Source organism: Geodermatophilus sp. SYSU D00684 (genome assembly GCF_054050455.1).
Genome location: NZ_JBJGZI010000020.1, coordinates 1 through 102316, shown reverse-complemented (window position 1 = coordinate 102316; position 102316 = coordinate 1). Strand labels below are relative to the sequence as shown.

Genomic DNA, 102316 nt, shown 5'->3' with positions numbered 1-102316 from the left:
CTCCAGGGCTGTGGGTTGGGCGGGGCGGGTTGGTGTGGGGGGGTCTAGGGGGGGGGCTCCCGCGCGGGCGGGCCCGCCCCCCCCCCCGACACGATGCTCAGCATGCGCACGGCCATCGCCGTCAACGCGCTCGGCCTGCCCGCCGCGGCCGTGCCCGTCGGCGTCGCCGACGGGCTGCCCCAGGTCGTGCAGGTCATCGGCCCGCGCTACCGCGAGGACCTGTGCCTGGACGCCGCGGCGGACCTGGAGGACCGGCTCGGGATCCTCACGCCCGTCGACCCGCGACAGCCCTGACAGCGCTCCGAGTGCCGACCGGCGCGGCAGTCAGGCACTTCGGCCCATGACGACGACGGCGGCACGGCCCGACCCTGGGCTGATGACGATGTCTGCCGGGCCGCGTGCGGGCGTCCGTCCGGGGGGGCACTGCCGGTTCGACCTGTCCGTCGCGATCGGTCGCCGACCGGCGGACGTCTACGCGTTCCTCGCCGACGTCCAGGACGCCGAACCCGTCCCGCGCCGGGCCGCCGTCCGGATGGTCAAGGACCCACCCGGTCCGACCCGGGTGGGCACGGTGTGGCACGAGGCGGTCCGGTTCGCCCCGGGCCTGTGGCTGCACGTCGACAGCGTCGTGACCGAGGTGCAGCCGCCGCACCGCCTCGGCATGGACGCCCGCAGCCTGTGGTTCACCGCTCACCTGACCTACGAGATCGCACCGACCGAGGACGGGAGCGTGCTGCGCCAGCGGGAGGAACTGGTGCCGCGTCGGCTGCTGCGGCCGTTCCGGAGGGCCATCGAGCAGCGGTTGCGGCCACGGCTGCGGCAGCGGCTCGACGACATCAAGAACGTCCTCGAGGAGCAGCAGGAGCCGACGGCGCGGTGAACACGCGTCCGCTGCCCCGTCACCCGCGAGGGCCGAGCCCCGGATCGGCGGTCGGGCATTCCAGCCGGTGCCGCAGGTCGGCGCCGAAGCGGGTGGCCGGCGCCCCGTCGACGACGTTGTGGTCGATCGTCACGGTGAGGTCGAGCACGTCGCGGACCACCACGGCCTCGCCCACCGCCCGCGGGCGGCGGCTGATCCCGCCGACGACCACGACGAGCGAGGCGAGGGTCGGCGGGGCGATGGCGAAGCCGCCTCCGCCGGCGTACATCCCGACCGCGGTGACCTGCACCGTCCCGGTCAGCTCCCGGGCGCGCACCGACCGTCCCATCACCACGTACATCGCCGGGAACAGACCCGGGACACGGCCGGCGAGCGCGGCGAACCGCTGCAGTGCCCGGCCGGTCGGCGTCGTCATGAGGTCCGCCTTGACGCCCCGCAGCTCCGCGCTGATGCCGGCGACGTGGCGGACGTCGGCGTCCCGGACGACGTGCACGAGCCCGAACGGCCCCTGGGGGTCGGCACCTCGACCAGGGTCTGCACGTCCACGTGGCGGTGTCGGACCAGCCGCCCGCGCCAGTCGCGGTAGGCGTGTACCTCCGGGCGGGCAGCGACCGCCCGGGCCACGGTGGCGACGACGAGCGCGGTCATCGACAGCGGCGGATCGGCGGTGGCGAGCAGCCGCCGCGCCTCGGTCACGTCCACCTCGAGCAGACCGTGCATCGGCATGATGCGCCGGCCCGCCCGCACGGCTGCGGTCACGGCCCGCCGGCTCGACGGGAAGCGCAACACCTCCCGGTCTCGCGGACGCGCGGGACCGGCCCCGTCCCGGTGACGGCGCTGTCGGAGCCGGTCACCGCGCCACGGCTCCTGTCGTGGCCGGCCGGCGCGTCTCCGCCCGCTCCTTGATGCCCAGCAGCATGCCGCGCTCCATCACGCTGCTCAGCGACCAGAACGCCGCGGCCGCCCGTGCGAGCAGGCCCGACGACGGAGGCGTGCAGTGGCGGCTGATCAGGCGGGTCCGCTCGGCGCCCGCCGCCTCCAGCACCAGCGACCAGGTGCCCGCGCGCGGGTTCTCCGGAGGTCGCTGCTCCAGGACGAGGACGTGTTCCGGGTCGACGGCGGCGACGCGCCAGGCCTGGCCGGGGATCCGCCCGAGGTACCGCTCGGGGGTGAGCCAGATGCGGTCGCCGACGGCCAGGTGCTGCAGGTCGGGGGCGACGCGGTCGAGGTCGTGGATGTCGGCGCCGAGCAGGTTCTCCAGCCAGGTGTAGGTGTAGAAGCCGGCCCGGCCACGGCCGATCTGCACGATCCAGGGCCACACCTGCGCCACGGGGGCGTCGATGGTCACCGCGGTGGTCACGGTGGCCCGGCCGCCGGGGACCAGCTCGTCGCCGGGCAACCGCCGGCGCACCTCGTCGGGAGTGGCCCCCCAGTGGGCGAGCCTGCGCGCGACGGCGACCGCGCACGAGCCTGCGGCGCCGACCAGAGCGGTTCCGATCACGGTCGCGGACATCGCTGCCCCTCCTACCGGCGGCAGGCTCTCCGCCGGGAGCCTGCCCCGCGGGGCTCGCGGAGGTCAGGGTCGTCGGACCCGTCGATCCGAGCCGGTCGTCGGCTCGTGCCGCAGTGGGACCGTCGATGCGCTGCGCGGGCCGAGGATCCGACCGCCATCCCCGTCACCGCGCACCTGTGGTGACGTCGCCGGGTGGTGGCGTCAGGACCCGCCGCCTCCTCAGCCGTGCCCCGACGAGCCGGCGGCGATGATGGCCGTTTCCGTGTCGATCGCCGACCGGACGGCCTTGCCCACCCAGTCGCCCTCGGCGATCCGCTCGGCGTTCTCGTTCAGTTCCCGCTTGGAGAGCCCGACGGACTCCGGAGCCACGGCCTCGTGCACGGCCTTCAGCGCGAGCAGGAGGGAGGCGAGCGCTCGGGTCCTGGCGTCCGTGGTCCCGCCGTCGCGCAGGGCCGCGGCGAGGCCGGTTCGGACCGCCGTCTCGTGGCCGGTGTGCTCCGCGGGCCACCGGTGGGTCGGGAAGATGCCGAGGATCCGGCCCTCCTCCGCTCGCAGCAGGCCGGCTGCGGTGAGCCGCTCGTACAGCCGCACCCGTGCCTGCTTGCCGAGTGCGGCCAGCACGTTCTGGGGCTTCTCGCCCTCCCTGTGGCCGACCGTGGCCAGGGCGTCGTCGAGCACGCGGTCCCCGGTGGGGTGGACGTCCCGGACGATCAGGCGGCCTTCTCGCACCCGCTCGTCGGGGCCGGCGATGTCGACGCGCTGCGCGAGTGCCAGCTCGGCCAGCAACGCCCCGCCGAGCGCCGTGTTCGTGTTCGTGCTGTCCGCAGCCGGCTTCCCGGTGTCGTCGGCGGTGAGGAGGAGCAGGAGGTCCTCGGCGATGAGCATGTGTCGACCGTCGGTGACTCGCGACGAGGGCGACACGGTCGTCCGGCCACTTCCCGACGAGGCCATCGGCCCGGACGCATCCCGTGCGAGCTGCTGAGCGGACACGTCCCCTGTCAGCCCGGCCGCGGACGTGGTAGACGAGACCCGGTCGGTCACCGTCCCGCTGCTGACGCCGTACCCCGCTGCGCGCGTCCCGCAGCCCGGCGGCCAGTGGCCCAGCAGGGTTCGAACGCCTCACCGTGGGCGCTGCCCGGATGGTGTGGCCGCCGTCGGCCGCGCCGCAGAGGCGACCTCGGTGGCGATGCCGGCGGCCCACGCCTCGATCGCCGGCCAGTCCCGGTGATCGAGGCGTGGCCTGCCGCCCACCAGCCGCCACGACAGCCGGCCCCAGACCGGCGCGCCGGACAGCACCACGATCCCGCCGAACACCCGGTGGTCCCGCGGCGCGAAGCCCGCGGGGAGGGTCCGCTCGATCCGCGCGCGCTCGCGGGCGACCAGCCTCCGGGTGAGCGGATCCCGTGGCTCCGAGCCCCCCACGCTGAACACCCACACCGGTGCGGCTGCGCCGCTGGCCCTGCCCAGGAACGACGTCGCCGCCGGCAGCCAGGCCATGTCGTGCACCGCACTGCCGACGACCAGGGCATCGAAGCCGTGGGGATCGACATCCGGCCCGGCCGGCCGGCAGACCACCTGCGCGTCGGCGAGCCCGCGGCCGCGCAGGTCGCTCCTGATGCGGTCCGCGATGCGCTCGGCGATCCCGCGGGTCGAACCGGTCGCGGAGGCGTAGCAGACGAGGACACGCGTGGCGGCGGCCATGACGCCGATGCTGGTCTCCGGTGACCGGTGGGCGCAGGGCCCGACGGTCACCGGAGGCCCAGTCCCCAGCAGCCGGTCAGGACCGCGAGGATCACGAGGGTCGCCGCCGCCCACCGCCGGTGAGCTCCTGCGGGACGACCTGCGCCGCGCGGCCGGACGCTGCGCCGCGTGCTGCGCGCAGCGGCCCACCCTCGGGACCGTGCTGCTCGCACCGGCCGGCCGGATGGCCGACCGGCCCGCGGGACCGGCACGGGGACGCCACGTCCGAGGGGCGCCCGGTGGGCGTCCCGGAGTGGGCCCGGGACGCCCGCGGGGCGGATCAGACGGTCTCGGGCACCCGGAGATGGGCGACGACGAGGTCCATCTCGGCGACGTCGAGGATGTCGATGCCCATCGTGTCGACGGCGCCCTCGCGGATCGTCCGGGCCGCGTCCCGTGTCCCCTCGAGGTGTGCGCGGTCCGCGAACACGACCGTGCCGACGGCGCGGCCGCTGTCCCGGTCGACGAGCAGGCTGAGGCTGCAGAAGCCGGGCAGCTCCTGGATCCGCGGCATCAGGGTGGTGCGGTACATCTCGAGGATCTGGTCGACCCGGGCCGGCTCGCCGCGACTCCAGGTGACCCGTGCGCAGGCGCCGTCCCCGGCGTTGTGCTCGCGGTGCAGGACGGCGATCTCCCACTCCTGTATCTCGAGGTCCTCGCCCGTCCCGAAGCGCTCCCTCATGTGCTCGCGCATCGGGTGCACGCGCTCGGCGGTGGCCCGCATCGCCTCCTGGTCCTCCCACGCCGACGTCGCGATGCACCGGCCGGACTCCCGGTCGCACAGCATCGACAGGCCGACGCAGCCGTCCATGTCCTGCAGGGCCGGCCACACCTCGTCGCGTACGTACGCGATCGCCTCGTCGAGCGAGCCGGGGTTGGCGCGGATGGTGGTGGATCGGGCGTACATGCCGCCCCCCTCTCGGACCGGCGGCGGTGCCCCTGCGGCATCGCCGCGCGGTCGAGCGTCCTCCCGCGCCCGACGGCGGACAAGGGCCCCGGCGGCGGTCCCCGGCGGCGCGCCGGGCCCCGGCCCTCCGGCCGGAGGACCGGGGCGGGTGCCTCAGGTGTTGTCCGACCGGCCGGTCAGTGCGTCGCGGAGCCGGTCCACCATCCCGACGCCGGGTCCCACCGTCTTGTGGAACAGCGCGCTGTGCGGCGCCGAGGGGTGCGGGCGGGTGGGCGCGGCCTTCTTCGCCGCCTCCACCTTCCGGCCGATCTCCACGAGCTGGTCCGGGCTCAGCCGGGCGCGCAGCGCGGGGAACTGCTCGGTCTCCTCGTCGGTGACGTGGTGGCGCAGCAGCTGCTCGAGGCGGCCGAGGGTCTCCAGGAACCGGGGGTCGGCGGAGTCGACGTCCTCGAGTTCCTTCATCACCTCCACCAGCTGCTGGTGCTCCTGGATGTCGTCCTGCACCGCGGCCTCCCCGTCGGGGAGGTGCTCGCGCACGGCCGGGTAGACGAACATCTCCTCGGCGACCGAGTGCCGCATCAGCTCGGCGATCACGGTGTCGGCCATGTCCCGCCGCTCGGCCGGGTCGGCGGCGGGGATGCGGCCGACCAGGTCGAGGACCTCGTGGTGGTCGCTGGTCAGGATCTCGACGACGTCCTGGTTGCTCGTACTCGCGGTCATCGGGCTGCCTCCGGGCCGGAGCGCTGCCGGGCGGCTGCTCACCCGGTACCGCGGTCCTACCCGGGTGGCACTGCCCACACCCCCGGCAGCGGTCCGGGAGAGGCGTGTACGGTGGGTCCTACCGACGCGGGGTGGAGCAGCTCGGTAGCTCGCTGGGCTCATAACCCAGAGGTCGCAGGTTCGAATCCTGCCCCCGCTACCACGGCACGAGGGCCCTGGAGCGTCTGCTCCGGGGCCCTCGTCGCGTCCCGGGGTCGTCGGCGGGAACAGGGCGGACGCCGGCCGGGTTGCGGAACGGCATGGAGCCGACCGTGCAGGACGCCCCCGAGTCCGAGCGCTACGAGATCCGCGACGGCGACCGCCTGCTGGGGCTGGCCGCCTACTCCCGCCGGGGTGCGCAGGTGGTCTTCACCCACACCGAGATCGACCCCGACGCCGAGGGGTCCGGGCTGGGCGGCCGGCTCGTCCGGGCGGCCCTGGACGACGTCCGGTCGCGCGGGGAGACGGTGGTGCCGCGCTGCTCGTTCGTCCGCGGCTGGATCGAGCGCCACCCCGAGTACGGCGACCTGGTGGACCGCGGCGACGCCTGACTCGCGGGCGGCCGGACGGCCGCGGATCCGGACGCGTGGGTGTGTTGCCTGTCACAGGGCGTCCTCTCTAGGTTGACGGTCACTGCTGACCGTTCGACGAGGAGGTCGTCCGTGAGCGTCGAGGCCCCGATCCCGCAGGCAGCGTCCGGTGCGGAGGTCGCCGACCTCACCGACGTCGACCTCGCCGACGTCGACCTGTCCGACCGGGACTGGTGGACCCGCCCGCCGGCCGAGCGGCACGCGGCCCTGGACCGGCTCCGCCGGGAGCGTCCCTTCGCCTTCTTCGCCGAGCCCGACCTCCCCGGCATCCCCGCCGGCCCGGGCTACCACGCGGTCACCCGCTACGCCGACCTCGAGGCGATCAGCTCGCAGCCGGCGGTGTTCTGCTCCGGCCAGGGCGCGGTGTCGATGCAGGACGTCCCGGCCGAGCTCCACGAGTTCTACGGCTCGCTGATCAGCATGGACGACCCGCGGCACGCCAAGATCCGCCGGATCGTCTCGAAGACGTTCACCCCGCGGATGCTCGAGCGGACCCTGGACTCGGTGCGCGCCGTCGTCGACGACGTGCTGGCGCGGGCCCGGGCGACGGCCGAGGCCAACGACGGCGTCATCGACGTCGTCGCCGACATCGCCGCCCCCATCCCGCTGCGGGTCATCTGCGACATGATGGGCGTCCCCGAGGCCGACCGGCCGGCCGTGCTGGCCAACTCGAACGTCGTCCTGTCCGGCGGCGACCCCGAGCTGATCGAGAACGACGACCCGCTCACCGCCTTCCTCACCGCCGGCATGGAGATGGCCGCGCTGATGGAGCGGCTGGCCGCCGAGCGGGTCGCCGAGCCCCGCGACGACCTCACCACCGCGCTGGTCACCACCGAGGTCGACGGCGAGCGGCTGTCCCACCAGGAGATCGCCTCGTTCTTCATCCTGCTGCTGGTGGCCGGCAACGAGACCACCCGCAACGCCATCTCCCAGGGCCTGCTGACGCTGTCGGAGTGGCCGCAGGAGCGGGCGCGGTGGGCCGCTGACCCGTCGCTGGACCGCGCCGCCGTCGAGGAGGTCGTGCGCTGGGTCAGCCCGGTCACCTGGATGCGCCGCACCGCCACGCAGGACGGCGAGGTCGGCGGCCACCGCTTCACCGCCGGGGAGAAGTTCCTGCTGTTCTACGCGGCGGCCAACCGCGATCCCGAGGTCTTCGCCGACCCGCAGCGCTTCGACGTCGGCCGCGACCCCAACCCGCACGTCGGGTTCGGCTCGAAGGGCCCGCACTTCTGCCTCGGCGCGCACCTGGCCCGCCGCGAGCTCCAGGTGACCTTCCGCGCGATCTTCGACCAGCTGCCCGACCTCGAGGTCACCGGCCCGCCCGACCGGCTGGCGTCCTCGTTCGTCAACGGCCTCAAGCGGCTGCCGGCCCGGCTCGGCGGGACCCGCTGATGCGGGTCACCGCGGACCGCGAGCTGTGCGTGGGCTCGGGGCAGTGCGAGCTGCTCGCCCCGGACGCCTTCGAGGTCGACGACGACGGCGCGGTGCGGGTGCTGCAGGAGATCCCGGACGACGCGGACGCCGCGCGGGACGCCGTGCAGCAGTGCCCGACCGGGGCGCTGTCGATCGCCGGCTGAGCGCCCTCAGGCGGAGAGCGCGGCCCCGGCGCCCGGCGCCGTGAGGTCGGCGGCCAGCCGGTCGAGCGGGACGTCGAGCGCGCGGGCCAGCGCGGCGACGGTGAAGAACGCCGGGGTGGGCACCCGCCCGGACTCGATCTTCCGCAGCGCCTCCAGGCTCACCCCGGAGGCGGCGGAGACCTCGGCGGGGGAGCGGTCCCCGCGCGCGGCCCGCAGCAGGGCGCCCAGCCGGCGGCCGCGCTCGCGCTCCTCGGGGCTCAGCGGCGGTCGCACCATGGCGTGATAGTAATACCGGGATACCAATCCCGGGAGGACCCAGATGATCGAGCTGCGCACGCCGGGCGAGCTGGAGGCCATGCGGGCCGCCGGGGCCGTGGTGGCCGACGTGCTCGCCGCCGTCCGCGCCGCGGCCGCCCCTGGCGTCCGGCTGACCCAGCTGGACGGGGTGGCCCGCGACGTCCTGGCCGACGCCGGCGCCACCTCGCCGTTCCTCGGCTACGCCCCGCACGCGACCACCCCGCCGTTCCCGGGCGTGGTCTGCCTGTCGGTCAACGACGTCGCCCTGCACGGCATCCCGACCACCCGGGAGCTCGAGGACGGCGACCTGCTGAGCGTCGACGCCGGCGCCACCCTGGACGGCTGGGTCGGCGACTCGGCGACCACCTTCCCGGTCGGCACCGCGCGGCCCGAGGACCTCGCGCTGGTGGCGACCGCCGAGCGCGCGCTGGCGGCGGGGATCGCGGCGGCGGTGGTCGGCAACCGGGTGGGCGACGTCTCGGCGGCGATCGGGGCGGTCGGCCGGGCCGGCGGCTGCGGCATCAACACCGACCAGGGCGGGCACGGCGTCGGCCGCACCATGCACGAGGCGCCGCACGTGCCCAACGAGGGCCGGGCTGGCCGCGGCGTGCCGCTGCGCGCCGGGCTGGTGATCGCGATCGAGCCGTGGTTCCTCGCCGGCGGCAGCGACGACTACCGGGTGGACGCCGACGGCTGGACGCTGCGCAGCGCCGACGGCAGCCGCGCCGCGCACGTCGAGCACACGGTCGCGGTCACCGGGGACGGCCCGAGGATCCTCACCGCGCCCCGGTGAGGATGCGGGGCTGACGGGTCACCCCAGCGCCTGCTCCAGGTCGGCGAGCAGGTCGTCGACGTCCTCGATGCCCACCGACAGGCGCACCAGGTCGCCCGGCACCTCCAACGGCGAGCCGGCCGCGCTGGCGTGGGTCATCCGGTGCGGGTGCTCGATCAGCGACTCGACCCCGCCCAGCGACTCGGCCAGCGTGAACAGCCGCGCCCGCTCGCAGACCCGCAGCGCCGCCTCCTCGCCCCCGGCCAGCCGGAACGACAGCATCCCGCCGGAGCCGGACATCTGCTTCACCGCGATGTCGTGGCCGGGGTGGTCGGGCAGGCCGGGGTAGAGCACGCGGGACACCGCCGGGTGCCCGCTGAGGTACTCCGCGATCCGGGCGGCGTTGGCCTGGTGCCGCTCCATCCGTACGCCGAGGGTCTTGATCCCGCGCAGCACGAGCCAGTCCGACAGCGGGCCGGACACCCCGCCCATCGCGTTCTGGTGGTAGGCGAGCTGCCCGGCGAGGTCGGCGTCGCGGACGACGAGCGCGCCGCCGACGACGTCGGAGTGGCCGCCGAGGTACTTCGTCGTCGAGTGCACGACGACGTCGGCGCCCAGGGTGAGCGGCCGCTGCAGGTAGGGGCTGGCGAAGGTGTTGTCGACGACGAGCAGCGCGCCGGCCTCGTGCGCGACCTCGGCGGTGAGCGCGATGTCGGCGATGTTGAGCAGCGGGTTGGTCGGCGTCTCGCACCAGATCACGCGGGTGGCGCCGGGCCGGATCGCCGCGCGCAGCGCGTCGGGGTCGTTGAGGTCGACGGGGGTGTGCTCGACGCCCCAGCGCGACACCACCCGCGAGATGAGCCGGAACGTGCCGCCGTAGGCGTCGCCGCCGAGGACGACGTGGCTGCCCGGTGCGCACACGGTGCGCAGCAGGGTGTCCTCGGCGGCCAGGCCGGAGGCGAACGCCAGGCCCGCGGTGCCCTCCTCGAGGGAGGCCAGCAGCTGCTGCAGGGCGTCACGGGTCGGGTTGGCGCTGCGGGCGTACTCGTAGCCGTTCCGCAGCCCGCCGACGCCGTCCTGCTTGAAGGTGGTGGCCAGGTGCAGCGGGACGACGACGGCGCCGGTGGCCGGGTCGGGGTCCTGCCCGGCGTGGATGGCGCGCGTGTCGAAGCCGTCGAACGCGCTCACCGGGTCACCCCCGCCAGGTGGCCGAGCACGTCCTGGCGGGTGACCACGCCCGCGGGCTTGCCGTCGACGTGCACGACCAGCGCGTCGGCCTCGCCGAACTCGGCCACCGCGGCGCTGACCGGCTCGCCCGAGCCGATGATCGGCAGCGGCGCGGACATGTGCTTCTCCACCCGGTCCGACAGCGAGGCGCGGCCGGCGAACAGCGCGTCGAGCAGCACCTTCTCGTCCACCGAGCCGACGACCTCGCCGGCGGTCACCGGCGGCTCGGCCCGCACGACCGGCATCTGGCTGACGCCGTACTCGCGCAGGATGTCGATGGCGTCGCGGACGGTCTCGTTGGGGTGGGTGTGCACCAGCACCGGTGTCGCGCCGTCCTTGGCGGCGAGCAGCTCGCCCACCGTCTCGCCGGTGGCGACGTCGAGGAAGCCGTAGTCGGCCATCCACCGGTCGTTGAAGATCTTGTTCAGGTAGCCGCGGCCGCCGTCGGGCAGCAGCACCACCACGACGTCGTCGGGCCCCAGCTCCTCCGCCGCCCGCAGCGCGCCGGCGACGGCCATCCCGCAGGAGCCGCCGACGAGCAGCCCCTCCTCGCGGGCGAGCCGCCGGGTCATGCGGAAGGAGTCGGCGTCGGAGACCGGGACGATCTCGTCGGCGATCGAGCGGTCGTAGGCCTCGGGCCAGAAGTCCTCGCCGACGCCCTCGACCAGGTAGGGCCGGCCGGTGCCGCCGGAGTAGACCGATCCCTCGGGGTCGACGCCGACGACCCGGACCCGGCCGTCGCTGACCTCCTTGAGGTAGCGGCCGATGCCGCTGATCGTGCCGCCGGTGCCGACGCCGGTGACGAAGCAGGTCACCCTGCCCTCGGTCTGCTCCCAGATCTCCGGGCCGGTCGTCTCGTAGTGCGACCGCGGGTTGGCCGGGTTGGCGTACTGGTCGGGCTTCCAGCCGCCGGGGGTCTCGCGTGCCAGCCGGTCGGAGACGGAGTAGTACGACCGCGGGTCCGACGGGTCGACGGCGGTGGGGCAGACGACGACCTCGGCGCCGTAGGCCCGCAGCACGTTGATCTTGTCCTGGCTGACCTTGTCCGGGCACACGAAGACGCACCGGTAGCCGCGCTGCTGGGCGACCAGCGCCAGGCCGATGCCGGTGTTGCCGCTGGTCGGCTCGACGATCGTCCCGCCCGGCTCCAGCTCCCCGCTGGCCTCGGCGGCGTCGACCATCCGCACGGCGATCCGGTCCTTCACCGACCCGCCGGGGTTGAGGTACTCGACCTTGGCCAGCACCAGCGGCGCGTCCGGGCCGAGGTCGGCGGTGACCCTCGACAGCCGGACCAGCGGGGTGCCGCCGATCAGGTCGACGACGGACTCGGCGTACTGCACGCGGACCTCCTCGCCGGCGCTCCGGGCGGGCGCCGTGTGTCCCATCCCACCACTCCGCCGGCTTCCCGGCCGCGCCGCCGTCCCGTCCGCCCCCGGGGCCGCCGCCCGGCGGCGACGGGTTCCTGACCGGGTCCGTCCGCTGCGGGCGCGTGTCGCGGCCCGCCGGCCCGGGCAGGGCTGCGGCATGACCGCGCCCCTCCCGTCGGCGCCGCTGGCCGGCGGCGGCAGCATGCCGCTGCTCGGCTTCGGCACCTGGCAGATGACCGGCAGCACCTGCTACGACGCCGTCCGCACCGCCCTGGACGCCGGCTACCGGCACCTGGACACCGCGACGATGTACCGCAACGAGGCCGAGGTCGGCCGGGCGCTGCGCGACTCCGGCGTCGACCGGGACGAGGTCTTCGTGACCACCAAGCTGCCGCCGCGCGAGGCGGGCCGGGCCGACCGCACGCTGGCCGCGTCGCTGGACGCCCTCGGCCTCGACGCGGTCGACCTGTGGCTGGTGCACTGGCCGCCCGGCGGCTCCGACGAGGGCCTGTGGGAGCGGTTCGTCGCCGCCCGCGAGGACGGGCGGGCGCGGGCGGTCGGGGTCAGCAACTACTCCCTCGACGCGGTGGACCGGCTCACCCGGGCGACCGGCGTGACGCCGCAGGTGAACCAGGTCAGCTGGGCGCCGGCGCTGTACGACCCGGCGGTGGAGGGCGGGCACCGGGAGCGCGGCGTCGTCCTCGAGGGCTACAGCCCGTTCAAGAACACCGACCTCGGCGACCCCGTGCTGCGGGAGGTCGCCGACGCGCACGGCGTCACCCCGGCCCAGGTGGTGCTGCGCTGGCACGTCGAGCACGGCGTGGTGGTGATCCCGAAGTCGGCCACCCCGGAGCGGATCCGCGCCAACCTGGAGGTCGGCGGCTTCGCGCTGTCGGCCGAGGAGGTCGCCCGCGTCGACGGCCTGGCGCGCGGCTGAGCCCTACCCGGCGTCCGGGGCCGGGGCGACCGGGCGCCGGGGCTCGCCGGCCAGCGCCGGCCGGACGTCGATCATCGGGGCGACCAGCCCCGTCGTCGGCCGGGTCACCGGGGTGAGGGAGGGGGCCGACGTGCGCCTTCGGGAGCGCAGGGCGGTGAGCAGGTCCAGCGCCGCCAGCACCGAGGCGCCGACGACGACGGTGCGCAGCCGGCGCTCCCGCTCCCCGCGCCGGTTCTGCAGGGCGACGCCCATGACGGCCAGGTCGACGGCGTCGCCGGCGACGCGGGTCCACGCCCAGCCGGGGCGGCCGGCGAGCAGGCCGGCCGCGTGCGCGAGCTCCCGGGCGCCGACGGCGGTGACCACCGGCAGCGCCACGGGGGAGTCGTCGACGCCGGCGAAGCGGGCGACGGCCGCGGGCGAGGCCAGCATCGAGGTGCCGAGGCCGAGGCTGGCCAGGCCGAGCAGTCGGGCCGTGCGGCGGGCGGGGCGCGCGCTCATGGGGTCCTCCCGGGGTCGGTCGCCCGGGCGGCTACCCGGGCGCCCGGGCCGGAAACGGCCGGTGGCGGGGCCGCTCGCGGCGGGACGAGGATGCGGGCATGACCTCTCCTGCGTCTCCCCGGACCCTCGGCCGGGACGGCCTGGTCGTCTCCGCCCTCGGCCTGGGCTGCATGGGCATGAGCCAGATGTACGGCGCCGCCGACCGTGACGAGTCGATCGCCACCGTCCACCGCGCGCTCGACCTCGGCGTCACCTTCCTCGACACCTCCGACGTCTACGGCGACGGGCACAACGAGGAGCTGGTCGGCGAGGCGATCCGGGGCCGGCGCGACGAGGTGCAGCTGGCGACGAAGTTCTCGCTGCGGCGCAACGACCGCGGGGGCATGGACATCGACGGCCGGCCGGAGAACGTGCGCGCCTGCGCCGAGGCCAGCCTGCGCCGGCTCGGCGTCGACGCGATCGACCTGTACTACCAGCACCGGGTGGACCCGCGGGTGCCGATCGAGGACACCGTCGGGGCGATGGCCGAGCTCGTGCAGCAGGGCAAGGTCCGGTACCTCGGGCTGTCGGAGGCGTCGGCCGCGTCGGTCCGCCGGGCGGTGGCCGTGCACCCGATCGCGGCGCTGCAGAGCGAGTGGTCCCTGTGGACCCGCGACCTGGAGACGGAGGTGCTCGGGGTCGCCCGCGAGGCGGGCGTCGGCATCGTGCCGTTCAGCCCGCTCGGCCGCGGCTTCCTCACCGGCGCGATCACCAGCCCCGACGACTTCGCCGACGACGACTGGCGGCGCACCCACCCGCGGTTCACCGGGGAGGCGTTCGCGGCGAACCTGCGCCTGGTCGACGCCGTCCGCGCGCTGGCCGCGGAGAAGGGCTGCACGCCCGGGCAGCTGGCGCTGGCCTGGGTCCTCGCCCAGGGCCCCGACGTCGTCCCGATCCCCGGCACCAAGCGGCGGTCCTACCTCGAGGAGAACGCCGGCGCGCTCGCCGTCGAGCTGTCGGCCGACGACCTCGCGCGGCTCGGCGAGATCGCCCCGCCCGGGGTCGCCGTCGGCGGCCGGTACGCCGACGCCGGGTACGCCTACGGCGACAGCCCGGAGCGCGCCGCGTGAGCGACCCGACCTGCGGCGTCGCGCACGGGGCGCCGGCCGCCCCGCCGACCGACCGGGTGCTGGTCGCGGTGTTCGCCTCGCCGGTCGCGGAGGTGCTGCTGCGCTGGGGCGCCGAGCTCGGCTTCCGCACCGCGCTGGTCGACCCGGCCGGCGGGGACGCCGCCCGCACGCTGGCCGACCTCGAGGACGCCCTCGACCTCGACCGCGCCGACGTCGTCGTCACCGACCACCACCGTCCCGAGCTCGGCGAGGTGCTGCGCGACGCGCTGGCCCGCCGGGTCCGCTGGGTCGGCGTCATGGGCAACCCGCGGCACGAGGGCCCGCACGTGGCGGCGCTGGCCGCGCTCGGCGTCCCGCCGGAGGAGGTGGCCCGGGTGCACCGGCCGATCGGGCTGGACATCGGGTCCCGCGCGCCGGCGGAGATCGCGCTGAGCACGCTGGCCGGGCTGCTGGCCGACCGCACCGGCCGCTCCGGCGGGTTCGCGCACGGCCCGCGGTGAGCGCCGTCCTGCTCGGTGCCGACCTCGGCACCAGCGGGCTCAAGCTCGTCGCGCTCGGCGAGGACGGCGGCACCGTCGCCGGGACCGAGGCCGGCTACCCCGTGGACAGCCCGCGGCAGGGCTGGGCCGAGTGCGCCGTCGGCACCTGGCGGGCGGCGTTCGACGACGCCCTGGCCCGGCTGCTGCCCGCGCTGGCCGGCCGGCCGGTGGCCGGGCTCGGACTGTCCGGCCAGATGCACGGCACGGTGCTCGTCGACGACGCCGGCGCCGCGCTCGCGCCCGCGGTGTTGTGGCCGGACCAGCGGGCCGCCGCGGAGGTCGGCCGGTGGCGGGCGCTGCCGGCTCCCGACCGCGCCGCGCTGGCCAACCCGCTGGTGCCGGGCATGACCGGCCCGGTGCTGGCCTGGCTGGCGGCGCACCGGCCAGACCTGGTCGACCGCGCCGCCGCCGTGCTGCTGCCCAAGGACGCCCTCCGCGCCACGCTGCTGCCCGGCACCGACCCGCGGGTCACCGACCGCAGCGACGCCTCGGCCACGCTGCTGTGGGACGTCGTCGCCGACGGCTGGTCCGCCGCCGCGCGGGCCGCGGCCGGGGTGCCGCCCGGCCTGCTCCCGGCGGTGCGGCCCTCGGCGGAGGTGGCCGGGACGGCGGTGCTCGGCGGGGCGGAGGTCCCGGTCGTCGTCGGTGGCGGGGACACCCCGCTGGCGCTGCTCGCGGCCGGCACCACCGCCGGGCTGCAGGTCAACCTCGGCACCGGCGCGCAGGTGCTGCGGCCCGGCTGGACGCCCGCCCCGGCCGACGACCCGCCGGTGCACGGCTACGCCGACGCCGAGGACGGCTGGTACGCGATGGCCGCGCTGCAGAACGGCGGCTCGGCGTGGACCTGGGTGGCCGGCGTGCTCGGCGTCCCGCCCGCCGCGCTGTTCGACCTGGCCGCCACCTCGCCCCCCGGCGCCGGAGGAGCGGTGTTCCGGCCGTTCCTCACCGGCGAGCGCGGCGGGGTGGCCGGACCCGGGGACCGCGCCGGCTGGAGCGGCCTGGGCGCCGGCACCACCCGCGCCGACCTCGCCCGGGCCGCCGTCGAGGGGGTGCTGTCCGCGGTCGCCGCGGCGGCCGGGCTGCTCGGGGAGGTGCCCGAGGGGCCCGTCGTCCTGACCGGGGGCGGGGGACGCGCGCCGCTGGTGCGGGAGACCCTCGCCGCCCTGCTCGGCCGGCCGGTGACGTGGCTGCCGCTGCGCAGCGCGTCCGCGGTCGGGGCGGCGGTGCTGGCCGGGCGCGGCGCCGGCGTGCCGGTCGAGCCGCGGCGGGCCTGACCGGCCGCATGGAACGGTGCCGGTCCGGGCACCGTTGACCTCGACGACGGGCCCAGGACGGGCCCCGGCGAGAGGAGGCACGCGAGATGGCGTCGGTGTTCGACAAGGTGGCCCAGTTAGCCCGCAGCCCGAAGGGTCAGCAGACCCTCAAGCAGGTGTCGGCCAAGGCCCAGCAGCTGGCGAAGGACCCCAGGACCAAGGCACGGATCGACGACGCCCGCCGCCGGTTCACCGGTGGCCGCGGCACCGGCGGCGGCCCGCGCCCCACGGCCTGAGCCACGACGCGACGGCGGCCCCTCCCCGATCCCGGGGAGGGGCCGCCGTCGTCGTCACCGGGCCGCGGGGTCGGGCAGGCGCAGGTGCGCCAGCGCGGCGTCGTGCAGCGCGCCGTTGGTGGCCAGGGCGCTGCCGCCGGCCGGGCCGTCGGCGCCGGTGAGGTCGGTGAACCGCCCGCCGGCCTCGCGCACGATGACGTCGAGCGCGGCGAGGTCCCACAGCGACACCTCGGGCTCGCAGGCGACGTCGACCGCGCCCTCGGCCAGCAGCACGTAGCTCCAGAAGTCGCCGTAGGCGCGGGTGCGCCACACCGACCGCGTGAGGTCGAGGAAGCCGTCGAGCAGGCCGCGCTCCTCCCAGCCGGAGAGGCTGGAGTAGGACAGGCTCGCGTCGCCGAGGTCGGTGATGCCGGAGACGGAGCACCGGGTGGCCGACTCCAGCCGCCGCCCGGTCCAGGCGCCGACGTCCTTGGCCGCCCACCAGCGGCGGTTCAGCGCCGGCGCCGAGACCAGGCCGACGACCGCCTCGTCGCCGTCGAACAGCGCGATGAGGGTCGCCCACACCGGCACGCCGCGGACGAAGTTCTTCGTCCCGTCGATCGGGTCGAGCACCCAGCGCCGCGGGCCGTGCCCGGTGACGCCGAACTCCTCGCCGAGCACGGCGTCGCGGGTGCGGGCCCGGGCGAGGGTGATGCGCAGCTGCTCCTCGACGGCGCGGTCGGCGTCGGTGACCGGCGTCAGGTCCGGCTTGGTCTCGACGGTGAGGTCGAGCGCCCGGAACCGCTCCATGCTGATGGAGTCCGCCTGGTCGGCCAGCACGTGCGCCAGGTGCATGTCCCCCGTGAAGTCCCGGCCCGGTGTCATGGGCACCGAACCTAGCGGGCGGTCGGTCGAAGACGGCGGCACTGACGCCGCTGGGCCCCTCGTACTCGCGGTCCGCGATCTTCCGCAGCGCGTCGAGGACCTCCTCGTCCGCCCCCTCGGCGTGCTCGAGGATCTGCTCCTCGCTCGCCGGGAGTCCATGCCCTTCAGGGCCTTCTGGAGCTCGATGGGGCTCACCATGCCGGTGCGGCCACCCCCGCCCACGTGCTCCGATGCACGGATACCGTCGAGGGGATGGACGCGGCGACGATCGTGGGGCTCCTGGCCGACCCCACCCGGCTGAAGGTGGTGGCGGCCCTGGCGCTGGGCGCCGGGACGATCGAGGACGTCGCCGCGGCCTCGGGCCTGTCCCTCAAGGACGTCGCGCTCGCCGCCCGCCGGCTCGCCCGCGCCGGGCTGGTCCGCCGCGACGGGCACGTCCTCGAGCTGCTGACCGACCGCTTCGGCGCCGCCGCCCGCGCGGCGGCGGAGGCGGCACCGGCGCCGGAGCCGCTGTCGGACGACCCGGCCGAGTCCGCGGTGCTCGCCGCGTTCATCCGCGACGGCCGGCTGACCACCATCCCGGCGCAGCAGAGCAAGCGGCGCCTGGTGCTCGAGCACGTGGTGCGGGTGTTCGACGTCGGCGTCCGCTATCCCGAGCGCGAGGTCAACGCGCTGCTGGCCGTCTGGCACCCCGACACCGCGGCGCTGCGCCGCTACCTGGTCGACGAGGGACTGCTCTCCCGCGAGTCCGGCCTCTACTGGCGGACCGGCGGCTGGGTCGACGTCTAGCCGACCTGCTCCTGCCGACGCTCGTGCTCTGCCCCCACGGGCGGGGCAGAGCACGAGTACTCGGGGGACAGGTCGGCGGCCGCGGGGCCACACTGCCGGGCGTGCCCGACGCCGACGCCTTCCGCGCGCTCGCCCGGTCCTCCCCGGACCGGTGGGCGACGCTGCGGTTCACCGAGCGCCGGCGCCGCGGGTGGACGTGGTCCGAGCCGGTCCGCGCCTGGCTGCGCCGGCCGGACCGGCTCCGGGTCGAGGACGCCGCCGGCCGGCTGCTCGGCGTCGTCCGGGAGGCCGGCGCGGGCGACGACCCGATGTGGCAGGACTACCGCTGGGTGGCCGAGCTGCGGCCGCGGGAGCTCGCCGACGGCGTCGACCCGGACACCGGGGCGCCCGCCGGGCCGGCGCTGACCGTCGACGGCCTGCGCGAGGTCGAGCACGCCGGCCGCCCGGCCTGGGAGGCGCTGGTCGTGCCCACCGACCGGTACGAGCCGCGCTGCGGGTGCTGCCCGCTGCTGCGCAGCCGCCGGGTCGACGAGCTCGAGTGGGGGAGCGTCCCCGACGGCGTCGAGTACCCGACCGCCCACCTCGTCCGGCTCGACGTGCGGACCGGCGTCTGCGTGTGGGCGGAGCCGCTGGACGGCACCTACGCGGGCGAGACGCACGACCTGCGCATCGAGGCGGTCGACGAGCCGGTGCCCGACCGGCTGTTCGTGGGTCCCGGACGGGGCTAGCCGAGCCGCACGGTCCCGTCGGCGTCGACCGACCAGCCGGGGTTGTGCCCGATCTCCCAGACGACGCCGTTCGGGTCGCGCACCAGCGCGTGGAAGACGCCGCCGAAGGCGCCCTCCTCGGGCGGGGTGAGCACGGTGCCGCCCGCCGCGGCCATCCGCTCGCACAGCGCGGCGACGGCGTCGCGGTCGCCGACGTTGTGCGCCAGCGTCAGCCCGGACACCTCCGGCCGGGCGGGCCCGGTGCCGAGGTCCTGGGCGAACTTCGCCGTCTCGAAGAAGGCCAGCACCGTGCCCGGCGCGACCTGGAAGAAGACGATCTCGCCGGGCACGTCGAGCAGCGGCGTCCAGCCCAGGCCCTCGACGTAGAACCGCCGCGCGGCGTCGAGGTCGGCGGTGGCCAGGGTCAGGAAGTGGACCTGCTGGTCCATGGGTGACCTCCCGTCAGTAGCCGGGGCCGACCTGGCCCACGGCGTCGAGCAGCCGCCGCACGCTGGCCAGCCGCTCGGCGCGGCCGGGCGGGCCGGCGGCGGCCCAGGCGTCCAGGGCGCAGTCGGGGTCGTCGGCGGAGTGCCCGCACCCGGGCGGGCAGTCGACGGCGGCCTCGGCGAGGTCGTCGAAGGCCGCGACGACGTCGTCGGCGGTGACGTGCGCCAGCCCCAGCGAGCGGATGCCGGGGGTGTCGACGATCGTGCCGCCGCCGGGCAGGTCGAACAGCACCGCCGACGACGACGTGTGCCGCCCCTTGCCGACCTTCGTCACCTCGCCGATGGCCCGGCCGGCCTCGGGCACCAGCCGGTTCACCAGCGTGGACTTGCCCACGCCCGACTGGCCCACGAACACGCTGGTGCGCCCCTCCAGCCGGTCGAGCAGCGGGTCCAGCGGCGTCTCCCGCGACACCGGCACCGCGCCGACGTCCAGCCCGGCGTAGCGGTCCAGCAGCGCCTGCGGGCTGGCCAGGTCGGTCTTGGTCAGGCAGAACAGCGGCTCCAGCCCGCCGGCGTAGGCGGCCACCAGGCAGCGGTCGAGGAACCCCAGCGCCGGGTCGGGGTCCGTGACCGAGGTGACGACGACGAGCTGCTCGGCGTTGGCCACCACGACCCGCTCGGTGGGGTCGGTGTCGTCGGCGGTGCGCCGCAGCGACGTCGTCCGGTCCTCGATGACGACGATCCGGGCGAGGGTGTCGGGCCGGCCGCTGGTGTCGCCGACCAGCCGCACCCGGTCCCCGACGACGACGCCGTGCCGCCCCAGCTCCCGGGCGCGCATCGCGGTCACCTCGAGAGGGGCGCCGTCGGGACCGGGGACCCGGACGGTCATCCGGCCGCGGTCGACCGCGATGACCAGGCCGGGGACGGCGTCGGAGTGCGCCGGGCGGGTGCGGGTGCGCGGGCGGGAGCCGCGCCGGCTGGGCCGGACCCGGACGTCGTCCTCGTCCGAGCGGCTGTCGTGACGGCGGCTCAGGAGGCCACCCCCGCGGTCGCGGAGAGCATGCCCGCCCAGCGCTCGCGGAAGTCCGGCAGCGTCTTGGTGACCGCCTCGGGCCCGGAGACCCGCACGCCGTCGACGGCCAGGCCGAGGACGGCCGCGGCGTGCACCATCCGGTGGTCGGCGTAGGAGTCCAGCAGCGCCGGCCGGAGCGGGCCCGGCTCGACCTCCAGGCCGTCGGGCAGCTGGCGCACGCGGGCGCCGACGGCGGTGAGCACGTCGTCGAGGGCCTGGATGCGGTCGGTCTCGTGGCCGCGCAGGTGGGCGATGCCGGTCAGGCGCGAGGGCCCGTCGGCCAGCGCGCACAGCGCGGCGAGCACCGGGGTCAGCTCGCCGACGTCGGCCAGGTCGGCGACCAGGGGGGCGATGCGGCCGGTACCGGTGACCCGCAGGCCGTCCAGCGTCCGCTCGACCTCGGCGCCCATCGCGCCCAGCAGCGCGTCCAGCTGCGCGCCGGGCTGGGTGGTCACCGCCGGCCAGTCGGGCACGGTGACCCGCCCGCCGGTGACCAGCGCCGCCGCGAGGAACGGCGCGGCGTTGGACAGGTCGGGCTCGACGACGCGGTCGAGCGCGGCCAGCCGCCCGGGGGCGACCCGCCAGCCGCGGTCGGTCGCCGCGACGTCGACGCCGTGCTCGCGCAGCGCGGCGACGGTCATCTCCACGTGCGGCATCGACGGCACCCCACCGGCCAGGGCGAGGTCGAGGCCCTCGTCGAAGCGGGCGGCGGCCAGCAGCAGCCCGGAGACGATCTGCGAGGACTCGCTCGCGTCGACGGTCACCGCCCCGCCGCGGACCGCGCCGGTGCCGTGCACGGTGAACGGCGCCCGGCCGCGGCCGCCGTCGTCCACCTCGACGCCGAGGTCGCGGAGTGCGGCGACCAGCCCGGCGTTCGGGCGCTCGCGCAGCCGCGGGTCGCCGTCGAGCCGGACCGGGCCGTCGGCGAGCGCGGCCACCGGCGGCAGGAAGCGGAGCACGGTGCCGGCCAGGCCGGCGTCGACCTCCGCCGGGCCGCGCAGCCCCGCGGGGGTCACTAGCCAGTCGGCGCCGTCCTCGGCGATCCCGACGCCGAGGGCGCGCAGCCCGGCGGCCATGAGGTCGGTGTCGCGGGCCCGCAGCGGGCGCACGACGCGGCTCGGGCCGTCGGCGAGCGCGGCCAGGACCAGCGCCCGCGCGGTGATCGACTTGGACCCGGGCAGCGGGACGACGGCGTCCACGGGGGTCGGGCGGTGCGGCGTCGTCCAGACCTGGCTCACGGGAGACCATCCTGCCCGGTCCGGACGACGCCGCCCACGCTCAGCCGCCGACCGGGGGAGCGGCCTGCTTCTTCGCCGGGACCGTGCGGACCAGCCGCCGGTTGGCGAACTCGAACACCGCCAGCTCGGACAGCTCGCGGCCGTAGCCCGACCGCTTGATCCCGCCGAAGGGCAGCTCGGGGGAGGAGCCGGTGGGCTGGTTGATCCACACCATCCCGGCCTCGAGCCGGTCGGCCACCGCCCGGGCGCGGTCGAGGTCGCTGCTCATGACCGTGGCGCCGAGGCCGAAGGCGCTGTCGTTGGCCAGCGCGACCGCCTCGTCGGCGTCCTTGACCTTGTAGACGACGGCTGCGGGGCCGAACAGCTCCTCGCTGTAGGCGCGCATCTCCGGGGTGACGTCGGTGAGGATCGTCGCCTCGACGAACGCGCCGGGGTGCTCGGGCCGCTTGCCGCCGGCGACCACGGTGGCGCCCTTGTCGACGGCGTCCTGGATCTGCGCGTGCAGGTCCTGCGCGGCCCGCTCGCTGGACAGCGGGGCCAGCGACGTCGACGGGTCGGCCGGGTCGCCGGGGGAGAAGGTGGAGAACGCCTGCTTGAGGCCCTCGACGAAGGGCTCGTAGAGCTCCTCGGTGACGATCAGCCGCTTGGACGCGGTGCACGCCTGGCCGGTGTTCTGCATCCGGCCCATGGTGGCGGCCTTCACCGTGGCGCCGAGGTCCTCGGCGTCGAGCACGATGAACGGGTCGCTGCCGCCGAGCTCGAGCACCGACTTCTTCAGGTGCTTGCCGGCCAGGGCGCCCACGGCGCTGCCGGCCCGCTCGCTGCCGGTCAGGGTCACGCCCTGGATGCGCGGGTCGGCGATGACCTGCTCGACGTCGGCGATCCGCAGGAAGGTGTTGGTGAAGACGCCCTCCGGCGCGCCGGCGTCGGTGAACAGCTGCTCGATCGCCTCGGCGCACTGCGGGGTGATCTCGGCGTGCTTGAGGATGACGGTGTTGCCCAGCACCAGGTTCGGGCCGGCCACGCGGACCACCTGGTAGAAGGGGTAGTTCCACGGCTCGATGGCGAGCAGGACGCCGATCGGCTGCGTCTCGACGACGGCCTCGCCCTTGCCCATGAGGGGCGTGATCGGCTTGGGCTCGAGGAACGACGGGCCGTTGTCGGCGTAGTACTTGAGGATCATCGAGCAGAGGTAGAGCTCGCCCGTGGCCTCCTCGTGCCGCTTGCCCATCTCGGTGGTGATGAGCCTGGCGAGGTCCTCGCGGCGCTCGTCGATGAGCTCCGCGGCGCGGCGGACGACGCCGGCGCGCTCCTCGACCGGGCGCTGCCGCCACTCCTGGTAGGCGGCGTGCGCGGTCCCGATGATGCCGTCGATGGCCTCGGTGGGCGTGAAGTCGAACTCCTTCTCGGTCTCCCCGGTGAAGGGGTTGACCGTCGCGTAGCGCCGCTCGGCGGACTCGCTCGCGGTCTTCGGCTGCTCCTGCGGTGGGTTCTGTGTCGCGGTCACGCGCGTGATCCTCGTCTCTGCTCGCCGGGGTCTCCACCCCGGGCCCATCCGGGGCCCACCCGGGGCCCCGGAGGGCGCTCCCGCTGTCCCCGGTGCCGCCTAGAGTCGGTCCCGCGGGCCCGTCCCGGGCCGGCCCGACAGCCGGGAGGACCAGCCATGTGCGGTCGCTACGCCGCCACCCGCCGTCCCGAGGACCTCGTCGTCGAGTTCGAGGCCGTCCCCGCCGAGGGACAGGAGCCGCTGCGGGCCGACTTCAACGTCGCGCCGACCAAGGACGTCTACGTGGTCCGCACCAAGCGCGAGCGCGACCCGGAGGGCAGCCCCACCGGCGAGGCGCACCGGGAGCTGCGCGCGGTCCGCTGGGGCCTGGTGCCCTCCTGGGCCAAGGACGTGTCGGTCGGCAACCGGCTGCTCAACGCCCGCGTCGAGTCGCTCACCGAGAAGCCGGCGTTCCGCTCGGCCGCCCGCTCCCGCCGGTGCCTGGTCCCGGCCGACGGCTGGTACGAGTGGCAGAAGAAGCTCGACTCGCCCGGCAAGCAGCCCTACTTCATCACCCCGGCCGACGGGTCGGTGCTGGCCATGGCCGGGCTCTACGAGGTGTGGGGCAAGGGCGAGGACCGGCTCTACACCTGCACGGTGGTCACCGCGCCCGCCGTCGGCGCGCTCACCGAGATCCACGACCGGATGCCGCTGGTGCTGCCGCGCGAGCGGTGGGCCGACTGGCTCGACCCCGCTCGCGACGACGTCGAGGCGCTCGCGGAGCCGACCCCGCCGTCGGTGGTCGAGGGGCTGGAGCTGCGCCCGGTGAGCCCCGCGGTGAACAACGTCCGCAACAACGGCGCCGAGCTGGTCGCCCGCGTCGAGGGCGCCGGCGCCCCGGCCGACCAGCCCGCGCTCTTCTGAGGAGCCGTCCCCTGAGCGAGCGCGCGTCCGCCGTCGTCCCCTCCGACCCGCCCGCCGAGCCGCCCGCCGGTCCCGTGCTGCCCCGCTGGGTGGCCGCCGGGGTCACCTTCCTCGCCTCCGGTGCGGTGCTGGTGCTGGAGATCGTCGGGCTGCGGCTGATCGCCCCCTACGTCGGCATCACGCTGCAGACCAACACCGCGGTCATCGGCTTCGCGCTGGCGGCGATCGCGGTCGGCGCCTGGGCCGGGGGCGCCACCGCCGACCGCCGCGACCCGCGCGGGCTGATCGCGCCGCTGCTGGTCGCCGGCGGGGCGCTGGTGATCGCCGTGCTGCCGCTGGTGCGCTTCACCGGGTCGTTCCTCACCGGTCCCGACGCCGGTGCCGTGCTGCTGCTGGCCGCGGTCGCCATCGTGGTGCCGGCGACGCTGCTGTCGGCGGTGCCGCCGATGGTGGTGAAGCTGCAGCTGGCCAGCCTGGCCGAGACCGGTTCGGTGGTCGGGAAGCTGTCGGGCATCGGCACGCTCGGCGGGATCGCGGCCACCTTCGCCACCGGCTTCGTGCTCATCGCGGTCTTCCCCAGCAGCGGCATCCTCGTCGGCACCGGGCTCGTGACCGTCGTCGCCGGCGTCGCCGTGTTCCTGCTGCTGCGCCGCCGGTCGCCGGGCGGGGCGGGCCGGGTGCCGACGGCGCTGCTGCTGCTCGCCGTCACCGGGTCGCTCCTGGCGGCGGTCGCGCCGACGCCGTGCGAGGAGGAGACCTCCTACCACTGCGCCCGCGTGGTGGCCGACCCCGAGCGGGAGACCGGCCGGGTGCTGGTGCTGGACACGCTGCGGCACAGCTACGTCGACCTCGCCGACCCGACGTACCTGGAGTTCGAGTACGTCCGGGCGATCGCCGCGGTCACCGACGTCCTGGCCCCCGCCGGGCAGTCGCTGTCGGCGCTGCACCTGGGCGGCGGCGGGGCGACCGTGCCGCGGTACCTCGCCGAGGTCCGTCCGGGCACGGAGAGCCTGGTGCTCGAGGTCGACCCCGGCGTCGTCGCCATCGACCGCGAGCAGCTGGGCCTGCAGACCTCGGAGCGGCTGCAGGTGCGGGTCGGCGACGCCCGCGTGGGGCTGGCGGCCGAGCCCGCCGGCACCCGCGACGTCGTCGTCGGGGACGCCTTCGGCGGCCTGTCGGTGCCCTGGCAGCTGACCACCGTGGAGGCGCTGGAGCTGGTCGACCGGGCGCTCACCGACGACGGCGTGTACGTCGCCAACCTCATCGACCACCCGCCGCTGGGCTTCGTCCGCGCGGAGCTGGCCACGATGCGCGCGGTGTGGCCGCACGTGCTGCTGCTCGCGCGCGCCCCGGTGCTGGCCGGTGAGGACGGCGGCAACGTCGTCGCGGTCGCCTCGCACCGGCCGCTGGACGAGGCCGCGCTCGCCGAGGCGCTGCTGGCGCAGGACTCGACCTGGCAGGTCGCCCCGTCCGCGGAGGTGGCCGCCCTCGCCGGCGACGCGCAGGTGCTCACCGACGACGCCGCGCCGGTCGACCAGTTGCTCACCCCCTACGGCGCCCCCGGCACCTGACCGGGAGTCCCCCGCGATCATGGCGCCGTGACCACTCCGCGGGGCCGGATCGTGGTCACCGCGCCATGATCGCGGGGAACTCAGCGGCCGATCGGGGCGGTGCGGGCGCGGGTCAGGCGGACCAGCTCGCCCGGCGGCAGCTCCACCTGCAGCCCGCGCCGGCCGGCGCTGACCATCACCGTGGCGAACCCCAGCGCCGAGTCGTCGACCACGGTCGGCAGCGCCTTGCGCTGGCCGAGCGGGCTGATCCCGCCGAGGACGTAGCCGGTGGTGCGCTCGGCGTCGGCCGGGTCGGCCATCGCGGCCTTCCGCCCGCCGGCCGCGGCGGCCAGCGCCTTGAGGTCGAGCGTGCCGCTCACCGGGACGACGGCGACGGTCAGCGCGCCGTCGACGCGGGTGACCAGCGTCTTGAACACCTGGCGCGGGTCGGCGCCGAGCGCGGCCACCGCCGCCTCGCCGTGCCCCTGGTCGCTCGTGTGCTCGGGGTCGTAGGGGTGCAGGGTGTGCGCCACCCCCGCCTTCTCCAGGGCCCGCACCGCGGGGGTCGCCGCCACGGCCGGGCACTGTAGCCAGCGCCCGCGCGGACCGCCGCCGACTTCCCGCGGCCGGGGAATGAGCCCACCGCCGGGCACCGTTGCAGGGACCGTGAGCAGCACCGTCTCCAACGCCCGCACGCGGGCCCCGCGCCGGCGGCCCCCGGGCCGGCCCGACGCCGCGCGACTAGGATCGACCGACGTGGCAGCCCGCCTCCGGGCGCCGCAGAGAGGACGGTCGGTGCCTGAGGAGACCCCGGGCGGGAACCCCGCCGTCGAGCCGGTCGAGACCCCGCGCGAGCAGGTGGTCGGGGCTCCGGTGGAGGTGCCCGAGGCCCGCGAGGGGGGCAGCCGCACCGAGGTCGCCGAGACCCGCGCGGAGCGCGACGCCCGCTTCGAGCGGGACGCGCTGCCCTACCTCGACCAGCTCTACCCGGCGGCCCTGCGGATGACCCGCAACCCCGCCGACGCCGAGGACCTGGTCCAGGAGACGTTCGTCAAGGCCTACTCCGCGTTCCACCAGTTCGCCGAGGGCACGAACCTCAAGGCCTGGCTGTACCGGATCCTGACCAACACCTACATCAACAGCTACCGCAAGAAGCAGCGGCAGCCGCAGCAGTACCCCACCGACCAGGTGCAGGACTGGCAGCTCTACGCGGCCGAGGAGCACAGCTCCAGCGGGCTGCGGTCGGCGGAGATCGAGGCGCTGGACCACCTGCCGGACTCCGACATCAAGGAGGCCCTGCAGCAGCTGCCCGAGGACTTCCGGCTGGCGGTGTACCTCGCCGACGTCGAGGGCTTCGCCTACAAGGAGATCGCCGAGATCATGGGCACGCCCATCGGCACGGTGATGTCCCGGCTGCACCGTGGCCGGCGGGGCCTGCAGAAGCTGCTGGCCGACTACGCCCGTGAGCGCGGGTTCGTCCGCGCCGGAGCCGGTGAGGAGGGGCGGTCGTGAGCACCGAGCAGGAGCGTCCGGTCGAGATCTCCTCGTGCGACGACGTCCTGTCGCACGTCTTCGAGTTCCTCGACCGCGAGACCGACGACGCCCGCCGCGCCGTCATCGCCGAGCACCTCGAGGACTGCTCCCCGTGTCTGCGGCAGTTCGGCATCGAGCAGGAGTTCAAGGCGCTGGTCCGCCGCCGCTGCGGCGGTGACCCGACGCCGTCGGGCCTGCGCGATCGGATCAAGATGCAGCTGACCACCGTCTCCTTCGAGGAGGACGGCACGCAGATCAGCGTGGAGAAGGTCAGCACCGAGGTGGTCCGGACCGACTGGTCCGAGGACGCCTGACACACCCCGGCACACGACGACGCCCCGCCCCCGGTCCTCCGGGTGCGGGGCGTCGTCGTGTCGGGCCCGCGAGGGCCGTCGTCAGGCGTTGGGGCGCTTGCCGTGGTTGGCCTTGTTCCCCTTGCGGGAGCGCCGCTTGCGTCCACGCTTGGACATCGCCGCCCTCCTCTCGTCGTCGTGGTCCGGAGTGTGGTCCGGAGTGTCCGAGGTCGTACCCAGGGTCCCACAGCGGGTGAGGAGGCCCCCGCCCGGTGGCGTGGGTGTCGGCGGCGCGGGGCACGATGGCAGGGAGACCGGGCGGACGGCCCGGCGCGGGGACGGGAGGCCGGGGAGCGTGGCCCAGCACGGGATCGACAGCGTGCTCGTGGCGGGACGGGGGCCCGCGGCGTGCGCGGTCATCGCGGCCTGCTCCCGGCTGGACGTGAAGTCGGTGGCCGTCTACTCCGAGGCCGAGCGTTCGGCCCGGCACGTGCGCCTGGCCGACGACGCGGTGCTGCTCGGCCCGGCGCCCGCCGCGGAGTCCTACCTCGCCGTCGACCGGATCGTGGAGGCCGCCCGCCGCAGTGGCGCCCGCGCCGTGCTGCCCGTGCCGCCGGCGCTGGCCGGCAACGCCGCGCTGGCGGGGGAGGTCGCCGCGGCGGGGCTCACCTGGGTCGGCCCGCCCGCCGAGGTGCTCGAGCGGCTCGGCGGCGACGGCGTGGAGCCGGCCAGCGAGCACGGCCTGCTCGCCGTCGTCACCGAGGACGGCCTGCGCTTCCCGACGGCGGTCGCCCGCGACCGGGCGGCGGGCATCGCGCGGGTGTCCTGGACGCCCGACCCCGCCGGCGACGTGCCGCCCGGCGCGAAGCGGCTGGCCGAGGTCGGCTGGCGCGGGCTGGTCACCGTCGGCGTCGCCGAGGACGGCGAGCTGGGGGAGGTCGCGGCCGGCTTCTCCCTCGACATGGCCGTGCTCGAGCGGGCGCACCAGGTGGACGCGGTCGACCTCGCGCTGGCCGCGGCGGTGGGCCGCCGCGCGCCGCGCCGCCGCGCCGCCGACGAGCACCCGCCGCGGGCCGCGGTCGCCGTCCAGCTGCGCTCGACGCTGCCGCCGGGGCGGGCCGGCCGGGTGACCGGCGCCCTGCCCGCGGCGGGCCGGCTGCGCGGCACCACCGGGCGGACCGAGGTGGTCGCGGTCAGCGGCTACGACCCGGGCGACCGGCTCGACGGCTGGTACGACGCCCTGCTGGCCACCGTGAGCGCCGGGGCGCCCGACACCGCCACCGCCGCGCGGGCGGCCGCCGCCGCGCTGTCCGGGCTGCCCGAGACGGGCGTGCCGCACGACGGCGAGGAGGTCTGCGCGGTGCTGCACCGGCTGGCCGAGGGGGAGCTCGCGCCGGGTTCCTGAGCGACCGCCGGGCCGCGGGGGCCCGTGCTTGGATGGGGGCTCCGCTCAGCGAGGAGGTGCCGCGTGGCAGTCGAGGAGATCCACGCCGAGATGGTCTCCAGCGTCTGGAAGGTGCTGGTGAGCCCGGGCAGCGAGGTCTCCGCGGGGGACACCCTGGTGATCCTCGAGTCGATGAAGATGGAGATCCCCGTGCTCACCGAGCGCGCCGGCGTCGTGCAGGAGCTGCACGTCGTCGAGGGCGAGGTGCTGCAGGAGGGCGACCTCATCGCCACCGTCGCCGACGCCTGACCGCGGTCCCGGCGGCTCAGGTCGCGCGGCGGGTCAGGTCGCCCAGGCGGTCCCCGAGCAGCCGGTAGACCCCCGGGTGCACGCTCATGCCGACGTGGCTGGAGTCGACCTCGACGTTCTCGGCGTCCGGGTCCAGGCACGCGTGCCAGTCGACGACCCAGTCGCTGCGCGAGTAGACCGAGAGGTACGGCACCCCGGCGGGGAAGGGGCGGGCCAGGTCCTCGGCCAGCTCCCCGGCGCACCCGCCGTCGAGGCAGTCGTCGCGGAACAGCCCCGGCATCCCGGCGCTGCCCAGCGCGGCGACCAGCCGCACCTGCGCGGCCACCAGCGGGTTGATCGCCATGTGGTCGACGTTCGGGCTGCCGAGCGTGGCGATCCCGGCGACCCGGTCGGGCCGGCGCATCGCCACGAGCTTGGCGAACAGCCCGCCCCGGCTCTGGCCGACGACCGCCGCGGGCCGGCCCGTCCGGTCGGTGAACTCGACGAGGCGGCGCTCCAGGCGCTCCACCGCCAGGCGGGTGCAGTCGACGTTGACCCGGATCTGCGAGGTGCACGTCCGGTAGCCCCGCGCGCGCAGCCAGCGCTCCAGCACCGACAGCGACGGGTCCCCGGCGAGGAAGCCGGGCACGAGCAGGACCGGCAGGCCGCCGCCGGGCGGGACGCCGTGCCCCCGCCAGACGGGGGAGCGGGCCAGCGCGGCCGCTTCGCGCCACGGCCGTTGCGCCGCGAGCAGCGCCGCCACCGGGGACGCCCCGATCCACGGGGGAGCCTCCCGGTCCGGTGTCCGGGAAGGATGCGCCGTCGTCTGCATGTGGGGTCTCCGCTCCCTCGACCGTCCGGTGCAGGGAAGTGTGGCCCCTGACACACTCGTGCACACGGCCGGGGCGCACACCCCGCCGTCTCCCGAGGAGGCCAGCGGACGTGAAGCAGCTGTCGGGTCTGGACGCGACGTTCCTGCACCTGGAGACGTCGGCGCAGTTCGGGCACGTCTCGAGCCTGTCCATCTACTCCCGCCCGGACGACCCCGCCTACCGGCCCTACGACGCGTGGCGCGCGCAGCTGGAGCAGCGGCTGCACCTGCTCGAGCCGCTGCGCCGGCGCCTGGTCGAGGTGCCCCTGGGCCTGGACCACCCCTACTGGGTCGCCGACCCCGCCTTCGACCTGGACTTCCACGTCCGGCACACGGCCGTCCCGCCGCCCGGCAGCGACGACCAGCTCGCCGCGCTGGCCGCGCGCCTGGTCTCCCGGCCCCTGGACCGGCGCAAGCCGCTGTGGCTGTCCTACGTCATCGAGGGGCTGGCCGACCACCGCTTCGCCGTCCTCACGATCGTCCACCACGCCACCATCGACGGGGCGTCGGGCGTGGAGCTGATGACGCTGATGCTCGACGACACCCCCGAGGGCAACCGGACGCCGCCCGAGGCCGAGACCGGGACGTGGACGCCCGAGCGGCCACCCGGCGACCTCGAGATGCTCGCGCGCGGCGCGCTCGGCCTGGCCCGCAAGCCCGCGCGCGGGGTGCTGCTCGCCGCGTGGAGCGCCCGGGAGATCGGCCGGGCCACGCGCAACCCGGTGCTGGTGCGGGCGGCCAACGACGTCCGGCGCAGCCTGCGCGGGCCGCTGGGCACCGTGCTCAACCTCGGCCGGCACCGCCCGGAGGAGCCCGACCAGCCGCCGCCGGTGCCGAGCGTCCGGCCGCCGCGCACGCCGTTCAACGGACCCATCACCCCGCACCGGAAGCTCGCCATCCGCTCGACGTCGCTCGACGTCGTCAAGCAGGTCAAGACCGCGCTGGGCGCCACCGTGAACGACGTCGTCATGGCCGCGTGCGCCGGCGGCCTGCGCACCTGGCTGGACCGGCGCGGGGCGCTGCCGTCGGACCCGCTCGTGGCGCTGGTGCCCGTCTCGGTGCGGACCGGGGAGGAGACCGACCGCTGGACCAACCGGGTGTCGATGCTCTCGGCCGTCCTGCCGACCGACGAGCCCGACCCCGTCCGGCGGGTCCGCCGCGTGCACGAGGCGATGAGCAGCAGCAAGGAGATCTTCTCCGCGCTGCCCGCCGAGCGGCTCACCGACTTCGCCGAGTTCCCGCCGCCGGCGGTCTTCGCGCGGGCGATGCGGCTCAGCGCCCGGCTGCGGCTGGGCTCCCGCCTGAGCCCGGGCAACCTCGTCATCTCCAACGTGCCCGGTCCGCGCACGCCGCTCTACGCCGCGGGCGCGCGGCTGGAGCACTACTTCCCGGTCTCGACGATCGTCGAGGGGCAGGGCCTGAACATCACGGTGCAGAGCTACCTCGACCGCCTGGACTGGGGCCTGGTGTCGTGCGCCGAGCTGCTCCCGGACGTCGACGTGCTGCTCCGCGACATCCTCGACGACCTGGACGCCCTCGCCGCCGCGGCCGGCGTGCAGGTGCCCGCGCCGGAGGCGGCCGCGCCCCCACCCCGCCGTCCCGCCCGGTCCCGCGGCAGCGGTCCGGCCCGCGCGCGGCGCTGAGGGGACCCGGTCAGAGGTCGTGGGCGTAGACCAGCAGGTCGATGCCGGGGCGCGGCGCCCAGTCGCGCTCGGGTAGCCGGGTGAAGCCGAGCCGGGCGTAGAGCCGGTGCGCGGCGGCCATCACCGGGTCGGTCGAGAGCAGCATGCGCCGCTTGCCGGCCGCGCGGGCCCGGCGCAGGCACTCGGTCACCAGCAGCTCGCCGACGCCGCGGCCGCGCGCCTCCGGGTCGACGACGAGCATCCGGAACGCCGCCTCCTCGGGCGACTCGGTGATCTCGCCGAAGTCGCCGTCGAGCACCAGCGCCACGGCGCCGACGACCCGGTTCCCGTCCCGGGCGACCAGCAGCTGCGACCGGGAGGCGCGGCCCTCGACGTCGGCCAGCTGCGGCAGGTACGCCTCGGAGGCCAGCCGCTCGTCCCGGTAGACGCCGACGGTCAGATCCGCGATGGCCGGCCAGTCGGCGGGGACGGCGTCGTCGACGGTCGCGGGCGGGGGGACGAGGGACGGTGCGGCCACGGGTGCCCAGCCTAGGCGGGGGCCCGCCCTACCCTCGGGGACGATGAGCACCCTCTCCGAGCGCCTGCACCGCGGCGCGGCGACCGCCCCGTCGCAGGTCGACCACGCGCGCCGCCTGGTGGCCGACTGGCAGCTGCTGGCCGACCTGGCCTTCGCCGACCTCACCCTGTGGGTGCCGCTGCGCACCGGCGCGTGGTGGTGCGTGGCGCAGGTGCGCCCGCTCACCGCGCCGACCAGCCAGCCCGAGGACCTGGTCGGCAGCGAGGTCGACGGCCCCGACGCCGACCCGTTCCGGCTGGCGCACCGGGAGGGCCGGCCGGTGACCGAGGGGGAGCCGGACTGGTCGGGCACCAGCCCGCGGCGGCGCGAGGTCATCCCGGTGCGGCACGACGGCGTCGTCGTCGCGGTGCTGGCCAAGGACACCAACCTGGCGGTGACCCGGTCGCCGTCGACGCTGGAGCTGACCTACCTCGACATCGCCGCCGACCTCTGCCTGATGGTCTCGGCCGGCACCTTCCCGCCGGAGAAGCTGCTCGACGCCGAGATGAGCCCGCGGGTGGGGGACGGGCTGGTGCGCCTGGACGCCGCCGGCCGCGCGGTCTACGCCAGCCCCAACGCCCTGTCGGCCTACCGGCGCCTCGGGGTGACCGGCGACCTGTTCGGCACGGACCTGGCCCGGGTGACGCGGGCGGCGTCGTCGGACCGGGTGGCGGGGGAGGCGGTCGCGGCCACCATCGCCGCCGCGGTGGCCGGGCGGTTCCCCGACCCGACCGACGTCGTGGGGCGGTCGGCGACGCTGCTGGTGCGCGCGCTGCCGCTGCAGGCCCCGGGCGCCGAGGAGGGCGCGCTGGTGCTGGTCCGGGACGTCACCGACCTGCGCGACCGCGACCGGGCGCTGCTCACCAAGGACGCGACGATCCGCGAGATCCACCACCGCGTGAAGAACAACCTGCAGACGGTCGCCGCGCTGCTGCGGCTGCAGGCCCGGCGGATGACCGAGCCGGCCGCGCGGGCGGCGCTGGAGGAGTCGGTGCGGCGGGTGGCCTCGATCGCCGTCGTCCACGAGACGCTGGCCGGCAGCCGGGAGGACGTGGTCGACGTCGACGACGTGCTCGACCAGGTGCTGCCGATGCTCGGCGACCTCACCTCGATCGGCCCGGCGGCGCGCACCCGCCGGGTGGGCGCCTTCGGCGAGCTGCCCGCGGCCACCGCGACGCCGCTGGTCATGGCGGTCACCGAGCTGCTGCACAACGCCGCCGAGCACGCCTTCCCCGTCGACGGCCAGCCCGGCTCGATCGAGCTGGCGGCCGAGCGCGACGGCGACGACCTGGTGGTGCGCGTCCGCGACGACGGGCAGGGGGTGCCGGAGGGGTTCGACCCGGCGCGGAGCGACGGCCTGGGCCTGCAGATCGTGCGGACGCTGGTGACCAGCGAGCTCGGCGGGTCGCTGCTCATCCGGACGCCGGAGGAGCCGCCGGGTCCCGGCCGGCCGGGCACCGAGGTCGTCCTCGAGCTCCCCGGGGCTGGGCGACCGCGCCGCTAGGCGCTGCCCGGGACGAGTGGGGGCCGGAGGCCTCCGCGAGGAGCGGGCGGGTGGGCTCCGCGTGGCTGGGGGACGGCACCTGGCCGCGGTGTCGTCCGGTAGGACGACGGTGTCGCTGAGAAGGCGCGAGGCCGGTCCCCGCTCGGGGGACCGGCCTCGCGCCGTTGCTCAGCCGGCGGGTGCCGGCAGCTGCTGCGTCAGGCGCGGACGCGGGTGCGGGACTGACGGCGCTTGAGAGCACGCCGCTCGTCCTCGGACAGCCCGCCCCACACGCCGGAGTCCTGACCCGAGCGCAGAGCCCAGTCGAGGCAGGACTCGACGACCGAGCAGCGGTTGCAGACCGCCTTCGCCTGCTCGATCTGCACGAGGGCCGGGCCGGTCGTCCCGATGGGGAAGAACAGCTCCGGGTCCTCGTCCCGGCAGAGCGCGCGGTGGCGCCAGTCCATGTCTGTGCACTCCTCGGTGTCGACTACATTGCTTGCAGATCGCTGACATCGGGCCGCATGCGCGGGCGCGACACCGGTTGCCCAGCGCCTCGTTCCAGCGACCGCCCACCGCTTGTTACCGGCAGGTTGCGTTCCTCTCGCGATGTTTTCACCTGAGGAACTCGTGTCAAGCGCACCGGGGCCCTGGGTCGACCCCTCGTGAGCAACCTCACCACGGGCGTGCTAGGGGCGCCACTCGGCGGTGCGGTGGTGCTTGACACGGGCCCTCCGGGCGTGTCCTCGGGACGCCGTGGAGGGCTCCGCGCGCCAGGCGGTGCGCTAGGCGATGACGGCGAGCGCCGACGGCACCGACCGCACGCGCAGCCCGGTCGCCGTCCCGAGGTGGTCCCCGTCGAGCTGCCAGCCCTGCGGGCGGGACGCCCGCAGCTCGAAGCCGGCCAGGTCGTGCAGGCGGTGCACGCCGCGGCCGCGCGCGTCGGGGCGGCGGGCCAGCACCTGCCGGGTGGTGTGCAGCATCCGCAGCACACCCATCCGGCCGAGGGCGAACACGTCGAGGCCGGCCTCGAAGGAGGCCTCGGGGCTCGGGTTCACCGGCCGGGAGCCCAGGTAGGTCCACGGGCTGACGTTGGAGACCAGGCAGAGGAACAGCCCGTCGAGGTCGGGGGAGCCCGGGACGCACAGCGTCACGGCGGGACGGCGGCGCTCGCGGCCGAGGACGAACGCCCGGGTGGCCTCCCGGACGTACAGCGCCCCGGTGGAGCGGCGGCCGCGCGCCCGCTGGGCCTCCACCCGGGCGATGACGTCGGCGTCGAAGCCCAGGCCGGCGGCGAAGACGAACCAGCGCGGGTCGGTCCAGCCGGGGTCGGCCGCGGCGTCGACCTCGGCGACGGCGGTGGCGACGCCCGGGTCCACCCCGCGCGCGGGCGCGGTGCTGGTGCCGGTGGCGCTGGCGGTGCCGAGCGAGACGCGGCGGGTGCGCCCGGCACGCAGCGAGTCGAGGATCTCGCCGGTGGCCTCGACCGGGTCGCGGGAGCGGCCCAGCGCGCGGGAGAACACGTTGGTCGAGCCGCCGGGGACGACGGCCAGCGTCGGCACGTGCTCACCGGGCCCGTCGGTCAGCAGGCCGTTGACGACCTCGTTGACGGTGCCGTCCCCGCCGAGCGCGACGACGACGTCGAACCCGTCGGCCAGCGCCTGCCGACCCAGCTCGCGGGCGTGCCCCCGGTGGGTGGTCTCGGCGAGGTCGACCTTGAGCTCGCTGGCCAGTGCGCCGACCAGCACGTCCCGGACCCGGCCGGTGGTCGTCGTCGCCGCGGGGTTGGCCACCACGAGCGCACGCATGGGGTCAGGCTAGCCAGCACCGGGGCCCCCGACGGGCACGGACGGGACCTCGCGTGACCGGTGACGCGTAGCCTCGCTCCTGTGACGGACGAGGACGCGACCCGCCGCCCCAGCCGGGCCGAGCGGCTCCTCGGCGGCGCCGCGCAGCCCTCCGCCCGACCGCCGCGGCCGGCCCGGCCCGAGGCCCCGCCGGCGGTGGTCCGGGCGGCGCTGGTGGCCGCGATCGAGGCGGCCCTGCTGCTCGGCGGGGCGCTGGTCATCCTGTGGCTGACGCTCACCAGCGACCCCGACAGCGTGGCCCGCGCGCTGGCCGAGGTGGTCTACGTCGGCATCTTCGGCGTCGTCCTGGCCGCGGCCGCCGTGGGCCTGCGGCGGCTGTCGGGGTGGGCGCGGGGGCCGGTCGTCGTGCTGCAGATCCTGCTCGGGCTGTTCGGCTACAGCACCGCGTTCCCCGGCGGTCAGCCGCTGCTGGGCATCCCGCTGATCGTGCTTGCGGTCGCCGAGCTGTACCTGCTGTTCACGCCCGAGGCGCGGCTGGCCTTCCTGGACCGCTGAACGACCGGGCGCTGGACCACCCGCGCTAGACGACCAGGTCGACGACGTCGGCGATCGAGTCGAGGACCCGGCTGGGCCGGAACGGGAAGCGGCCGACGTCCGCGGCGGTGGTCGAGCCGGTGAGCACGAGGATCGTCTCCAGCCCCGCCTCGATGCCGGCGACGACGTCGGTGTCCATCCGGTCGCCGATCATCACCGTGCTCTCCGAGTGCGCGTCGATCCGGTTCATCGCGCTGCGGAACATCATCGGGTTGGGCTTGCCGACGAAGTAGGGCTTGGCGCCGGTCGCCTCGGTGATCATCGCCGCGACCGATCCGGTGGCCGGCAGCGGCCCCTCCGGCGAGGGCCCGGTGACGTCGGGGTTGGTGGCGATGAACCGCGCGCCGGTGCCGATCAGCCGGATCGCCCGGGTGATCGCCTCGAACGAGTAGGTGCGGGTCTCGCCGAGGACGACGAAGTCCGGGTCGGTGTCGGTGAGGGTGTAGCCGGCCTCGTACAGCGCGGTGGTCAGCCCCGCCTCGCCGATGACGTAGGCCGAGCCGCCGGGCAGCTGGGTGGACAGGAAGTCCGCCGTCGCCAGGGCCGAGGTCCAGATCGAGGTCTCGGGCACCTGCAGGCCCGAGCGCGACAGTCGGGCGGACAGGTCGCGCGGGGTGAAGATCGAGTTGTTGGTCAGGACGAGGAAACGGCGGTCCTGGTCCACCAGCCGGGCGAGGAACTCGGCGGCGCCCGGGAGGGCCTGGCCCTCGTGCACGAGGACGCCGTCCATGTCGGTCAGCCAGCACTCCGCGGGGCCGCGCTCGATGGTCACCGCGTCAGACTGCCGCATCGCGCCGGTCGGCCGCGAAACCGGCCAGTGCCTCATCGGTGAGCCGGAACACCGTCCACTCGTCCATCGGGACCGCGCCGGCGGCCCGGTAGAACGCGATCGAGGGCTCGTTCCAGTCGAGCACCGACCACTCCAGCCGGTCGTAGCCGCGCTCGACGCAGGTGGCGGCCAGGGTGCGCAGCAGCTCCCGGCCCAGGCCGCCGCCGCGGTGCCGCGGCTGCACGTAGAGGTCCTCGAGGTAGATCCCGTGCGTGCCGCGCCAGGTGGAGAAGTTGAGGAACCACAGCGCGGTCCCGACGACGGCGCCCTTGCGCTCGGCCACGTGCCCGAACAGCGCGGGCGAGTCGCCGAACAGGGCGGTGTGCAGCTGCTCCTCGGTCAGCCGCACCTCGTGCGCCGCCTTCTCGTACTCGGCGAGCTCGCGCACCAGGCCGACCACGGCCGGGACGTCGTCGGGACGGATCGGGCGGACGGTCACGTGAGCACCTCACGGAGGCGGGCCGGCACCAGCCGGGCGAGGGGGGACAGCAGGGGGACCAGGACCGGCGCCAGCAGGTAGCCGTAGGCGAGCACGCAGCCGGTGACGACGGGGACGGTGGCGAACCCGACCACCAGCGCGACCGCGGCGGCGACCAGGCCGTAGGGCCGGCCGCTCTTCGGGCTGACCAGCGACCGGAACGAGCGGAACCGGATGGTGCTGACCATGAGCAGCGCGGGGACGGCCACGATGAGCAGCACCCACAGCCGGTCGCGGCCCTGCATCTGGTCGCCGAAGGCGAAGACCGAGGCGAGCACGACGCCGGCCGCGCCGGGGCTGGGCATGCCGGTGAAGTACCGCTTGTCCGCGGTCGGGTCGATGGTGGTGTTGAAGCGGGCCAGGCGGATCGCGGCGCACGCCACCCACAGGAAGCACACGACCCAGCCCAGCGGGTCCCACTCGTCGCGGCCCTCGGAGAACAGCGTGAACGCCAGCAGCGCGGGGGCCAGGCCGAAGGACACCAGGTCGGCCAGCGAGTCGAACTGCAGGCCGAAGGCGCTCACCGCGCCGACCAGCCGGGCGACCGCGCCGTCGGTGATGTCGAACAGCACCGACAGGCCGATGAGCACCGCGGCGAGCGTGTACTGGCCGCGGATGGACACGAGGATGGCGGCGAAGCCGCACATCATGTTGCCCAGGGTGAACAGGCTGGGCAGGGTCGCCAGCGCGCGCCGGCGGCTGCCGCGCACCGACCCGCGGACGAACTCGACCGTGGCCGTGCGCCGGGTGGGGGCCGGCCGCCCCTCTCCCGAGGCGGTACTGGGCACCGTCGGGCCCCTCAGCCCGCGGCGGGCCAGCGGGCGATGACGGTCTCCCCGCCGCGCACCCGCTGCCCCTTCCGCACGGTGAGCGTGCACCCGGCCGGGACGAAGACGTCCATCCGCGAGCCGAACTTCATCAGGCCGAACCGCTCGCCGGTGGCCAGCCGCTGGCCGACGCCGGTGCGCGTGACGATGCGGCGCGCCAGCACGCCGACCAGCTGCCGGAAGACGACGGTGCGCTCGCCGTCCGGGTGGTCCTCGCGCAGCCACAGCTCGCTGCGCTCGTTGCGGTGCGCCGACTCGGCGCGGTAGGCGGCCAGGAAGCTGCCCTTGCGGTAGGAGCTCTCCACCACCTCGCCGCGGTAGGGCGAGCGGTTGACGTGCACGTCGACCACCGAGAGGAACACGCTGACCTGCTGCCAGCCGCCCTCGGGCGCGGGCTCGGGCGCCACGCCCTCCTGCGGCTCGCCGGCGACCATCACCATGCCGTCGGCGGGGGAGAGGACGACGTCGGCCGGCGGTTCCTCGCGGTCGCAGGCGCGCTCGGGGTCCCGGAAGAACAGCACCATGTAGGCCGACAGGGCGAGGAACGGCCACGCGGCGAGCCGCGCCCAGCGGCGCCCGCGGGCCGCGCCGGCAGCGGCCAGCAGCGCGGCCGGGGCCAGGGGTCCGGTGATGAAGGGCCACCCGGCCCGGTCGATGCGCATCGAGGTCCGACGGTACCGGGGGCGGTCGCGCGGCCCGCCCACCCGCCGGGGAGGCCGGTGGGCGGGTCGCGGCGTCAGCTCGCGGGGGTCGCCACGTTGACCAGCCAGCGGATCCCGAACCGGTCGGTGACCTGGCCGAAGGTGTCGCCCCACATCTGCTTCTCGAGCGGGACGTCGACCCGGCCGCCGTCGGCGAGCTGCTCGAACCAGCGGGTCAGCGTCTCCGCGTCGTCCCCGGACAGCGAGACCGACACCTTGTCCGGCCCGCCGGCGTCGGGGTCGTGGCCGTCGGAGGCCATGAGCTCCAGGCCGTGCTCGGTGCGCAGGAAGGCGTGCATGACGCCGTCGGCGGGGAACCGGTCGCCGCCCCCGCCGACGTCGCCGAAGGTCATGACGTCGAGGTGCCCGCCGAAGACGGACCGGTAGAGCTCCATCGCCTCGCGGGCGTCGCCGGAGAAGTGCAGGTAGGGGTTGAGCCGGACGGCCATCGGGTCTCCTCGGGTCTGGGGTGGCGGGGTGCAGACCGGCGGGTGGGGCGGGACTCATCGGTCCCGGGGACGCCGACGGCCGGTGGGCGAGGTGCCCACCGGCCGTCGGGACGTCGTGCTGCGAGGTCAGGCCGCGGCCTTGGTCTCCCAGAAGATCTTGTCGATCTCGGCGATGTAGTCGAGCAGCTTCTGGCCCTCGGCCGGGTCCATGCTGCCCTTGCCGCCGGCGGCGCCGGCCTGCTTGGTGGCCTTGTTGAACAGCTCGTGCAGCTGCGGGTACTTCTCGAAGTGCGGCGGCTTGAAGTAGTCGGTCCACAGCACCCACAGGTGGTGCTTCACCAGGTCCGAGCGCTGCTCCTTGATGAGCACGCAGCGCTGCTTGAAGACCTCGTCGTCGCTCGCCTGGTACTTCTCCTGGATGGCCTTGACCGACTCGGCCTCGATGCGGGCCTGGGCCGGGTCGTACACGCCGCACGGGAGGTCGCAGTGCGCGGTGGCCTCGACGGCGGAGAACACGCGGCTGAACAGCATGCTTGCTCCTTCGTGTGTCGATCGATCGGGTCGTCTGCGACCCTACTCGCGGTGATCAGCCCCCGTCCCGCCGAGCGGCCGTTCCCACCGCTGCCCGCGGTGTGGGTGCTCGCGCGGGTCACCGGCCCCTCCATGACGCCGACCGTCCGGCACGGTGACCGGCTGCTGGTGCGCCGGCTGCGCCGCGGCCGGGCCCGGGTGGGCGACGTCGTGCTGGCCCGCTTCCCGGCCCGCCCGGACCTGCTGGTGGTCAAGCGGGTGCACCGGCTGCTCGACGGCGGCGCCGTCGACGTCCGCGGGGACAACCCGCTGGTGACCGACGACAGCCGGGCCTACGGGCCCGCGGTCGCCGTCGGCCGGGTCGTCCTCCGGATGCACCCGCGCCCCGGCCGGCTGGCCGCGGCCCCCGCGCTCTAGGGCCGCCGTCTACGCACCGGCGCGCTGCTGGGCGTACCAGGCGCGGCACTCCTCCATCGTCGGCAGGATGCCCTGCTCGCGGGCCTGCGCCAGGGTGGGCGCGGCCCGGTCCTTGTCCGAGAGCCGGACCTCGACGTCGTCCGGCCACGGCAGGCCGAGCTCGGGGTCCATCGGCGAGACGCCGAACTCGCGGCCGGGGGAGTAGCCCGAGGAGACCAGGTAGGTGACCGACGAGCCGTCCTCCAGGGAGAGGAAGGCGTGGCCGAGGCCCTCGGCGAGGAAGACCGCACGCGGCTTCTCCGCTTCCAGCAGGACGGCGTCGGAGACGCCGAAGGTGGGCGAGCCCACCCGGATGTCGACGACGACGTCGAGCACCCGCCCGGCCGGGCAGTACACGTACTTGGCCTGCCCCGGCGGCACCAGCGCGAAGTGCACGCCGCGCAGCACGCCGCGCGCCGAGACGCTGTGGTTGGCCTGGGCCAGCGGCAGCGCCCACCCGGTGGCCCCGGCGAGCACGTCGGCGCGGTACCACTCGGTGAACCGGCCCCGGTCGTCCCCGTGCGCCACCAGGTCGAGGACGTAGCTGTCCGGGACGGCGAGTTCTCGGATCTCCACGGCCGCACGGTAGCGAGCCCGGTGCCGCGCGTGCGGGGTCGGCGGCCCGGCGACGGAGGTCACACCACTACCCTGTCGAGGCCATGAGCGCAGCGACGGGCTCCGCCGGGGACAGTGCCGACCGCTTCAGCGGGGACGCGGCGTTCGCCGTCCACGAGGGCGGCAAGCTCGCGGTACGGCCCACCCGGCCGATCGAGACCCGCGAGGACCTCGCGCTCACCTACACCCCGGGTGTGGCCCGCGTGTCCAGCGCGATCGCCGCCGAGCCCGCGCTCGCCCGCCGGTTCACCTGGGCCCCGCGGGTGGTCGCCGTCGTCTCCGACGGCACCGCCGTCCTGGGCCTGGGCGACATCGGCCCGGCCGCGGCGCTCCCGGTGATGGAGGGCAAGGCCTGCCTGTTCAGCGAGTTCGCCGGGCTGTCGGCGGTGCCGATCGTGCTGTCGACCACCGACGTCGACGAGATCGTCGCGGCCGTCGTCGCGATCGCACCGTCGTTCGGCGGGATCAACCTCGAGGACATCAGCGCCCCGCGCTGCTTCGAGATCGAGGACCGGCTGCGCGAGCGGCTCGACGTCCCGGTCATGCACGACGACCAGCACGGGACGGCGATCGTCGTCCTCGCCGCGCTGCGCAACGCGGCGCGGGTCACCGGCCGCACGCTGGGCGACCTGCGGGTGGTGGTGGCCGGCGCCGGGGCGGCGGGCATCGCGTGCACCAGGATCCTGCTCGAGGGGGGGGTGGGCGACATCGCCGTCGCCGACTCGCGCGGGGTGCTGCACGCCGGCCGCGAGGACCTCACGCCGGTCAAGCGCTGGGTCGCCGAGAACACCAACCGGGCCGGGTACGCGGGCACGATGACCGGCGCGCTCGAGGGCGCCGACGTCTACCTCGGCCTGTCCGGCGGCTCGGTGCCGGAGGCGGCGATCGCGTCGATGGCGGCGGACTGCATCGTGTTCTCGCTGGCCAACCCGACGCCCGAGGTCGACCCGGACATGGCCGCGCGGTACGCCGCCGTCGTCGCCACCGGGCGCAGCGACCTGCCCAACCAGATCAACAACGTGCTGGCGTTCCCCGGCGTGTTCCGCGGCGCCATCGACGCCGGCGCCACGGCGATCACCGAGGAGATGAAGCTGGCCGCCGCCGAGGCGATCGCCGGCGTCGTCGGCGACGACCTGGCGCCGGGCCACGTCGTCCCCAGCCCGCTGGACCGGCGGGTGGCCACCGCGGTCGCCGAGGCCGTGTCCGCCTGCGCCCGCGAGCAGGGCGTCACCCGCTGAGCGCCGCCCGGCGCGGCCGGTAGACCAGGTCGAGGACGCCGGCGAGCAGCCGCTCGGCCACCGGGCGGGGGAGCGCCGCCACCAGGGCGTGCACCGGCGCCATCCGCTCGGGCAGCCGCCCGCCGCCGACGCCGGCGACCTCCAGCAGCGCGTCGACCTCGGCCACGGTGAGCGCGGCCGGGTCGATCGTCGCGGCGGCCGCGACCAGGTCCGGGTCGGCCACCGGCGGGGGCAGCGCCGCGGCCGCGCGGGCGGCGTCGGCGAGGTCGGTGAGCAGGCCGTCCACCCGGCCGGCGGTCGCGCCGGTGACGGTGAGGTGCAGCGTGGCCGGCAGGTCCGCGCCGCCGGGCTGGGCGAACGGCGGCTGGGGCTGCAGCAGCCAGCCCCGGGCGGTGGCCTCGTCGGCGAGGTTGAGCACGTCGACGCCGTCCGGGCCGTCCTGCGCCAGCGCGACCAGCGTGGCCACCGGCGTCCCGACCACCCGCAGGCCGGGGATCGCCGCCGCGCCCTGGGCGAGCGCGACCGTGGCCGCCCGCGTGGCCCGCGCCAGCTCGGCGTACCCGTCCCGGCCCAGCCACCGGTGCACCGCCCAGGCGGCGGCCATCGGCCCGGCCGGGCGGGTGCCGGCGAGCGTCGGGTTGACCACCGGGTAGCCGGGCCAGCCGGCGGTGCTGAACCAGTGCCCCTGCCGCAGCTCGGGCTCCGCGGTGAGCAGCACGGAGACGCCCTTGGGCGCGTAGCCGTACTTGTGCAGGTCCACCGACAGCGAGGTCGCGCCGGGCACCGACAGGTCGAAGGGCTCGGGGACGTCGTCGAGGAAGGGCAGCACCCAGCCGCCGATGCAGGCGTCCACGTGGCAGGGCACGCCCGCGGCGGCGGCCAGCGCGGCCACCTCACCGACCGGGTCGAGCACGCCGTGCGGATAGGACGGCGCGCTGACGACGACCAGCGCGGTCCGGGCGTCCAGAGCGGCTGCCACCGCGGAGGGCAGCGCGCGGCAGGTGACCGGGTCGACGGCGGCGTCGGCGACCTCGAGGTCGAACAGGTGCGCGGCCTTGCGGAACGCGGCGTGCGCGGTGACCGGGAGCAGCAGCCGGGGTCGCCCGGTGCCGCCGCGTGCGCGCCACCGCTCGCGGGCGGCCAGCACCGCCAGCAGGCAGCTCTCGGTGCCACCGCTGGTGACCGTGCCGACCGTCGCCGGGCCGCCGCCGAGCAGGTCGGCCGCCGCGCCCACCAGGTCGTCCTCGATGCGGGCGACGCTGGGGAAGGCGGTCGGGTCCAGCGCGTTGGTCCACTGGAAGGCGGCCTGCGCGGCGGCGGCGAGGTCCTCGACGCCGGCCAGCCCGGAGTCGTAGACGTAGGCCATCGTCGAGCCCCCGTGGGTGGGCACGTCGCCGGCCTGCAGCGCGGTGAGCTCGGCCAGCACCTCCTGCGGCGTCACGCGGGGACCTCCTGGGGCCGGGCGGGGGCGGGGTCGAGCCGGTAGCGGGCCAGCACCGGCAGGCCGGCGAGCACGAACAGCGCCGGGACGACGGTGAAACCCAGCCGGACGGCGAGCACCGCGCCGCCGGACTGGACGGCGTCGCCGCCGGTGGAGGAGACGTAGCCGGCCGCGGCCAGCAGCAGCCCGAGCAGGCCCGGCCCGACGGCGAGGCCGAGCGTCTCGGCCGCCGTCCACACGCCGGTGAACACGCCGGCCCGCCGCCGCCCGGACGCGGCCTCGTCGGCGGCGACGACGTCGGGCAGCATCGCCAGCGGGAACATCTGCATGCCGGCGTAGCCGACGCCGACCAGTACCACGAGCGCGACCGCGACGCCGATGCCGCCCGGGCCGACCAGCGCGAGCGCCCCGGCCCCGGCCGCGAACAGCGTCGAGGACACCAGCAGCCCGGTCCGCTTGCCCAGCCGCCGGCTGACCCGCAGCCACAGCGGCATGACGAGGATCGCCGGGCCGACCAGCGCGGCGAACAGCAGAGAGCCGGCCGCGGCGTCGCCGAGCACGTGCTCGGAGTAGTAGGGGACGCCGGCGAGCATCACGCCGATCCCCAGCGCCTGGACGACGAAGCCGGTGAGCAGCACCCGGAACGGCCGGGACCGCCAGGCGACGACGAGCGTGGCGCCCAGCCGCCCCTCGCTCCCGACGCGGGTGAGGGTGGGCGCCCGCCGCGTGCCGGCGACCGCGCCGAGCATCCCGGCGGCCAGCAGCACCGCGACGAACACCGCCATCGCGAGGTGCCCGGCGCGCCCGCCGCCGGCCAGGTCGACCACCGCGGGCGCGCCCGCGCCGGCGAGCAGGATGCCCAGCGCCAGCGCGGCCACCCGCCAGGACATGAGCGTCGACCGCTCGCCGGGGTCGTCGGTGATCTCGGCCGGCTGGGCCACGTAGGGCACCTGGAAGCAGCCGTAGGCGGTCGCCGCGAGCAGGAAGGTCACCGCCACCCACGCCGCGGCCGCCGCCGGAGGGGCGCCGGGGCCGGCGAACACCAGGACGAACAACGGCGGCAGGGCGAGCCCGCCGGCCAGCATCCACGGCCGGCGCGGCCCCCAGCGGCCCGTCGTCCGGTCCGAGCGGCTGCCGATCCACGGGTTGAGCAGTACGTCCCAGGCCTTGGGCGCGAACACCACCAGCCCGGCCAGCCCGGCGGCGACGCCGAGCTCGTCGGTCAGGTAGTGGAGCAGCAGCAGGCCGGGCACCGTGCCGAAGGCCGCCGTCCCGATCGAGCCGAGGGCGTACCCGAGGTGGGTCCCCCGGGACAGGCGCGGTGCGACGGCGGTCACAGCGGGGCACCGTAGCCGCCGTCGGCGCGGCGCGGTCTCGGAACCCTCCGCGCTGTCCACCGATGAGGGGTGTCCACCGATGAGGGAGGAGCCGCCGCGGGTCCTCCCCGTGTGGCCCCGCGACGGCGCCGGGCCCCGCGCGCTCCGGAGGCGACCATGGACCCCGACCCGGGCACCGCTCCCGCTCCCGAGGCCCGCGCGGCGGCGCTGCGCACCCTCGACCGGCTGGTCGGCACCTGGACCGCCTCGGGCCCCGGCGGCCCGCGCGGAGAGGTCCGCTACGAGTGGATGGACGGCGGCAACTGGCTGGTCCAGCACGTGGACCTGCGCGGCGACGACCCCACCCGCGGGGTGGAGTACATCGGCTGGGACGAGGGCGCCGGCGAGCTGCGGTCGCACTTCTCCGGCGCCGGGGGGAACTGCTCGGGTACACCTACCGGCTCGAGGGCGACGTCCTCCGGATCTGGTTCGGCGGCACCGGCTCCCCGGCCCGCTACGAGGGGCGGTTCAGCCCCGACGGCACGGTCAACGAGGGCGCGTGGCGGTGGCCCGGCGGCGGCTACGGGTCCACGATGACGCGGGGCGGCTGACCTCAGCCCAGCACGGTCTCCGCGCAGTCCCCGAGGTCCTCCGGGGATGTCGCCGCGGGGCAGTCCAGCCGCAGCCAGTCGCCGGTGCCGAACCGGTCGCGGCTGCCGTCGACGAACACCTCGAGGCCGGGGACGCCGGGCCGGGCGCGGTACCAGCCGGTCACCGGGTCCCCCTCGGTGGTGGGACGGGTGACCTCCAGCTCCGCCCCGCCGGTGGTGCCGCCGGCGGCCAGGCACGCCAGGACGTCCGCGGCGACCCGCTCGCCCTGGCCGAGGTCCTGCCCCGGGCAGGCCGGCAGCACGTCACGGCCGGTGAACGCCTGCGGGATCCTGGCCTCCGGGGTACCGGCGGGCGGCGTGCACCCGGCGCACGCCAGGGCCACGAGCAGCGCGCCGACGCGGGTCACGCGCCGAGCATGGCGCGCGGGGGTCTCGGCGCGGTCTCAGCCGCCGAGGCTGACCAGGTCGGCCAGGTAGGGGTCCAGTGCCTCGCGGGCGCCGGTGTTGGCGTAGACGAACCACACCGCGACGCCGAGGAACAGCGGCGCCAGCACCGCCTTCTCCAGCGTCGTCCCGGTGCGCATCGGGGTGAGCGCGAGCCGGCGGCGCTTGGCCAGCCACAGCACCGGCAGCGGCACGCCCTGCCTGGTGATCAGGTCGCCCGCGATGTGCGTGAGGACGCCCAGCCCGACCGCGTACGGCAGCCACGTGGGCTGCGGTGTGTGGGCCAGCAGCAGCCAGGCGCCGCCGAAGGAGAGCAGCAGGTTGCCGACGACGGTGTTCTCCGCCCGGCCGGGGATGACGAAGTGCAGCGCCCGCAGCGCCAGCCCGATCCCCAGCGCCATGACCAGGAGGCTGGACCAGAACAGGGTGGCCGCGGCCAGCGCCAGCGCGCCGAAGGCCAGCGGCGCGAGCACGGCGTCGTGGGTGCCCCAGCGGTGCCCGCCGGCCAGCCGGCCGATCGCGCCGGAGGGCACGTCGGTCACCGGCCCCCACATGTCCGAGACCGTGGAGCCGGTGTGGTCGAGGTCGGGCAGCATGGCGAACCCGCCGGCGGCGGCGACCCACGCGACCTGGGCGACGGTGCCCTCGACGGGCGCCCAGGGCAGGGTCGCCGCGCCGGTCGCGAGTCCGGAGAGGGCGTGCGAGTGACCGAGCACGGACACAGCGTGCCGTCGTCCGCGGCCCGGCCGGTGCAGGCGCGCTCCGGAGACGACGAGATCGGCGATCTCGCGTGTTCCAGGTGGCCGGAACGGGCGAGATCGCCGATCTCGTCGGTCAGTCGGTCAGTCGAGGTCCTCGACGTCGTCGGTGCCGCCGCGCGCCAGCCACGTGGCCAGCCGCTCGATCGGCACCTCGAAGTCGGGGTGCTGGTCGACGAAGGCCTGCAGCTGGTCGGCCAGCCAGGCGAGGGTCACCTGCTCCTCGCCCCGCCGGTCGGCCAGCTCCTCCAGGCCGCGATCGGTGAAGTACACGGTCAGCCGGCGAACGCCTGCGCGACGAGCTCCTTCTGCTCCACCTCGTGCACCTTGGCCGAACCGACGGCCGGGCTGGCCGAGGCCTTCCGGCTGACCCGCCGCAGCGTCCGACCGCCGAGGTGCTCTGGCAGGTTGAGCGCCATGAACGACCAGGCACCCATGTTCGCCGGCTCCTCCTGCACCCAGACCAGGTCCTGCGCGTTCGGGTAGCGGCCGACCGCCTCGGCGATCTGCTCGGCCGGCAGCGGGTAGAGCTGCTCGACCCGCAGGATCGCGGTGTCCGCGCGGCCCTCGTTCTCCCGCTGCGCGAGCAGGTCGTAGGCGACCTTGCCGCTGCACAGCAGCACCCGGCGCACCGCGGCGTCGTCGAGCGGCTCGCCGCCGACGCCCGGGTCGCCGAGCACCGGGCGGAAGCCCTCGTCGGTGAAGTCCGCGACCGGGCTGACCGCCGCCTTGGCCCGCAGCAGCGACTTCGGCGTGAACACGACCAGCGGCCGGTGCACGTCGGAGAGCGCCTGCCGGCGCAGCAGGTGGAAGTAGTTGCCCGGCGTCGAGCAGTTGGCGACGGTCATGTTGTTCTCGGCGCACAGCTGCAGGAACCGCTCGATGCGGCCGCTGGAGTGGTCCGGGCCCTGACCCTCGAGGCCGTGCGGCAGCAGCATGGTCACGCCGGAGCGCTGCCCCCACTTGGCCTCGCCGGAGGAGATGAACTCGTCGATGACCATCTGCGCGCCGTCGACGAAGTCGCCGAACTGCGCCTCCCAGAGGACCAGCGCCCTGGGGTTGGCCACCGAGTAGCCGTACTCGAAGCCCAGCGCCGCGTACTCGGACAGCAGCGAGTCGTAGACGAAGAACTTCGCCTGGTCCTCGGCCAGGTGCGCCAGCGGCGTGTACTCGGCGGCGGTCTCCCGGTCGATGAGCACCGAGTGGCGCTGCACGAACGTGCCGCGGCGGGAGTCCTGACCGGCCAGCCGCACCGGCACGCCCTGCATGAGCAGCGACCCGAAGGCCAGCAGCTCGCCCATCGCCCAGTCGATGCCGCCCTCGCTCACCATCGCCGCGCGCCGCTCGAGCAGCCGCTTGAGCTTCGGGTGCGGGGTGAAGTTCGGCGGCAGCGAGACGTGCGCGTCGCCGATCGCCTTCATCACCTCGGGGGTGATGGCGGTGGCGACGGCCGAGACCTGCTGGGCCGGCTGGTCCATGACCGGCTGCGGCTTCGGGGTCTCGGTGGCGTCGTGGGTCTCGGCGAAGGCCCGCTCCAGCTGGTCGCGGTAGTCCTTCAGGGCCTCCTCGGCCTCGGCCAGCGTGATGTCGCCGCGGCCGACCAGTGCCTCGGTGTACAGCTTCCGGACCGAGCGCTTGCGGTCGATGATGTCGTACATCAGCGGCTGGGTCATCGACGGGTCGTCGCCCTCGTTGTGCCCGCGGCGGCGGTAGCAGACCAGGTCGATGACGACGTCCTTCCTGAACGCCTGCCGGTACTCGACGGCCAGCCGGGCCACGCGCACGCACGCCTCGGGGTCGTCGCCGTTGACGTGGAAGACCGGCGCGTTGACCATCCGCGCGACGTCGGTCGAGTAGAGGCTCGAGCGGGCCGCGGCCGGGCTGGTGGTGAAGCCGACCTGGTTGTTGATGACCACGTGCACGGTGCCGCCGGTGCGGTAGCCGCGCAGCTGGGACAGGTTCAGCGTCTCCTGGACGACGCCCTGGCCGGCGAACGCGGAGTCGCCGTGCAGCAGGACCGGCAGGACGGTGAAGCCCTGCTCGCCCTTGTCGATCATGTCCTGCTTGGCGCGGGTGATGCCCTCGAGGACCGGGTTGACCGTCTCCAGGTGCGAGGGGTTGCTGGCCAGCGAGACGGCGATCTCGGCACCCGGCTTGAACGGGTTCTCGAAGGTGCCCTCGGCGCCGAGGTGGTACTTGACGTCGCCCGAGCCCTGGACCGTGCCGGGGTCGATGTTGCCCTCGAACTCGCCGAAGATCTTCGAGTAGCTCTTGCCCAGGACGTTGGCCAGGACGTTGAGCCGGCCGCGGTGGGCCATGCCGATCGCGACCTCGTCGAGGCCGTGGTCGGTGCCGGCGATGAGGACCTCGTCGAGGATCGGGATGACCGACTCGCCGCCCTCGAGGCTGAACCGCTTCTGGCCGACGTACTTGGTCTGCAGGAAGGTCTCGAACGCCTCAGCGGCGTTGAGCCGGCCGAGGATGTGCTTCTGCTTCTCCCGGTCGGGCTGCTCGGCCTTGAGCTCGATGCGCTTCTGCAGCCACTCGCGCTCCTCGGGGTCGGTGATGTGCATGTACTCCACGCCGACGGTGCGGCAGTAGGAGTTGCGCAGCACGCCGAGGATGTCGCGCAGCGGCATGACCTTCTCGCCGACGAACCCGCCGACGGGGAAGGGCCGGTCGAGGTCCCACAGCGTGAGGCCGTGCTGGAGGATGTCCAGGTCGGGGTGGCTGCGGACCTTGAACTCGAGCGGGTCGGTGTCGGCCATGAGGTGGCCGTTGCGCCGGTAGGACTCGATGACCTCGATGACCCGGGCTTCCTTGTCGATCTGCCCCTCGCGGCTCACCCGCACGTCCGGCATCCAGCGCACCGGCTCGTAGGGGAGGCGCAGGGACCGGAAGACCTCGTCGTAGAAGCCGTCCTCGCCGAGCAGCAGCTGGTGCAGCCGGCGCAGGAAGTCGCCGGACTCGGCGCCCTGGATGATCCGGTGGTCGTAGGTCGAGGTCAACGTGATGATCTTCGAGACGCCGAGCTCGGTCAGCGCCTCGGGGCTCATCCCCTGGAACTCGGCCGGGTACTCCATCGCGCCGACGCCGATGATCGCGCCCTGGCCGGCGGTCAGCCGCGGCACCGAGTGGACCGTGCCGATCGTGCCCGGGTTGGTCAGGCTGATCGTGGTGCCGGAGAAGTCCTCGAGGGTCAGCTTGCCGGCGCGGGCGCGGCGGATGACGTCCTCGTAGGCGCCCCAGAACTGGGCGAAGTCCATCTCCTCGGCGGCCTTGATCGAGGCGACGACGAGCGAGCGGGAGCCGTCGGCCTTGGGCAGGTCGATGGCCAGGCCGAAGTTGACGTGCTCGGGCTGCACCAGGGTCGGCTTGCCGTCGACCTCGGCGAAGGCCGCGTTCATGTTCGGGAAGTCGTCCAGCGCCCGGACCAGCGCGTAGCCGATCAGGTGGGTGAACGAGACCTTCCCGCCGCGCGAGCGCTTCAGGTGGTTGTTGATGACGATGCGGTTGTCGGCCAGCAGCTTGGCCGGCACCGCGCGCACGCTCGTCGCCGTCGGCACGGTGAGCGAGGCGTTCATGTTCTTGACGACGCTGGCGGCGGCGCCGCGCAGCGGCGTGCGCTTCGGGCCGTCGCCGGCGGGGCCCGCGGCAGGCTTCGCGGCGGCCGGGGCCGGCTTCGCCGGGGCGGGCGCGGCCTTGGCCGTCTGGTCGGCTCGGTCGGCGGCCTGGTCGACCACGGTGGCCTCCGTGCGCTCGGGGACCGGGGTGGAGCGCGCCGGTGCCGGGGACGGCGCCGCGGGCGCGGCGGCTGCGGGGGCCGAGGCGGCGGCGTCGGCCGCGGCCGGGCGCGCGGGGGAGGCCGCCGCGGCGGCGGGCTCGGGCTGCGCGGCGGCGCCGTTGCCGGCGGCCGGCGCCTGCTCACGGTCGTCGCTCGCGGCGACCGGGCTGCCCGGCCGGTAGTCGGCGAAGAACTCGTGCCAGGCCTGGTCCACGCTGGACGGGTCGGCGAGGTACTGCTGGTACATCTCCTCGACCAGCCACTCGTTGGTGCCGAAGCCCGCCACCGCGGAGGAGGACGAGGTGGTGGACGGCCGGGATGAGTTGTCGCGTGACACGGGGCGAGTGCCTTCTTCGTCGTCGGTGGACGTCGCTGGACCGGGGTTGGAGTCTACGCCCGTCCGGTTCTCCGGAACCGCGCGGAGCAGGCCGTCTGCGTCCCGGACGCCGCTGGTCGGCGGCCGGTCAGTCGGTGGCGCCGGAGGCGACGAGCAGGTCGACGAGCGCGTCGCGGGCGCCCGCCTGACCAGCGTCGCGCCGGTGCCGGGCCGCCGCGACCCGACCGATGTCGAGGGCGCTGGCCCCGTCGCTGGTGGTCGCGTTGACGTCGGCCCCGGCGGCCAGCAGCAGCCGCACGACCTCGGGCGCGTCGTCGCCCGGGCCGGCCGCGACCGCCTCGTGCAGCGCCGTCCGGCCGGTGTCGGGGTCCCGGCGGGCGACGGTGGCGCCGGCGTCGAGCAGGACGCGGACCAGGTCCGGGCGGCCCGCGGCGGCCGCCGCGGCCAGCGCGCCGCCGTCGGGGTCGGCGCCGCGGTCGAGCAGCAGACGCAGCGTGCCCGCCGCCCCGCCGGCGGCGGCGAGCGTCAGCAGGTCCCAGCCGCCGGCGGGATCGGTCAGCGGCGCCCCGGCGTCGAGCTCGGCGGCGAGCCGGCCGGTGTCGTCGAGGTAGGCGGCGGCCGCGGCGTCGACGGCCGCGCCGAGCCCGGTGAGGACCGGCACCAGCTGCGGGGCGTGCTCGACGGCGACGTGGAGCGGCGTGCGGCCGGACTCGGTGCGCGCGGCGAGGTCGGCGCCGGCCCCGACCAGCACCTCGACCACGTCCTCGCGGCCCTGCGCGACGGCCAGGTGCAGCGGCGTCCAGCCGGCGTCGCCGTCGTGCTCGACCGCGCCGGTCAGCAGCCGCGGCGCCTCGGTGACGGCGCTGCGGACGGCCTCGGCGTCGCCGTCGGCCACCAGCCGGCCCAGGCGCTGCACGGTCATGCGGGTGGTCATGCGAGGAGGACCTCTCGGTGCGGGGTCGGGGAGGCCGGCGCCGGCTAGCCGACGTCGCGGCGGACGGCGAGGAAGGTGCCGAGCAGGGCCGCCAGCAGACCGTAGCCGAGCAGCAGCAGGCCGCCCTGCCACCGCTCCAGCAGCTCGGGGGCCTGGAAGGTCGCCGTCAGCGCCTCCAGCGCACCGCCGGGCAGCCACTTGTAGGCGGGCGCCGTCGCCGGGACCGACCGGATGATCGGCTCGACGACGAACAGGTACACCAGCGCCCCGACGATCGCGCCCACCTGGTTGCGCAGCAGCGCGCCGACGCCCACGCCGATGACGGCGTAGACGACCAGCGCCAGCCCGCTGGAGGCCAGGACCCGCAGGTTGTCGCCCGACAGCGACGGGGCGGTCCCGCGCGCGCCGGCGTAGAGCGCGACGACGACGTAGTTCACCGCCAGGACCAGCAGCGCGAAGGGCACCGCCGCCAGCGCGTACGAGACCAGCTTGGCGACGACGACGCGCCCCCGGGCCGGGGTGGTCAGGAACGTCGGCGTCGCGGTCCGGTGCCGGTACTCCTGGGTCATCCCGATGATCCCGAGGATGAGGAAGAGCACGGTCACGTTCGCGGCCGTGGCCAGCGCGAGCTGCTCGTACTGCTCCGAGCCGACCGGGGGCAGCCCGGCCTCGGCGTCGCCGGCGAACGCGGTGAACAGGACGGCGAAGCCGGCGACCATCACGCACGACCCGAGCAGCAGGCCGATCCACACGCGCGTGGTGAACAGCTTGGTCCACTCGGCGCGCACCAGCGCGGTCATCGGGCGGCTCCCTCGGCGGTCACGGCGGTCGGGTCGGCGGCGTACTGCTCCTGGCCGGCGGTGAGCCGGAAGTAGAGGTCCTCGAGGCCGGTGGTCTCGGCGCGCAGCTCGTGCAGCTCCACCCCGGCGGCGAAGGCGCGGGCGCCGACGTCGGCGGTCGTCGTCCCGGTCACGGTGACCAGGCCGTCGTCGGAGCGGGTGGCGGCGATGCCCGCCCCGGTGAGGACGGCGGCCAGCCGGTCGGCCTCGGGGCTGCGGGCGAGCACGCTGCCGCCGGACGCCCCGGCGCGCAGCTCGGCGATCGAGCCCTGCCGCACCAGCCGGCCGGCGCCGACGATGACCACCCGGTCGGCGGTCTGCTCCACCTCGGCGAGCAGGTGGCTGGAGACGAGGATCGTGCGGCCCTCGTCGTGCGCCAGGTGCCGCAGGAACCCGCGCAGCCAGAGGATGCCCTCGGGGTCCAGCCCGTTGGCCGGCTCGTCGAGCACGAGCACCGACGGGTCGCCGAGCAGCGCCGTGGCCAGCGCGAGCCGCTGCCGCATGCCGAGGGAGTAGCCGCCGGCGCGGCGGCGCCCGGCGGCGGTCAGCCCGACCCGCTCGAGCACCTCGTCGGCGCGGGAGACCGGCAGCCCGGCGGCGCGGCAGTACACGCGCAGGTGGTCGCGGCCGGAGCGGGCGGGGTGGAACGCGGTCTCGAGGACGGCGCCGACGGTGCGCACCGGCTCGCGCAGGGCCGCGTAGGGGACGCCGTCGAAGGTCGCGGTGCCGGCGTCGGGCGTGACGAGCCCGAGCACCATCCGCAGCGTCGTCGTCTTGCCCGCGCCGTTGGGGCCGAGGAAGCCGGTCACCGAGCCCGGCTCCACGGTGAAGCCGAGGTCGGAGACGGCCCGCACGGAGCCGAAGGCCTTGCTCAGGCCGGACACCTCGACCCGCACCGGTCCCGGGCGTCCGGGGGTCGCGCTGGTCATGGTCCTCCTCGCCGTCGGGTCCCCGTGCGCTCGCCATCCTGGCCCACGCCGGGAACGCTGCCGAGGTCCCGGGGGGACGGCGCGCCGCCGGTCGCGCCCCGGCAACCCGCCGTCCACCAGCCGTTTCCCGGCAGCCCGATCGGGTGCCCGGCCCGTGACCGGCGGCACAGCGGCGCGGCGCGATCACTACAGTGCGCGCCGTGAGCGCGTATCGGACGGTCGTGGTCGGGACGGACGGCTCGGAGTCCTCGCTGCGCGCGGTGGCGCGGGCCGGTGCCCTCGCCGGCGCCTGCGGGGCGACCCTCGTCGTGGCCTGCGCCCACCTGCCCACCGAGGAGGACGACCGGGAGCTGTCCCGGGCCCGGGACGTGCTGGGGGACGAGGCCTACCAGGTGGTGGGCGCCAACCCCGCCGAGGAGACCGTGCGGCAGGCCGGCGAGGTGGCCCTGAAGGCCGGCGCCGGCGACGTGCGCACCGTCGCCGTCCTCGGGTCGCCGGTGGAGGCGCTGCTCGACGTCGTCCGGCGCGAGGACGCCGACCTGCTGGTGGTCGGCAACCGCGGGCTCAACGGCATCCGGGGCCGGCTGCTGGGTTCGGTGCCGGCCGACGCCACGCGCCGCGCGGCCTGCGACGTGCTCGTCGTCCACACGACGGGCTGACCCGGGGGCGGACGTGGACCCCGGATCCGGCCCGGACCGCGACGCCGTCCGGGCGGCGCTGGAGCGGCTGCTGCTCGGCGGCCCGCGCCGGCTGACCCGGCTGGAGGTGGCCGCGGCCGCGGGCATGCCGCCCGAGCGGACCCAGCGGCTGTGGCGGGCGCTGGGCTTCCCCGACGTCGCCGACGACGACCCCGCCTTCACCCTCGCCGACGTCGGGGCGCTGGGGACCCTGTCGGCGCTCATCGACTCTGGCTTCGTCGACCCCGACACCGAGGCCTCGATCGCCCGGGCCACCGGACAGGCGCTGTCGCGGCTGGCCGACTGGCAGACCGACCTGCTCGCCGACGTCCTCACCCGGCAGGCCCGCGAGCTCGGCCCGGAGGCCGTCGACCCGGTCGCCGCGGCCGACGTGCTGCTGCCGCTGCTGGCCCGCACCCAGGACTACGTCTGGCGCCGGCACCTGGCGGCCAACATCGACCGGGTGCTGGCGACCGGCGAGCCCGGCGACCGCCGCGAGCTCGCCGTCGGGTTCGCCGACCTGGTCGGCTACACCACCCGCTCCCGCGGCATGGCCGCCCGCGAGCTCGGCGCGATGGTCGAGGCGTTCGAGGCGACCGCGACCGAGGTCATCGCCCGCTCGCACGGCCGGGTGGTCAAGACCGTCGGCGACGGCGTCCTCTACACCGCCGCCTCCGCCGTCGACGCGGTGGAGATCGGGCTGACCCTGCCCGAGGCGTGGGACGCCCCCGACCGGCCGCAGCTGCGGGTCGGCGCCGCTTACGGCACGGTGCTCACCCGGCTCGGCGACGTCTACTCGCCGGTGGTCAACCTGGCCAGCCGGCTGACCTCGGTGGCCCGGCCCGGGACGGTGCTGGTCGACCGCGAGCTCGCCCGCCGGCTGCGCGGGCACCCGCGGTACCGGGTGCGGCCGCTGCGCCGGGTGTCGGTGCGCGGCTACGACCACCTCCGGCCGTGGCTGGTCCGCCGCCGGCCGGCGGGGGAGGAGGACAACGCGCTCGAGGCGATGCTCGACGAGATGGCCGACGAGGTGCTCGGCCGGGAGCACGACGAGGACCTGGACGAGGACCTGGACGAGGACCTCGACGAGGACCCCGACGAGGACGCCGACGGCGGGGCGGGGGACGGGAACGCGCGCGACGCCTGACCGGGCCGCGCGCTACCGTGGGCCCGTGCTGTGACCCCCGGAACGACGTCGACCCGACCGATCCGTCCTCCCGGGAGCACCTCCATGAGCGCCACCCTCGTCGCGCGCGGCCTGGCCGCCGGCCTCGGCGCGCGCGTCCTCTTCTCCGGCCTCGACCTCGTCGTCGCGCCCGGTGACGTCGTCGGCCTGGTCGGCGTCAACGGCGCCGGCAAGTCCACGCTGCTGCGCACGCTGGCCGGCGAGCTGCCCGCCGGCTCCGGCTCGGTCACGCTGAGCCCGCCGACGGCGACCGTCGGGCACCTGCCGCAGGAGCGCGACCGCCGCGAGGGCGAGACCGTCGCCGCCGCGCTGGCCCGCCGCACCGGCGTCACCGCCGCGCAGGCCGCCCTCGACGCCGCCACCGCCGACCTCGCCGAGGGCCGCCCCGGCGCCGACGACGCCTACGCCGAGGCGCTGGAGCGCTGGCTGGCCCTCGGCGGCGCCGACCTCGACGAGCGGCTCGAGCAGGTCCTCGCCGAGGTCGCCCCCGGCGTCGACCCGGACGCCGCGATGCCGGCGCTGTCCGGCGGCCAGGCGGCGCGGGTCGGGCTGGCCGCGCTGCTGCTGTCCCGCTACGACGTGCTGCTGCTCGACGAGCCGACCAACGACCTCGACCTGGCCGGGCTGGACCAGCTGGAGGCGTTCGTCACCGGCAACCGGTCCGGCATCGTCGTGGTCAGCCACGACCGCGAGTTCCTCAGCCGCACCGTCACCCGGGTCGTCGAGCTCGACCTCGCCCAGCAACTCGTCCGCGTGGTCGACGGCGGCTACGAGGCCTACCTCGCCGAGCGCGAGGTGGCCCGCCGGCACGCGCGCGAGGAGTACGAGGAGTACGCGGAGACCAGGGCCGAACTCGAGGCGCGGGCCCGCATGCAGCGCAACTGGCTGGCCAAGGGCGTCCGCGACGCGGTGAAGAAGCAGAAGGACCCCGACAAGTTCATCAAGGCACACAACCGGGCGACGGCGGAGAAGCAGGGGGCCAAGGCCAAGCAGACGGAGCGGCGGCTGGAGCGGCTGGAGGTGGTCGAGGAGCCGCGCAAGGAGTGGGAGCTGCGGATGACCATCGCCGCGGCGCCGCGCGCCGGGGCCGTCGTCGCCACCCTGCGCGACGCCGTGGTGCGCCGCGGGGACTTCACGCTCGGGCCGGTGGGCCTGCAGGTCGACTGGGGCGACCGGGTGGCGATCACCGGGCCCAACGGCGCGGGCAAGACGACGCTGCTCGGCGCGCTGCTGGGCCGGGTGCCGCTGGACTCCGGCGCCGCTTCGCTCGGCCCCGCGGTGCGGCTCGGCGAGGTCGACCAGGCCCGCGGGCTGTTCACCGGCGACCGGCGGCTGCTCGACGCCTTCGCCGCCAAGGTGCCCGACTGGCCGACCGCCGAGGTGCGCACCCTGCTGGCCAAGTTCGGCCTCACCGCCGAGCACGTCCTGCGCACCGCGGCCACCCTCTCGCCGGGGGAGCGCACCCGCGCGGCGCTGGCGCTGCTGCAGGCCCGCGGGGTGAACGTGCTCGTCCTCGACGAGCCGACCAACCACCTCGACCTGCCGGCGATCGAGCAGCTGGAGTCGGCGCTGGCCGCCTACCCGGGCACGCTGCTGCTGGTCACCCACGACCGCCGGATGCTCGAGGCGGTGGCCACCACCCGGCGGATCACCGTCGACGGCGGCCGGGTCAGCGAGAGCTGACCACGGCCGGGAGGTCACCGGCCCCGAGGGGCCCGGGGCGTCTCAGGCGCGGGCGCCGGTCCTCTCCGCGACGTCGGCCAGGGCCCGGGCCAGCGCGTCCGGGGCGGACAGCGGGGCGAAGTGCGCGGAGGGCAGGCGGACCAGCCGGTCGGCCCGCGCGGCCATCGCCTCCTGGGCCGGGACCGGGATGCTGCTGTCGGACTCCTGGGCGCACACCACGTACGTCGTCGGGTGACCGCGCTCGGGCGCGGTGCTCGGCGTCGCGTAGGCAGCGGCGGACTGCAGGACGAGCCGGTCACGGAGGGCGGTCGCCTGCTCCCGGGAGAGGTCGGCGCAGAGCGCCTCCCGGACCGTGTCGACGTCGCGGCTGACCGCCAGGGAGCCGTCGTCGCGCGGCTCGATCCAGGACGGGAGCGAGTCCTTGCCCGCGAGGTCCAGCAGTGACTGGCCGCGCTGCGGCCAGAAGGCGGCGACGTACACGCTGTGCCGCACCCGGGGGTCGTCGGCCAGCTCCGTGATGACCATGCCGCCGTAGGAGTGCGCGACCAGCACGACCGGCTCGTCGACGCCGGCGAGGACCTGGCGGACGTGGTCCACGTCGGAGCGGAGGTCACCCAGCGCGGCGGGATCGGTCCCGGCGCTGGGCATCTGGTCGACGACCGTCACCCGGTGGCCGAGGTGCTCCAGGCGGCGGGCGACGTCGTCCCACACCCAGCCACCGCCCCAGCCGCCGTGCACGAGGAGGTAGTGAGCCATCCCCGGAGGATGCGCCGGCCCGGACGACCGGGCCGCCTCCCCGGCCCGGGAGGCCGGGCCGGGGGCGTGCCGCCACCCGGGGTGTCCGAGCCCTGACCACCTGGGGCCGCCGGGCGGGCTGCGCGGGGCTCGACCGGGCCGCCCGGCGGCCCGGCGCGGACGGCGGGGCTCAGCTGAGGTCCTGGCCCAGCGCCTCGTCCAGGCCGACGGTGGCCATGCCGGCCCACGTGTCGTCGACGTGGTGGGCCAGCACCATGAGGTCGCGCAGGTGCCCCTCGCGGTCCCGGATGTGGTCGCGCAGCAGCGCCTCGCCGCTGAAGCCGAGGTCGGTGAACAGCGCCAGCGCCGCGCCCTGCTCGGCGACCACCTCCACGACCAGCTTCGCCAGCCCGTCGCCGACCGCCGTCACCAGCGCCTGCCGGGCGAGCTGCCGGCCCAGGCCCTCGCCGCGCCGGGTGGGGGAGACGACCAGCCGGACCTCCCCGACGTGCGAGGACCAGCCGGGCAGCGGGCGCACCGCGACGTACCCGGCGACCTCGTCCCCGTCCAGCGCCACGAACCGCCGTCCGCCCGCGGACCCGGACGCCCAGGAGCGGACGACGTCGGGGTCGGTGACCTCCTCCTCGATGAAGGTCAGGTCGCCCTCGGGCAGGCCCGCGAAGAAGCGCAGCAGCGCGTCGCAGTGCGCCGACTCCAGCTCGACGACCTCCACCGTCAGTCCTCCCCGATCTCGTCGCTGCGCTTCCGGAGGAAGCCGATGATCTCCGGCACCGTCGTCTTCGCCGCCGTCCGGCCGACGACCAGGCCCATGTGCCCCGCGTTGAGCCGCAGCTCGTGCTTGTCCTCCGAGCCGACCAGGTCGATCAGCGGTGCGGTCGCCTCCGGCGGGACGATGTGGTCGCGGTCGGCGCGCACGGTGAGGAACGGCAGCCGGATGTCGGACAGGTGCACCGGGTCCCCGGCGACGGTGAGCCGGTCGGTGACCATCCCGTTGTCGCGCACCAGCATCTGCACCGTCTCGCGGGCGGCCGCGCCGGGGAACGGGATGTGGTCGTCGGACCAGCCTGTCATCGCCTGGTAGGCCGCCACGTACTCGTCGTTCCAGAGCCGCTCCCACAGCGTCACGTACCGGGTGACCTCGGAGGTGGGGGTGAGGGTGCGGAACCCCTGGACGACGACCCGCGGCGGCACGTTGCCGTCCTCGTCGACCACGTCGTCGACGTCGAGGCCGCCGCGGAAGACCTCGGCCATCGGCCCCATCTCGGTGAAGTCGACGGGGGTGGCCAGCACGGTGAGGCTGCGGACCGGGGCGTCGGGGTGGTGGGCGGCGTAGAGCAGCGTCAGGTTGCCGCCGAAGCAGTAGCCGAACAGGTTGACCTCGTCGGCGCCGGACAGCTCGCGCACCCGCTCGACGGCGGCGGGGATGTAGTCGTCGACGTAGTCCTCGAGCCGGTTCTGCGCGTCCCGCGCGTCGGGCTCGCCCCAGTCGACCATGTAGACGTCGAACCCTGCGTCGAGCAGCTGCTCGACGAAGGAGTTCCCCGGCGTCAGGTCGAGGATGTAGCTGCGGCTGATCAGGCTGAACACGATCAGCAGCGGCGGCGAGTACCGGACCTTGTCGCTGCGGTAGTGCCACAGCTGGGTGCGGCCGCGCTCCCAGACGACGTCCTTCGGGGTGAGCCCGACGCCGGGCCGGTCGACGCCGGCGACGAGCTTGATGCCGTTACGCGCGCGGAGGGCGTTGCGCTCCACGTCGCGGCGGACGCGGTCGAGGACCGCCTGGGGACTGGGCACCGTCGGCATCGGGTTCCTCCGAGGTCGAGGGGGGCGGGACGTCCGCCGTCCGGGGACGGCGGCGCTCGTTCTCCAGTTGCACGGTCAGTCGCCGGACCTCGCGGTCGAGCGCGCCGACCTGGGCGCGCAGCCGGGCGAGGTCGGTGCCGGCGGGCAGGTTGACCAGGTGCCAGGCGCGCGCGGAGACGCCGCGGGCGGTGTCCTTCGCCAGCGTCTGCGCGCGGCGCAGCAGGCCCACCCCGACGGCGAAGTACGGCGTGCGCACCAGGTTCTCCGCGTGCGGGGTCACCCGCTTCTCGGCGGCGTCGTACGCCTGCCGCCACAGCGGGGGCCCCGGCGGTGTCGGTGACGACATCGAGTTCCTCCTCAGTGGGACCGGCTACGCGCCGGGCCTCCTACCCGCCCGCCCGGTGATCTACCGCACAGCGCCGTTACGGTCCGGGGACGAGATCAGCAGGGGAGAGGAGACACGGTGGCGGACAGGACGATCCTGGACATGTTCCGGCTCGACGGGAAGGTGGCGATCGTCACGGGGGCGTCGTCGGGGCTGGGCGTGGTGTTCGCCCGGGCGCTGGCGCAGGCCGGGGCGGACGTGGCGCTGGGCGCCCGCCGCGAGGACCGGATGGCCGCCACGAAGGAGGCGGTCGAGGCCGAGGGCCGGCGGGCGATCACCGTACGCACCGACGTCGCCCAGGTGGAGGACTGCCAGGCGCTGGTGGACGCCGCGATGGCCGAGTTCGGCCGGGTCGACGTCCTGGTCAACAACGCCGGCATCGGCACGGCGGTCCCGGCCACCCGGGAGAAGCCGGAGGAGTTCCGGGCGGTCATCGACGTCAACCTCAACGGCTGCTACTGGATGGCCCAGGCCTGCGGGCGGGTGATGAAGCCGGGCAGCTCGATCGTGAACATCTCCAGCATCCTGGGCCTGACCACCGCCGGGCTGCCGCAGGCCGCCTACGCGGCGAGCAAGGCCGGCCTGATCGGGCTGACCCGCGACCTCGCCCAGCAGTGGACCGGCCGCAAGGGCATCCGGGTCAACGCGCTGGCGCCGGGCTTCTTCGCCTCGGAGATGACCGACCAGTACCCCGAGGGCTACCTCGACCAGCAGATGGGCCGGGTGCTGGCCGGCCGTGCCGGCGACCCGATGGAGCTCGCGGCCGCGCTGGTCTTCCTGGTCAGCGACGCCGGCGGCTACGTCACCGGGACGACGATCCCGGTGGAGGGCGGCATGCTCACCAGCTGACCGGGTCCCCGGGGCCCCGCCTGCCGCGGCGGGGCCCCGGTCGCACTCAGCGGCCGTCCGCGCGCGCGGCGAGCTCGGTGATCCGGTCGACCAGCTGCGGCCACACCTCGCGCGGCAGGTCGTGGCCCATCCCGTCGACCACGAGCAGCTCGGCGCCGGGGATCGCGGCCGCCGTCGCCCGGCCGCCGGACACGTTGATCAACGCGTCGTGCTCGCCGTGGACGACGAGGGTGGGGACGGCGACCCGCGCGAGGTCGGCGGTGCGGTCGGGGCTGGCCAGGATCGCGGCGAGCTGGCGGGCGACGCCGGCCGGGTTGTACGCGCGGTCGAACGACAGCCCGGCCCGCTCCCGCAGCCCGTGCTCGTCGAACTCGAAGCCGGGGGAGCCGATGACCCGGTAGGTGTCCACTGCACGCTGCACGGCGCTCTCCCGGTCGGTGGCCGGCGGGGCGAGCAGGACGCCGATGGCGGCCTCGGCGGGCGCGCCGACGGCGGGGTCGCCCGTCGTCGACATGATCGAGGTGAGGCTGCGGACCCTCTCCGGGTGCCGGACGGCCAGCGACTGGGCGATCATCCCGCCCATCGAGGCGCCGACGACGTGGGCGCTGTCGATGTCCAGCGCGTCGAGGAGGGCGGCGGTGTCGTCGGCCATGTCGGCGAGGCGGTAGGGCACCTTCGAGTGGTCGCCGCCCATGACGGCGAGGACGTCGGGCGCCCCGGCGTCGTCGAGGTGGGTGGACAGGCCGATGTCCCGGTTGTCGAACCGGACGACGTACAGGCCGCGCTCGGCCAGCATCCGGCAGAACTCGTCGGGCCAGCCGATCATCTGCGTGGCCAGGCCCATGACCAGCAGCAGCGGCGGGTCCCCGGCCGAGCCGAAGGTCTCGTAGGCCAGGTCGACGTCGCCGGCGCGGGTGGTCCGCACCCCGGTGTGCTCCATGCCACGCACGCTAGCCCGGACGCGCGACCGCCCGGCACCGGACGGGACCGGTGCCGGGCGGCGCGGCGGGACGGCCCCGGTGGACGGCGGGCGACCGTCCACCGGGGCGGAGGGATCAGCGCTCGGTGACCTGCCGGCCGGGACGCGCCTCGGCCAGGACCTCCTGCAGCCGGGTGTAGGCCGGCTTGGGGGTGAACTCCTCGTCCATGACGGTCGCCTCGCCCTCGTTGGCGAAGAAGACCGGCACCCACGAGTACTTGTCGGTGAAGCCCCAGAGGGTGAAGGAGTTGCAGTCCTCGACGGCCAGGCAGGCCTCCAGCGTGCGGCCGTACCAGTCGGCCTGCTGCTCCAGCTGCGCGGCCGTGGGCTCGGTGCCGCGCGTGACCGGCATGCGGACGTCGAGCTCGGTGACGGCGGTCTCCAGGCCGAGGTCGTCGAACCGCTGCAGGTTCTCCTGGAGGGTCCCCGGGAAGGGGTACTGGAAGCTGAGGTGTGCCTGCACGGAGAAGCCGTGGACCGGGACGCCCTGGGCCAGCAGTTGCTGGACGAGCGCGTAGTAGGCGTTGCTCTTGGTGCCGATGTGCTCGACGGCGTAGTCGTTGAAGAACAGCTTGGCGTGCGGGTCGGCCTCGTGGGCCCAGCGGAAGGCGTCGGCGATGATCCCCGGGCCGAGCTCGCGGATCCAGATGTTGTCCTGGGTCCGGAGGTTCCCGGCGTCGTCGAAGATCTCGTTCGCGACGTCCCACTGCTGGATCTGGCCCTTGTAGCGGCCGACCACCGTCTGGATGTGCTCGCGCAGGATCTCGCGCAGCTCCTCGGCCGAGAAGTCGCCCTGCTCCAGCCAGGCCGGGTTCTGGCTGTGCCACAGCAGCGTGTGGCCGCGCACGACCTGGTTGTTCTGGCGGGCGAAGGCGACGATCTCGTCGGCCGGCCCGAAGTTCCAGCGGTCGCGCTCGGGGTGGATGAACTCCCACTTCATCTGGTTCTCGGGCGACAGCGAGCTGAACTCCTCGCCCAGGATCTCGGTGTACTCCGCGTCGTTCGGGAACGGCGCGGGGTAGCCCATCGTCTCGTGGTGGCCGCCACCGGCGACGGCGGTGCCGATCACGAGGTCCTGCGGCGCGAGGCGGCGCAGGCTGTCCTGCTTGTCGTAGCCCGGTGCGGTGGCGGTGCCCCCGCCCGCCGGCGCGGCCCAGGCCTGGGCGCCGGTGGACAGCAGGGCAGAGGCGGCGCACGTGGCGGCGGCCAGTCGGAGAACTCGCTTCACGGTGTCCCTCCAAGGACGTCCGGTGCGCGGGCACGGCCCTGTGGCCCGCGTCACTTCCGGAAGTTACCGGAACGCCACCGGTCATCCGCAAGGGGGGTGGGCGGAACGGGAGCGCCCGTGTCGGCCGCTCCACGGCCGTAGGCTGACCGTCGGCCCGGAGGAGGGGACGTGACGGACACCCAGCGCCAAGCCGTGACGATCTCCGAGATCGCCGCGAAGGCCGGCGTGTCCGTGCCCACCGTCTCCCGGGTGCTCAACCACCGGTCCGACGTCGCGCCGCACACCCGGGAGCGGGTGGAGCGGCTGCTGCGCGAGCACGGCTACCAGCGCCGCGGGCCGCACCGGGAGGAGCGGGCGGGCCTGGTCGACCTGGTCTTCGACGACCTGGACAGCCCGTGGGCGCTGGAGGTCATCCGCGGCGTCGAGCAGGCCGCGCACGCCGCCGGGGTCGGCACCGTCGTCTCCGCCGTGCACCGGCAGCGCAGCTCGGCCCGGCTGTGGCTGGACAACGTCCGGGCGCGCGCCAGCGACGGCGTCATCCTGGTCACCACCGCGCTCGACCCGGACCTGCACACCGAGCTGCGCGGGCTGCACCTGCCGGCGGTCGTCGTCGACCCGGCCGGGCTGCCCGACCTCGACGTCCCCACGATCGGCGCCACCAACTGGGCCGGCGGGGTCGCCGCCACCGAGCACCTCACCGCGCTCGGCCACCGGCGGATCGCCCACGTCGCCGGGCGGCCGGGGCTGTGGTGCACCCGCGCGCGGCTGGACGGGTACCGGGCCGCGCTGGACGACGCCGGCCTGGCGGCGGACCCGCAGCTCGTCGTCCCCGGCGAGTTCGACTACGCCTCCGGCGCGCGGGCCGCCGCGCAGCTGCTCGCGCTGGCCGACCCGCCGACCGCCGTCTTCGCCGCCAGCGACCAGATGGCGCTCGGCGTCTACGAGGCGGTGCGCCGCCGCGGGCTGCGGGTCCCCGACGACGTGAGCGTCGTCGGCTTCGACGACCTGCCCCAGGCCGCGTGGTCCTCGCCGCCGCTGACCACGGTGCACCAGCCCCTCGGGCAGATGGGGGAGCTGGCCGTCCGCACCGTGCTGCGGCTGGTCAACGGCGAGCGGCTGGAGGGGCCGAAGGTCGAGCTGGCCACCCGGCTCGTCGTGCGCGACAGCACCGCCGCGCCCCGCTGACCCGACGCGCCGCGACTCGCCGTCGCGACCTCGGGTGATGTGACGCAGTGCACGCCCGGGCTTGCTCTCTGCTGTGACCGGTGCCACGCTCGGCCGCGCTCGTTCCGGAAGTTCCCGGGAGTGAGCCGCCCCGCCGATCGTCGACAGGAGCCCCCGTGCGCCGTTCCGCCCGCCTGGCCCGCCTCGCCGTCCCCGCCCTCACGGCCGGCCTCCTCCTGGCCGCCGCGCCGCCGGCGCAGGCCGGGCAGCCCACCGCCGAGGTCGTGACGACGACCCGGCACGACGACCGGTCGGTCGCCCTGACCTTCGACGACGGGCCGGACCCGGACGACACGCTGGACCTGCTCGCCGTCCTGCGCGAGCACCACGTGAAGGCGACGTTCTGCCTGTGGGGCGACCACGTGCGCGAGCACCCCGAGATCGCGCGGGCCGTCGCCCGCGACGGCCACACGCTGTGCAACCACACGATGCACCACGACGACATGTCGTCCTGGACGCCCGAGCAGATCCGCGCCGACCTCGAGGCCACCTCCGCGGTCATCCGCGAGGCGGTGCCCGGCGCGCACATCCCGTTCTTCCGCGCGCCCTACGGCAGCTGGGGGCAGACGCCGGAGGTCGCGGCCGAGATGGGCATGCAGCCGCTGGGCTGGGCGCTGGCCATCGGCGACTGGGAGCCGCCGGGCACCGACGAGCTGGTCCGCCGCGTCGTGGACGGGGTGACCCCGGGCGCCGTCGTCCTCATGCACGACGGCGGCGGTGACCGCAGCCAGACCGTCGACGCCGTCGACCGGCTGATCCCGCTGCTGCGGGAGCAGGGCTGGCGCTTCGACCGCCCGGCGAAGACGGCCTGAGCGCGGGGCCGGCCCTGCCCGCGGGCGGGGCCGGCCCCGGTTCCCCGGCGACACGCCGGGCCGGGGATCGCTACGCTCCGCCGCCACGTCCGGTCGAGGGAGCGGGGATCGCGGTGGCGGGAGCGTCGGAGGACGAGGCCAGGGAGGTCGCCGCGGGGCTGCGGTCCCTGCTCGACTGGCTGCAGCTGTCGGGGCCCGCGGCGGGCAACGAGGTCGTCGCGCTGGTGCAGGGGACGCTCGGCCCCGCCGGCCTCGGCCAGTCGGTCGTCGCCCGGGAGCTGCCGGCCTTCGAGCACGTCAACCTGCAGACCGCGATCGACGCGTGGAGCGCCGCGCCCGGACGCTCCGTGGAGGTGCGCGGTGTCGTCCTCCCGCCCCACTACGTCGGCATCGACCTGCAGCAGCTGATGACCGGGGAGGCGCTGCCCCCGGTGCGGCTGAGTGCGCCCGCGGTCGTCGACCTCCCCAACGGGCCGGGGTCGACGCTCGCCTGCCTGCGCCTGGCGCTGCTGCTCGTCACCGACGACGACGGCCGCTACGTCCTGCTGGTGCAGGAGGCGGGGGAGCACCGGCCGGCGATGAGCGTCGAGGTGGCCGGCCTGCCGGTGCGGCGGGCGCAGGCCGTCCTGGCCGAGCTCGACCGGCTGCGCCGCGAGCTCAACGTCTACCGGGGGCAGCTGGTGGAGGTGACCCCGACGCCGACGGGCCAGGTCGCGCTCACCTTCCTCGACCCGCCGGACCTCACCCGCGACGACGTCGTGCTGCCCGCGGCGGTCCTCGACCGCGTCGAGCGGCACGCGCTCGGGGTGGCCGGGCACCGCGCCGGCCTGCGCGCCGCCGGCCAGCACCTCAAGCGCGGGCTGCTGCTCTACGGCCCGCCGGGCACCGGCAAGACGCACACCGTGCGCTACCTGCTCGGCCGCATGGGCGACTACACCCGGCTGCTGCTCACCGGTCGCTCGCTCGGCGTCGTCGGCTCGGTCACCGAGCTCGCCCGCGAGCTGCAGCCGGCCGTGGTGGTGCTCGAGGACGTCGACCTCGTCGCCGCCGACCGCTCCTTCGGCCCCGGCGGCAGTCCCGTGCTGTTCGACCTGCTCGACGCGATGGACGGCGCGGCGCCCGACGCCGACCTGCTGTTCGTCCTCACCACGAACCGGGCCGACCTGCTGGAGCCGGCGCTGGCCGCCCGGCCGGGCCGCGTCGACGTGGCCGTGCAGGTCGACCTCCCCGACGCCGCGGCCCGCCGGCGGCTGCTGCTCCTCTACGGCCGGGCGGTGCCGCTGCGGCTCACCGACGACGACGTGACGCGCGCGGTCGACCGCAGCGAGGGCGTGACGGCGTCGTTCCTCAAGGAGCTGCTGCGCCGCGCCGTGCTCGAGGCGCTGCACGAGCAGGACCCGGTCGTCGCGGTCACCGCGGAGCACCTCGACCGCGCCCTCGGCGACCTGCTCGACTCCACCCAGCAGGTCACCCGCACCCTGCTCGGCGTGGGGGCCGAGGGTGCGGTGGCGGACGGCGACGGCCCGCAGCCCGGCCTCGCGCCGATCCACCACGGGGGCGGCTACCGCCCGTTCCGCCCGCGCTGACCGCGAGCGGTCCGCGGTCAGCGCAGCCGGTCCGCGATCTGCCGCAGCCCCTCCCGGATCGTCCGCCCGTCGGGGTCGTCGCCGAGCGCGCCGATCGCGGCCTGCGCCGCGCGGAGGTGCTCGCGGGCGCGGTCGAGGTCGCCCATCCTGCGGTGGCACTCGCTCAGGTTCAGGTGCAGCGACGGGTACAGGCCGGCGACCGGCAGCGTCACCCCGGCCTGCGCCAGCCGCTCGTCGGTCACCAGGCCGGCGGCCGCCGGTGCCCGCTGGTCCCAGACCAGCTCCTGGCGCACGTCGTCCTGGACGTCGGCCATCGCGTGGGCGAGCGTGCAGACGTGCAGGGGGTCCCCGTCCTCGCCGCCGATCTCGACCCAGGTCGCGGCGAACAGCGCGCGGGCGGCCTCCCGCTCGCCCCGGTGGGCCAGCTGCACCGCCCGGCCGATCCGGATCAGCGTCTCGTCCGTGACCACACGCAGACGACCACCCCGGTGCGCGGAACTCGTCGCCGCCGCGAGCGGACCGCCGCGGGCCGAAGACGGGAACGGCCCGGACGGGGGACCGTCCGGGCCGTGCAGCAGGGAGTGCCCCCGGCAGGATTCGAACCTGCGCACCCGCCTCCGGAGGGCGGTGCTCTATCCCCTGAGCTACGGGGGCTCGGGGCAGGAGAGAAGTTACCAGCCCTCCCCGCCCGTCCCGGCGGCGGGTCAGGGCGCCGGCAGCGGCGTCCCGCCCCGCGCGGTCAGCATGCCGACCATCGTCGTCACCTCGGCGGTCTGCGTCTCGGCGATCGAGCGGGCCAGCCTCCGCACGGCCGGCTCGGCGGCGTTGTCCGCGGCGTACTGCGCCATGTCGAAGCCGCCCTGGTGGTGGCGGATCATCAGCCGCAGGAACTCGACGTCGAACGCCGGCCCCGACAGCGACCGCAGGGCGGCGAGCTCGTCCTCGGTGGCCATGCCGGGCATCAGCGCGCCGCCGGAACCGGACATCGAGGACGTGTCGTGGCCGGCGTGCTCGCCGCCCATCCACGCCATGTGCTCACCGCCGGAGCGGGGGAGACCCCACAGCGCGAGCCAGCCCTCCATCTGCCCGGCCTGGTTGGTCTGGGTGCTGGAGATGTCGAAGGCGATCTGCCGGATCTCGGGGTCCGTGCTGCGCTCGAGGGCCAGGTTGGCCATCTCCACGCCCTGCCGGTGGTGCACCGCCATGTCCCGCGAGAAGCCGGCGTCGACGGAGTCCGCCGTCGGCGTCGCCTCCTGCCCGATGCCGAGCCCCACCGCCAGCCCGCCGCCGAGCGCGACCAGCGCGACGGCGATGACGGCCAGGAGCGCGGCCCGCAGGCCGCGGCCGCGCGGGCGGGGGGCCGGCGCGGGGGTCTCCTGCCCGGCGCGGGCGGCGGTGGCGGTCACGGCGCGGTCACTCCGTCGGGGACTCGGTGGAGCCGTCGGCACCCATGGTCGGCGTGGTCGGCGCGTCGGTGGTCGCGCCCGCGCCGCGGCTCGCGTCGCCGGTGACGAGCGGGTCGCTGATGAAGGTCGGGTTCTCGCAGCTGGCGCCGACCTCGGGGTAGGCGCCCTCGACCTCGGAGTTGAAGGTGAGGAAGTCGGCGAACTGCTCGATCCGCGGGTCGTCGACGGAGTCGACCTTCAGCTGGTGGTTCCAGGACTGCAGGCTGACCGCGGAGTCCAGGCCGGCGTAGGGCGACAGCAGCCGGCCGGAGACGCCGTCGACCAGCTCGGCGAGCTTCTCGACGTCGTCGCCGGTGACCGCGTCCGGGTCGTACGTGATCCACACGGCGCCGTGCTCCATCGAGTGGACGGCGTTCTCGTGCCGGATGTCGACGTCGTAGACGGTGCCGGTGCAGTCGGCCCACTCGCCGTCGTGCGGGCCGCCGACCGGCGGCGTCTGCTCGTACTCCACCGGGGTGGCGACGTGCTCCTGGCCGGCGGCGTAGTCGAAGCCCTGGATTCCGGAGATCTCGTCGAGGGCGTCGATCTTCGCGGCGTCGGACTGCCGCACCTGGACGACGGCGTAGGTGATGGCCGCGGCGGCGAACACCACGACGGCGACGGCGGCGGCGATCAGGCCCCACGGCCGCTGCTGCGTCACCACCTGCGTCGGCGGGCGGGTGCGGCCGCGGCCCCCGGGGCGGCCGGCGGGCGGGCGGGCCGACGACCCGCTGCCCGACTTCGCCGTCGACACCGGACGTGCGCCGGACCCGGACCGGCTCGACCCGCCTCCGGCGCGGCCGGCCTCGGGCTTGCGGTCCTTCGCCACGTGCTCTCCTCAGTGATCGTCGGGTGGTGCGTCCGCCGGTCGTGGCGCACGATGGGCGCTCCGGCGCGGCAGGACTCGCGCCTGCCTCAGCACGCGAGTCTAGGTCGCGCACCTGTGCGCACCCTGGCAACGCAGGTGCGGCGGGGAGCCGGGTCGCGGCCGCTGCCTACGATGACGCGGTGACACCCGAGCAGCTGCGCGACCTCGTCCGGACCGCGGTCGCGGCGGTCGTCGAGCGCGGCACGCTCGCCGTCGCCGTCCCCGACGACGTCCTCGTCGAGCGCCCCAAGAACCCCGAGCACGGCGACTACGCGACCAACGTCGCCCTGCGCCTGGCCAAGCCCGCCGGCATGCCGCCGCGCGCCGTCGCCGACCTGCTGGCCGAGGAGCTGCGCGCGCAGCCGGCCGTGGAGCGGGTCGACGTCGCCGGTCCCGGCTTCCTCAACATCACCCTCGCGCAGGGCGCGCTGGGGCGGATCGCCGTGCAGGCGGTCACCGCGGGGGAGGCCTACGGCCGGACCGCCACGCTGGCCGGGCAGCGCCTGAACCTCGAGTTCGTCTCCGCCAACCCCACCGGGCCGGTGCACATCGGCGGCAGCCGGTGGGCCGCCGTCGGCGACGCGATCGGCCGGCTGCTGCAGGCCAGCGGCGCCGACGTGACCCGTGAGTACTACATCAACGACGCCGGCGCGCAGATCGACCGCTTCGCCCGCAGCCTGCAGGCCGCCGCGAAGGGCGAGCCGGTGCCCGAGGACGGCTACGGCGGCGCCTACATCGCCGACATCGCCGCCGCCGTCGTCGCCGAGGTGCCCGACGTCCTCGACCGCGACGACGACGCGCAGCGGCAGACCTTCCGGGACCGCGGCGTCGCGCTGATGCTCGACGAGATCCGCCGGTCGATGGAGGGTTTCGGCGTCGACTTCGACGTCTGGTTCTCCGAGAGGTCGCTGTACGACACCGGCGCGGTGGACAAGGCCCTGGCCCGGCTGCGGGAGCAGGGGCACGTCTACGAGTCCGACGGCGCGGTGTGGCTGCGCACTACCGACTTCGGCGACGACAAGGACCGCGTGCTGGTCAAGGCCGACGGCGAGACGACGTACTTCGCCTCCGACTGCGCCTACTACCTGGACAAGCGGGCCCGCGGCTTCGACCGGGTCGTGATCATGCTCGGCGCCGACCACTCCGGCTACGTCGGCCGGTACAAGGCGCTGGTGGCCGCCACCGGCGACGACCCGGACACCCACCTCGAGATCCTCATCGGCCAGCTGGTCAACCTGCTGCGCGACGGCGAGCCGGTCCGGATGAGCAAGCGGGCGGGCACGATCGTGCTGCTCTCCGACCTCACCGACGCGATCGGCGTGGACGCCGCCCGGTACGCCCTGGCCCGCGCCTCGGTGGACCAGACGATCGACATCGACGTCGAGCTGTGGAGCCGGCGCACCAGCGACAACCCGGTCTTCTACGTCCAGTACGCGCACGCGCGGATCTCCTCGGTGCTGCGCAACGCCGCCGACCTCGGCCTCGCGCTGGGGGAGGCGGACGGCGTCGACACGGGGCTGCTGGCGCACGAGCGGGAGAACGACCTGCTCCGGGCGATCGGCGAGTTCCCGCGGGTGGTGTCCTCGGCCGCCGAGCTGCGCGCCCCGCACCGGGTGGCCCGCTACCTCGAGGAGCTGGCCGGCACCTACCACCGCTTCTACGACGCCTGCCGGGTCCTGCCCCGCGGCGACGAGGAGGCGACGCCGCTGACCACCGCCCGGCTGTGGCTGTGCGCGGCAACCGCGGTGGTGCTGCGCAACGGCCTGGGCGTGCTCGGCGTCTCCGCGCCGGAGCGGATGTGAGGGCCCACCCGGCGGGGCCCCTCCACGGCGCCTTCGCCCCGGAGCCCTCGGCCGGGATGCCCCCGGCCGACCTCGGCGCGCTCGACCCCCAGGTCTGGCCGCGCACGGCCCGCCGGGTCGACGGCGAGCTGCACCTGGGCGGCAGGCCGGTCACCGAGCTCGCCCGCACACACGGCACCCCGCTGTTCGTCCTCGACGAGGAGGACTTCCGCGGCCGCGCCGCCGACTTCGCCGCCGCCTTCGACGGCGCCGACGTGCACTACGCCTCCAAGGCGTTCCTCTGCGGCCAGGTGGCCCGCTGGATCGCCGACGACGGCCTGCACCTGGACGCCTGCAGCGGCAACGAGCTCGCCGTCGCGCTGGCCGCCGGCTTCCCCGCCGAGCGGATCGCGCTGCACGGCAACAACAAGTCGCTGGTCGAGCTGCAGCTGGCCGTGGACTCCGGCATCGGCCACGTCGTGCTCGACTCCTTCGACGAGATCGACCGGCTGGTGCCCATGGCCGAGGCGCGGGTCGCCGCCGGCGGCGGCCCGGTGCCGGTGCTGGTGCGCACCACGGTCGGCATCGAGGCGCACACCCACGAGTTCATCGCCACCGCCCACGAGGACCAGAAGTTCGGCTTCTCGCTGGCCACCGGCGACGCGCTGACCGCGGCCGTGCGGGTGATCCGCGAGCCCGCGCTGCACCTGTCCGGGCTGCACAGCCACATCGGCTCGCAGATCTTCGACACCGCGGGCTTCGAGGCCGCCGCGCACCGCGTCGTCGGGCTCATGGGGCAGGTGCACCAGGCCACCGGCGAGGTGCTGGAGGAGCTCAACCTCGGCGGCGGGTTCGGCATCGCCTACCTGTCCGACGACGACCCGGTCACCCCCGCCGACGTCGCCCGCCGGCTGCGCACCGTCGTCGCCGCCGAGTGCGCCGCGCTGGACCTGCCGGTGCCGCGGCTGGCCGTCGAGCCCGGCCGCGCGATCGCCGGGCCCGGCACCGTCACGCTGTACGAGATCGGCACGATCAAGCCGGTCCGGCTCGGCGGCGGCCACGGCGGGCCGCAGGTGCGCAACTACGTCTCCGTCGACGGCGGGATGAGCGACAACATCCGCACCGCGCTCTACGACGCGAGCTACACCTGCGTGCTGGCCAACCGCACCTCCGACGCCCCGCCGGCGCTGTGCCGCGTCGTCGGCAAGCACTGCGAGAGCGGCGACGTGCTGGTCCGCGACCTGTGGCTGCCCTCGGACGTGCAGCCCGGCGACCTGCTCGCCGTCGCCGCCACCGGCGCCTACTGCTGGTCGATGGCCAGCAACTACAACTACCTGCTCAAGCCGCCGGTGCTGGCCGTGCGGGACGGCGCCGCCACCGAGATCGTGCGGCGTCAGACACTGTCCGACGTGTTCGCCCTCGACGCCGTGCTGGCCGCGACGCCCGCCCCGTCCCCGGCGATCGACCAGCCCGCGCCCGAGCACCCGGTGGGAGCCCGCTCGTGAAACCGCTCAAGGTCGCCCTGCTCGGCTGCGGCACCGTCGGCAGCGCGGTGCTGCGCCTGGTCGACGAGCAGGCCGCCGACCTCACCGCCCGGGTCGGGCGCCCGGTGCAGGTCGCCGGGGTCGCCGTCCGCCGGCCCGACCGGCACCCGGACGTGCCCGCCGACCTGCTGACCACCGACGCGCTCGGCCTGGTCACCCGCGACGACGTCGACCTGGTCGTCGAGGTCATCGGCGGGATCGAGCCGGCGCGCACGCTCATCCAGGCGGCGATCGAGGCCGGCAAGTCGGTGGTCAGCGCGAACAAGGCGCTGCTCGCCGAGGACGGCGTCGCCCTGCACGCCGCCGCCGCCAAGGCCGGCGTCGACCTCTACTACGAGGCCGCGGTGGCCGGGGCGATCCCGCTGCTGCGGCCGCTGCGCGAGTCGCTGGCCGGCGACCAGATCCGGCGGGTGGTCGGCATCGTCAACGGCACGACCAACTACATCCTGTCGCGGATGGCCGAGACCGGGCACGGCTTCGCCGAGGCGCTGGCCGAGGCCACCGAGCTCGGCTACGCCGAGGCCGACCCGACCGCCGACGTCGACGGCTTCGACGCCGCCGCGAAGGCCGCGATCCTCGCCTCGCTGGGGTTCCACACCGCGGTCACCGCCGCCGACGTGCACCGCGAGGGCATCTCGTCGGTCACCGCCACCGACGTCGCCCGCGCCGCCGAGATCGGCTGCACGGTGAAGCTGCTGGCCATCTGCGAGCGGGTGCCGGCCAACGGGGACGGGGAGGGCGAGTCGGTCGCCGTCCGCGTCCACCCGGCGATGATCCCGACGTCGCACCCGCTGGCCGCCGTCGGCGGGGCGTTCAACGCCGTCTTCGTCGAGGCCGAGGCCGCGGGGCAGCTGATGTTCTACGGGCAGGGCGCCGGCGGCGAGCCCACCGCGAGCGCCGTGCTCGGCGACCTGGTCGCCGTCGCCCGCAACCGGGTGGCCGGCGCCGCCGGGGCCGGGCCCACCGCCTACGCCGAGCTGCCGGCCCGGCCGATCGCCGAGACGCCCACCCGGTACCACGTCAGCCTCGACGTGGCCGACGTCCCCGGGGTGCTGGCGACCGTCGCGACCGCCTTCGCCGAGCACGGGGTGAGCATCGCCACCGTCCGCCAGGACGGGCACGGCGACGCCGCCACGCTGGTCATCGTCACGCACAGCGCCCCCGACGCGGCGCTGTCGGCGACGATCGCCGCGCTCCGGGAGGTCCCCGCGGTCCGCGGGGTCACCAGCGTGCTGAGGGTGGAGGGTCTGTCATGACGGGGACGCTGCACGGTGCCGTCTCGCCGGTCTGGCCCGGGCTGATCGAGGCCTACCGGTCGCGGCTGCCGGTCAGCGCCACCACGCCGGTGGTCACGCTGCAGGAGGGCGCGACCCCGCTGGTGCCCGCCGTCGAGCTGTCCCGGCGCACCGGCTGCGAGGTGTTCCTCAAGGTCGAGGGCGCGAACCCGACCGGGTCGTTCAAGGACCGCGGCATGACCATGGCCATCACCAAGGCGCTCGAGGAGGGCTCGCGGGCGGTCATCTGCGCGTCCACCGGCAACACCAGCGCCAGCGCCGCGGCCTACGCCGCGCGCGCCGGGATGGTCTGCGCCGTCCTCGTGCCGCAGGGGAAGATCGCGCTCGGCAAGCTCGCCCAGGCGCTGGTGCACGGCGCCAAGCTGCTGCAGGTCGAGGGCAACTTCGACGACTGCCTGGCGCTGGCCAGCAAGCTGGCGATCGACTACCCGGTCAGCCTGGTCAACAGCGTCAACCAGTACCGCATCGAGGGGCAGAAGACCGCCTCGTTCGAGATCGTCGACGTCCTCGGCGACGCCCCCGACGTGCACTGCCTGCCGGTCGGCAACGCCGGCAACATCACCGCCTACTGGCAGGGCTACCGCGAGTACGAGGCCGACGGCCCGGCCACCCGGCGGCCGCGGATGTTCGGCTTCCAGGCCGCCGGCGCCGCGCCGATCGTCACCGGCCGGGTCGTCGAGAACCCGAGCACCATCGCGACGGCGATCCGCATCGGCAACCCGGCGTCGTGGACCAAGGCGCTGGCCGCCCGCGACGAGTCCGGCGGCCGCATCGACGCCGTCACCGACCGCGAGATCCTCGCCGCCTACCGGCTGCTCGCCCGCAGCGAGGCGGTCTTCGTCGAGCCCGCCTCGGCCGCCTCGGTCGCCGGGCTGCTCAAGGTGGCCGCGGCCGGGGAGCTGGAGCCGGGGCAGCGCGTCGTGTGCACCGTCACCGGCAACGGGCTCAAGGACCCGGAGTGGGCGATCTCCGGGGCGCCCGCCCCGGTGACCGTGCCGGTCGACGCCGCCGCGGCCGCCGTGCAGCTGGGTCTCTGAGTGGCCGCTCGCTCCTCGGTGCGGGTCCGCGTGCCCGCGACCAGCGCCAACCTCGGTCCCGCGTTCGACTGCGCCGGCCTCGCGCTGACGCTGCACGACGTCGTCGAGTTCGCCGTCGCCGACTCCGGGCTCGCCGTCGAGGTGTCCGGCGTCGGGGCGGGGGAGCTGCCCACCGACGAGCGGCACCTGGTCGTGCGGGCCTTCCGCGCCGCGTGCGAGCGGCTGGGCTGGACCCCGCCGGGCCTGTGCGTGCGCGCGGAGAACGCGATCCCGCAGGGCCGGGGGATGGGCTCGTCGGCCGCGGCGGTCGTCGCCGGTGTGGTCGGCGCGTTCGAGCTGTGCCCCGACGTCGACGTCCGGGACGACGACGCGGTGCTGCGGCTGGCCGACGAGCTCGAGGGGCACCCGGACAACGTCGCCGCGTGCCTGCTCGGCGGCGCGACGCTGTCGTGGACGACGCCCGGGGGCGCGCGGGCCGACCGGCTGCCGGTGAGCGAGGACGTCGTGCCGGTGGTGCTGGTGCCGGAGGCGACCCTGTCGACGCACACCGCGCGCACGCTGCTGCCGGACCTGGTGCCGCACGCCGACGCCGCGTTCAACGCCGCCCGCGCCGCGCTGCTGGTGCACGCGCTGACCGCGGAGCCCACGATGCTGCTCGAGGCCACCGACGACCGGCTGCACCAGCGGCAGCGCGCGGCCGCGATGCCGGACACGATCGCGCTGGTCGACCGGCTGCGCGCGGCCGGTCACGCCGCCGTCGTGTCCGGGGCCGGGCCCAGTGTCCTCGTGCTCGCGCGGCGGCACCCCGGCGACGTCCCGGGGGAGGCGGCGGCGGTGCGCGAGGTGAGCGCGATCACCCCGGACGGGTGGCGGGTGTACCCCCTGGAGGTGGACCACGGCGGCGCGCGCGTGGTGCGAGTGACGCCTGGGGTATCGTCTTCGTAACGAGGAACACTCCGCTGGTCAGCGGTGTTGTCCCGTCCGTGGGGCGAGTCCTACGCTTGCTGCGTAGCCGCCCCTCGGGCGAGCCTCGCGCGGAACGTTGCAGACGACCTTCCTGTCGACGCTGATCCCCGCTCCGCACCCACTGGATCCGCCGTCCCCCCTGTCCGGAACAGATGGACGGGGCGGCGCCGGGTCACCTCCTGCGCTGGTAGGCGCAGGTCACCGCAGGGAAGGACCTGTACGTGAGCGAAACCACCGACCTCGCCACCACCGGCGCCCCCGAGGGCGCTGCGGGCGAGGCACCTGCGGCCTCCGGCGCGGCGGCCCGCTCCCGCCGCCGCGGCAGCGGGCTGGCCGGCATGCTGCTCCCCGAGCTGCAGCGGCTCGCGGCGGAGCTGGGCATCCCCGGCACGGGCCGCATGCGCAAGGGCGACCTCGTCGCCGCCATCTCCGCCCGCCAGGTCGGCGGCGCGACGCCGGGCAGCGTCCCGGCGCCCGGCGCCCCGGCCGACGCGGCCCCCGACGTCCCCGCCTCGCGGGGCGCCGACGCCGTCGCCGCCACCGCCACGCCGGTCGAGGCCCCCGTCACCGGGGGCGCCAACAGCGGTCCGGTGACCGCCCCCGCCGCCGACGCCCCCGCCGAGGGCGCCCCGCGTCGCCGGCGTGCCGCCAGCCGCCCGGCCGGCACCCCCACCTCGGACGCGCCCGCCGCCGCGGCCCCTGCTGCCGAAGCCCCTGCTGCCGCGGCCCCGGCCGCCGAGGCCCCCGCCGCCGCCACGCCGGCCGCCCCGCCCGCGGAGCGGACCGAGGGCGAGCGGGCCGCCGGTGACCGCACCGACGGCGACCGCGGCGACGGCGACCGTGCCGAGGGCGACCGCCCGGCCCGCAACCGGGACCGCAACCGCAACCGGGACGGCCGCGACTCCCGCGACGGCGACCGCGCCGAGCGCGGTCAGCGCGACGGGCAGCGCGACGGCACCCGGGACGGCCGCGATCCCCGCGACGGCGACCGTGCCGAGCGCGGCAACCGCGACGGGCAGCGCGACGGCAACCGCGACGGTCAGCGGGACGGGCGCGGCCCCGACCGCGGCGAGCGCGCCGACCGCAACGCCCGGCCGAACGACCGCGCCGACCGGAACGACCGCGGGGACAACCGCAACGACGAGGACGACGACGACTTCGAGGGCGGCCGCGGCCGCCGCGGGCGCCGCTACCGGGACCGCAACCGCCGCAACGGCCGGGACCGCTTCGACCAGCCCAGCGAGCCGACGGTCAGCGAGGACGACGTCCTGCTGCCGGTCGCCGGCATCCTCGACGTCCTGGACAACTACGCGTTCGTCCGGACCTCGGGCTACCTGACCGGCCCGAACGACGTGTACGTGTCGCTGTCCCAGGTGCGCCGGCACGGCCTGCGCCGCGGTGACGCGATCACCGGCGCCGTCCGCCAGCCGCGCGAGGGCGAGCGCAAGGACAAGTACAACGCGCTGGTCCGCCTCGACTCGGTCAACGGCCTGGACCCCGAGCAGGCCCGCAACCGGCCGGAGTTCACCAAGCTGACCCCGCTCTACCCGCAGGAGCGGCTGCGGCTGGAGACCGACCCGCACCAGCTGACCACCCGGGTCATCGACCTGGTCATGCCGATCGGCAAGGGGCAGCGCGCGCTCATCGTGTCGCCGCCCAAGGCCGGCAAGACGATGGTGCTGCAGGCGATCGCCAACGCGATCACCACGAACAACCCCGAGTGCCACCTCATGGTCGTCCTCGTCGACGAGCGGCCCGAGGAGGTCACCGACATGCAGCGCTCGGTGAAGGGCGAGGTCATCGCCTCGACCTTCGACCGGCCGCCGTCGGACCACACGACCGTCGCGGAGCTGTCGATCGAGCGCGCCAAGCGCCTGGTCGAGATGGGCCACGACGTCGTCGTCCTGCTGGACTCGATCACCCGCCTGGGCCGCGCCTACAACCTGGCCGCCCCGGCCAGCGGGCGGATCCTGTCCGGCGGTGTCGACTCGACGGCGCTCTACCCGCCCAAGCGCTTCCTCGGGGCCGCCCGCAACATCGAGAACGGCGGCTCGCTGACCATCCTCGCGTCGGCGCTGGTCGAGACCGGCTCGACGATGGACACGGTCATCTTCGAGGAGTTCAAGGGCACGGGGAACGCGGAGATCAAGCTCGACCGCCGCCTGGCGGACAAGCGGGTCTTCCCGGCCGTCGACGTCAACGCGTCGGGCACCCGCAAGGAGGAGATCCTCCTCTCGCCCGACGAGCTGGCCATCGTCATCAAGCTGCGCCGGGTGCTCTCCGCGCTCGAGCCGCAGCAGGCGCTGGAGCTGCTGCTCGACAAGCTGCGCAAGACGCGCAACAACGTCGAGTTCCTCATGCAGATCCAGAAGACGACGCTCGGCCCCGAGCGCGACTGACGCACCGCCCGCCGCCGCGCTCGGCCGATCGGGGATACTGGTCGGCCGAGCCCCGCTGCGCGGCCGGAATGACCGGCCGGCCGCCGGCGTTCACGACAACAGCACCGAGACGTCCCCGGAAGAGGCCCGCATCATGAAGTCCGGTATCCACCCCGACTACCACACCACCACGGTGACCTGTGGGTGTGGGAACACCTTCACCACCCGCAGCACCGCCCCCGGCGGCACGCTGACCGTCGAGACCTGCTCCGCCTGCCACCCCTTCTACACGGGCAAGCAGCGGATCCTCGACACCGGTGGCCGCGTGGCCCGCTTCGAGAAGCGGTTCGGCAAGCGCGGCGCCACCGCCGGCAAGTAGCACCCCCGACGGCGCCCGTCCCACCTCGCGTGGGACGGGCGCCGTCGTCGTGTCCGCCCCCGCCCCTCCGGCAGAAATGGCCATTTCTGCCGCTCCCGCCAGGAGACAGCCCCCCATGAGCAGCCCGACCGACGCCGCGCCCGACCGGCTGCGCGGGCTGCTCGAGGAGCACGCCGCGCTGGAGACCGAGCTGGCCGATCCCGCGGTGCACGCCGACGCCGGCCGCGCCCGGCGCCTGGGCCGCCGCTACGCCCAGCTGGCACCCCTCGTGGAGACCGCCCGCGCGCTCGACGCCGCCCGCGACGACCTCGACGCCGCCCGCGAGCTGGCCGCCGAGGACCCCTCGTTCGCCGAGGAGGCCCGCGGCCTCGAGACGCGCATCGACGAGCTCACCGGCCGGCTGCGCGAGCTGCTGCTGCCGAAGGACCCCGACGACGACAAGGACGTCATCCTCGAGATCAAGGCGGGGGAGGGCGGTGCGGAGTCCGCGCTGTTCGCCGGCGACCTGCTGCGCATGTACCTGCGCTACGCCGAGCGCCGCGGCTGGGCCACCGAGGTCCTCGACGCCGTCCCCGCCGAGCTCGGCGGCTACAAGGACGTCTCGATCGCGGTGAAGTCCCGCACCGACGAGGGCATCTGGTCGCGGCTGAAGTTCGAGGGCGGCGTCCACCGGGTGCAGCGGGTGCCGGTCACCGAGTCGCAGGGCCGCATCCACACCTCGGCCGTCGGCGTGCTCGTGCTGCCCGAGGCCGAGGAGGTCGACGTCACCGTCGACCCCAACGACCTGCGCATCGACGTCTTCCGCTCGTCCGGCCCCGGCGGGCAGAGCGTGAACACCACCGACTCCGCCGTGCGGATCACCCACCTGCCCACCGGCATCGTGGTCAGCTCCCAGAACGAGAAGAGCCAGCTGCAGAACCGCGAGTCGGCGCTGCGCGTGCTGCGCTCCCGGCTGCTGGCCGCCGCCCGCGAGGAGGCCGCGGCCACCGCCAGCGACCAGCGCCGCAGCCAGGTCCGCACGGTCGACCGCAGCGAGCGGGTGCGTACCTACAACTTCCCGGAGAGCCGCATCTCCGACCACCGGGTCGGCTTCAAGGCGCACAACCTCGACCAGGTCCTCGACGGCGAGCTCGACCCGGTCATCGACGCGCTCACCCGCGCGCACACCGCCGAGCTCATGGCGGCCGGCTCCTGAACACCCGCACGCTGCTCGCCGGCGCCGCCCGCCGCCTGGCCGAGGCCGGCGTGGAGTCGCCCCGCGTGGACGCCGAGCTGCTGCTCGCCCACGTCCTCGGCGCCTCCCGGACGGCGCTGCTCACCCGCGACGACGTCGACGCCGCCGCCGCCGCCCGCTTCACCGCGCTGCTCGACCAGCGTGCCGCCCGCGTCCCGCTGCAGCACCTCACCGGCCGGGCGCCGTTCCGCCACCTCGAGCTCGCCGTCGGCCCCGGCGTGTTCGTGCCCCGGCCCGAGACCGAGCAGCTCGTCGAGTGGGCGCTGGCGCGGCTCGCGGGCGTCGACGAGCCGGTCGTCGTCGACCTGGGCAGCGGGTCAGGCGCGATCGCGCTGTCCATCGCGCACGAGCACCCCGGCGCGCGGGTCACCGCGGTCGAGCGCGACCCGCAGGCGATCGAGTGGACCCGCCACAACGCCGCCCTGCGCGCCGCGGCGGGGGACCGGCCGGTTCCCGTGCTCGCCGGCGACATGACCGACCCGGGCCTGCTGCGCGACCTCGACGGCACCGTCGACCTCGTCGTGTCGAACCCGCCCTACGTCCCCGACGGCGCGCGGGTGCCGCGCGAGGTCGCGGACCACGACCCGCCGCTCGCGCTGTGGGGCGGCCCGGACGGCCTCGACGTCGTCCGCGGGCTGCTGACGACGGCGGCCCGGCTGCTGCGACCCGGCGGCGGCCTGGGCATCGAGCACGCCGACCAGCAGGGGAGCGCGCTGCCCGCGCTGGTGCGCGGCACCGGCGACTTCACGTCCGTCGCGGACCACCCCGACCTCGCCGGGAGGCCGCGGTTCACGACCGCGGTCCGGGCTGGGGGAGACTGACCGCCCGTGGCCGACCTCTACGACTGCACCGACCCCGAGCAGCGCGCCGCGGGTCTCGACGCCGCCGCCGCCGCGATCGCCCGGGGCGAGCTGGTCCTGCTGCCCACCGACACCGTCTACGGCGTCGGCGCCGACGCCTTCTCGCCCGCCGCGGTCTCCGGCCTGCTGGCGGCGAAGAACCGCGGCCGCGCCATGCCGGTCCCCGTGCTCATCGGGGAGGCGTCGACGATGGCCGGGCTGACGATGAGCGTGCCCCGGGTGGCGCAGCGGCTGGCCGAGACCTTCTGGCCGGGCGGGCTGACCCTCGTCGTCGAGCACGCCCCGTCGCTGGCCTGGGACCTGGGCGACGCCGAGGGGACGGTCGCCGTCCGCCTCCCCGACGACGACGTCGCCCGCGACCTGCTGCGCCGCACCGGCCCGCTCGCCGTCTCCAGCGCCAACCGCTCCGGCCGGCCCGCCGCCACGAGTGCGCAGGAGGCGGACGCGCAGCTCGGCGAGCACGCCGCGGTCGTCCTCGACGGCGGCCCGCGCGCCGGCTCGGCGGCCAGCACGATCGTCGACTGCACCGGCCCGGTGCCGCGCGTCCTGCGGGTGGGCGCGGTGCCGGTCGAGCGGCTGCGCGAGGTCGTGCCCGAGGTCACGGACTAGGGGCCGGTCACCGGCGGCTGCGGATCCCGCTCCGTCCGGTGACGGGGGGATACCGTGGGGGTACCGCCCGTCCCGTCCGCCGCCGTCTCGCCCCCGGGAGCACCGTCGCGATGAGCACGCCCGCCGCGCGCCCGGCCGGGACCGCGCGCGGTCCGCACGGGGGCTGAGCCGTGCGCGAGTACGCCGTCGTCCTGCTGACCGCGGGCCTGGTCACCTTCCTGGCCACCCCGGTGGTGCGGATCGCGGCGGTGCGGCTGCGGATGATGGCCGCCCCGCGCGAGCGCGACGTGCACGTCATCCCCACCCCCCGCGGCGGGGGCGTGGCCATGTACCTCGGGGTCGCGGCGGCGGTGCTGGTGGCCACCCGGCTGCCCGCGCTGCAGCGCACCTTCGACGACTCGCAGACCGCCGCCGTGCTCGTCGCCGGCGGGCTGATCTGTCTGCTCGGCGTCCTCGACGACAAGTTCGGGCTCGACGCGCTCACCAAGCTCACCGGCCAGATCGCCGCCGCCGGCGTCATGGTGCTGCTCGGCGTCCAGCTGGCGTTCCTGTTCCTGCCGGTCGCCGACATCGGGACCATCTCCTTCGGCCCGGACGTCGGCGTGCCGCTGACCATCCTGCTGACCGTCCTCACGGTCAACGCGCTCAACTTCATCGACGGCCTCGACGGGCTGGCCGCGGGCGTCTCGGCCATCGCGGCGCTGGCCTTCTTCGCCTACAGCTACAACCTCAGCCGGGTCGGCTACGACGAGGTCGCCAGCGCCCCGGCCCTGGTGACGGCGGTGCTCGCCGGGGCCTGCCTGGGCTTCCTGCCGCACAACTTCAGCCCGGCGCGCATCTTCATGGGCGACTCCGGGTCGATGCTCGTGGGCCTGATGCTCTCGGCCGCCGCGGTGAGCGCCACCGGCCGGGTCGACGCCCAGTCCTTCGACTCCGCGGCCAGCCTGCTGCCGCTGGCCCTGCCGCTGCTGGTGCCGATCGCGGTGCTCTTCATCCCGTTCGTCGACCTGCTCCTGGCGGTGGTCCGCCGGACCCGGCGCGGGCAGTCGCCGTTCTCGCCCGACAAGATGCACCTGCACCACCGGCTGCTGTCCATCGGGCACTCGCACCGCCGGGCGGTGCTGACCATGTACTTCTGGGCGGCTCTCCTGTCCTTCGGCGCGGTGGCCCTCTCGGTCACCGGCGGGACGGTCGAGCTGCTCGTCGTGATCGGGGTGCTGCTCGTCGTGGGTGTCGTCGTCGTCCTCGCCCCGCACGCCCGGCGTGCCGCCCGGGAGGCCCGGGCCGCCGAGATCGCCGAGCAGCGCCGCCGCAGCCGCGCCGCCCACCCGACCGCGCGGGCACACCGCGCCGGGCGCCGGTCCCCGGAGCCCGCGCCGCCGGCAGGGCCCCCGGTGCCGGCCGCCGGACCGGCCGCGGCGACCACCACCCCGACCGCGCCGCGCGCGGCCGGGGCCGGCCAGGGGCTCCGGTGAGCGCGCCCCGCCCGGTCGCGCAGGTCCCGTGGGACCTGTCGTTCCTCAGGGTCGGCACGCTGGTCACCGGCTCGGTCGCCGTCGCCGCGGCCGTGGTCGTCGGCCTGGTGCTCGGCTGGCCCGACGCCGTCGGGGTCCTGGTCGGCGCGCTGGTGGTGACGGCGTTCTTCGTCGTCTCCGGCGTGGTCATCGCCTGGGCCGGGCGGATCAACGACACCTTCACGCTGCCGGCGGCGCTGGGCACCTTCTTCGTCAAGGCGATCGTGCTGTTCGGGATCCTCACCGCGCTGCCCGAGGACGGCTGGCTCGACCGGCGCACGCTGGCGTGGGCGGTGGTCGTGGGGGCCCTGCTGTGGAGCGGGGTGCAGCTCCGGTGGGTGTGGACCCGCCCGCTGTACTACGTGACGCCGCCCGCGCCACCCGGTCAGGCGACGGTCCCCCCGGCACCGGGAGGCGCCCCGACACGCGGCTGATAGTGTCCGGGCGATGGCCGAGGACGACCCCACCCGTGGGGAGCCCCGGCCCCGACCTGCGCGACCAGCCCCTCGGGGCAGCGGTGCCGAGACCGGCTGGGCCGTCATCGGGACCATGATCTCCGGGATGGCCGTGTGGGGCGGAGCCGGGTGGTTGCTCGACCGGTGGTTGGACACGCGGGTGTTCCTGCCGGTCGGGATCCTCCTCGGCATCTCGGCGGCCATCTACCTGGTCGTCAAACGGTTCGGCGGGCTGCCACCAGACCCTGGTGCACCCGAGCAGGGCAACACCCCGGGCGGACGACGGAGCCGGCCCAGGACGCAGAAGGGACAACGGTGACCTCCAGCGCCCTCGCGCTCGTGGACGTGCTCGCCGCCGAGGGCGGCGGGTCCGGAGACGGCTTCCAGGCTCCCGGCCTGGGCGAGTTCTACCCGGAGCCGCTCGCCGAGTTCTCGCTCTTCGGCATCGACTTCGAGATCACGCGCATCACGCTCGGGCTGTGGTTCGCCACGCTGGCGATGCTCGTCTTCATGGTCCTCACGGTCCGCAAGCCGCAGATCGTGCCGGGCAAGATGCAGTTCATCGGCGAGAGCGGCTACTCGCTGGTCCGGGACGGGATCGCCCGCGACGTCGTCGGCCCCCGGGGGATCCCCTTCGCGCCGTTCCTCGCGTCGCTGTTCTTCTTCATCCTCGCGAACAACTTCATGTCGATCCTGCCGTTCGCGCAGATCTCCCCGATGTCGAAGTTCGCGTTCCCGCTGGTGCTCGCCGCCATCTGCTGGGTGCTCTACATCTACATCGGCATCCGCGAGCAGGGCGCCGGCCGCTACTTCAAGGACATCCTGTTCCTGCCCGGCGTGCCCAAGCCGATGTACATCCTGGTCACGCCGATCGAGATCCTGCAGAACTTCATCGTCCGGCCGTTCACGCTCGCGGTCCGGCTCTTCGCGAACATGTTCGCCGGCCACATGCTGCTGGTGGTGTTCTCCCTCGGCGCGGTCTACCTGTTCAGCCGGGACAACTTCTCGGTCGTCTTCGGCCCGGTCTCGGCCCTGATGGCGATCGTCATGACCTTCTTCGAGCTGCTGGTCATCTTCCTGCAGGCCTACGTCTTCACCGTGCTGATGGGGACCTACCTCAACGGCTCGATCGAGGCCGAGCACTGACCGGCTGAGCAGGCACCTCCCGGACCGCACCACCCCCAAGACCCCCGCAAGCCGCCCGGAGACACCGGGCGACGACACAGGAGGAACACCCCGTCATGGATCTTCTGGCTGAGCTGTCCGGCAGCATCGGCTCCGTGGGCTACGGCCTCGCCGCCATCGGCCCGGGCATCGGCGTCGGCATCGTGTGGGCGGCCTACATCCAGGCCACCGCGCGCCAGCCCGAGTCGGCCGGCCTGACCCGTACCTACGCGTTCCTCGGGTTCGCGCTCTCCGAGGCGCTCGCGCTCATCGGCTTCGTCGTCCCCTTCGTCTTCGGCACCTGATCCGCGCCCCGCGGGCCGGCACCGACTGAGACAGGGACACTGAGACCATGAACATCCTCGCAGCGGAGGAAGCCCACAACCCGCTGATCCCGCCGCTGGGCGAGATCATCATCGGGCTGATCGCGTTCGCGATCGTCATGCTGGTCTTCTTCCGGTTCATCGCCCCGCGCTTCGAGCAGGTCTTCCGGGCCCGCCGCGAGGCCATCGAGGGCGGCATCGAGCGGGCGGAGGCCATGCAGGCCGAGGCCAAGGCCGCGCTGGAGCAGTACCGCGCCCAGCTGGCCGAGGCGCGCACCGAGGCCGCGCAGATCCGGGACCAGGCCCGGGCCGAGGGTCAGCAGATCCTCGAGGAGCTGCGCGCCCAGGCGCAGGAGGAGTCGGCGCGCATCGTCGCCCGCGGCGAGGAGCAGCTGGCCGCCAACCGCCAGTCGGTCGTCAACGAGCTGCGCGGCCAGATCGGCACGCTGGCCGTCGACCTCGCCGGCCGCGTGGTCGGGGAGTCCCTGGAGGACGAGGCGCGGCGCCGCGGCACCGTCGACCGGTTCCTCGACCAGCTCGACGGCATGGCCGGCGGGGCGGCGGGCAACGGCCGCGCCGGCAGCACCGTGTTCGTCCCCGGCGGCGACCGCTGATGGACGCCTCCAGCCGGGCGGCGCTCGCGGTCAGCCGCGAGCGCCTCGCCGCGACGACGGCCGGTGCCGCCGGCCCGGGCCTGCTGGCCCTGGCCGACGAGCTGTTCGCCGTCGCGCGGCTGCTCGACGGCACCGTGGCGCTGCGGCGGGCCCTGTCCGACCCGTCGGCCAAGCCGGCCGACCGGGCCGGACTGGCCCGCCGGATCCTCGGCGGGCGGGTCTCCGAGGCCGCCGTCGACCTGGTCGAGACCGCCGCCCGCCAGCGGTGGTCGCGGCCGCTGGACCTGGTCGAGGCCACCGAGACCCTGGCCACCGAGGCCTCGCTGGACGCCGCCGAGGCGCGCGGCGAGCTCGAGGGCGTCGAGGACGAGCTGTTCCGCTTCGGCCGGATCGTCGGCGGCGACCCCGAGTTGTCCCGCATCCTCTCCGACGACTCGGCACCGGCCGAGGGGCGCGCGGCGCTGCTCGACCGGCTCCTGTCGGGTCGGGTCAGCCCGGTCACCGAGCAGCTGCTGCGGAACTCGCTGACCGCCCGGCACGTGGGGAACGCGGAGACCCGAGTCGAGCGGCTGTCCGTGGCGGCCTCCGCCCGGCGCGGCCGCTCGGTCGCCCACGTGACGACGGCGGTGCCGCTGACCGTGACGCAGGAGCAGCGGCTGCGCGACGTGCTCGGCCGGATCTACGGGCGGACGATCGGCCTGCAGGTGACGGTCGACCCCGAGGTGCTCGGCGGCCTGGTCGTGCGCGTCGGCGACGAGGTCATCGACGGCAGCATCGCCAACCGGCTCGAGTCCGCCGGCCGCCGGCTCGCCGGCTGACCCGCCCCACCCCAGACCACAGACAGCACGACCCAGCAGGGAAGAGGACGCGCGCCATGGCCGAGCTGACGATCTCCGCAGACGAGATCCGCAGTGCCATCCAGAACTACGTCACCGAGTACTCCCCGGACGTGTCCCGGGAAGAGGTCGGGATCGTCACCGAGGCCGGCGACGGCATCGCCCGGGTCGAGGGCCTGCCCTCGGTCATGACCAACGAGCTGCTCGAGTTCGAGAGCGGCGTCCGCGGCCTCGCGCTGAACCTCGACGTCCGCGAGGTCGGCGTCGTCGTCCTCGGTGACTTCGCCGGCATCGAGGAGGGCCAGCAGGTCCGCCGCACCGGCGAGGTCCTGTCGGTGCCGGTCGGCGACGGCTACCTCGGCCGCGTCGTCGACCCGCTCGGCAACCCGATCGACGGCGGCGGCGAGATCGCCACCACCGGCCGCCGCGCGCTGGAGCTGCAGGCCCCCACCGTCGTGCAGCGCAAGTCGGTGCACGAGCCGCTGCAGACCGGGATCAAGGCCATCGACGCCATGACCCCGATCGGCCGCGGCCAGCGCCAGCTGGTCATCGGCGACCGCCAGACCGGCAAGACGGCGATCGTGCTCGACACGATCATCAACCAGAAGCAGGCCTGGGCCACCGGCGACCCGAAGCAGCAGGTGCGCTGCATCTACGTCGCCGTCGGTCAGAAGGGCTCGACGATCGCGGCGATCCGCACGGCCCTCGAGGAGGCCGGCGCGATGGAGTACACGACCATCGTCGCCGCTCCCGCGTCGGAGGCCGCCGGCTTCAAGTACATCGCCCCCTACACCGGCTCGGCCATCGGCCAGCACTGGATGTACGAGGGCAAGCACGTCCTGATCGTCTTCGACGACCTGTCCAAGCAGGCCGAGGCCTACCGCGCCGTCTCGCTGCTGCTGCGCCGCCCGCCGGGCCGCGAGGCCTACCCGGGCGACGTCTTCTACCTCCACTCCCGGCTGCTGGAGCGCTGCGCCAAGCTCTCCGACGACCTGGGCGCCGGGTCGATGACGGGTCTCCCGCTCATCGAGACCAAGGGCAACGACGTGTCGGCCTACATCCCGACCAACGTCATCTCGATCACCGACGGGCAGATCTTCCTCGAGACCGGTCTGTTCAACTCCGGTGTCCGCCCGGCCATCAACGTCGGCATCTCGGTGTCCCGCGTCGGCGGCTCGGCGCAGATCAAGGCGATGAAGTCGGTCGCCGGCCGCCTGCGCCTGGACCTCGCCCAGTACCGCGAGCTCGAGGCCTTCGCCTCGTTCGCCTCGGACCTTGACGCCTCCAGCCGGGCCACCCTCGACCGCGGTCAGCGCCTGGTGGAGCTGCTCAAGCAGGGCCAGTACCAGCCGTACCCGGTCGAGCGCGAGGTCGTCTCGCTGTGGCTGGGCACCACCGGCAAGCTCGACCGCGTGCCGGTGTCCGACGTCCGCCGGTTCGAGTCGGAGTTCCTCGACTACATCGGCCGCAGCGAGAGCGGCGTCTTCGACGAGATCCGCACCTCGCGGGCCCTGGGCGACGACGCGGTGGGCAGCCTCGAGCGCGCCGTCGAGAGCTTCTACCAGCAGTTCACGACCTCCGACGGCACCTCGCTGGTCAACGAGCCCGAGGCCGAGGCCATGGACGCGTCCGAGCGTGGCCAGGAGCGCGTCCAGGTCAAGAAGGCCTGACCGGTGGCCGGTTCCCTTCGCGCGCTGCGGCGGCGCATCCGGTCCACCCAGTCGACGAAGAAGATCTTCTCGGCCCAGGAGCTGATCGCCGGCGCCCGCATCGTGCGCGCCCAGGCCCGGGTGGAGGCGTCCAAGCCGTACGCCCGGGAGATCACCCGGGTGCTGTCCGCGCTGGCGTCGTCGGCCTCGCTCGAGCACCCGCTGCTCACCGAGCGGCAGGCGACCCGGCGGGCCGCGGTCCTGGTGGTCACCTCCGACCGCGGGTTCGCCGGCTCGTACAACGTGAACGTGCTGCGGCGGACCGAGGAGCTGCTGTCGCTGCTGCGGCAGGAGGGCAAGGAGCCGCAGGTCTACGTCATCGGCCGCAAGGGGGAGACCTACTACTCCTTCCGCAACCGGCCGGTGGTGCAGACCTTCACCGGGTTCTCCGAGCAGCCGGCCTATCCCGACGCCCAGGAGGTCGGGCGCGTCCTCATCGACGCGTTCACCGCCGGGGCGGACGACGCGGACGGCGGCCCGGGTCCTCACGGCGTGGCCGGCGTGGACGAGCTGCACATCGTCTACACCGAGTTCCGGTCGCTGCTCGCACAGGTCCCGGTCGCCAAGCGGCTGGCCCCGCTGGAGGTCGAGGAGGTCGAGGAGTTCGACTTCGAGCGGGAGGACCGCGAGGCCGGCCGCACCGGCGACTCCGGCGTCCCCACCTCGTACGAGTTCGAGCCCTCGGCCGACGCGCTGCTCGACGCGCTGCTGCCGAAGTACGTCACCACCCGCATCTACGCGGCGCTGCTCGAGGCCGCGGCCTCCGAGTCGGCGTCGCGGCGGCGGGCGATGAAGTCGGCCTCGGACAACGCCGAGGAGCTGGCGAAGAACCTCTCGCGCCAGGCCAACCAGGCGCGCCAGGCCGAGATCACCCAGGAGATCAGCGAGATCGTCGGTGGCGCCGACGCGCTGGTCGCAGCCAACGCCGACGACTGACCACCCCGGTCCCCGCCCGAGGCGGGGGCCGCAGGATCTCCGATCCACCTGACCGAGGAGCCCCCCTCATGACCGTCACCGAGGACCGTCCGACCACCCAGACGACCGGCCGCGTCGTCCGGGTCACCGGGCCGGTCGTCGACGTCGAGTTCCCGCGCGACGCGATGCCCGACCTGTTCAACGCCCTGCACGTCGACGTGACCCTCGCCGACCTGGGCAAGACGCTGACCCTCGAGGTCGCCCAGCACCTGGGCGACAACGTGGTCCGCACCATCTCCATGGCCCCGACCGACGGTCTGGTCCGCGGCGCCGAGGTCCGGGACACCGGAGGCTCCATCAGCGTCCCGGTGGGCAACGAGGTCACCGGGCACGTGTTCAACGCCCTCGGTGAGTGCCTCGACAAGCCCGGCTACGGCCAGGACCTGCCGCGCTGGTCGATCCACCGGCACGCGCCGCGGTTCGACCAGCTCGAGGGCCGCACCGAGCTGCTCGAGACCGGCATCAAGGTCATCGACCTGCTCACCCCGTACGTGGCCGGCGGGAAGATCGGCCTGTTCGGCGGCGCCGGCGTGGGCAAGACCGTGCTGATCCAGGAGATGATCCGCCGGGTCGCCCAGGAGTTCGGTGGCGTGTCGGTGTTCGCCGGCGTCGGCGAGCGCACCCGTGAGGGCAACGACCTCATCACCGAGATGACCGAGTCCGGCGTCATCGAGTCCACCGCGCTGGTCTTCGGCCAGATGGACGAGCCACCGGGCACCCGGCTGCGGGTGGCGCTGTCGGCGCTGACGATGGCGGAGTACTTCCGCGACGAGCAGAACCAGGACGTGCTGCTCTTCATCGACAACATCTTCCGGTTCACCCAGGCCGGGTCCGAGGTGTCCACGCTGCTGGGCCGCATGCCCTCCGCCGTGGGTTACCAGCCGACCCTCGCCGACGAGATGGGCGAGCTGCAGGAGCGGATCACCTCGACGCGGGGTCACTCGATCACCTCGCTGCAGGCGATCTACGTGCCCGCCGACGACATCACCGACCCGGCGCCGCACACCACCTTCGCCCACCTCGACGCGACGACGGTGCTCTCCCGGCCGATCTCGGAGAAGGGCATCTACCCGGCCGTCGACCCGCTGGACTCCACCAGCCGGATCCTCGACCCGCAGTACGTCGGGCAGGAGCACTACCAGGTCGCGCAGACGGTGAAGCAGATCCTCCAGCGCTACCAGGAGCTGCAGGACATCATCGCGATCCTCGGCATCGACGAGCTCTCCGAGGAGGACAAGGTCACCGTGCAGCGCGCACGGCGGATCGAGCGGTTCCTCTCGCAGAACATGTTCGTGGCCGAGGCATTCACCGGTCAGCCCGGCTCGTTCGTGCCGCTGTCGGAGACCCTCGAGGCCTTCAAGGCGCTCACCGAGGGCAACTACGACCACGTGCCCGAGCAGGCCTTCTTCATGTGCGGTGGGCTCGAGGACCTCGAGCGCAACGCGGAGAAGCTCAAGCGCGGCTGAGGAGGGACCCGTCCTCCTCACCCCCCGCACGCTCGGGGTGAGCCTCTGGACGGGGCCACACCACGTCACGGCCGGGGGTCCCTGCGGGGACACCCGGCCGTCGTGCGTCCGGGGGTACGCCTCACGTGAGGGACCGCTCACGGACGGTCGGGACGGGCCAGGGCGTGGCGCGCGAGGTGGTTGACGTACCCGGCGTCGTGGGCAGGTGCCTTCCGGGCGCACCTCAAGAGCGGGAGCCTTGCTGCCGATCGGAGAGGGTGGCGCCCGGAGGGACCGGACGCGTCGTGTGGGAGAAGACCATGGAGTGGCTGGACGCGACCAGCACCGACGGCACGGTGACCCGCCTGCCGGCCGGGACCGCCGATCCAGGGTGGACCTGGCCGTCGACGTCCGTACCGCACGTGCACGACATCGCCTACGACACCGAGGAGTGGGCGCCCGCCTCGACGGTGCGGCACCCGTGGGTCCGCGTCGGTCGCTGGACCCTGCTCTACCGCCGCGCCGCCTAGACCCCGACCGGGTCCGCCGCCCGGCCGGGTGACCGCCGGACGGCCCGCGCCGGGTGCCCCGGGTCCCGCGGCTAGAGTGGGCGACGACCGTCGCCGTGCCCGCTTCCCGGCCGGCGTCCCAGCACCGCCCGTCGGTGGACCCGGAGGAGTGTCGTGGCGACCCTGCAGGTCGAGTTGGTGGCCGTCGAGCGGACCATCTGGTCCGGTGAGGCGAGCATGGTCATCGCCCGCACCACCGAGGGCGAGATCGGCGTCCTGCCCGGCCACGCCCCGCTGCTCGGCGAGCTCGCCCCCGGTGGCGTGGTCACCGTCCGGACCACCGAGGGCCCGGACATGGTCGTCGCCGCGCACGGCGGCTTCCTGTCGGTGACGCCGAAGGGCGTGTCCATCCTCGCCGAGACCGCGGAGATCTCCTCCGAGATCGACGTCGAGCGGGCCCGCGAGGCGCTGCGCCGCGCCGAGTCCGCCGGCGACGACCCCGAGGCCCTCGCCGCCGCCCGCCGCGCCCAGTCCCGCCTGCGGGCCGCCGGACAGGCCGACTGACCCGACCGGACGCGCCCGCCCCAGCCGACGGTGACCACCGCCCTGCTCGTGCTCGCCGGGGTGCTGGTCGTCGTCCTGGTGGTCGCCTTCCTCATCCGCCGCCGGCTGCTGCTCTCGGGCCTGGGCGCGGTGACGATGTGGCTGCGCCCGGCCGGCAGCTCCCGGTGGTCGGTGGGCGTCGCCTGGTACGGGGGAGAGGCGCTGCTCTGGTACCGCGCGCTGTCGCTGTCGGTCCGCCCGCAGCAGCGGCTGTGCCGCACCGAGGTGCAGGTGGAGGGCCGGCGCCCGCCGGGCCGGGACGACGTCGCCCTGCCCGACGACGCGGTCGTCCTGACCTGCGTCACCGGCAGCGGCCGCAAGGAGCTGGCCATGGACCCCTCCACGGTGACGGGGTTCCTCTCCTGGGTGGAGTCGGCGCCGCCCGTGCACTGAGGGCCGGCGTCACCCCCGCGCGGCCCGCTGGGCGTGGACGCCGCTGTGCGCGCCGGGCGCCCACAGCACGTCGCCGTCGGGGTTGGCCTCGCGGGCGAGGATGAACAGCAGGTCCGAGAGCCGGTTGAGGTAGCGGGCGGTCTCCGAGTTGGTGCGCTCGCCGTCGGCCGCCAGCAGCGCCCACACGCTGCGCTCGGCCCGCCGGACGACCACCCGCGCCTGGTGCAGCAGCGCCGCCAGCGGCGTGCCGCCGGGCAGCACGAAGCTGGTGAGCTTCGGCAGCGCCTCGTTGTGCTCGTCGCAGGCGGCCTCGAGCCGCTCGGTGTAGGCGGCGGTCACCCGCAGCGGCGGGTGCGCGGGGTCGGGCACCACGGGCGCGGACAGGTCGGCGCCGACGTCGAACAGGTCGTTCTGCACGCTGCGCACGAGCCCGGCCAGCTCCGGTGACGGCGCCCCCAGCGCCAGGGCCACGCCGAGCGCGCTGTTGGCCTCGTCGACGTCGGCGTAGGCGACCAGCCGCGGGTCGGTCTTGGCCACCCGGCTCATGTCGCCCAGGTGCGTCTGCCCGGCGTCACCGGTCTTCGTGTAGATGCGGGTGAGCCGGACGGTCATGGAGCGAGCGTAGGACGCTGCCCGGAGCCGCCCGCGCACCCGCCGTAGGGTGGTCGGGTGCAGTGCTTCGAGGTGACCGGCGGCACCGCCCTCAGGGGCCAGGTACGGGTCACGGGGGCGAAGAACAGTGCCCTCAAGCTCATGGCGGCCGCGCTCCTGGCCTCCGGGCGGACGACGATCGACGAGGTCCCCGACATCCTCGACGTCGCGATCATGAGCGAGGTGCTGCGCCGCCTCGGCTGCGGCGTCAGCTACGAGCGCTCGGGGCAGCCCGGGGGCGGCGGCCGGGTCGTCGTCGACGTGCCGGAGGACCCGGCGACCGAGACCGACTACGACCTGGTCCGCAGGATGCGCGCCTCGATCAGCGTGCTCGGCCCGCTGGTCGCCCGCTGCGGCAGCGCCCGGGTGGCGCTGCCCGGCGGTGACGCGATCGGCTCCCGCGGCCTGGACATGCACATCTCCGGCCTGGAGCGGCTCGGCGCCTCGATCCACAGCGAGCACGGCTTCCTCGTCGCCTCCGCGCCGCGGCTGGCGGGCACGTCGATCTGGCTGGACTTCCCGTCGGTCGGTGCCACGGAGAACCTGCTCATGGCCGCGGTCCTGGCCGAGGGGACGACGGTCATCGACAACGCCGCCCGCGAGCCGGAGATCGTCGACATCTGCTCGATGCTCACCGCCATGGGCGCCCGCATCGACGGCGCGGGCACCTCCACGCTCACCGTCGAGGGCGTCGACGCGCTGTCCCCGGTGACCTACTCGACGGTGCCGGACCGGATCGTCGCCGGGACGTGGGCGATCGGCGCGGTGATGACCCGCGGCGATGTCGTCGTGGAGCGGGCCGTCCCCGACCACCTCGCCGTCCCGCTGGACAAGCTGGTGAGCGCCGGGGCCACCGTGGAGGTCGTCGAGAACGGCGTCCGGGTCGCCATGGACGAGCGGCCGCGCGGCGTCGACGTCGTCACCCTGCCGTTCCCCGGGTTCCCGACCGACCTGCAGCCGATGGCGGTCGCGCTGGCCGCGGTGTCCACCGGCACGGCGCTGATCACCGAGAACGTGTTCGAGGGCCGGTTCATGTTCGTCAACGAGCTGGTGCGCCTGGGCGCCGACGTGCGCATCGACGGCCACCACGCGGTCGTCCGCGGGCGGGAGCGGCTGTCGTCGGCGCCCGTGCTGGCCACCGACATCCGCGCCGGCGCCGGGCTGGTGCTCGCCGGCCTGCTGTCCGACGGCGTCACCGAGGTGCAGGACGTGCACCACGTCGACCGCGGCTACCCGGACTTCGTCGAGCAGCTGCGCGGCCTGGGCGTGCGGATCGAGCGGGTCGAGCGCCCGAGCGACCTCTAGGCCGCGGGAAAGGAGGACGCCAGCGCGCGGGCGCGGTCGGCGTCCTCGGGGAAGACCAGCACGTCGGCGCGGTGCGCCTCGGGGAAGCGGACCGTCGAGCGGATTCCCGCGTCGGAGAGCACCGCGCGCAGCGCCAGCGCCGACTCGCGGCGGGACAGGGTGGCGACCCGGGTGAGCAGGCCGTCGTCGGTGGGCGAGGGACGGCTCCGGCGCATGCCCCCGGTGGAGCTCCCGCCGAAGGCCCAGCGCATGAAGAGGGCGAGCAGCACCATGACGACGATCGCGATGACCGGTCCGGCGATGTAGCTCAGACTGCCCGGCTGGAGCACGGCGCCTCCCCTCGGCGGGCGGCGTCCGGGCCCTGACCGGCCCGGTCGCACGCGATCGAGTGTGCCACCGCGGGGCTCCCGGACCGGTGCTGCTACTCACCGGTAACCCCCTTACACTCCGCTGGCATGCCGTTCCCTTCATCGCCGAAGGAGCGCGACCGTCCCTGGGTCATGCGCACCTACGCCGGCCACTCCTCGCCGGCCGAGTCCAACGCGCTCTACCGCCGGAACCTGGCGAAGGGGCAGACCGGCCTGTCGGTCGCCTTCGACCTGCCGACGCAGACCGGCTACGACCCCGACGACGAGCTCGCCGTCGGTGAGGTCGGCAAGGTCGGCGTCCCCGTCACGCACATCGGCGACATGCGGGCGCTGTTCGACGGCATCCCGCTCGACGAGATGAACACGTCGATGACGATCAACGCCACCGCCATGTGGCTGCTCGCGCTCTACCAGGCGGTCGCCGAGGAGCACGGGCACGACGTCGCGAAGCTCGCCGGGACGACGCAGAACGACATCATCAAGGAGTACCTGTCGCGCGGGACCTACGTGTTCCCGCCCGGGCCCTCGATGCGGCTGATCACCGACATGGTCGCCTACACCGTGACGGCGATGCCGAAGTGGAACCCGATCAACATCTGCAGCTACCACCTGCAGGAGGCCGGGGCGACGCCGGTGCAGGAGATCGCCTACGCGATGAGCACCGCGATCGCCGTCCTGGACTCGGTGCGCGATTCCGGCCAGGTGCCGCAGGAGCGCTTCGGCGAGGTGGTCGCGCGCATCTCCTTCTTCGTCAACGCGGGCGTCCGCTTCGTCGAGGAGATGTGCAAGATGCGCGCCTTCACCCAGCTCTGGGACGAGCTGACCCAGGAGCGCTACGGCGTGCAGGACCCCAGGCACCGGCGGTTCCGGTACGGCGTGCAGGTCAACTCCCTGGGCCTCACCGAGGCGCAGCCGGAGAACAACGTGCAGCGGATCGTGCTCGAGATGCTCGCCGTCACGCTGTCCAAGGACGCCCGCGCCCGCGCGGTGCAGCTGCCGGCGTGGAACGAGGCGCTGGGCCTGCCCCGGCCGTGGGACCAGCAGTGGTCGCTGCGGCTGCAGCAGGTGCTCGCCTACGAGACCGACCTGCTCGAGTACGACGACCTGTTCACCGGGTCGGTCGTGGTGGAGCGCAAGGTCGCCGAGCTCGTCGAGGGCGCCCGCGCCGAGATCGCCCGGGTGCAGGAGATGGGTGGGGCGGTGGCCGCCGTCGAGTCCGGCTACATGAAGGGCCAGCTGGTCGCCTCGCTGGCCGAGCGGCGGCGCCGGATGGAGAGCGGGGACGACGTCGTCGTCGGCGTGAACCGGTTCGACAGCACCGAGCCCAACCCGCTGACGGCGGACCTCGACACCGCGATCATGGTCGTCGACCCGGCCGTGGAGGCGGCCGCGAAGGAGGCCGTGCAGCGGTGGCGGGCCGAGCGCGACCCGGCGCCGGTGGAGGCCGCGCTGGCCGCGCTGCGCGAGGCCGCCGGCAGCGACGTCAACCTCATGGAGGCGACCCTGCGGTGCGCCCGCGCGGGCGTGACGACGGGGGAGTGGGCCGGCGTCCTGCGCGAGGTGTTCGGCGAGTACCGCGCCCCCACCGGCGTCGCCGCGGCCACCGGCGGCGGTGAGGCCGACGAGACGCTGGTGCGGGTCCGGGAACGGGTGCGCGCGACCGGTGAGGAGCTGGGCGGGCGGCTGCGGTTCCTGGTCGGCAAGCCCGGCCTCGACGGGCACTCCAACGGCGCCGAGCAGATCGCCGTCCGCGCCCGCGACGCCGGGTTCGAGGTGGTCTACCAGGGCATCCGGCTCACGCCCGCGCAGATCGTGTCGGCCGCGGTCGAGGAGGACGTGCACGTCGTCGGGCTGTCGGTGCTGTCCGGTTCGCACCTGCAGGTGGTGCCGGCGGTGCTGCGGGGCCTGCGGGAGGCGGGCCTGGACGACGTCCCGGTCGTCGTCGGCGGGATCATCCCCGACAGCGACGCCCGCCGGCTGCGCGAGCAGGGCGTGGCCCGGGTGTTCACGCCCAAGGACTTCGGGCTCACCGACATCATGGGCCAGGTCGTCGACGTGATCCGCGAGGCGAACGGCCTCGACGAGAAGGTGCCCGCCTCCGTGTGAGGGCCCGGCCGGCGCCGGTCAGACCGGCGCCGGCCGGCCGAACAGGTGGCCCTGGCCGTAGCGGACGCCGCGGGCGAGCAGGGCGTCGCGCTCGGCGGTGGTCTCGATGCCCTCGGCCACCAGCGTGGCGCCGGTGTCGGCGGCGAAGGCCACCATTGCCGCGGTCATCGCCTGCCGGGCCGGGTCGACGTCGACCCCGCTGACCAGCGCGATGTCGAGCTTGATGGTGTCCGGCCGCAGCCGCAGGATGTGCCGCAGGCTCGCGTAGCCGGCACCGGCGTCGTCGATGCTGAGCCGGATCCCGGCCGCCCGCAGCGGCGCCAGCGCGCCCAGGACCGGCCCGTAGTCCGCGATCGGGCTGTGCTCGGTGATCTCCACGGTCAGCGCCGTCCGCCGGACGCCGCCGAGGAGCGCCTCGCCGACCTCGGGGGACAGCAGCGCCTCGGGGGAGAGGTTGACCGCCAGCCGCAGGCCCCGCGGCAGCCGGTCCCCGGCCTCCAGCGCGGCGTGCACGGCCAGCAGCTCCAGGTCCACGCCCAGGCCGACGACGGCGGCGTCGGCGAACAGCGTCGCCGGGCCGCCCTCGCTGCCGGGGAAGCGGGACAGCGCCTCGTGCGCGACGACGGTGCCGCTGTGCATGTCGACGACCGGCTGGACGTGCACCTCCACCGCGCGCCGCTCGAGGACGTCGCAGACCCGCGCGCGCCGGGCGGCCAGCTCGGCCTCGGCGGCCTCCTCGGCGGTCAGCCGCTCGCCGATCAGCTCGGCGAGCATCTCCACCGTCCGCACCGACGAGCCGTCCAGCTGCTCCCCGGCGTCCCGGCTGATGCAGCACAGCATCCCGAGCGGGCGTCGGTCGTCGCCGCGCACCGGGGCGCCGACGTAGGAGCCGATCCCCAGCTGCCGGGTGACCGCGAGCTCGCGGGTGACCGGGTTGCGGTCGGCCCCGGTGACCAGCGGCGGCAGCTGGCCGGACAGCACCCGCACGCAGAAGGACTCCTCGAGCGGCATCGACATGCCCTCGGAGACGTTCATGGCGCCGAGCTCGCCGGTGGCCGAGGCGATCTCCTGGCGGTCCTGGGTGAACACCGACAGCCAGGCGACGTCCATCCCGAGCCGGGCGCGCGCGAGGTCGAGCAGGCGGTGCACCCAGTCCTCGCCGGCGTCGTCGGTCGTCGGGTCGGCCGTCGCCACGGGCTGCGGTGCTCCCACCCGGGCAGTGTCGCCGCTGGGCGCCGTCTTGCCCAGGGGGTTGCGGAACGGCTCCGTGCGTCAGACGCGGGGGCCGAAGCGGACGTCGACGCCGGGGGAGAACAGCACGCTGTCCGGCGGGCCGCCGACAGCGGGCAGCCCGGCCGCGGCGAGCAGGTCGCCGTCCCAGGTCAGGAGCTCGGCGCGGTGCAGCGGCCAGGCCGGGTGCTCGTTGGGCCAGTAGCGCGTGCGGCCCCGGCTCGTCTGGTGCAGCCCCCAGCGGCCGGTCAGGAAGCGCTCCAGCGGACCGGGCCGCTCCAGCCGCGGGCCCACCCGCACCTCGACCCGGCCGCCGGCGCCGCGCGGCCCGGGCCAGCGCCGCCGGCAGGTGTAGGTCAGCAGGTCGCCGTCGCGGGTCAGGCGCATCCGCGACCACAGGTAGGGCAGCCCCGCGGCGCGGGCGACCAGGACCGGGAGCAGCCGGTCGGCGTCGAGGGACGCGAAGACGACGCCGCGCCGGCCCTGCCCGTCCACGGAGTACAGCCGCACGTTGGTCTCGAGGAACGAGCCGACCCAGGGCAGGCCGGGCGAGCCGAGGACGCCGATGCGGCGCATGCGGAAGGGCACCAGCCCCACCCAGCTGCGCCCGTCCGGGGTGGTGTCCGGCCGGGTGCCCGGCGGGAGCAGCGGCGCGACGACGTCCGGGTCGACCGCCCAGTGCAGGAACGCGACGTCCCGCCAGCCCTGGGTGAACAGCGTCCGCCCGGCGGCGCGGGGCGCGGTGTCGGTGACCTCCTCGGCGTCCACCCCTCCAGCGTCCCCAGCCGCGTTGCCCCGGACCGGCCGTCCGTGGTGAGGTCGGTCACGTGACCGCCGAGGGAGCTCCCCGCGTCGAGCGCGACGGCGACGTCGTCCGCATCACCATGTGCCGCCCGCAGCGGCGCAACGCGCTGTCCCGCGACCACCTCACCCAGCTGCTGGCCGCCGTCACCGACGCCGGCGGCACCGACGCGGCGGGCATCGTCCTCGGCGCGGAGGGGCCGGTGTTCAGTGCCGGGCACGACTTCCGGGACGTCGTCGACCGGCCGGTGACCGAGGTGCGCAGCCTGCTCGCGCTGTGCACCGAGGTGATGCAGACGCTGCAGGACGTGCCGCAGGTCGTCGTCGCGCGGGTGCACGCCCTGGCCACCGCCGCGGGCTGCCAGCTGGTCGCCTCCTGCGACCTCGCGGTGGCCGCGGAGTCGGCCGGCTTCGCCGCCCCGGGCGGCAAGGGCGGCTGGTTCTGCCACACGCCGATGGTGGCGATCGCCCGCAACGTCGGCCGCAAGCGGGCGATGGAGCTCGCGCTCACCGGCGACGTCATCGACGCGCGCACCGCGCTGGACTGGGGGCTGGTCAACCGGGTCGTGCCCGACGGCGAGCTCGACGCCGCCGTCGACGAGCTGATGGCGCGGGCCACCCGCGGCTCGCGGGCGAGCAAGGCGTGGGGCAAGCAGACGATGTACGCCCAGCTCGACCGGACCGAGCGGGACGCCTACGCCGTCGCGGTCGAGGTGATGGCGTCGGCCAGCCAGATCGACGGCGCCCGGGAGGGCATGCGGTCGTTCCTGGAGAAGCGCCCGCCCGCCTGGACCGACTGAGGCCGGGTCAGCCGGTCAGGTCGGCGCAGCCGGTCTCGTGCGGGAGCACCGGCCGGAACGCGACCGACCAGCGCGCGCCGTCGGCGGTGACCCACGGCGTGAGCACGTTCGCCGATGCGGCGGCCGCGAGCACGTCGGCGGCCTGGTGCCCGGTGGCGCTCACGCAGGTCAGGCCGGCGCCCAGCGGCGTGCCGGGCAGCTCGGGACCCGGCCAGGCGACGTCGGGCTGGGGGAACTCCGGGTCGCCGCCGGGATGCGGCTGGACCACCGCGGCGACCGTCTGCGGCACGTAGGACTCCGCCGGGTCCGTGCCGGCCAGGCCGGTGAGCTCGTCGACGAGGTCCCGCAGCCGGGCGCGGGCCTCGGCCTGCTCCGGGGTCAGCGACCCGTCGAACGTCTCGGCCAGCGCGTAGACCTCGCGGACCGCGGTGCCCTCGTCGGTGGTCAGGGTGATGCGGGTGGTGGGCGCGTCGGCCACCGGCGGCTCGCCGAGGTCGGCGTCCTCCGCCACGCCGGCGTCGACGGCGCGGTCGAGCAGGTCGCGGACGGTGGCCTCGCCGACCTCGGTCACCTGCACGTTCGGCAGCGCGGGCGAGGGCCAGATCTCGATCTGCGGACCCTCGGTGAACACCCGGCCGTCGCCGTAGACGGTGACCAGCGGCAGCCGGGTGGCCAGGTCCTCCGGGGGCACGAAGCCGCCGGTGTGCTCGACCTGCAGCACGGGGCCCGCGGGGAGGGGGCCGGGCGACGGCGCCGCGGCGTCGGCCCCGTCCTGCGCGCACCCGGCCAGCGCGAGCGCGCCGGCCAGCAGGGCGGCCGCGCGCACCGTCGACGTCGTCGTCACGGTCCTGCGGACGCGCGACCCGGCTCGGCGGTTCCCGTCGTGACCGGACCGGTACCGTCGGCCCCCGTGCGTCTGGTCATCGCCCGCTGCTCGGTCGACTACATCGGGCGGCTGACCGCCCACCTGCCCATGGCCTCGCGGCTGCTGCTGGTCAAGGCCGACGGCTCGGTGTCGGTGCACGCCGACGACCGCGCCTACAAGCCGCTGAACTGGATGAGCCCGCCGTGCACCCTGAGGGACGAGCTCGTCGACGGGGCCGGCACCTGGACGGTCACCAACAAGGCCGGTGAGCAGCTGGTCATCTCCATCGAGTCGGTCGAGCACGACTCCGCGCACGAGCTGGGCGTGGACCCCGGCCTGCAGAAGGACGGCGTCGAGGCCGAGCTGCAGCGGCTGCTCGCGCTGCACGTGGAGACCTTCGGGCAGGGCTGGTCGCTGGTCCGCCGCGAGTACCCGACGGCGATCGGCCCGGTCGACCTGCTCTGCCGCGACGCCGACGGCCGCACCGTCGCCGTCGAGGTCAAGCGGCGCGGGGAGATCGACGGCGTCGAGCAGCTGACCCGCTACCTCGAGCTGCTCAACCGCGACCCGCTGCTGGCCCCGGTCAAGGGCGTGTTCGCCGCGCAGGAGATCAAGCCGCAGGCGCGGGTGCTCGCCGGCGACCGCGGCATCGAGTGCGTGACCGTCGACTACGCCGTCCTCAAGGGCACCGACGACCCCACCCAGCGGCTGTTCTGATACCGCCACCCACCGCGGGAGGGCCCCGTCCTCCCCACCCTTCGCGAGCTCGGGGCGGGACCCTGGACGGGGCCGGGGAGGGACCTACCGGCCGGTAGCAGGCGCGGGCCGTCCGGGTGGGAGACTGCCCCGGTCAACGCACGGGAGGAGATGGCAGCGTGGCCAGAGAACTGACCGAGGTCGGCGTGGTGGGCCTGGGCACCATGGGTGCGGGCATCGCCGAGGTGCTGGCCCGTGCGGGCCTGTCCGTGACGGCCGTGGAGATCAGCGAGGACGCGCTGAGCCGGGGCCGCGGGCACGTCGAGCAGTCCACCGGCAAGGCGGTCGCGCGCGGCAAGCTCGACGAGGCCGAGCGCGAGGCGATCCTCGGGCGGATCCGGTTCACCACCTCGCTGGAGGACCTCTCCGCCGCCGAGCTGGTCATCGAGGCGGTCCCCGAGCGGATGGAGCTCAAGACCGAGCTGTTCGCCAAGCTGGACAAGATCTGCCCGCCGGACACCATCCTCGCGACCAACACCTCGAGCCTGTCGGTGACCGAGCTGTCGGTGGCCACCGGCCGGCCGAGCAAGGTCATCGGGATGCACTTCTTCAACCCGGCGCCGGTCATGAAGCTCGTCGAGGTCGTGCGCACCGTCGTCACCGAGCCCTCGGTCATCGAGGACGTCGAGGCACTGGCCGAGCGACTGGGCAAGGTCGACGTGACCATCGGCGACAAGGCCGGCTTCATCGCCAACGCGCTGCTGTTCGGCTACCTCAACCACGCGGTCTCCATGTACGAGAACCGCTACGCCAGCCGCGAGGACATCGACGCCGCCATGCGGCTGGGCTGCGGCCTCCCGATGGGCCCGCTGGCGCTCATGGACCTCATCGGCATCGACACCGCCTACGAGATCCTCGACACGATGTACAAGCAGTCGCGCAACCGGCTGCACGCGCCCAGCCCGATCATCAAGCAGATGATGACCGCGGGCCTGCTGGGCCGGAAGTCCGGCCGCGGCTTCTACACCTACGCCCAGCGCGACTCCGCCGAGGTCGTGCCGGACGCGTTCACCCCCGGCGCCGGGCAGGCCGCGGAGGGCGCCCGCCCGGTGTCGAAGGTCGGCGTCGTCGGTTCCGGGACGATGGCCACCGGCATCATCGAGGTCGTCGCCAAGGGCGGCTACGAGGTCGTCTTCGTCGCCCGCACCCTCGACAAGGTCGAGGCCGTGCACACCGCGCTGCGGAAGTCGCTGGACAAGCAGGTGGCCCGCGGGCGGCTCGACGAGGCCGGCCGGGACGAGGTCCTCGCCCGGGTCACCGGCACGGCGTCGCTGGACGACCTCGCCGACGTCGACCTGGCCATCGAGGCCGTCGTCGAGCACCTGGCCACCAAGCAGGCGCTGTTCGCCAACCTCGGCGAGATCTGCAAGCCCGGCGCGGTGCTGGCCACGACGACGTCGAGCCTGCCGGTCATCGAGTGCGCCAAGGCCAGCGAGCGCCCCGCCGACGTCGTCGGCCTGCACTTCTTCAACCCCGCGCCGGTGATGAAGCTGGTCGAGGTGGTCAGCACCATCGCCACCGCCCCCGACGTCGCGGCCACCGCGCACGCGGTCTGCGCCCAGCTCGGCAAGCACGCGGTGTCCTGCACCGACCGGGCCGGGTTCATCGTCAACGCGCTGCTGTTCCCGTACCTGAACGACGCGGTGAAGATGCTCGAGGCGCACTACGCGACCGCCGACGACATCGACGCCGCCATGAAGGTCGGCTGCGGCTACCCGATGGGCCCGTTCGAGCTGCTCGACGTCGTCGGTCTCGACGTCTCGCTGGCCATCGAGCGGGAGCTGTACGTCGAGTTCCGCGAGCCCGGGTTCGCGCCCGCGCCGCTGCTCGAGCACCTGGTCACCGCCGGCTACCTGGGCCGCAAGACCGGCCGCGGGTTCCGGGACTACTCCCGGCGCTGAGGTGCCCCGCAGGGGACGACGGAGCAGCGGGGGGGGGGGGGGGGGGGGGGGGGGGGGGGGGGGGGGGGGGGGGGGGGGGGGGGGGGGGGGGGGGGGGGGGGGGGGGGGGGGGGGGGGGGGGG

The 102316-nt window shown here is 75.2% G+C and carries 110 protein-coding genes and 2 tRNA genes; 60 read left to right on the top strand and 52 right to left on the bottom strand.

The window, feature by feature from the left end; genetic code table 11:
* The first annotated feature begins 102 nt into the window (after window positions 1-102).
* Both ACI79L_RS15905 and ACI79L_RS15900 read left to right on the top strand, forming a co-directional pair.
* Window positions 103-294: a hypothetical protein gene (locus tag ACI79L_RS15905; RefSeq protein WP_456937721.1), complete on the top strand. Its 192-nt coding sequence runs from the start codon at window positions 103-105 to the stop codon at window positions 292-294.
* A gap of 82 nt (window positions 295-376) precedes the next feature.
* The gene (locus ACI79L_RS15900; protein WP_456937720.1) at window positions 377-880 is read left to right on the top strand and encodes an SRPBCC family protein; all 504 of its coding nucleotides are present in this window, start codon (window positions 377-379) and stop codon (window positions 878-880) included.
* 19 nt (window positions 881-899) lie between these two features.
* Here ACI79L_RS15900 and ACI79L_RS15895 read toward each other — a convergent pair whose 3' ends face one another.
* The 6 genes from ACI79L_RS15895 to ACI79L_RS15870 form a co-directional block, all read right to left on the bottom strand.
* On the bottom strand, window positions 900-1373 hold the full coding sequence (locus tag ACI79L_RS15895; RefSeq protein ID WP_456937719.1) for a 2-oxo acid dehydrogenase subunit E2: 474 nt from the start codon (window positions 1371-1373) through the stop codon (window positions 900-902).
* A gap of 357 nt (window positions 1374-1730) precedes the next feature.
* Window positions 1731-2393, bottom strand: a complete 663-nt coding sequence (locus tag ACI79L_RS15890; RefSeq protein WP_456937718.1) for a hypothetical protein — start codon at window positions 2391-2393, stop codon at window positions 1731-1733.
* A gap of 219 nt (window positions 2394-2612) precedes the next feature.
* Window positions 2613-3434 carry a GOLPH3/VPS74 family protein gene (locus ACI79L_RS15885; protein ID WP_456937717.1) on the bottom strand — a complete coding sequence of 274 codons (822 nt, stop codon included), beginning with the start codon at window positions 3432-3434 and terminating at the stop codon, window positions 2613-2615.
* A gap of 78 nt (window positions 3435-3512) precedes the next feature.
* Window positions 3513-4094: a flavodoxin domain-containing protein gene (locus ACI79L_RS15880; protein ID WP_456937716.1), complete on the bottom strand. Its 582-nt coding sequence runs from the start codon at window positions 4092-4094 to the stop codon at window positions 3513-3515.
* A gap of 319 nt (window positions 4095-4413) precedes the next feature.
* Window positions 4414-5040: an antibiotic biosynthesis monooxygenase gene (locus ACI79L_RS15875; protein WP_456937715.1), complete on the bottom strand. Its 627-nt coding sequence runs from the start codon at window positions 5038-5040 to the stop codon at window positions 4414-4416.
* A gap of 153 nt (window positions 5041-5193) precedes the next feature.
* A complete protein-coding gene (locus ACI79L_RS15870; protein ID WP_456937714.1) occupies window positions 5194-5760 on the bottom strand; it encodes a hemerythrin domain-containing protein in 567 nt (188 codons plus the stop codon).
* Between the two features lie 125 nt (window positions 5761-5885).
* Between ACI79L_RS15870 and ACI79L_RS15865 the strand changes: the two genes are divergently transcribed.
* The 4 genes from ACI79L_RS15865 (at window position 5886) to ACI79L_RS15850 (ending at window position 7966) form a co-directional block, all read left to right on the top strand.
* Window positions 5886-5962: transfer RNA gene (locus tag ACI79L_RS15865), tRNA-Met, on the top strand.
* Between the two features lie 97 nt (window positions 5963-6059).
* Window positions 6060-6350, top strand: coding sequence for a GNAT family N-acetyltransferase (locus tag ACI79L_RS15860; RefSeq protein ID WP_456929256.1), 291 nt, complete (start codon window positions 6060-6062; stop codon window positions 6348-6350).
* Between the two features lie 111 nt (window positions 6351-6461).
* Window positions 6462-7781, top strand: coding sequence for a cytochrome P450 (locus ACI79L_RS15855; protein WP_456937713.1), 1320 nt, complete (start codon window positions 6462-6464; stop codon window positions 7779-7781).
* Window positions 7781-7966 carry a ferredoxin gene (locus ACI79L_RS15850; protein ID WP_456937712.1) on the top strand — a complete coding sequence of 62 codons (186 nt, stop codon included), beginning with the start codon at window positions 7781-7783 and terminating at the stop codon, window positions 7964-7966. The genes ACI79L_RS15855 and ACI79L_RS15850 overlap by 1 nt, the downstream gene beginning before the upstream one ends.
* A gap of 6 nt (window positions 7967-7972) precedes the next feature.
* Here ACI79L_RS15850 and ACI79L_RS15845 read toward each other — a convergent pair whose 3' ends face one another.
* Window positions 7973-8242 (bottom strand): helix-turn-helix domain-containing protein, encoded by a 270-nt coding sequence (locus ACI79L_RS15845; protein WP_456929259.1) that lies wholly within the window; start codon window positions 8240-8242, stop codon window positions 7973-7975.
* Between the two features lie 43 nt (window positions 8243-8285).
* On the opposite strand from ACI79L_RS15845, the gene map reads away from it, so the two are divergent.
* Window positions 8286-9056 carry a type I methionyl aminopeptidase gene (map, locus tag ACI79L_RS15840; RefSeq protein WP_456937711.1) on the top strand — a complete coding sequence of 257 codons (771 nt, stop codon included), beginning with the start codon at window positions 8286-8288 and terminating at the stop codon, window positions 9054-9056.
* Between the two features lie 18 nt (window positions 9057-9074).
* Here the strand turns inward: map and ACI79L_RS15835 are convergent, their stop codons facing one another.
* Together ACI79L_RS15835 and ACI79L_RS15830 are read right to left on the bottom strand one after the other, a co-directional pair.
* On the bottom strand, window positions 9075-10223 hold the full coding sequence (locus ACI79L_RS15835; RefSeq protein ID WP_456937710.1) for a cystathionine gamma-synthase: 1149 nt from the start codon (window positions 10221-10223) through the stop codon (window positions 9075-9077).
* Window positions 10220-11602 (bottom strand): cystathionine beta-synthase, encoded by a 1383-nt coding sequence (locus ACI79L_RS15830; protein WP_456937709.1) that lies wholly within the window; start codon window positions 11600-11602, stop codon window positions 10220-10222. The genes ACI79L_RS15835 and ACI79L_RS15830 overlap by 4 nt, the downstream gene beginning before the upstream one ends.
* A 184-nt stretch (window positions 11603-11786) precedes the next feature.
* Between ACI79L_RS15830 and ACI79L_RS15825 the strand changes: the two genes are divergently transcribed.
* Complete coding sequence (locus ACI79L_RS15825; RefSeq protein ID WP_456937708.1) at window positions 11787-12566, top strand: aldo/keto reductase; 780 nt, start codon at window positions 11787-11789, stop codon at window positions 12564-12566.
* Window positions 12567-12569: 3 nt separating this feature from the next.
* On the opposite strand, the gene ACI79L_RS15820 is transcribed toward ACI79L_RS15825, so the two are convergent.
* Window positions 12570-13064, bottom strand: coding sequence for a hypothetical protein (locus tag ACI79L_RS15820; protein ID WP_456937707.1), 495 nt, complete (start codon window positions 13062-13064; stop codon window positions 12570-12572).
* Between the two features lie 98 nt (window positions 13065-13162).
* Here ACI79L_RS15820 and ACI79L_RS15815 point away from each other — a divergent pair, with 98 nt between their 5' ends.
* From ACI79L_RS15815 to ACI79L_RS15800, 4 genes are all read left to right on the top strand, one after another.
* Window positions 13163-14173: an aldo/keto reductase gene (locus ACI79L_RS15815; protein WP_456937706.1), complete on the top strand. Its 1011-nt coding sequence runs from the start codon at window positions 13163-13165 to the stop codon at window positions 14171-14173.
* Complete coding sequence (locus ACI79L_RS15810; RefSeq protein WP_456937705.1) at window positions 14170-14673, top strand: XdhC family protein; 504 nt, start codon at window positions 14170-14172, stop codon at window positions 14671-14673. The genes ACI79L_RS15815 and ACI79L_RS15810 overlap by 4 nt, the downstream gene beginning before the upstream one ends.
* Window positions 14670-15986 (top strand): FGGY family carbohydrate kinase, encoded by a 1317-nt coding sequence (locus ACI79L_RS15805; RefSeq protein WP_456937704.1) that lies wholly within the window; start codon window positions 14670-14672, stop codon window positions 15984-15986. Before ACI79L_RS15810 ends, ACI79L_RS15805 begins: the two co-directional genes overlap by 4 nt.
* Window positions 15987-16072: 86 nt before the next feature.
* Entirely contained in the window at window positions 16073-16261 is a 189-nt protein-coding gene (locus tag ACI79L_RS15800) for a hypothetical protein (RefSeq protein ID WP_456937703.1), read from the top strand.
* A 54-nt stretch (window positions 16262-16315) separates the two neighbouring features.
* Here the strand turns inward: ACI79L_RS15800 and ACI79L_RS15795 are convergent, their stop codons facing one another.
* Window positions 16316-17125, bottom strand: coding sequence for an inositol monophosphatase family protein (locus tag ACI79L_RS15795; RefSeq protein WP_456929269.1), 810 nt, complete (start codon window positions 17123-17125; stop codon window positions 16316-16318).
* A gap of 252 nt (window positions 17126-17377) precedes the next feature.
* On the opposite strand from ACI79L_RS15795, the gene ACI79L_RS15790 reads away from it, so the two are divergent.
* Together ACI79L_RS15790 and ACI79L_RS15785 are read left to right on the top strand one after the other, a co-directional pair.
* Window positions 17378-17914, top strand: coding sequence for a DUF2087 domain-containing protein (locus ACI79L_RS15790; RefSeq protein ID WP_456929271.1), 537 nt, complete (start codon window positions 17378-17380; stop codon window positions 17912-17914).
* 101 nt (window positions 17915-18015) lie between these two features.
* On the top strand, window positions 18016-18642 hold the full coding sequence (locus ACI79L_RS15785) for a hypothetical protein (protein ID WP_456937702.1): 627 nt from the start codon (window positions 18016-18018) through the stop codon (window positions 18640-18642).
* Here the strand turns inward: ACI79L_RS15785 and ACI79L_RS15780 are convergent.
* The 4 genes from ACI79L_RS15780 to ACI79L_RS15765 form a co-directional block, all read right to left on the bottom strand.
* The gene (locus ACI79L_RS15780; protein WP_456937701.1) at window positions 18639-19070 is read right to left on the bottom strand and encodes a VOC family protein; all 432 of its coding nucleotides are present in this window, start codon (window positions 19068-19070) and stop codon (window positions 18639-18641) included. The genes ACI79L_RS15785 and ACI79L_RS15780 overlap by 4 nt on opposite strands.
* A gap of 13 nt (window positions 19071-19083) precedes the next feature.
* Window positions 19084-19956 carry a ribosome small subunit-dependent GTPase A gene (gene rsgA / locus ACI79L_RS15775; RefSeq protein WP_456937700.1) on the bottom strand — a complete coding sequence of 291 codons (873 nt, stop codon included), beginning with the start codon at window positions 19954-19956 and terminating at the stop codon, window positions 19084-19086.
* A 140-nt stretch (window positions 19957-20096) separates the two neighbouring features.
* The gene (gene aroA, locus ACI79L_RS15770) at window positions 20097-21377 is read right to left on the bottom strand and encodes a 3-phosphoshikimate 1-carboxyvinyltransferase (RefSeq protein WP_456937699.1); all 1281 of its coding nucleotides are present in this window, start codon (window positions 21375-21377) and stop codon (window positions 20097-20099) included.
* Window positions 21378-21417: 40 nt separating this feature from the next.
* A complete protein-coding gene (locus ACI79L_RS15765) occupies window positions 21418-22884 on the bottom strand; it encodes an NAD-dependent succinate-semialdehyde dehydrogenase (protein ID WP_456937698.1) in 1467 nt (488 codons plus the stop codon).
* A gap of 156 nt (window positions 22885-23040) precedes the next feature.
* Here ACI79L_RS15765 and ACI79L_RS15760 point away from each other — a divergent pair, with 156 nt between their 5' ends.
* A complete protein-coding gene (locus tag ACI79L_RS15760; RefSeq protein WP_456937697.1) occupies window positions 23041-23787 on the top strand; it encodes an SOS response-associated peptidase in 747 nt (248 codons plus the stop codon).
* Window positions 23788-23861: 74 nt separating this feature from the next.
* Window positions 23862-25358 (top strand): fused MFS/spermidine synthase, encoded by a 1497-nt coding sequence (locus tag ACI79L_RS15755; RefSeq protein ID WP_456937696.1) that lies wholly within the window; start codon window positions 23862-23864, stop codon window positions 25356-25358.
* Between the two features lie 80 nt (window positions 25359-25438).
* Here the strand turns inward: ACI79L_RS15755 and ybaK are convergent, their stop codons facing one another.
* Window positions 25439-25912: a Cys-tRNA(Pro) deacylase gene (ybaK, locus tag ACI79L_RS15750; protein WP_456937695.1), complete on the bottom strand. Its 474-nt coding sequence runs from the start codon at window positions 25910-25912 to the stop codon at window positions 25439-25441.
* 220 nt (window positions 25913-26132) lie between these two features.
* On the opposite strand from ybaK, the gene ACI79L_RS15745 reads away from it, so the two are divergent.
* Together ACI79L_RS15745 and rsrA are read left to right on the top strand one after the other, a co-directional pair.
* Window positions 26133-26849, top strand: coding sequence for a sigma-70 family RNA polymerase sigma factor (locus tag ACI79L_RS15745; protein WP_387990223.1), 717 nt, complete (start codon window positions 26133-26135; stop codon window positions 26847-26849).
* A complete protein-coding gene (gene rsrA, locus ACI79L_RS15740; RefSeq protein ID WP_456929280.1) occupies window positions 26846-27184 on the top strand; it encodes a mycothiol system anti-sigma-R factor in 339 nt (112 codons plus the stop codon). Before ACI79L_RS15745 ends, rsrA begins: the two co-directional genes overlap by 4 nt.
* Before the next feature lie 81 nt (window positions 27185-27265).
* On the opposite strand, the gene ACI79L_RS15735 is transcribed toward rsrA, so the two are convergent.
* On the bottom strand, window positions 27266-27340 hold the full coding sequence (locus ACI79L_RS15735) for a 50S ribosomal protein bL37 (protein ID WP_014377707.1): 75 nt from the start codon (window positions 27338-27340) through the stop codon (window positions 27266-27268).
* Window positions 27341-27518: 178 nt separating this feature from the next.
* On the opposite strand from ACI79L_RS15735, the gene ACI79L_RS15730 reads away from it, so the two are divergent.
* Both ACI79L_RS15730 and ACI79L_RS15725 read left to right on the top strand, forming a co-directional pair.
* A complete protein-coding gene (locus ACI79L_RS15730; protein ID WP_456937694.1) occupies window positions 27519-28568 on the top strand; it encodes a biotin carboxylase N-terminal domain-containing protein in 1050 nt (349 codons plus the stop codon).
* Between the two features lie 63 nt (window positions 28569-28631).
* Window positions 28632-28856 carry a biotin/lipoyl-binding carrier protein gene (locus tag ACI79L_RS15725; RefSeq protein WP_387990214.1) on the top strand — a complete coding sequence of 75 codons (225 nt, stop codon included), beginning with the start codon at window positions 28632-28634 and terminating at the stop codon, window positions 28854-28856.
* Between the two features lie 16 nt (window positions 28857-28872).
* On the opposite strand, the gene ACI79L_RS15720 is transcribed toward ACI79L_RS15725, so the two are convergent.
* Entirely contained in the window at window positions 28873-29598 is a 726-nt protein-coding gene (locus ACI79L_RS15720) for an esterase/lipase family protein (RefSeq protein WP_456937693.1), read from the bottom strand.
* A gap of 179 nt (window positions 29599-29777) precedes the next feature.
* Between ACI79L_RS15720 and ACI79L_RS15715 the strand changes: the two genes are divergently transcribed.
* On the top strand, window positions 29778-31349 hold the full coding sequence (locus ACI79L_RS15715; RefSeq protein WP_456937692.1) for a WS/DGAT/MGAT family O-acyltransferase: 1572 nt from the start codon (window positions 29778-29780) through the stop codon (window positions 31347-31349).
* A gap of 10 nt (window positions 31350-31359) precedes the next feature.
* Here ACI79L_RS15715 and ACI79L_RS15710 read toward each other — a convergent pair whose 3' ends face one another.
* Entirely contained in the window at window positions 31360-31866 is a 507-nt protein-coding gene (locus ACI79L_RS15710) for a GNAT family N-acetyltransferase (RefSeq protein WP_456937691.1), read from the bottom strand.
* 43 nt (window positions 31867-31909) lie between these two features.
* Between ACI79L_RS15710 and ACI79L_RS15705 the strand changes: the two genes are divergently transcribed.
* Entirely contained in the window at window positions 31910-33409 is a 1500-nt protein-coding gene (locus ACI79L_RS15705; RefSeq protein ID WP_456937690.1) for a sensor histidine kinase, read from the top strand.
* Between the two features lie 197 nt (window positions 33410-33606).
* Here ACI79L_RS15705 and ACI79L_RS15700 read toward each other — a convergent pair whose 3' ends face one another.
* The gene (locus tag ACI79L_RS15700; RefSeq protein WP_456929286.1) at window positions 33607-33855 is read right to left on the bottom strand and encodes a WhiB family transcriptional regulator; all 249 of its coding nucleotides are present in this window, start codon (window positions 33853-33855) and stop codon (window positions 33607-33609) included.
* A 318-nt stretch (window positions 33856-34173) separates the two neighbouring features.
* Window positions 34174-35196 (bottom strand): diacylglycerol/lipid kinase family protein, encoded by a 1023-nt coding sequence (locus tag ACI79L_RS15695; protein WP_456937689.1) that lies wholly within the window; start codon window positions 35194-35196, stop codon window positions 34174-34176.
* A gap of 81 nt (window positions 35197-35277) precedes the next feature.
* Here ACI79L_RS15695 and ACI79L_RS15690 point away from each other — a divergent pair, with 81 nt between their 5' ends.
* Window positions 35278-35751: a hypothetical protein gene (locus ACI79L_RS15690; protein ID WP_456937688.1), complete on the top strand. Its 474-nt coding sequence runs from the start codon at window positions 35278-35280 to the stop codon at window positions 35749-35751.
* A gap of 25 nt (window positions 35752-35776) precedes the next feature.
* On the opposite strand, the gene ACI79L_RS15685 is transcribed toward ACI79L_RS15690, so the two are convergent.
* The 6 genes from ACI79L_RS15685 to sodN form a co-directional block, all read right to left on the bottom strand.
* Entirely contained in the window at window positions 35777-36562 is a 786-nt protein-coding gene (locus ACI79L_RS15685) for an HAD-IIA family hydrolase (RefSeq protein ID WP_387990193.1), read from the bottom strand.
* A 4-nt stretch (window positions 36563-36566) separates the two neighbouring features.
* Entirely contained in the window at window positions 36567-37058 is a 492-nt protein-coding gene (locus ACI79L_RS15680) for an N-acetyltransferase family protein (RefSeq protein ID WP_456937687.1), read from the bottom strand.
* A complete protein-coding gene (gene pssA / locus ACI79L_RS15675) occupies window positions 37055-37885 on the bottom strand; it encodes a CDP-diacylglycerol--serine O-phosphatidyltransferase (RefSeq protein ID WP_456929291.1) in 831 nt (276 codons plus the stop codon). The genes ACI79L_RS15680 and pssA overlap by 4 nt, the downstream gene beginning before the upstream one ends.
* A gap of 11 nt (window positions 37886-37896) precedes the next feature.
* Window positions 37897-38586: a phosphatidylserine decarboxylase gene (locus ACI79L_RS15670; RefSeq protein ID WP_456937686.1), complete on the bottom strand. Its 690-nt coding sequence runs from the start codon at window positions 38584-38586 to the stop codon at window positions 37897-37899.
* 74 nt (window positions 38587-38660) lie between these two features.
* On the bottom strand, window positions 38661-39074 hold the full coding sequence (locus ACI79L_RS15665; RefSeq protein ID WP_456937685.1) for a VOC family protein: 414 nt from the start codon (window positions 39072-39074) through the stop codon (window positions 38661-38663).
* A 126-nt stretch (window positions 39075-39200) separates the two neighbouring features.
* The gene (gene sodN, locus ACI79L_RS15660; RefSeq protein WP_456929294.1) at window positions 39201-39605 is read right to left on the bottom strand and encodes a superoxide dismutase, Ni; all 405 of its coding nucleotides are present in this window, start codon (window positions 39603-39605) and stop codon (window positions 39201-39203) included.
* Window positions 39606-39656: 51 nt separating this feature from the next.
* Between sodN and ACI79L_RS15655 the strand changes: the two genes are divergently transcribed.
* On the top strand, window positions 39657-40022 hold the full coding sequence (locus tag ACI79L_RS15655) for a S24 family peptidase (protein ID WP_456937684.1): 366 nt from the start codon (window positions 39657-39659) through the stop codon (window positions 40020-40022).
* 9 nt (window positions 40023-40031) lie between these two features.
* Here ACI79L_RS15655 and ACI79L_RS15650 read toward each other — a convergent pair whose 3' ends face one another.
* Window positions 40032-40637 (bottom strand): dTDP-4-dehydrorhamnose 3,5-epimerase family protein, encoded by a 606-nt coding sequence (locus ACI79L_RS15650; RefSeq protein WP_456937683.1) that lies wholly within the window; start codon window positions 40635-40637, stop codon window positions 40032-40034.
* Window positions 40638-40720: 83 nt separating this feature from the next.
* Here ACI79L_RS15650 and ACI79L_RS15645 point away from each other — a divergent pair, with 83 nt between their 5' ends.
* Window positions 40721-41914 carry an NAD(P)-dependent malic enzyme gene (locus tag ACI79L_RS15645; protein ID WP_456937682.1) on the top strand — a complete coding sequence of 398 codons (1194 nt, stop codon included), beginning with the start codon at window positions 40721-40723 and terminating at the stop codon, window positions 41912-41914.
* Here ACI79L_RS15645 and ACI79L_RS15640 read toward each other — a convergent pair.
* The 9 genes from ACI79L_RS15640 to ACI79L_RS15600 form a co-directional block, all read right to left on the bottom strand.
* Window positions 41904-43355, bottom strand: a complete 1452-nt coding sequence (locus ACI79L_RS15640) for a pyridoxal phosphate-dependent decarboxylase family protein (protein ID WP_456937681.1) — start codon at window positions 43353-43355, stop codon at window positions 41904-41906. The two genes, ACI79L_RS15645 and ACI79L_RS15640, sit on opposite strands and share 11 nt — an antisense overlap.
* Window positions 43352-44692: an MFS transporter gene (locus ACI79L_RS15635; protein ID WP_456937680.1), complete on the bottom strand. Its 1341-nt coding sequence runs from the start codon at window positions 44690-44692 to the stop codon at window positions 43352-43354. Before ACI79L_RS15635 ends, ACI79L_RS15640 begins: the two co-directional genes overlap by 4 nt.
* 592 nt (window positions 44693-45284) lie before the next feature.
* On the bottom strand, window positions 45285-45689 hold the full coding sequence (locus ACI79L_RS15630; protein WP_456937679.1) for a hypothetical protein: 405 nt from the start codon (window positions 45687-45689) through the stop codon (window positions 45285-45287).
* A 36-nt stretch (window positions 45690-45725) separates the two neighbouring features.
* Entirely contained in the window at window positions 45726-46442 is a 717-nt protein-coding gene (locus ACI79L_RS15625; protein ID WP_456937678.1) for a metal-dependent hydrolase, read from the bottom strand.
* A 126-nt stretch (window positions 46443-46568) separates the two neighbouring features.
* Window positions 46569-46757: a DUF6104 family protein gene (locus ACI79L_RS15620; RefSeq protein WP_456937677.1), complete on the bottom strand. Its 189-nt coding sequence runs from the start codon at window positions 46755-46757 to the stop codon at window positions 46569-46571.
* A gap of 2 nt (window positions 46758-46759) precedes the next feature.
* Entirely contained in the window at window positions 46760-50554 is a 3795-nt protein-coding gene (locus ACI79L_RS15615) for a multifunctional oxoglutarate decarboxylase/oxoglutarate dehydrogenase thiamine pyrophosphate-binding subunit/dihydrolipoyllysine-residue succinyltransferase subunit (RefSeq protein ID WP_456937676.1), read from the bottom strand.
* Between the two features lie 178 nt (window positions 50555-50732).
* Window positions 50733-51539: an ankyrin repeat domain-containing protein gene (locus ACI79L_RS15610; RefSeq protein WP_456937675.1), complete on the bottom strand. Its 807-nt coding sequence runs from the start codon at window positions 51537-51539 to the stop codon at window positions 50733-50735.
* 44 nt (window positions 51540-51583) lie between these two features.
* Window positions 51584-52339 carry an ABC transporter permease gene (locus ACI79L_RS15605; protein ID WP_456937674.1) on the bottom strand — a complete coding sequence of 252 codons (756 nt, stop codon included), beginning with the start codon at window positions 52337-52339 and terminating at the stop codon, window positions 51584-51586.
* Complete coding sequence (locus ACI79L_RS15600) at window positions 52336-53307, bottom strand: ABC transporter ATP-binding protein (protein ID WP_456937673.1); 972 nt, start codon at window positions 53305-53307, stop codon at window positions 52336-52338. The genes ACI79L_RS15605 and ACI79L_RS15600 overlap by 4 nt, the downstream gene beginning before the upstream one ends.
* 200 nt (window positions 53308-53507) lie before the next feature.
* Here ACI79L_RS15600 and ACI79L_RS15595 point away from each other — a divergent pair, with 200 nt between their 5' ends.
* The 3 genes from ACI79L_RS15595 (at window position 53508) to ACI79L_RS15585 (ending at window position 56853) form a co-directional block, all read left to right on the top strand.
* Window positions 53508-53966: a universal stress protein gene (locus tag ACI79L_RS15595; protein WP_456937672.1), complete on the top strand. Its 459-nt coding sequence runs from the start codon at window positions 53508-53510 to the stop codon at window positions 53964-53966.
* 13 nt (window positions 53967-53979) lie between these two features.
* Window positions 53980-55131 (top strand): adenylate/guanylate cyclase domain-containing protein, encoded by a 1152-nt coding sequence (locus tag ACI79L_RS15590; RefSeq protein ID WP_456937671.1) that lies wholly within the window; start codon window positions 53980-53982, stop codon window positions 55129-55131.
* 84 nt (window positions 55132-55215) lie between these two features.
* On the top strand, window positions 55216-56853 hold the full coding sequence (locus tag ACI79L_RS15585) for an ABC-F family ATP-binding cassette domain-containing protein (protein ID WP_456937670.1): 1638 nt from the start codon (window positions 55216-55218) through the stop codon (window positions 56851-56853).
* Between the two features lie 42 nt (window positions 56854-56895).
* Here the strand turns inward: ACI79L_RS15585 and ACI79L_RS15580 are convergent, their stop codons facing one another.
* The 4 genes from ACI79L_RS15580 to ACI79L_RS15565 all read right to left on the bottom strand — a co-directional run bounded on the left by ACI79L_RS15580 (window position 56896) and on the right by ACI79L_RS15565 (window position 59758).
* A complete protein-coding gene (locus tag ACI79L_RS15580) occupies window positions 56896-57609 on the bottom strand; it encodes an alpha/beta fold hydrolase (RefSeq protein ID WP_456937669.1) in 714 nt (237 codons plus the stop codon).
* Between the two features lie 169 nt (window positions 57610-57778).
* Window positions 57779-58321: an N-acetyltransferase family protein gene (locus tag ACI79L_RS15575; protein WP_456937668.1), complete on the bottom strand. Its 543-nt coding sequence runs from the start codon at window positions 58319-58321 to the stop codon at window positions 57779-57781.
* A gap of 2 nt (window positions 58322-58323) precedes the next feature.
* A complete protein-coding gene (locus ACI79L_RS15570; RefSeq protein WP_456937667.1) occupies window positions 58324-59412 on the bottom strand; it encodes an alpha/beta fold hydrolase in 1089 nt (362 codons plus the stop codon).
* Entirely contained in the window at window positions 59333-59758 is a 426-nt protein-coding gene (locus ACI79L_RS15565; RefSeq protein ID WP_456929315.1) for a hypothetical protein, read from the bottom strand. Before ACI79L_RS15565 ends, ACI79L_RS15570 begins: the two co-directional genes overlap by 80 nt.
* Before the next feature lie 117 nt (window positions 59759-59875).
* On the opposite strand from ACI79L_RS15565, the gene ACI79L_RS15560 reads away from it, so the two are divergent.
* Window positions 59876-60646: an SDR family NAD(P)-dependent oxidoreductase gene (locus ACI79L_RS15560; protein ID WP_456937666.1), complete on the top strand. Its 771-nt coding sequence runs from the start codon at window positions 59876-59878 to the stop codon at window positions 60644-60646.
* A gap of 46 nt (window positions 60647-60692) precedes the next feature.
* Here ACI79L_RS15560 and ACI79L_RS15555 read toward each other — a convergent pair whose 3' ends face one another.
* The gene (locus tag ACI79L_RS15555; RefSeq protein ID WP_456937665.1) at window positions 60693-61586 is read right to left on the bottom strand and encodes an alpha/beta fold hydrolase; all 894 of its coding nucleotides are present in this window, start codon (window positions 61584-61586) and stop codon (window positions 60693-60695) included.
* Window positions 61587-61701: 115 nt separating this feature from the next.
* On the bottom strand, window positions 61702-62853 hold the full coding sequence (locus ACI79L_RS15550; RefSeq protein ID WP_456937664.1) for an endo-1,4-beta-xylanase: 1152 nt from the start codon (window positions 62851-62853) through the stop codon (window positions 61702-61704).
* 168 nt (window positions 62854-63021) lie between these two features.
* Here ACI79L_RS15550 and ACI79L_RS15545 point away from each other — a divergent pair, with 168 nt between their 5' ends.
* The 3 genes from ACI79L_RS15545 to ACI79L_RS15535 all read left to right on the top strand — a co-directional run bounded on the left by ACI79L_RS15545 (window position 63022) and on the right by ACI79L_RS15535 (window position 66475).
* On the top strand, window positions 63022-64038 hold the full coding sequence (locus ACI79L_RS15545; RefSeq protein ID WP_456937663.1) for a LacI family DNA-binding transcriptional regulator: 1017 nt from the start codon (window positions 63022-63024) through the stop codon (window positions 64036-64038).
* A 155-nt stretch (window positions 64039-64193) separates the two neighbouring features.
* Entirely contained in the window at window positions 64194-64889 is a 696-nt protein-coding gene (locus ACI79L_RS15540) for a polysaccharide deacetylase family protein (RefSeq protein ID WP_456937662.1), read from the top strand.
* 113 nt (window positions 64890-65002) lie between these two features.
* Window positions 65003-66475 carry an AAA family ATPase gene (locus tag ACI79L_RS15535; RefSeq protein WP_456937661.1) on the top strand — a complete coding sequence of 491 codons (1473 nt, stop codon included), beginning with the start codon at window positions 65003-65005 and terminating at the stop codon, window positions 66473-66475.
* Window positions 66476-66492: 17 nt separating this feature from the next.
* Here ACI79L_RS15535 and ACI79L_RS15530 read toward each other — a convergent pair whose 3' ends face one another.
* The 4 genes from ACI79L_RS15530 to ACI79L_RS15515 all read right to left on the bottom strand — a co-directional run bounded on the left by ACI79L_RS15530 (window position 66493) and on the right by ACI79L_RS15515 (window position 68749).
* Window positions 66493-66945, bottom strand: a complete 453-nt coding sequence (locus tag ACI79L_RS15530; protein WP_456937660.1) for a hypothetical protein — start codon at window positions 66943-66945, stop codon at window positions 66493-66495.
* Window positions 66946-67057: 112 nt separating this feature from the next.
* A tRNA-Arg gene (locus ACI79L_RS15525) sits at window positions 67058-67129 on the bottom strand.
* A 50-nt stretch (window positions 67130-67179) separates the two neighbouring features.
* Window positions 67180-67881 carry a DUF305 domain-containing protein gene (locus ACI79L_RS15520; protein WP_456937659.1) on the bottom strand — a complete coding sequence of 234 codons (702 nt, stop codon included), beginning with the start codon at window positions 67879-67881 and terminating at the stop codon, window positions 67180-67182.
* Between the two features lie 7 nt (window positions 67882-67888).
* Entirely contained in the window at window positions 67889-68749 is an 861-nt protein-coding gene (locus ACI79L_RS15515) for a DUF3105 domain-containing protein (RefSeq protein WP_456937658.1), read from the bottom strand.
* 179 nt (window positions 68750-68928) lie between these two features.
* On the opposite strand from ACI79L_RS15515, the gene argS reads away from it, so the two are divergent.
* The 23 genes from argS to ACI79L_RS15400 all read left to right on the top strand — a co-directional run bounded on the left by argS (window position 68929) and on the right by ACI79L_RS15400 (window position 91411).
* Complete coding sequence (argS, locus tag ACI79L_RS15510; RefSeq protein ID WP_456937657.1) at window positions 68929-70590, top strand: arginine--tRNA ligase; 1662 nt, start codon at window positions 68929-68931, stop codon at window positions 70588-70590.
* A gap of 56 nt (window positions 70591-70646) precedes the next feature.
* Entirely contained in the window at window positions 70647-72074 is a 1428-nt protein-coding gene (lysA, locus tag ACI79L_RS15505) for a diaminopimelate decarboxylase (protein ID WP_456937656.1), read from the top strand.
* Window positions 72071-73369: a homoserine dehydrogenase gene (locus ACI79L_RS15500; protein WP_456937655.1), complete on the top strand. Its 1299-nt coding sequence runs from the start codon at window positions 72071-72073 to the stop codon at window positions 73367-73369. The genes lysA and ACI79L_RS15500 overlap by 4 nt, the downstream gene beginning before the upstream one ends.
* Window positions 73366-74445 (top strand): threonine synthase, encoded by a 1080-nt coding sequence (gene thrC, locus ACI79L_RS15495; protein WP_456937654.1) that lies wholly within the window; start codon window positions 73366-73368, stop codon window positions 74443-74445. Before ACI79L_RS15500 ends, thrC begins: the two co-directional genes overlap by 4 nt.
* Before the next feature lie 30 nt (window positions 74446-74475).
* A complete protein-coding gene (gene thrB / locus ACI79L_RS15490; protein ID WP_456937653.1) occupies window positions 74476-75390 on the top strand; it encodes a homoserine kinase in 915 nt (304 codons plus the stop codon).
* Between the two features lie 242 nt (window positions 75391-75632).
* Window positions 75633-77810, top strand: a complete 2178-nt coding sequence (gene rho / locus ACI79L_RS15485) for a transcription termination factor Rho (protein ID WP_456937652.1) — start codon at window positions 75633-75635, stop codon at window positions 77808-77810.
* A 133-nt stretch (window positions 77811-77943) separates the two neighbouring features.
* Window positions 77944-78168 carry a 50S ribosomal protein L31 gene (gene rpmE / locus ACI79L_RS15480; RefSeq protein ID WP_387992433.1) on the top strand — a complete coding sequence of 75 codons (225 nt, stop codon included), beginning with the start codon at window positions 77944-77946 and terminating at the stop codon, window positions 78166-78168.
* A gap of 115 nt (window positions 78169-78283) precedes the next feature.
* A complete protein-coding gene (gene prfA, locus ACI79L_RS15475; protein WP_456937651.1) occupies window positions 78284-79363 on the top strand; it encodes a peptide chain release factor 1 in 1080 nt (359 codons plus the stop codon).
* On the top strand, window positions 79360-80223 hold the full coding sequence (gene prmC / locus ACI79L_RS15470; RefSeq protein WP_456937722.1) for a peptide chain release factor N(5)-glutamine methyltransferase: 864 nt from the start codon (window positions 79360-79362) through the stop codon (window positions 80221-80223). The genes prfA and prmC overlap by 4 nt, the downstream gene beginning before the upstream one ends.
* A gap of 6 nt (window positions 80224-80229) precedes the next feature.
* Entirely contained in the window at window positions 80230-80871 is a 642-nt protein-coding gene (locus ACI79L_RS15465) for an L-threonylcarbamoyladenylate synthase (protein WP_456929332.1), read from the top strand.
* Window positions 80872-81041: 170 nt separating this feature from the next.
* On the top strand, window positions 81042-82346 hold the full coding sequence (locus ACI79L_RS15460) for a glycosyltransferase family 4 protein (RefSeq protein ID WP_456937650.1): 1305 nt from the start codon (window positions 81042-81044) through the stop codon (window positions 82344-82346).
* Window positions 82343-82819, top strand: coding sequence for a hypothetical protein (locus ACI79L_RS15455; protein ID WP_456937649.1), 477 nt, complete (start codon window positions 82343-82345; stop codon window positions 82817-82819). Before ACI79L_RS15460 ends, ACI79L_RS15455 begins: the two co-directional genes overlap by 4 nt.
* Window positions 82820-82832: 13 nt before the next feature.
* The gene (locus ACI79L_RS15450) at window positions 82833-83159 is read left to right on the top strand and encodes an AtpZ/AtpI family protein (protein WP_456937648.1); all 327 of its coding nucleotides are present in this window, start codon (window positions 82833-82835) and stop codon (window positions 83157-83159) included.
* The gene (atpB, locus tag ACI79L_RS15445) at window positions 83156-83986 is read left to right on the top strand and encodes a F0F1 ATP synthase subunit A (RefSeq protein ID WP_456929335.1); all 831 of its coding nucleotides are present in this window, start codon (window positions 83156-83158) and stop codon (window positions 83984-83986) included. The genes ACI79L_RS15450 and atpB overlap by 4 nt, the downstream gene beginning before the upstream one ends.
* Before the next feature lie 95 nt (window positions 83987-84081).
* Window positions 84082-84309 (top strand): ATP synthase F0 subunit C, encoded by a 228-nt coding sequence (gene atpE, locus ACI79L_RS15440; protein WP_387992453.1) that lies wholly within the window; start codon window positions 84082-84084, stop codon window positions 84307-84309.
* Window positions 84310-84356: 47 nt separating this feature from the next.
* Window positions 84357-84941, top strand: a complete 585-nt coding sequence (locus ACI79L_RS15435) for a F0F1 ATP synthase subunit B (protein ID WP_456929336.1) — start codon at window positions 84357-84359, stop codon at window positions 84939-84941.
* The gene (locus ACI79L_RS15430; protein WP_456937647.1) at window positions 84941-85759 is read left to right on the top strand and encodes a F0F1 ATP synthase subunit delta; all 819 of its coding nucleotides are present in this window, start codon (window positions 84941-84943) and stop codon (window positions 85757-85759) included. Before ACI79L_RS15435 ends, ACI79L_RS15430 begins: the two co-directional genes overlap by 1 nt.
* Window positions 85760-85815: 56 nt before the next feature.
* Window positions 85816-87447, top strand: coding sequence for a F0F1 ATP synthase subunit alpha (atpA, locus tag ACI79L_RS15425; protein ID WP_456937646.1), 1632 nt, complete (start codon window positions 85816-85818; stop codon window positions 87445-87447).
* 3 nt (window positions 87448-87450) lie between these two features.
* Window positions 87451-88422, top strand: a complete 972-nt coding sequence (locus ACI79L_RS15420) for a F0F1 ATP synthase subunit gamma (protein WP_456937645.1) — start codon at window positions 87451-87453, stop codon at window positions 88420-88422.
* A gap of 68 nt (window positions 88423-88490) precedes the next feature.
* A complete protein-coding gene (gene atpD, locus ACI79L_RS15415) occupies window positions 88491-89927 on the top strand; it encodes a F0F1 ATP synthase subunit beta (RefSeq protein ID WP_456929340.1) in 1437 nt (478 codons plus the stop codon).
* A gap of 284 nt (window positions 89928-90211) precedes the next feature.
* Window positions 90212-90436 carry a hypothetical protein gene (locus ACI79L_RS15410; RefSeq protein WP_456929341.1) on the top strand — a complete coding sequence of 75 codons (225 nt, stop codon included), beginning with the start codon at window positions 90212-90214 and terminating at the stop codon, window positions 90434-90436.
* Between the two features lie 153 nt (window positions 90437-90589).
* Entirely contained in the window at window positions 90590-90979 is a 390-nt protein-coding gene (locus tag ACI79L_RS15405; protein ID WP_387992473.1) for a F0F1 ATP synthase subunit epsilon, read from the top strand.
* 30 nt (window positions 90980-91009) lie between these two features.
* Window positions 91010-91411: a DUF2550 domain-containing protein gene (locus ACI79L_RS15400; protein WP_456929342.1), complete on the top strand. Its 402-nt coding sequence runs from the start codon at window positions 91010-91012 to the stop codon at window positions 91409-91411.
* A 9-nt stretch (window positions 91412-91420) separates the two neighbouring features.
* Here ACI79L_RS15400 and ACI79L_RS15395 read toward each other — a convergent pair whose 3' ends face one another.
* Window positions 91421-92023, bottom strand: a complete 603-nt coding sequence (locus ACI79L_RS15395) for a cob(I)yrinic acid a,c-diamide adenosyltransferase (RefSeq protein WP_456937644.1) — start codon at window positions 92021-92023, stop codon at window positions 91421-91423.
* 57 nt (window positions 92024-92080) lie between these two features.
* On the opposite strand from ACI79L_RS15395, the gene murA reads away from it, so the two are divergent.
* Entirely contained in the window at window positions 92081-93367 is a 1287-nt protein-coding gene (gene murA, locus ACI79L_RS15390; RefSeq protein WP_456937643.1) for a UDP-N-acetylglucosamine 1-carboxyvinyltransferase, read from the top strand.
* Here murA and ACI79L_RS15385 read toward each other — a convergent pair.
* Complete coding sequence (locus tag ACI79L_RS15385) at window positions 93364-93696, bottom strand: hypothetical protein (RefSeq protein ID WP_456937642.1); 333 nt, start codon at window positions 93694-93696, stop codon at window positions 93364-93366. The two genes, murA and ACI79L_RS15385, sit on opposite strands and share 4 nt — an antisense overlap.
* A gap of 126 nt (window positions 93697-93822) precedes the next feature.
* Between ACI79L_RS15385 and ACI79L_RS15380 the strand changes: the two genes are divergently transcribed.
* Window positions 93823-95841 carry a protein meaA gene (locus tag ACI79L_RS15380; RefSeq protein ID WP_456937641.1) on the top strand — a complete coding sequence of 673 codons (2019 nt, stop codon included), beginning with the start codon at window positions 93823-93825 and terminating at the stop codon, window positions 95839-95841.
* An 18-nt stretch (window positions 95842-95859) separates the two neighbouring features.
* Here ACI79L_RS15380 and ACI79L_RS15375 read toward each other — a convergent pair whose 3' ends face one another.
* Both ACI79L_RS15375 and ACI79L_RS15370 read right to left on the bottom strand, forming a co-directional pair.
* The gene (locus ACI79L_RS15375; RefSeq protein WP_456937640.1) at window positions 95860-97053 is read right to left on the bottom strand and encodes a sensor domain-containing phosphodiesterase; all 1194 of its coding nucleotides are present in this window, start codon (window positions 97051-97053) and stop codon (window positions 95860-95862) included.
* A gap of 60 nt (window positions 97054-97113) precedes the next feature.
* Complete coding sequence (locus ACI79L_RS15370; RefSeq protein WP_456937639.1) at window positions 97114-97839, bottom strand: YqjF family protein; 726 nt, start codon at window positions 97837-97839, stop codon at window positions 97114-97116.
* Between the two features lie 59 nt (window positions 97840-97898).
* Between ACI79L_RS15370 and ACI79L_RS15365 the strand changes: the two genes are divergently transcribed.
* Complete coding sequence (locus ACI79L_RS15365) at window positions 97899-98672, top strand: enoyl-CoA hydratase-related protein (RefSeq protein WP_456937638.1); 774 nt, start codon at window positions 97899-97901, stop codon at window positions 98670-98672.
* 7 nt (window positions 98673-98679) lie between these two features.
* Here ACI79L_RS15365 and ACI79L_RS15360 read toward each other — a convergent pair whose 3' ends face one another.
* Window positions 98680-99516, bottom strand: coding sequence for a hypothetical protein (locus tag ACI79L_RS15360; RefSeq protein ID WP_456937637.1), 837 nt, complete (start codon window positions 99514-99516; stop codon window positions 98680-98682).
* 66 nt (window positions 99517-99582) lie between these two features.
* On the opposite strand from ACI79L_RS15360, the gene nucS reads away from it, so the two are divergent.
* Both nucS and ACI79L_RS15350 read left to right on the top strand, forming a co-directional pair.
* On the top strand, window positions 99583-100254 hold the full coding sequence (nucS, locus tag ACI79L_RS15355) for an endonuclease NucS (RefSeq protein ID WP_456937636.1): 672 nt from the start codon (window positions 99583-99585) through the stop codon (window positions 100252-100254).
* 158 nt (window positions 100255-100412) lie between these two features.
* Window positions 100413-102194, top strand: coding sequence for a 3-hydroxyacyl-CoA dehydrogenase family protein (locus ACI79L_RS15350; RefSeq protein ID WP_456937635.1), 1782 nt, complete (start codon window positions 100413-100415; stop codon window positions 102192-102194).
* The last annotated feature ends 122 nt before the right edge of the window (window positions 102195-102316 follow it).

Excerpts from the sequence above, each read along its gene's own strand:
- ACI79L_RS15670 (WP_456937686.1), bottom strand. The coding sequence starts at position 38,586 with ATGCGCATCGACCGGGCCGGGTGGCCCTTCATCACCGGACCCCTGGCC.
- atpA (WP_456937646.1), top strand. The coding sequence starts at position 85,816 with ATGGCCGAGCTGACGATCTCCGCAGACGAGATCCGCAGTGCCATCCAG.
- ACI79L_RS15450 (WP_456937648.1), top strand. The coding sequence starts at position 82,833 with ATGGCCGAGGACGACCCCACCCGTGGGGAGCCCCGGCCCCGACCTGCG.
- ACI79L_RS15570 (WP_456937667.1), bottom strand. The coding sequence starts at position 59,412 with ATGCCGACGGTGCCCAGTCCCCAGGCGGTCCTCGACCGCGTCCGCCGC.
- ACI79L_RS15580 (WP_456937669.1), bottom strand. The coding sequence starts at position 57,609 with ATGGCTCACTACCTCCTCGTGCACGGCGGCTGGGGCGGTGGCTGGGTG.
- lysA (WP_456937656.1), top strand. The coding sequence starts at position 70,647 with ATGCCCCCGGCCGACCTCGGCGCGCTCGACCCCCAGGTCTGGCCGCGC.
- ACI79L_RS15870 (WP_456937714.1), bottom strand. The coding sequence starts at position 5,760 with ATGACCGCGAGTACGAGCAACCAGGACGTCGTCGAGATCCTGACCAGC.
- ACI79L_RS15800 (WP_456937703.1), top strand. The coding sequence starts at position 16,073 with ATGGCGTCGGTGTTCGACAAGGTGGCCCAGTTAGCCCGCAGCCCGAAG.
- ACI79L_RS15825 (WP_456937708.1), top strand. The coding sequence starts at position 11,787 with ATGACCGCGCCCCTCCCGTCGGCGCCGCTGGCCGGCGGCGGCAGCATG.
- ACI79L_RS15380 (WP_456937641.1), top strand. The coding sequence starts at position 93,823 with ATGCCGTTCCCTTCATCGCCGAAGGAGCGCGACCGTCCCTGGGTCATG.
- prfA (WP_456937651.1), top strand. The coding sequence starts at position 78,284 with ATGAGCAGCCCGACCGACGCCGCGCCCGACCGGCTGCGCGGGCTGCTC.
- ACI79L_RS15790 (WP_456929271.1), top strand. The coding sequence starts at position 17,378 with ATGGACGCGGCGACGATCGTGGGGCTCCTGGCCGACCCCACCCGGCTG.
- ACI79L_RS15845 (WP_456929259.1), bottom strand. The coding sequence starts at position 8,242 with ATGGTGCGACCGCCGCTGAGCCCCGAGGAGCGCGAGCGCGGCCGCCGG.
- ACI79L_RS15600 (WP_456937673.1), bottom strand. The coding sequence starts at position 53,307 with ATGACCAGCGCGACCCCCGGACGCCCGGGACCGGTGCGGGTCGAGGTG.
- ACI79L_RS15565 (WP_456929315.1), bottom strand. The coding sequence starts at position 59,758 with ATGTCGTCACCGACACCGCCGGGGCCCCCGCTGTGGCGGCAGGCGTAC.
- ACI79L_RS15695 (WP_456937689.1), bottom strand. The coding sequence starts at position 35,196 with ATGCGTGCGCTCGTGGTGGCCAACCCCGCGGCGACGACGACCACCGGC.
- ACI79L_RS15395 (WP_456937644.1), bottom strand. The coding sequence starts at position 92,023 with ATGACCGTCCGGCTCACCCGCATCTACACGAAGACCGGTGACGCCGGG.
- ACI79L_RS15760 (WP_456937697.1), top strand. The coding sequence starts at position 23,041 with ATGTGCGGTCGCTACGCCGCCACCCGCCGTCCCGAGGACCTCGTCGTC.
- ACI79L_RS15890 (WP_456937718.1), bottom strand. The coding sequence starts at position 2,393 with ATGTCCGCGACCGTGATCGGAACCGCTCTGGTCGGCGCCGCAGGCTCG.
- ACI79L_RS15610 (WP_456937675.1), bottom strand. The coding sequence starts at position 51,539 with ATGACCACCCGCATGACCGTGCAGCGCCTGGGCCGGCTGGTGGCCGAC.
- rsgA (WP_456937700.1), bottom strand. The coding sequence starts at position 19,956 with ATGACCGTCCGGGTCCCCGGTCCCGACGGCGCCCCTCTCGAGGTGACC.
- ACI79L_RS15900 (WP_456937720.1), top strand. The coding sequence starts at position 377 with ATGACGATGTCTGCCGGGCCGCGTGCGGGCGTCCGTCCGGGGGGGCAC.
- ACI79L_RS15820 (WP_456937707.1), bottom strand. The coding sequence starts at position 13,064 with ATGAGCGCGCGCCCCGCCCGCCGCACGGCCCGACTGCTCGGCCTGGCC.
- ACI79L_RS15555 (WP_456937665.1), bottom strand. The coding sequence starts at position 61,586 with ATGGAGCACACCGGGGTGCGGACCACCCGCGCCGGCGACGTCGACCTG.
- atpE (WP_387992453.1), top strand. The coding sequence starts at position 84,082 with ATGGATCTTCTGGCTGAGCTGTCCGGCAGCATCGGCTCCGTGGGCTAC.
- rpmE (WP_387992433.1), top strand. The coding sequence starts at position 77,944 with ATGAAGTCCGGTATCCACCCCGACTACCACACCACCACGGTGACCTGT.
- ACI79L_RS15605 (WP_456937674.1), bottom strand. The coding sequence starts at position 52,339 with ATGACCGCGCTGGTGCGCGCCGAGTGGACCAAGCTGTTCACCACGCGC.
- ACI79L_RS15860 (WP_456929256.1), top strand. The coding sequence starts at position 6,060 with ATGGAGCCGACCGTGCAGGACGCCCCCGAGTCCGAGCGCTACGAGATC.
- ACI79L_RS15665 (WP_456937685.1), bottom strand. The coding sequence starts at position 39,074 with ATGGCCGTCCGGCTCAACCCCTACCTGCACTTCTCCGGCGACGCCCGC.
- ACI79L_RS15905 (WP_456937721.1), top strand. The coding sequence starts at position 103 with ATGCGCACGGCCATCGCCGTCAACGCGCTCGGCCTGCCCGCCGCGGCC.
- ACI79L_RS15700 (WP_456929286.1), bottom strand. The coding sequence starts at position 33,855 with ATGGACTGGCGCCACCGCGCGCTCTGCCGGGACGAGGACCCGGAGCTG.
- ACI79L_RS15780 (WP_456937701.1), bottom strand. The coding sequence starts at position 19,070 with ATGGACCAGCAGGTCCACTTCCTGACCCTGGCCACCGCCGACCTCGAC.
- ACI79L_RS15880 (WP_456937716.1), bottom strand. The coding sequence starts at position 4,094 with ATGGCCGCCGCCACGCGTGTCCTCGTCTGCTACGCCTCCGCGACCGGT.
- ACI79L_RS15585 (WP_456937670.1), top strand. The coding sequence starts at position 55,216 with ATGAGCGCCACCCTCGTCGCGCGCGGCCTGGCCGCCGGCCTCGGCGCG.
- ACI79L_RS15705 (WP_456937690.1), top strand. The coding sequence starts at position 31,910 with ATGAGCACCCTCTCCGAGCGCCTGCACCGCGGCGCGGCGACCGCCCCG.
- ACI79L_RS15795 (WP_456929269.1), bottom strand. The coding sequence starts at position 17,125 with ATGACACCGGGCCGGGACTTCACGGGGGACATGCACCTGGCGCACGTG.
- ACI79L_RS15875 (WP_456937715.1), bottom strand. The coding sequence starts at position 5,040 with ATGTACGCCCGATCCACCACCATCCGCGCCAACCCCGGCTCGCTCGAC.
- ACI79L_RS15435 (WP_456929336.1), top strand. The coding sequence starts at position 84,357 with ATGAACATCCTCGCAGCGGAGGAAGCCCACAACCCGCTGATCCCGCCG.
- map (WP_456937711.1), top strand. The coding sequence starts at position 8,286 with ATGATCGAGCTGCGCACGCCGGGCGAGCTGGAGGCCATGCGGGCCGCC.
- ACI79L_RS15815 (WP_456937706.1), top strand. The coding sequence starts at position 13,163 with ATGACCTCTCCTGCGTCTCCCCGGACCCTCGGCCGGGACGGCCTGGTC.
- ACI79L_RS15850 (WP_456937712.1), top strand. The coding sequence starts at position 7,781 with ATGCGGGTCACCGCGGACCGCGAGCTGTGCGTGGGCTCGGGGCAGTGC.
- sodN (WP_456929294.1), bottom strand. The coding sequence starts at position 39,605 with ATGCTGTTCAGCCGCGTGTTCTCCGCCGTCGAGGCCACCGCGCACTGC.
- thrC (WP_456937654.1), top strand. The coding sequence starts at position 73,366 with ATGACGGGGACGCTGCACGGTGCCGTCTCGCCGGTCTGGCCCGGGCTG.
- ACI79L_RS15430 (WP_456937647.1), top strand. The coding sequence starts at position 84,941 with ATGGACGCCTCCAGCCGGGCGGCGCTCGCGGTCAGCCGCGAGCGCCTC.
- atpD (WP_456929340.1), top strand. The coding sequence starts at position 88,491 with ATGACCGTCACCGAGGACCGTCCGACCACCCAGACGACCGGCCGCGTC.
- ACI79L_RS15645 (WP_456937682.1), top strand. The coding sequence starts at position 40,721 with ATGAGCGCAGCGACGGGCTCCGCCGGGGACAGTGCCGACCGCTTCAGC.